Source organism: Ottowia sp. (assembly GCF_035444425.1).
In the GTDB taxonomy this organism is placed as follows: domain Bacteria; phylum Pseudomonadota; class Gammaproteobacteria; order Burkholderiales; family Burkholderiaceae_C; genus Ottowia.
Genome location: NZ_DAOMOQ010000009.1, coordinates 1 through 100,338 on the forward strand (window position 1 = coordinate 1; position 100,338 = coordinate 100,338).

The 100,338-nt window shown below is 69.4% G+C and carries 96 protein-coding genes; 42 read left to right on the top strand and 54 right to left on the bottom strand.

What is annotated here, in order from left to right:
* Nucleotides 1-156: 156 nt before the first annotated feature.
* Nucleotides 157-975 (top strand): M48 family metallopeptidase, encoded by an 819-nt coding sequence (locus PK606_RS05340; protein WP_324561466.1) that lies wholly within the window; start codon nt 157-159, stop codon nt 973-975.
* Nucleotides 976-985: 10 nt separating this feature from the next.
* Here the strand turns inward: PK606_RS05340 and tcuB are convergent, their stop codons facing one another.
* The 7 genes from tcuB to pyrF all read right to left on the bottom strand — a co-directional run bounded on the left by tcuB (nt 986) and on the right by pyrF (nt 8,445).
* Nucleotides 986-2,158, bottom strand: coding sequence for a tricarballylate utilization 4Fe-4S protein TcuB (gene tcuB, locus PK606_RS05345; RefSeq protein WP_324561468.1), 1,173 nt, complete (start codon nt 2,156-2,158; stop codon nt 986-988).
* Nucleotides 2,145-3,566 carry an FAD-dependent tricarballylate dehydrogenase TcuA gene (gene tcuA, locus PK606_RS05350; protein ID WP_324561470.1) on the bottom strand — a complete coding sequence of 474 codons (1,422 nt, stop codon included), beginning with the start codon at nt 3,564-3,566 and terminating at the stop codon, nt 2,145-2,147. The genes tcuB and tcuA overlap by 14 nt, the downstream gene beginning before the upstream one ends.
* Nucleotides 3,567-3,648: 82 nt before the next feature.
* Nucleotides 3,649-4,575 (bottom strand): LysR family transcriptional regulator, encoded by a 927-nt coding sequence (locus tag PK606_RS05355; protein WP_324561472.1) that lies wholly within the window; start codon nt 4,573-4,575, stop codon nt 3,649-3,651.
* 37 nt (nt 4,576-4,612) lie between these two features.
* Nucleotides 4,613-5,614: a M14 family metallopeptidase gene (locus PK606_RS05360; protein ID WP_324561474.1), complete on the bottom strand. Its 1,002-nt coding sequence runs from the start codon at nt 5,612-5,614 to the stop codon at nt 4,613-4,615.
* On the bottom strand, nt 5,611-6,591 hold the full coding sequence (locus PK606_RS05365; protein WP_324561476.1) for a Bug family tripartite tricarboxylate transporter substrate binding protein: 981 nt from the start codon (nt 6,589-6,591) through the stop codon (nt 5,611-5,613). Before PK606_RS05365 ends, PK606_RS05360 begins: the two co-directional genes overlap by 4 nt.
* A gap of 104 nt (nt 6,592-6,695) precedes the next feature.
* Nucleotides 6,696-7,589, bottom strand: a complete 894-nt coding sequence (locus tag PK606_RS05370; RefSeq protein ID WP_324561478.1) for a LysR family transcriptional regulator — start codon at nt 7,587-7,589, stop codon at nt 6,696-6,698.
* 13 nt (nt 7,590-7,602) lie between these two features.
* Nucleotides 7,603-8,445, bottom strand: coding sequence for an orotidine-5'-phosphate decarboxylase (pyrF, locus tag PK606_RS05375; RefSeq protein WP_324561479.1), 843 nt, complete (start codon nt 8,443-8,445; stop codon nt 7,603-7,605).
* 69 nt (nt 8,446-8,514) lie between these two features.
* Between pyrF and PK606_RS05380 the strand changes: the two genes are divergently transcribed.
* From PK606_RS05380 to PK606_RS05390, 3 genes are all read left to right on the top strand, one after another.
* Nucleotides 8,515-9,633 carry a phosphoserine transaminase gene (locus tag PK606_RS05380; RefSeq protein WP_324561481.1) on the top strand — a complete coding sequence of 373 codons (1,119 nt, stop codon included), beginning with the start codon at nt 8,515-8,517 and terminating at the stop codon, nt 9,631-9,633.
* Nucleotides 9,634-9,767: 134 nt separating this feature from the next.
* Nucleotides 9,768-10,940, top strand: a complete 1,173-nt coding sequence (locus PK606_RS05385) for a 3-phosphoglycerate dehydrogenase family protein (RefSeq protein WP_324561483.1) — start codon at nt 9,768-9,770, stop codon at nt 10,938-10,940.
* 62 nt (nt 10,941-11,002) lie between these two features.
* Nucleotides 11,003-12,712: a hypothetical protein gene (locus PK606_RS05390; RefSeq protein ID WP_324561485.1), complete on the top strand. Its 1,710-nt coding sequence runs from the start codon at nt 11,003-11,005 to the stop codon at nt 12,710-12,712.
* Between the two features lie 78 nt (nt 12,713-12,790).
* Here PK606_RS05390 and PK606_RS05395 read toward each other — a convergent pair whose 3' ends face one another.
* Nucleotides 12,791-13,459 (bottom strand): DUF4097 family beta strand repeat-containing protein, encoded by a 669-nt coding sequence (locus tag PK606_RS05395; RefSeq protein WP_324561487.1) that lies wholly within the window; start codon nt 13,457-13,459, stop codon nt 12,791-12,793.
* Nucleotides 13,460-13,708: 249 nt separating this feature from the next.
* Nucleotides 13,709-15,085: a S8 family serine peptidase gene (locus tag PK606_RS05400; RefSeq protein WP_324561489.1), complete on the bottom strand. Its 1,377-nt coding sequence runs from the start codon at nt 15,083-15,085 to the stop codon at nt 13,709-13,711.
* A 167-nt stretch (nt 15,086-15,252) separates the two neighbouring features.
* On the opposite strand from PK606_RS05400, the gene PK606_RS05405 reads away from it, so the two are divergent.
* The gene (locus tag PK606_RS05405; protein WP_324561491.1) at nt 15,253-15,765 is read left to right on the top strand and encodes an RNA polymerase sigma factor; all 513 of its coding nucleotides are present in this window, start codon (nt 15,253-15,255) and stop codon (nt 15,763-15,765) included.
* Nucleotides 15,762-16,604, top strand: coding sequence for an RT0821/Lpp0805 family surface protein (locus tag PK606_RS05410; protein ID WP_324561493.1), 843 nt, complete (start codon nt 15,762-15,764; stop codon nt 16,602-16,604). The genes PK606_RS05405 and PK606_RS05410 overlap by 4 nt, the downstream gene beginning before the upstream one ends.
* A gap of 29 nt (nt 16,605-16,633) precedes the next feature.
* Here PK606_RS05410 and PK606_RS05415 read toward each other — a convergent pair whose 3' ends face one another.
* The 9 genes from PK606_RS05415 to def all read right to left on the bottom strand — a co-directional run bounded on the left by PK606_RS05415 (nt 16,634) and on the right by def (nt 25,165).
* Nucleotides 16,634-17,536 carry a phosphoribosylaminoimidazolesuccinocarboxamide synthase gene (locus PK606_RS05415; RefSeq protein ID WP_324561495.1) on the bottom strand — a complete coding sequence of 301 codons (903 nt, stop codon included), beginning with the start codon at nt 17,534-17,536 and terminating at the stop codon, nt 16,634-16,636.
* A gap of 102 nt (nt 17,537-17,638) precedes the next feature.
* Nucleotides 17,639-18,703, bottom strand: a complete 1,065-nt coding sequence (gene fba / locus PK606_RS05420) for a class II fructose-bisphosphate aldolase (RefSeq protein WP_324561497.1) — start codon at nt 18,701-18,703, stop codon at nt 17,639-17,641.
* A 188-nt stretch (nt 18,704-18,891) separates the two neighbouring features.
* The gene (gene pyk / locus PK606_RS05425; RefSeq protein ID WP_324561499.1) at nt 18,892-20,325 is read right to left on the bottom strand and encodes a pyruvate kinase; all 1,434 of its coding nucleotides are present in this window, start codon (nt 20,323-20,325) and stop codon (nt 18,892-18,894) included.
* 102 nt (nt 20,326-20,427) lie between these two features.
* Nucleotides 20,428-21,690: a phosphoglycerate kinase gene (locus PK606_RS05430; RefSeq protein WP_324561501.1), complete on the bottom strand. Its 1,263-nt coding sequence runs from the start codon at nt 21,688-21,690 to the stop codon at nt 20,428-20,430.
* Between the two features lie 139 nt (nt 21,691-21,829).
* Nucleotides 21,830-22,177: an AzlD domain-containing protein gene (locus PK606_RS05435; protein WP_324561503.1), complete on the bottom strand. Its 348-nt coding sequence runs from the start codon at nt 22,175-22,177 to the stop codon at nt 21,830-21,832.
* Nucleotides 22,170-22,949 carry an AzlC family ABC transporter permease gene (locus PK606_RS05440; protein ID WP_324561652.1) on the bottom strand — a complete coding sequence of 260 codons (780 nt, stop codon included), beginning with the start codon at nt 22,947-22,949 and terminating at the stop codon, nt 22,170-22,172. Before PK606_RS05440 ends, PK606_RS05435 begins: the two co-directional genes overlap by 8 nt.
* Nucleotides 22,950-23,080: 131 nt before the next feature.
* On the bottom strand, nt 23,081-24,079 hold the full coding sequence (gene fmt / locus PK606_RS05445; RefSeq protein ID WP_324561505.1) for a methionyl-tRNA formyltransferase: 999 nt from the start codon (nt 24,077-24,079) through the stop codon (nt 23,081-23,083).
* Between the two features lie 25 nt (nt 24,080-24,104).
* Nucleotides 24,105-24,596, bottom strand: coding sequence for a hypothetical protein (locus tag PK606_RS05450; RefSeq protein WP_324561507.1), 492 nt, complete (start codon nt 24,594-24,596; stop codon nt 24,105-24,107).
* Between the two features lie 32 nt (nt 24,597-24,628).
* Nucleotides 24,629-25,165, bottom strand: a complete 537-nt coding sequence (gene def, locus PK606_RS05455) for a peptide deformylase (RefSeq protein ID WP_324561509.1) — start codon at nt 25,163-25,165, stop codon at nt 24,629-24,631.
* A 154-nt stretch (nt 25,166-25,319) separates the two neighbouring features.
* On the opposite strand from def, the gene PK606_RS05460 reads away from it, so the two are divergent.
* From PK606_RS05460 to PK606_RS05470, 3 genes are all read left to right on the top strand, one after another.
* Entirely contained in the window at nt 25,320-26,603 is a 1,284-nt protein-coding gene (locus PK606_RS05460; RefSeq protein ID WP_324561511.1) for a LysM peptidoglycan-binding domain-containing protein, read from the top strand.
* A 63-nt stretch (nt 26,604-26,666) separates the two neighbouring features.
* Nucleotides 26,667-27,839 carry a DNA-processing protein DprA gene (dprA, locus tag PK606_RS05465; RefSeq protein ID WP_324561513.1) on the top strand — a complete coding sequence of 391 codons (1,173 nt, stop codon included), beginning with the start codon at nt 26,667-26,669 and terminating at the stop codon, nt 27,837-27,839.
* Nucleotides 27,840-27,927: 88 nt separating this feature from the next.
* Entirely contained in the window at nt 27,928-28,434 is a 507-nt protein-coding gene (locus tag PK606_RS05470) for a Smg family protein (protein ID WP_324561515.1), read from the top strand.
* Between the two features lie 84 nt (nt 28,435-28,518).
* Here PK606_RS05470 and PK606_RS05475 read toward each other — a convergent pair whose 3' ends face one another.
* The 5 genes from PK606_RS05475 to PK606_RS05495 form a co-directional block, all read right to left on the bottom strand.
* Entirely contained in the window at nt 28,519-30,048 is a 1,530-nt protein-coding gene (locus PK606_RS05475; protein ID WP_324561517.1) for a catalase, read from the bottom strand.
* Nucleotides 30,049-30,289: 241 nt separating this feature from the next.
* A complete protein-coding gene (mrdA, locus tag PK606_RS05480) occupies nt 30,290-32,245 on the bottom strand; it encodes a penicillin-binding protein 2 (protein ID WP_324561519.1) in 1,956 nt (651 codons plus the stop codon).
* Nucleotides 32,246-32,284: 39 nt separating this feature from the next.
* Nucleotides 32,285-32,803, bottom strand: a complete 519-nt coding sequence (mreD, locus tag PK606_RS05485; RefSeq protein WP_324561521.1) for a rod shape-determining protein MreD — start codon at nt 32,801-32,803, stop codon at nt 32,285-32,287.
* Nucleotides 32,800-33,882, bottom strand: coding sequence for a rod shape-determining protein MreC (gene mreC / locus PK606_RS05490; protein ID WP_324561523.1), 1,083 nt, complete (start codon nt 33,880-33,882; stop codon nt 32,800-32,802). The genes mreD and mreC overlap by 4 nt, the downstream gene beginning before the upstream one ends.
* A 267-nt stretch (nt 33,883-34,149) precedes the next feature.
* Nucleotides 34,150-35,193, bottom strand: a complete 1,044-nt coding sequence (locus PK606_RS05495; RefSeq protein WP_324561525.1) for a rod shape-determining protein — start codon at nt 35,191-35,193, stop codon at nt 34,150-34,152.
* Nucleotides 35,194-35,393: 200 nt separating this feature from the next.
* On the opposite strand from PK606_RS05495, the gene gatC reads away from it, so the two are divergent.
* The 3 genes from gatC to gatB are packed head-to-tail and all read left to right on the top strand — an operon-like array spanning nt 35,394 to nt 38,617.
* On the top strand, nt 35,394-35,693 hold the full coding sequence (gene gatC, locus PK606_RS05500; protein ID WP_324561526.1) for an Asp-tRNA(Asn)/Glu-tRNA(Gln) amidotransferase subunit GatC: 300 nt from the start codon (nt 35,394-35,396) through the stop codon (nt 35,691-35,693).
* The gene (gene gatA, locus PK606_RS05505; RefSeq protein ID WP_324561528.1) at nt 35,690-37,153 is read left to right on the top strand and encodes an Asp-tRNA(Asn)/Glu-tRNA(Gln) amidotransferase subunit GatA; all 1,464 of its coding nucleotides are present in this window, start codon (nt 35,690-35,692) and stop codon (nt 37,151-37,153) included. Before gatC ends, gatA begins: the two co-directional genes overlap by 4 nt.
* Before the next feature lie 18 nt (nt 37,154-37,171).
* Nucleotides 37,172-38,617, top strand: a complete 1,446-nt coding sequence (gatB, locus tag PK606_RS05510; RefSeq protein ID WP_324561530.1) for an Asp-tRNA(Asn)/Glu-tRNA(Gln) amidotransferase subunit GatB — start codon at nt 37,172-37,174, stop codon at nt 38,615-38,617.
* 57 nt (nt 38,618-38,674) lie between these two features.
* Here the strand turns inward: gatB and pyrE are convergent, their stop codons facing one another.
* Nucleotides 38,675-39,385, bottom strand: a complete 711-nt coding sequence (gene pyrE / locus PK606_RS05515) for an orotate phosphoribosyltransferase (protein WP_324561532.1) — start codon at nt 39,383-39,385, stop codon at nt 38,675-38,677.
* A gap of 15 nt (nt 39,386-39,400) precedes the next feature.
* Between pyrE and PK606_RS05520 the strand changes: the two genes are divergently transcribed.
* From PK606_RS05520 to PK606_RS05535, 4 genes are all read left to right on the top strand, one after another.
* Entirely contained in the window at nt 39,401-40,198 is a 798-nt protein-coding gene (locus tag PK606_RS05520; protein WP_324561534.1) for an exodeoxyribonuclease III, read from the top strand.
* A gap of 67 nt (nt 40,199-40,265) precedes the next feature.
* Nucleotides 40,266-40,928 carry an MBL fold metallo-hydrolase gene (locus PK606_RS05525; RefSeq protein WP_324561536.1) on the top strand — a complete coding sequence of 221 codons (663 nt, stop codon included), beginning with the start codon at nt 40,266-40,268 and terminating at the stop codon, nt 40,926-40,928.
* A gap of 191 nt (nt 40,929-41,119) precedes the next feature.
* Nucleotides 41,120-41,821, top strand: a complete 702-nt coding sequence (locus tag PK606_RS05530) for a helix-turn-helix transcriptional regulator (RefSeq protein ID WP_324561538.1) — start codon at nt 41,120-41,122, stop codon at nt 41,819-41,821.
* 6 nt (nt 41,822-41,827) lie between these two features.
* Nucleotides 41,828-42,508, top strand: a complete 681-nt coding sequence (locus tag PK606_RS05535; protein WP_324561540.1) for a Crp/Fnr family transcriptional regulator — start codon at nt 41,828-41,830, stop codon at nt 42,506-42,508.
* Nucleotides 42,509-42,584: 76 nt separating this feature from the next.
* Here PK606_RS05535 and PK606_RS05540 read toward each other — a convergent pair whose 3' ends face one another.
* The 3 genes from PK606_RS05540 to PK606_RS05550 are packed head-to-tail and all read right to left on the bottom strand — an operon-like array spanning nt 42,585 to nt 47,611.
* Complete coding sequence (locus PK606_RS05540; RefSeq protein ID WP_324561542.1) at nt 42,585-44,591, bottom strand: hypothetical protein; 2,007 nt, start codon at nt 44,589-44,591, stop codon at nt 42,585-42,587.
* Nucleotides 44,588-45,760: a phosphatase PAP2 family protein gene (locus tag PK606_RS05545; protein WP_324561544.1), complete on the bottom strand. Its 1,173-nt coding sequence runs from the start codon at nt 45,758-45,760 to the stop codon at nt 44,588-44,590. The genes PK606_RS05540 and PK606_RS05545 overlap by 4 nt, the downstream gene beginning before the upstream one ends.
* A 30-nt stretch (nt 45,761-45,790) precedes the next feature.
* Entirely contained in the window at nt 45,791-47,611 is a 1,821-nt protein-coding gene (locus PK606_RS05550) for an adenylate/guanylate cyclase domain-containing protein (protein WP_324561546.1), read from the bottom strand.
* A 257-nt stretch (nt 47,612-47,868) separates the two neighbouring features.
* Between PK606_RS05550 and PK606_RS05555 the strand changes: the two genes are divergently transcribed.
* The 3 genes from PK606_RS05555 (at nt 47,869) to PK606_RS05565 (ending at nt 51,303) form a co-directional block, all read left to right on the top strand.
* Nucleotides 47,869-49,221, top strand: coding sequence for an AmpG family muropeptide MFS transporter (locus PK606_RS05555; RefSeq protein ID WP_324561548.1), 1,353 nt, complete (start codon nt 47,869-47,871; stop codon nt 49,219-49,221).
* Nucleotides 49,222-49,327: 106 nt separating this feature from the next.
* Nucleotides 49,328-50,038 carry a response regulator gene (locus PK606_RS05560; protein WP_324561550.1) on the top strand — a complete coding sequence of 237 codons (711 nt, stop codon included), beginning with the start codon at nt 49,328-49,330 and terminating at the stop codon, nt 50,036-50,038.
* A gap of 8 nt (nt 50,039-50,046) precedes the next feature.
* Entirely contained in the window at nt 50,047-51,303 is a 1,257-nt protein-coding gene (locus PK606_RS05565) for a sensor histidine kinase (RefSeq protein ID WP_324561552.1), read from the top strand.
* 48 nt (nt 51,304-51,351) lie between these two features.
* Here PK606_RS05565 and PK606_RS05570 read toward each other — a convergent pair whose 3' ends face one another.
* The 9 genes from PK606_RS05570 to radA all read right to left on the bottom strand — a co-directional run bounded on the left by PK606_RS05570 (nt 51,352) and on the right by radA (nt 61,135).
* Nucleotides 51,352-52,437, bottom strand: a complete 1,086-nt coding sequence (locus PK606_RS05570; protein WP_324561554.1) for an O-antigen ligase family protein — start codon at nt 52,435-52,437, stop codon at nt 51,352-51,354.
* 256 nt (nt 52,438-52,693) lie between these two features.
* Entirely contained in the window at nt 52,694-52,900 is a 207-nt protein-coding gene (locus tag PK606_RS05575; RefSeq protein ID WP_324561555.1) for a zinc-finger domain-containing protein, read from the bottom strand.
* A gap of 74 nt (nt 52,901-52,974) precedes the next feature.
* Nucleotides 52,975-54,003, bottom strand: a complete 1,029-nt coding sequence (locus PK606_RS05580; RefSeq protein ID WP_324561557.1) for a glycosyltransferase — start codon at nt 54,001-54,003, stop codon at nt 52,975-52,977.
* A 27-nt stretch (nt 54,004-54,030) separates the two neighbouring features.
* The gene (locus PK606_RS05585) at nt 54,031-54,969 is read right to left on the bottom strand and encodes a branched-chain amino acid transaminase (RefSeq protein ID WP_324561559.1); all 939 of its coding nucleotides are present in this window, start codon (nt 54,967-54,969) and stop codon (nt 54,031-54,033) included.
* Nucleotides 54,970-55,039: 70 nt separating this feature from the next.
* Nucleotides 55,040-55,456: a glycerate kinase gene (locus PK606_RS05590; protein ID WP_324561561.1), complete on the bottom strand. Its 417-nt coding sequence runs from the start codon at nt 55,454-55,456 to the stop codon at nt 55,040-55,042.
* A gap of 99 nt (nt 55,457-55,555) precedes the next feature.
* Nucleotides 55,556-56,605 carry a glycine betaine/L-proline ABC transporter substrate-binding protein ProX gene (proX, locus tag PK606_RS05595; protein WP_324561563.1) on the bottom strand — a complete coding sequence of 350 codons (1,050 nt, stop codon included), beginning with the start codon at nt 56,603-56,605 and terminating at the stop codon, nt 55,556-55,558.
* A 23-nt stretch (nt 56,606-56,628) separates the two neighbouring features.
* Nucleotides 56,629-57,978 (bottom strand): glycine betaine/L-proline ABC transporter permease ProW, encoded by a 1,350-nt coding sequence (gene proW, locus PK606_RS05600; protein WP_324561565.1) that lies wholly within the window; start codon nt 57,976-57,978, stop codon nt 56,629-56,631.
* A gap of 37 nt (nt 57,979-58,015) precedes the next feature.
* A complete protein-coding gene (gene proV / locus PK606_RS05605; RefSeq protein ID WP_324561567.1) occupies nt 58,016-59,281 on the bottom strand; it encodes a glycine betaine/L-proline ABC transporter ATP-binding protein ProV in 1,266 nt (421 codons plus the stop codon).
* A gap of 465 nt (nt 59,282-59,746) precedes the next feature.
* Nucleotides 59,747-61,135 carry a DNA repair protein RadA gene (gene radA / locus PK606_RS05610; RefSeq protein WP_324561569.1) on the bottom strand — a complete coding sequence of 463 codons (1,389 nt, stop codon included), beginning with the start codon at nt 61,133-61,135 and terminating at the stop codon, nt 59,747-59,749.
* Between the two features lie 105 nt (nt 61,136-61,240).
* On the opposite strand from radA, the gene PK606_RS05615 reads away from it, so the two are divergent.
* A complete protein-coding gene (locus tag PK606_RS05615; protein WP_324561571.1) occupies nt 61,241-62,476 on the top strand; it encodes an MFS transporter in 1,236 nt (411 codons plus the stop codon).
* 46 nt (nt 62,477-62,522) lie between these two features.
* Here the strand turns inward: PK606_RS05615 and wrbA are convergent, their stop codons facing one another.
* Nucleotides 62,523-63,125: an NAD(P)H:quinone oxidoreductase gene (gene wrbA, locus PK606_RS05620; protein WP_324561573.1), complete on the bottom strand. Its 603-nt coding sequence runs from the start codon at nt 63,123-63,125 to the stop codon at nt 62,523-62,525.
* A gap of 169 nt (nt 63,126-63,294) precedes the next feature.
* Between wrbA and PK606_RS05625 the strand changes: the two genes are divergently transcribed.
* Together PK606_RS05625 and PK606_RS05630 are read left to right on the top strand one after the other, a co-directional pair.
* Nucleotides 63,295-64,260, top strand: coding sequence for a LysR family transcriptional regulator (locus PK606_RS05625; RefSeq protein ID WP_324561575.1), 966 nt, complete (start codon nt 63,295-63,297; stop codon nt 64,258-64,260).
* 132 nt (nt 64,261-64,392) lie between these two features.
* On the top strand, nt 64,393-65,298 hold the full coding sequence (locus PK606_RS05630) for a patatin-like phospholipase family protein (protein WP_324561577.1): 906 nt from the start codon (nt 64,393-64,395) through the stop codon (nt 65,296-65,298).
* A 26-nt stretch (nt 65,299-65,324) separates the two neighbouring features.
* On the opposite strand, the gene PK606_RS05635 is transcribed toward PK606_RS05630, so the two are convergent.
* A complete protein-coding gene (locus tag PK606_RS05635; protein WP_324561579.1) occupies nt 65,325-66,455 on the bottom strand; it encodes an NAD(P)H-dependent flavin oxidoreductase in 1,131 nt (376 codons plus the stop codon).
* Between the two features lie 113 nt (nt 66,456-66,568).
* Between PK606_RS05635 and hpaR the strand changes: the two genes are divergently transcribed.
* The 11 genes from hpaR (at nt 66,569) to PK606_RS05690 (ending at nt 75,668) form a co-directional block, all read left to right on the top strand.
* On the top strand, nt 66,569-67,048 hold the full coding sequence (gene hpaR, locus PK606_RS05640; protein ID WP_324561581.1) for a homoprotocatechuate degradation operon regulator HpaR: 480 nt from the start codon (nt 66,569-66,571) through the stop codon (nt 67,046-67,048).
* A complete protein-coding gene (locus tag PK606_RS05645) occupies nt 67,045-67,707 on the top strand; it encodes a fumarylacetoacetate hydrolase family protein (protein WP_324561583.1) in 663 nt (220 codons plus the stop codon). Before hpaR ends, PK606_RS05645 begins: the two co-directional genes overlap by 4 nt.
* Nucleotides 67,704-68,477, top strand: coding sequence for a fumarylacetoacetate hydrolase family protein (locus PK606_RS05650; RefSeq protein ID WP_324561585.1), 774 nt, complete (start codon nt 67,704-67,706; stop codon nt 68,475-68,477). Before PK606_RS05645 ends, PK606_RS05650 begins: the two co-directional genes overlap by 4 nt.
* 80 nt (nt 68,478-68,557) lie before the next feature.
* The gene (gene hpaE, locus PK606_RS05655) at nt 68,558-70,027 is read left to right on the top strand and encodes a 5-carboxymethyl-2-hydroxymuconate semialdehyde dehydrogenase (protein WP_324561587.1); all 1,470 of its coding nucleotides are present in this window, start codon (nt 68,558-68,560) and stop codon (nt 70,025-70,027) included.
* Nucleotides 70,028-70,057: 30 nt separating this feature from the next.
* Nucleotides 70,058-70,981: a 3,4-dihydroxyphenylacetate 2,3-dioxygenase gene (hpaD, locus tag PK606_RS05660; RefSeq protein WP_324561589.1), complete on the top strand. Its 924-nt coding sequence runs from the start codon at nt 70,058-70,060 to the stop codon at nt 70,979-70,981.
* A gap of 4 nt (nt 70,982-70,985) precedes the next feature.
* The gene (locus PK606_RS05665) at nt 70,986-71,444 is read left to right on the top strand and encodes a 5-carboxymethyl-2-hydroxymuconate isomerase (RefSeq protein ID WP_324561591.1); all 459 of its coding nucleotides are present in this window, start codon (nt 70,986-70,988) and stop codon (nt 71,442-71,444) included.
* A 7-nt stretch (nt 71,445-71,451) separates the two neighbouring features.
* The gene (hpaH, locus tag PK606_RS05670) at nt 71,452-72,267 is read left to right on the top strand and encodes a 2-oxo-hept-4-ene-1,7-dioate hydratase (RefSeq protein ID WP_324561593.1); all 816 of its coding nucleotides are present in this window, start codon (nt 71,452-71,454) and stop codon (nt 72,265-72,267) included.
* Nucleotides 72,268-72,292: 25 nt separating this feature from the next.
* Nucleotides 72,293-73,120: an aldolase/citrate lyase family protein gene (locus PK606_RS05675; protein WP_324561595.1), complete on the top strand. Its 828-nt coding sequence runs from the start codon at nt 72,293-72,295 to the stop codon at nt 73,118-73,120.
* A 16-nt stretch (nt 73,121-73,136) separates the two neighbouring features.
* Nucleotides 73,137-73,877, top strand: coding sequence for a class II aldolase/adducin family protein (locus tag PK606_RS05680; protein WP_324561597.1), 741 nt, complete (start codon nt 73,137-73,139; stop codon nt 73,875-73,877).
* Between the two features lie 34 nt (nt 73,878-73,911).
* The gene (locus PK606_RS05685; protein ID WP_324561598.1) at nt 73,912-74,892 is read left to right on the top strand and encodes a 2-dehydropantoate 2-reductase; all 981 of its coding nucleotides are present in this window, start codon (nt 73,912-73,914) and stop codon (nt 74,890-74,892) included.
* A 53-nt stretch (nt 74,893-74,945) separates the two neighbouring features.
* Nucleotides 74,946-75,668: a 16S rRNA (uracil(1498)-N(3))-methyltransferase gene (locus PK606_RS05690; protein ID WP_324561600.1), complete on the top strand. Its 723-nt coding sequence runs from the start codon at nt 74,946-74,948 to the stop codon at nt 75,666-75,668.
* Between the two features lie 134 nt (nt 75,669-75,802).
* Here the strand turns inward: PK606_RS05690 and PK606_RS05695 are convergent, their stop codons facing one another.
* Both PK606_RS05695 and fdxA read right to left on the bottom strand, forming a co-directional pair.
* Nucleotides 75,803-76,078 carry a DUF2249 domain-containing protein gene (locus PK606_RS05695; RefSeq protein ID WP_324561602.1) on the bottom strand — a complete coding sequence of 92 codons (276 nt, stop codon included), beginning with the start codon at nt 76,076-76,078 and terminating at the stop codon, nt 75,803-75,805.
* 63 nt (nt 76,079-76,141) lie between these two features.
* Nucleotides 76,142-76,465, bottom strand: coding sequence for a ferredoxin FdxA (fdxA, locus tag PK606_RS05700; protein WP_324561604.1), 324 nt, complete (start codon nt 76,463-76,465; stop codon nt 76,142-76,144).
* 174 nt (nt 76,466-76,639) lie between these two features.
* On the opposite strand from fdxA, the gene PK606_RS05705 reads away from it, so the two are divergent.
* Nucleotides 76,640-77,815, top strand: coding sequence for an MFS transporter (locus PK606_RS05705; RefSeq protein ID WP_324561606.1), 1,176 nt, complete (start codon nt 76,640-76,642; stop codon nt 77,813-77,815).
* A 21-nt stretch (nt 77,816-77,836) separates the two neighbouring features.
* Here PK606_RS05705 and PK606_RS05710 read toward each other — a convergent pair whose 3' ends face one another.
* Both PK606_RS05710 and PK606_RS05715 read right to left on the bottom strand, forming a co-directional pair.
* Complete coding sequence (locus tag PK606_RS05710; protein WP_324561609.1) at nt 77,837-78,706, bottom strand: alpha/beta hydrolase; 870 nt, start codon at nt 78,704-78,706, stop codon at nt 77,837-77,839.
* Nucleotides 78,707-78,739: 33 nt separating this feature from the next.
* Nucleotides 78,740-80,215 carry a M20/M25/M40 family metallo-hydrolase gene (locus tag PK606_RS05715; protein ID WP_324561611.1) on the bottom strand — a complete coding sequence of 492 codons (1,476 nt, stop codon included), beginning with the start codon at nt 80,213-80,215 and terminating at the stop codon, nt 78,740-78,742.
* 114 nt (nt 80,216-80,329) lie between these two features.
* On the opposite strand from PK606_RS05715, the gene PK606_RS05720 reads away from it, so the two are divergent.
* Nucleotides 80,330-81,034, top strand: a complete 705-nt coding sequence (locus tag PK606_RS05720) for a glutathione S-transferase N-terminal domain-containing protein (protein ID WP_324561613.1) — start codon at nt 80,330-80,332, stop codon at nt 81,032-81,034.
* A gap of 40 nt (nt 81,035-81,074) precedes the next feature.
* Here PK606_RS05720 and PK606_RS05725 read toward each other — a convergent pair whose 3' ends face one another.
* Nucleotides 81,075-81,839, bottom strand: coding sequence for an alpha/beta fold hydrolase (locus PK606_RS05725; protein WP_324561615.1), 765 nt, complete (start codon nt 81,837-81,839; stop codon nt 81,075-81,077).
* 133 nt (nt 81,840-81,972) lie between these two features.
* On the opposite strand from PK606_RS05725, the gene PK606_RS05730 reads away from it, so the two are divergent.
* Nucleotides 81,973-83,523, top strand: a complete 1,551-nt coding sequence (locus PK606_RS05730; protein WP_324561617.1) for an AMP-binding protein — start codon at nt 81,973-81,975, stop codon at nt 83,521-83,523.
* 134 nt (nt 83,524-83,657) lie between these two features.
* A complete protein-coding gene (locus PK606_RS05735; protein ID WP_324561619.1) occupies nt 83,658-84,857 on the top strand; it encodes an ABC transporter substrate-binding protein in 1,200 nt (399 codons plus the stop codon).
* 54 nt (nt 84,858-84,911) lie between these two features.
* On the opposite strand, the gene PK606_RS05740 is transcribed toward PK606_RS05735, so the two are convergent.
* The 3 genes from PK606_RS05740 to PK606_RS05750 form a co-directional block, all read right to left on the bottom strand.
* Nucleotides 84,912-85,523: a DUF1439 domain-containing protein gene (locus tag PK606_RS05740; protein WP_324561621.1), complete on the bottom strand. Its 612-nt coding sequence runs from the start codon at nt 85,521-85,523 to the stop codon at nt 84,912-84,914.
* A gap of 116 nt (nt 85,524-85,639) precedes the next feature.
* The gene (locus PK606_RS05745; RefSeq protein WP_324561623.1) at nt 85,640-86,269 is read right to left on the bottom strand and encodes a hypothetical protein; all 630 of its coding nucleotides are present in this window, start codon (nt 86,267-86,269) and stop codon (nt 85,640-85,642) included.
* Between the two features lie 12 nt (nt 86,270-86,281).
* Nucleotides 86,282-87,442 carry a DUF4382 domain-containing protein gene (locus PK606_RS05750; protein ID WP_324561625.1) on the bottom strand — a complete coding sequence of 387 codons (1,161 nt, stop codon included), beginning with the start codon at nt 87,440-87,442 and terminating at the stop codon, nt 86,282-86,284.
* Between the two features lie 401 nt (nt 87,443-87,843).
* On the opposite strand from PK606_RS05750, the gene PK606_RS05755 reads away from it, so the two are divergent.
* On the top strand, nt 87,844-88,548 hold the full coding sequence (locus tag PK606_RS05755) for a transglutaminase-like domain-containing protein (RefSeq protein WP_324561627.1): 705 nt from the start codon (nt 87,844-87,846) through the stop codon (nt 88,546-88,548).
* Here the strand turns inward: PK606_RS05755 and PK606_RS05760 are convergent, their stop codons facing one another.
* From PK606_RS05760 to PK606_RS05775, 4 genes are all read right to left on the bottom strand, one after another.
* Complete coding sequence (locus PK606_RS05760) at nt 88,549-89,910, bottom strand: amidase (RefSeq protein WP_324561629.1); 1,362 nt, start codon at nt 89,908-89,910, stop codon at nt 88,549-88,551. It abuts the gene before it with no gap.
* Between the two features lie 84 nt (nt 89,911-89,994).
* Nucleotides 89,995-90,579: a methionine biosynthesis protein MetW gene (metW, locus tag PK606_RS05765; protein WP_324561631.1), complete on the bottom strand. Its 585-nt coding sequence runs from the start codon at nt 90,577-90,579 to the stop codon at nt 89,995-89,997.
* The gene (gene metX, locus PK606_RS05770; protein WP_324561633.1) at nt 90,576-91,718 is read right to left on the bottom strand and encodes a homoserine O-succinyltransferase MetX; all 1,143 of its coding nucleotides are present in this window, start codon (nt 91,716-91,718) and stop codon (nt 90,576-90,578) included. Before metX ends, metW begins: the two co-directional genes overlap by 4 nt.
* A gap of 138 nt (nt 91,719-91,856) precedes the next feature.
* Nucleotides 91,857-92,423: a TMEM165/GDT1 family protein gene (locus tag PK606_RS05775; RefSeq protein WP_324561635.1), complete on the bottom strand. Its 567-nt coding sequence runs from the start codon at nt 92,421-92,423 to the stop codon at nt 91,857-91,859.
* A gap of 368 nt (nt 92,424-92,791) precedes the next feature.
* On the opposite strand from PK606_RS05775, the gene rbp reads away from it, so the two are divergent.
* Nucleotides 92,792-93,340 (top strand): RNA-binding regulator, encoded by a 549-nt coding sequence (gene rbp / locus PK606_RS05780; RefSeq protein ID WP_324561637.1) that lies wholly within the window; start codon nt 92,792-92,794, stop codon nt 93,338-93,340.
* 98 nt (nt 93,341-93,438) lie between these two features.
* On the opposite strand, the gene PK606_RS05785 is transcribed toward rbp, so the two are convergent.
* The 4 genes from PK606_RS05785 to PK606_RS05800 are packed head-to-tail and all read right to left on the bottom strand — an operon-like array spanning nt 93,439 to nt 96,386.
* Nucleotides 93,439-94,218: an SDR family oxidoreductase gene (locus PK606_RS05785; protein ID WP_324561638.1), complete on the bottom strand. Its 780-nt coding sequence runs from the start codon at nt 94,216-94,218 to the stop codon at nt 93,439-93,441.
* A 7-nt stretch (nt 94,219-94,225) separates the two neighbouring features.
* Nucleotides 94,226-94,852, bottom strand: a complete 627-nt coding sequence (lptC, locus tag PK606_RS05790) for an LPS export ABC transporter periplasmic protein LptC (protein WP_324561640.1) — start codon at nt 94,850-94,852, stop codon at nt 94,226-94,228.
* Nucleotides 94,849-95,409, bottom strand: coding sequence for a KdsC family phosphatase (locus PK606_RS05795; protein WP_324561642.1), 561 nt, complete (start codon nt 95,407-95,409; stop codon nt 94,849-94,851). Before PK606_RS05795 ends, lptC begins: the two co-directional genes overlap by 4 nt.
* Nucleotides 95,409-96,386, bottom strand: a complete 978-nt coding sequence (locus PK606_RS05800) for a KpsF/GutQ family sugar-phosphate isomerase (RefSeq protein ID WP_324561644.1) — start codon at nt 96,384-96,386, stop codon at nt 95,409-95,411. The genes PK606_RS05795 and PK606_RS05800 overlap by 1 nt, the downstream gene beginning before the upstream one ends.
* A gap of 188 nt (nt 96,387-96,574) precedes the next feature.
* On the opposite strand from PK606_RS05800, the gene PK606_RS05805 reads away from it, so the two are divergent.
* From PK606_RS05805 to PK606_RS05815, 3 genes are all read left to right on the top strand, one after another.
* Nucleotides 96,575-98,572, top strand: coding sequence for a cation:proton antiporter (locus tag PK606_RS05805; RefSeq protein ID WP_324561646.1), 1,998 nt, complete (start codon nt 96,575-96,577; stop codon nt 98,570-98,572).
* Nucleotides 98,573-98,607: 35 nt separating this feature from the next.
* Entirely contained in the window at nt 98,608-99,165 is a 558-nt protein-coding gene (locus tag PK606_RS05810) for an adenine phosphoribosyltransferase (RefSeq protein ID WP_324561648.1), read from the top strand.
* Between the two features lie 486 nt (nt 99,166-99,651).
* The gene (locus PK606_RS05815; protein ID WP_324561650.1) at nt 99,652-100,302 is read left to right on the top strand and encodes an STY4528 family pathogenicity island replication protein; all 651 of its coding nucleotides are present in this window, start codon (nt 99,652-99,654) and stop codon (nt 100,300-100,302) included.
* Nucleotides 100,303-100,338 lie beyond the last annotated feature (36 nt).

Genomic DNA, 100,338 nt, shown 5'->3' on the forward strand with positions numbered 1-100,338 from the left:
GACCAACGCCGGACACTGCGCCATGCCCAAATAGGGCACGCCGGGAAAAGAGGCGAATCGGGCGCGCCTGGGGGCAAGCCCTTGTCCGACGCGGATGCAGACCCGATCGGGGCACAATTCGGGGCGATTCGTCACGACCGATGGGAGTCTTCGGGCATGAAATTCCGCCACACCCTTGTCGCCGCGCTGAGTGCCGCCGCGCTGGCGGCCGGCTGCGCCAGCACCACCAGCGGCAGCGTCGCCTCCGGCGGGCAGGCGCGCTCGCAACTGCTGCTGGTGTCGTCCGAGCAGGTGATGCAGCAGTCGCTGCAGTACTACGCGCAGCAGAACAACGAGGCGCGCTCGGAAGGCACGCTGATCACCAGCGGGCCGGAGTGGGGCCGCGTCAACGCCGTCATGCAGCGCCTGGTGCCGCAGGTGGCGGCGTTCCGGCCCGACGCCGCGCGCTGGCCCTGGCAGCTGGTCTTGATCAACGAGGATGCCGTCAACGCCCACGTGATGGCGGGCGGCAAGATCACCTTCTACACCGGCCTGCTGCGCAAGCTGCGCCTGACCGATGACGAGATCGCCGCCGTCATGGGCCACGAGATGGCGCATGCGCTGCGCGAGCACACGCGCGAGAAGATCTCGCAGACGGCGGCCGGCGACATGGCGGTCGCCATCGGCGGCGCGCTGCTCGGCCTGGGCGAGGGCGTGACGCAGCTGGCCGGCCTGGGCAAGCAGCTGGCCATGGACCTGCCGTTCTCGCGCCACATGGAAAGCGAGGCCGACCTGTACGGCCTGGAGCTGGCGGCGCGCGCCGGCTACGACCCGCGCGCGGCGATCACGCTGTGGCAGAAGATGTCGCAGCTCGGCAGCGGCGGCGGGCCGAACTTCCTGTCGACCCACCCGGCGCCGGGCAACCGCATGGCTTCGCTGCAGGCGGCGATGCCGAAGGTGATGCCGCTGTACGAACAGGCGCGGGCGCGGCGCTGAGGGCACGGCGTCAGTCGGCCCCCAAGCCGAGCGGACTCGGCTGGCGCTTCTCGACCGCGTAACGCAGCAGCGCGGCGCCGCGGAAGATGCCGTGGGCGAATTTGCCGTAGGGCATGGTGGCGAACAGCGCCATCACGGCGCCCAGGTGCAGGCACAGCAGCCAGCCCATGGCGGCCGTGCCGCGCGCCCACCACAGCAGCAGGCCGCTGGCGCTGATCAGCAGCAGCAGGGCGATGAAGCCGCGGTCCAGCGGGCGCTGGGTGGTGTCGCCCTGCATCGGGTCGCGCCGCAGGTTCAGGCGCCACAGGCCCACGGTGCCGATCACCATGCTGACACCGCCGACCGCGCCCAGCAGCTTGGGAATCGAGGGCAGGTCGTACGGCGCCACCCAGCCGAACACGTAGTGGTAGACCGTCGCCAGGCTGGTGGCGGCAAAGCACAGCCCGAAGCCGTAGAAGGTGAGGTGGTGCATGCGCCGGCGGCGCAGGGTGTAGGCGTCGTCCTCGTCGTGGCAGCCTTCGCCGTGGCCGCCGTCCAGGTACTTCAGGCGCAGCACGTCGTGCGCGGCTTCGGCCGTGGCGGCGCTGCCGGCGCTCGCGCCGCTGGTGGCTGGTTTCAGCTCGCGCAGGAAGCGGCGCACGCCCAGCGTCAGCGCCAGCAGCGCGAACAGGAAGATCGGCGCGAACAGGCCGACCATCAGCTTGTGCGGAAAGATGTCGTAGAAGTCGCCGCCCTGCGCCGCGCCCCAGATCGAGCCCTTGCGGGCCGCCGCCAGCGCCAGGAACAGCGCCAGCCCGAGCGCCAGCGCCAGCGACAGCGTGAGCCCGGCGCGCTGGTAGAGCCGGCCCAGCGCCGGCGGCCAGGCGTAGTCGGCGTAGGTCTGTCCGCGCAGCGTCGCCATGGCCTGCGGCACGTTGACCTTGAACTCGTGCGGCGGCGCGTACTGGCAGGCGTGCAGGCAGGCGCCGCAGTTGTGGCACAGGTTGGCCAGGTAGTGCACGTCGGCGCGGGTGAAGTCGAGCCGGCGCGTCATGGCCGGGAACACGGCGCAGAAGCCCTCGCAGTAGCGGCAGGCGTTGCAGATCGCCATCTGCCGCGCGACCTCGGCTTCGGAGGCGGTCAGCGCCGGCAGGGCGCCGGCCAGCGTGCGCGCCTCGCGCGTCAGCGATTCAAGCGAGTCCATGCACGACTTCCTGGTTCATGGCGGCGCGCGCTGCGTTGGCGCCGGCGATGCGGCCGAAGGCGGTGCCGATCGACATGCCGACCCCCGCCGTGTAGCCCTTGCCCAGCACGTTGCCGGCCATCATCTCGCCGGCCACGAACAGGTTGTCGCTGGGCCGGTCGCCGAAGCGCACTGCCGCGGTGTCGTCGGTGCGCAGGCCGAGGTAGGTGAAGGTGATGCCGGGCCGCACCGCGTAGGCGTAGAACGGCGCGGTGTCGATCGGGCGCGCCCAGTGCGTCTTGGCGGGGCTGATGCCCTGGGTGAGGCAGTCGTCCAGCGTGGTGTGGTCGAAGTGGCCGGGCACGCAGGCGGCGTTGTAGTCGCCGAGCGTGCGCACGAAGGTCGCCTCATCGAGCTGCAGCTTGCGCGCCAGCTCGGGCAGCGAATCGGCCGCCACGCCCGGGAACACCGGCGGCATGAAGCGGCCGATGGACTTGGCGTCGATGACCGACCAGGCGATCTGGCCCGGCTGCTGCGCCACCAGGCGGCCCCAGATGGCGTAGCGCTTGGGCCAGAAGTCCTCGCCCTCGTCGTAGAAGCGCTCGGCCTCGCGGTTGACCACCACACCCAGGCTGACGCAGTCGATGCGGGTGCAGATGCCGCCGTCGTACAGCGGCGCGCGCGCATCGATTGCCACCATGTGCGCCTGCGTCGGGTCGCCGATGCGGTCGGCGCCGTGGTCATCCAGCAGGTGCTTGAGCAGCACGCCCTGGTTGAAGCGGGTGCCGCGGATCAGGAAGTTGTCGGCCGGCCATTCGCCGCGCTCGTTGCGGCCCCAGGCCTGGCGCAGCCAGTCGCGGTTGGATTCGAAGCCGCCGGCAGCCAGCACGCAGGTGCGGGCCTCGATGCGCTCGCTGCCGTGCTTCGTCTTGACGTGCGCGGCGACGAAGCGGCCGCCCTCGATCTCGATGCGATCGACCGGCGCCTCGTAGCGGACCTGCACACCCAGCTTCGCGGCGCTGCGGTAGTAGGCGTTGACCAGCGCCTTGCCGCCGCCCATGAAGAAGGCGTTGGTGCGCGCCACGTGCAGCGTGCCCGCCAGCGCGGGCTGGAAGTGCACGCCGTGGCGGCGCATCCAGGGACGGCAGTTGCTGGAGGCGCGGATCACCATCCGCGCCAGGTGCTCGTTGGTCTGGCCGCCGGTCACCTTGAGCAGGTCCTGCCAGTACTCTTCCTCGGGATAGGCGTCGACCAGCACGTCCTGCGGCGCGTCGTGCATGCAGCGCAGGTTGCGCGTGTGGCCGGAGTTGCCGCCGCGCCATTCGCGCGGCGCGGCTTCCAGCAGCAGCACGCTGGCGCCGGCTTCGCGCGCCATCAGCGCGGCGCACAGGGCGGCGTTGCCACCGCCGATGACCAGCACATCGACCACATTGCCTCCAGGTTGTCGCTTGAGCGAAGCGACTGTAGGAGCCGGCTGCCGCAGCGGCAAGACGGCCCTGGACAACGGGTGTTCAGTTCTTGTGAAGGCTGGTGCCGGGCCAGCGACCGCTCGTCACCAGCGTGCGCGCCACGTCGGCCAGCACCACGCGCGCGGCCAGCGCGGCGGGCGACAGCTCGTCCTCCGACAGGCTGGCCAGCAGGTTGCGCCGGCTGGTGTGGGCGTCGGTCAGCAGCACGCTGCGCACGGCGCCGGGCTCGAGCCGCCCGGTGGCGGCGCTGGGCTGGATGGTGGCGCCGTGGCCGGCGCGCACGGCGGCCATCAGCAGCGACAGCCCATCGACCTCGGCCAGCACCGTGGGCGCCAGGCGCAGGCGTGCGAACGCGGTGTCGATGAGCGCGCGCAGCCCGTGGCTGCCGGACGGCAGGATCAACGGCAGGCGCGTCAGCTCCGCCAGCCGCACCTGCGGACCCGGCGGCATGCCAGGCAGGCCGGGCGCGCCGATGACGTAGAGCTGTTCGTCGAGCAGCGGCGTAACGCTCCAGCGCCGGCCGGCGTCGGCGCGGAACAGGATCGCCAGGTCAAGCTGGCGCGCGTTGAGCATGGTGGTCAGGTGGCCCGACAGCGCCTCGACCAGGTGCAGGCGCACGGCGGGGTAGCGCTCGGCCATGGCCTGCATCAGCGGCACGCCCAGCACCGAGGCCGTGGTCGACGCCAGGCCGATGCTGACGTGGCCCGACAGGCGCGCGGTCTGCGCGGCGCGCACGGCGTCGTCGGCGTGGCGCAGGGTGAGCTGCGCCTGCTGCAGGAACGCCAGGCCGGCGTCGGTCGGCACCACGCCGGTGCTCTGGCGCTGCAGCAAGCGCGTCGAGAGTTCGCCTTCCAGCCGGCTGATCTGCTGGCTCAGCGCCGACGTCGCCAGCCCGAGTTCGAGCGCGGCGCGGCCCATGCTGCCGGCCTCGCAGACCTTGACGAAGTAGCGCAGCTGGCGCAGTTCCATGGGCGGACGTTCGTTCGGCGATCGGCCGACCGCCGCATCATGCCCGATCGCGCAGCGCCGCCCGGCGCGCGAAGCGCACCACCGTCACGCCGGCGCGCGCCTGCCGCATCGAGGGCATGACCAGCACGCAGTCGTCGTACGGCGTCGTCACCGCCTCGCCCTGGCCGGGACCGTCGTGGTGGCCGATCACCGTGCCGGCGTGCGCGAACACCTCGAGCCCGGTGAACGGCCCGGTGAAGGCGAAGCGTTCGCTGCGCGCGACGGCCGCGCCGTCCACCGTGAGCGCCCACTGGTGCGGCGCGTCCGGCAGGCGCCAGCCGGGCAGCGCGGCGGCGAGCTGGTCGGCGTCCAGCGTGCCGGCCTGTTCGAGAAAGCGCAGGCATATGTCCTGCGCCACGGCGCGGCTGGACGGGTCGCCATGGAAGCCGCATTCGATCAGCAGCGAGCGCGAATCCCCGGCCTCCCCGTCGGGCCGGCCGAAACGGCCGAAGTCGCGCATGCGCACGCCGTCCTGGTGGCCGGCGTCGATGACGATGTGCTCTGGCGCGCGCAGGCGGCGCGCCAGCTCGAGGTTGCGCGGCTGCACGCCGGTCAGCAGCAGTGGCGCCGACGGCTCGTGCATGGAATGCAGGTCGAGCAGCCAGTCGGCCTGCTCGACGAACGGCCGCAGCGCGGCGGCGCGGCGGCGCTCGAGTGTCTCGCCGCCCTGCATGCGCTCGGGCGACCACTGCCGGTTCAGGTCTTCCTCGACGAAGCGCGCCGTGTCGTGGTGCGCGGCGTCGAAGCGGTCGAACGCCGCCAGGTTGCAGAGCATCAATGTCAGGCTGCCGCGCTGCGGACGCAGGCCGGCTTCCAGCAGGCCCTTGAGCGCCCAGGCGCCGCACAGTTCGTTGCCGTGGATCAGCGCGCTGATCAGCACGTGGCGGCCGGGTTGACCGGAGTCGAAACGCCACACGCCCTCGACACCGGTGTTGCCGGCGCGCCAGGCGCCGATGTCCGGCAGCGGCAGATCGAACCGCAGGGCGGGTAGCTGGCTCATTGCTCGATCTTGGCGAACTGCACGATCTTGCGGTACTTCTCGACTTCGCCTTGCAGGAACGGGCCGATGTCGATGTTCGACGACGCCACGGTGGAACCGCTGGCTTCCATCTTCTGGCGGAACTCGGGCGACTTCAGCGCCTCGGCCAGGGCGCTCTTCAGCCGCGCGACCACGGCTTCCGGCAGTTTGGCCGGACCCAGCAGGGCGAACCAGGTGCCGATTTCCATGCCCTTGAGCGCCGGGTGCTCGCCCAGCGCCGGGATATCGGGGGTCATCGGCGAGCGCTTGACCTCGGTGGTGCCGAGCGCCACCACCTTGCCGCTCTTGATGTGCGGCAGCCCGCTGGAGAGCACGAAGACGCCGAACTCCAGGTTGTTGCCGATCAGGTCGGTGGTCAGCGGCGCCACGCCGCGGTAGGGGATGTGGGTCATGAACAGGCCGGCGCGCTGCTTGACCATCTCGCCGGCCAGGTGCAGGCCGGTGCCGACGCCCGAACTGCCGTAGCTGTACTTGCCCGGCGCGGCCTTGACCTTGGCGATGAACTCATCGAGGTTCTTCACGCCGGCCGAGGGCGAGGCCACCAGCACCATCGGCTGCGAGGCCACCATGCCGATCGGCGTGAAGTCCTTCAGCTCGTACCTGGTGGTCTTGGTGACCAGCCGGCTGATCGCCACCTCGTTGTTGGCGCCGACCAGCAGGGTGTAGCCGTCGGGCGCCGCATTCGCGACCTTCTGCGCGCCGATGGCGCCGCCGGCGCCGCCCACGTTCTCGATCACCACCGGTACGCCGAGCTGCTTGGCCAGGGCTTCGCCCAGGGTGCGGCCGGTGAGGTCGGTGCTGCCGCCGGCCGGGTAGCCGACCACCAGGGTGACCGGCTTGCTCGGGTAGGCGGGCGCCTGCGCCAGGGCGGCGGTGCCGGCCAGCGCCAGCGCGGCGCACAGGGTGGTGGCGAGTCGGACGGTGCGAGGCAGTGTCATGGCGTGCTCCTTGGATGTGTCAGCGCATTGTGGGCTGTCACAGGTGTTTCTTGGTGCCAAGATGGCACCAGCCCGTGCCGATGTGGCGATCGTGACCGCGCCGGTCAACGCGCCGAGAAGGCCTGCCAGACCGATTCCGCGAGTTCGCCCAGCCGCTGCTTGGGGCGGTACAGGCGGATCTCGAAATCCACCGCCAGCGCGCCCTCGCCCACCACCTGCATGCGGCCGGCCCGGCAGTCCTCGCGCACCATGGATTCCGGCAGCCAGGCCACGCCCAGGCCGCGCAGCACGTACTCGTGCATGGCGTCGGCCGAGTCGCATTCGACGCGGCGCGCCAGCCGCGGCGCCTGCGGGTGGTGGGCGAAATGGTCGGCCACCAGCCGCCCCAGCGCCAGCGTGGATGCGTAGGCCAGATAAGGCGTCGGTGCGCTGCCGCCCAGGCCATGCTGCGCGTGGCCGCGCGCATCGGCGCGCGAGACCGGCAGCAGGCGGTCGCTGGCCAGGGTGAGGTGGCTGAACTGGCGCCCGTCCAGCCGCAGCGCCAGCGCCGGGTGGTGGTAGGCCAGCGTGAAATCGACTTCGCGCTGCTCCAGCATCTGCGCCGTGTCGGCCAGCGAGCGCGTTATCACGCGCAGCTCGGCGTCGCGCAGCAGCGGCTGCAGCCGCACCAGCCAGTCGGCCACCAGGGTGCGCGCCAGTGTGCGACCGGTGGCCAGGCTGACGCTGCGCGCCTGGCGTCCGGCCACATCCTGCAGCTCCTCGCGCACGCCGTGCAGGCCGCGCAGGGTCTGCTGCGCGGTTTCCAGCAACGACTCGCCGGCGGGCGTCAGCGCCAGCGGCCCCCGCCCGTCATGCAGCAGCGGCGTGCCCGCCCAGGACTCGAGCGCGCGGATGCGCCGACCGAAGGCCGGGTGGGTGACGTGGCGCAGCTCGGCCGCGCGGGTGTAGCTGCGGGTCTGCGCCAGCGCGACGAAGTCCTCCAGCCACTTGAGCTGCATGGACCGATGGCGCTCAGCCGCGCGCGGCGTTCAGTGCGTCGCGCGTCGCCAGCGCCGCCGCGCGCGCGGCGGCGGCGAAGTCGGTGCCTCCGCTGGCGTACAGGATGGCGCGCGAGCTGTTGACGATGATCGGGCCGCTGCTGGCCCCCTGCGCATCGCCGCGCCAGCCGGCACGCACCGTGGCCGCGGCATCGCCGCCCTGCGCGCCGACACCGGGAATCAGCAGCGGCAGCGTCGGCGCCAGTTCGCGCACGCGCTCGATCTCCTGCGGGTAGGTGGCGCCGACCACCAGGCCGAGCTGGCCGTTCAGGTTCCACGGGCCCTGGGCCAGGCGCGCGACGTGTTCGTACAGCAGCGGCTGGCCGTCGATGCTGGCCAGGCGCTGGTTCTGCAAGTCGTCGCCGCCGGGGTTGGAGGTGCGGCACAGCAGGAAGGCGCCCTTGCCGGGGTACTTCAGGTAGGGTTCGACCGAATCGAAACCCATGAAGGGCGACAGCGTCACGGCGTCGGCGCCGTAGCGCTCGAAGGCTTCCCTGGCGTACTGCTCGGCGGTGCTGCCGATGTCGCCGCGCTTGGCGTCGAGGATGATCGGCACCCGGGGGGCGATCTCGCGCATGCGGGCGATCAGGCGCTCGAGCTGCGGCTCGGCGCGGTGTGCGGCGAAGTAGGCGATCTGGGGCTTGAAGGCGATCACCAGGTCGGCCGTGGCCTCGACGATGCGAACGCAGAAATCGTGGATGCCCTCGGCGTCGCGGGTGATGCCGGCCGGAAAGCGGCTCGGTTCCGGGTCCAGGCCGACGCACAGCATCGAGCGGTTGGATGATTCCGCTTCGCCAAGCTGGTCAATGAAGTTCATGACGGCACATTCTAGGGCGCGAGTCCTAGAATTCGCGTTTGCCTTTTTTCTCCTCGACGCGAGTCGCGCATGACCAAACCTTCCCGCAAACCGAATATTCCCAACTTCTCGTCCGGCCCCTGTGCCAAGCGGCCGGGCTATGACGTGGCCGCCCTCGACCAGTCGGGCCTCGGCCGTTCGCACCGCTCGGCGCTGGGCAAGAAGCTGCTCGGCTTGGCCTGCACCGAGTCGGCGCGCCTGCTCGGCCTGCCGGAGGGCTACCGCATCGGCATCGTGCCGGCCTCCGATACCGGCGCGATGGAAATGGCGATGTGGTCGCTGCTGGGCGCGCGCGGCGTCGACATGGTGGCCTGGGAATCCTTCGGCGCCGGCTGGGTGACCGACGTGGTCAAGCAGCTCAAGCTGAAGGACGTGACGCGCCACGAAGCCGGCTACGGCGAACTGCCCGACCTGTCGAAGGTCAACTTCGACAACGACGTGGTGTTCACCTGGAACGGCACCACCAGCGGCGTGCGGGTGCCGGGCGGCGACTGGATTGCCGATGATCGCCAGGGCCTGGTGATCTGCGACGCCACGAGCGCCGTGTTCGCGATGGAGCTGCCCTGGCACAAGCTCGACGTCGTCACCTATTCGTGGCAGAAGGTGCTGGGTGGCGAAGGTGGCCATGGCATGCTGATCCTGAGTCCGCGCGCGGTCGAGCGACTCGAGAGCTACAGCCCGCCCTGGCCGTTGCCGAAGATCTTCCGCATGACCAGCGGCGGCAAGCTGAACGAGGCGCTGTTCAAGGGCGACACCATCAACACGCCGTCGATGCTGTGCGTGGCCGACTACCTCGACGCGCTGAAGTGGTGCGAGAGCGTGGGCGGCGTGAAGGGTACCGTGGCGCGCAGCCAGGCCAACCTGAAGGTGATCGAGGATTTCGTGGCGAAGACGCCCTGGATCTCGTTCCTGGCCAAGACGCCCGAGACGCGCTCCAACACCAGCGTCTGCCTGTCGGTCGACCTGCCGGCCGACCAGGTCAAGGCACTGGCCAAGCTGCTGGAGACCGAAGGCGTGGCCTACGACATCGGCTCGTACAAGGACGCGCCCCCCGGCATCCGCATCTGGTGCGGCGCCACGGTCGAGCAGGGCGACCTGGAAGCGCTGCTGCCCTGGCTGGAATGGGGCTACCAGCAAGTCAAGGGCTGACGCAGGCCATTTCCCTCTCCCGCCGGGAGAGGGCAGGCTGAAGGCCGACGGCGCCGCCACGGGTGAGCGCCGTCTCTTTCACGCCGACCCGCTTGCATGCTTGCTGGCGGGAGTCAACCGCAGGAAATACCACCGTGTTCAAGATCAAGACCTACAACGCCATTTCGTCCAAGGGCCTGGAGCGCTTCGGGCGCGACAAGTACCAAGTCGGTAAGGACATCGAGAGCCCCGACGCCTACCTGCTGCGCAGCCACAAGCTGCACGGCGAGCCGGTGCCCGATTCGCTGCTGGCGGTGGCGCGCGCCGGCGCCGGCGTCAACAACATCCCGATCGCCGACTACGGCAAGCGCGGCATCGTGGTCTTCAACACGCCCGGCGCCAACGCCAACGCGGTGAAGGAGCTGGTGCTGGCCGGCATGCTGCTGTCGGTGCGCGGCATCCTGCCGGGCATCGCCTACGCGCAGTCGCTGGCCGACATGGGCGATTCGGCCGCCATGCACGCGCTGCTGGAAAAGGAGAAGAGCCGCTTCGCCGGCGGCGAGCTGCGCGGCAAGACGCTCGGCATCGTCGGCCTCGGCGCCATCGGCTCGCTGGTGGCCGATATCGCGCTGGCCATGGGCATGAACGTGCTGGGCTTCGATCCGGCGCTGTCGATCGATGCCGCCTGGCGGCTTTCGAACGCGGTGCAGCGGATGGAGAACCTGCCGTCGCTGCTGGGCCGCTCGGACTACATCAGCCTGCACGTGCCGGCGCTGGACGCCACGCGCCACATGATCAACGCCGACACGCTGCAGCACGTGCGCGAGGGCGCGGTGCTGCTCAACTTCGCGCGCGAATCCATCGTCGACCCGGAGGCGGTGCAGCAGGCGCTGGACAGCGGCCGCCTGGGTCGCTACGTGTGCGACTTCCCCGAGCCCGGCCTGGTGACCCACCCCAGGGTCATCGCCATGCCGCACATCGGCGCCAGCACCGAGGAGTCGGAAGAAAACTGCGCCGTCATGGCGGCCGACCAGGTGATCGACTTCCTGGAGAACGGCCACATCAGCAACTCGGTCAACTACCCCGCCATCCGCATGGACCGCACGCCCGGTGCGACCCGCGTCACCTTCGCCAACGACAACGTCGCTGGCGTGCTCGGCCAGGTGCTGTCGGTGCTGGCCGACGCCAAGGTCAACGTGCTCGACATGAGCAACCGCAGCCGCGATGCGCTGGCCTACAACATCATCGACGTCGCCTCGGCGCCAGACAACGCGGTGATCGACGCGATCCGCGCGGTGAATGGCGTCATCAGCGTGCGGGTGGTGTGAATACGTGGCGTCGAACAAGGCAATGGCACGTGTTGTCCGGATGAACCGCCAACATCATTGACGTGAGTTCAGCGCCGTTGCGGCTGGAGGTCGACAACACCTTGCTGACGTGCTCGGCCGGCATTGTGCTGAGCCTTGGCGCGTCTGCGCTGCTGGCGGTCGTTCATGCCAATCTGGCACCGGTGCCGCGCGTGCTGTTCGTTGCCGCGCAGTTGTTGACCTTGGCCCTGATCGTCGGCCTCATCGCACTCTGGCTGCAGCGCAAGGTATTTGGAGCGCATCGCCTTGCGCTGGTACTCGGCATCGTGCCCTTGGTGGTGTTTGCTGGTCTGGCGGTCAGCATGATGCTGAGCGGTTTTGCGCGGCATGACGAGATCTACAGTTGGAATCTCTGGGCAATTCAGCATCTGCTGCGCGAACCCTACGACCGCAGTTACACGCAGGCCGCCTACCCGCAGTTGTATGCCTACTGGCTGGCGTCGATCTACGCGGCACAGGATGGTTTTCAAAGCCAGTTGCTGACGCGCTTCGCGTCCGCCGTGCCCACACTAGTGCTGGTCGGCGTGGCCGGCGCATTCTGGCCTCGACCGAATTCCCTGAAAGCGCGAACCACGGTGGCGGCCGGCCTGCTCACACTGTTGGTGTTGCTCAGCACGTTCCGGACGTTGAAGCTGAGCTACGCTGATCCGTTGATGGCAGCTGCGCTGCTCGCCTCCGCTGCCTTGCTGCTTGCCCATGCGGCGGCACCCGGGACGCAGCGTTATCTGGTCGCTGGTGTCGCTTGTGGTGTGATCGCCGCTTACGTCAAGCAGCCGGCGATTTTGTGGGCCTGCGGCATGTTGCCCTTGGCGGTGTTGATCGGGGTATGGCGCTGGTCCTGGCCCTGGCGCAGCCTGCTGATCGCGTCAGGTGGTGTACTTGCGGTGGGCGTGTGGTTGCTGGCGGCGTTTGCCGAGATGGTTGACAACCAGGGCGTGCTGCAGGCGGGCCTGGGTGAGCGCGGCCTGCTGGCCACGGTGCTGTCCTCCATCTTCAAGTACCTCGTCAAGCAGCCGCACTGGCTGCTCATCCTTGCCGCCAGTTGGTATTTCTCGCGCCGTGACCTTCGCTTGCACGGACTCTGGTGGCTGTGCATGTTGCCGTTGACCGGATTATGGTTCACGCTCGGGTCGTACGAGGTGCGGCATGGCCTGCATGTGCTGTGGCTGGGCAGCTTGATTCTGCTGGCGGCGCTTGGGTTGCGCCGTGATGCACAAGCCGGGGCCAACCCGGCGGATGTCTCGGCCATCAGATTGATCGGCAGGCCCGCGGCGCTGGCGATGGGTGCTTCACTCATTGCGCTCGTGTTCGGGCTCAGTTCGATATTGGCTGAGCGCAGGGGCATCGACCTCGGTGACGGGCAGAAACTGGCGTTCGTACGTCAGATGGGACCGCAGGCGGCGGACTTCTTCGACCAACGCCTCAGTGCGCAATCGCGCATCTGGACCACCAGCAACTACAGCTACGGCTTGTTCTACGGTCGTTTGCCAGTGGGTCGGCCGCTGGATCACGTGCCCAATCAACGGCCAGCCGACCTGATCAAGCAACTGCAGGATTTCGGCGCCGACTATGCCGTCAGCGCGGGCCGCTACGCTTACGGGCAGCAGTCCGCCTTGCTGCTCGGCTTGGCTGAACGATGTCCGCAGGCGTTGCGCAAGGCGCTCTCCTCGTCAGATGGTGAGTTCACGTTCTTCGCCGTCGACCAGCGTGCGCTGCAAAGTTGCCCCGCATGAGACGAGCTCCCGACGCAATCGATGCTGGCTTTTGGCCGGCAACAGGTTGAATCGAGAGCTTCGAAGTTCATCTGTTTCTCACAGCGCCCGGCACTGATCCGTCTTCAGCGCCGCGACGTTGCCGCCGCCGGTGGGCGCGGGCTGGTTGGCCTGGCACTCCAGGTTGCCGGCGGCGCGGTTGTTGTTCAGCGTCACGCCGCCCAGGTTCTGCTTGACCTGGATGTTCTGGCCGACCTGGTTGTTCTCGGCCAGCAGCGCGCCGCGGTTGGAGGTCAGCTGAATGTCGCCATCGATGCGCGCGCCCTGCAAGGTGGCGGACTGGCCCTGCTCGATCTGCACCGAGCCGCCGATCCAGCTGGCGCCGCTCAGCACGATATCGGCAGCGCCCTGCGACTGGATGTTGCCGTTCATGCGCACGTCACGGGCGTCCAGGAACGAGCCCTGGTTGACCTTGGCGCTGCCGATCAGCTGGGTGCCGCGCAGCGCGCACTGGAAGCCTGCCGGCACTTCGAGGTTGTCGATGCGCACGTTCAGCAGGGTGACGTTGCGGCACTGGTAGGTGCCGCCGGTGGGCATCGGGTCCACCGGCAACTGGCTGGCCGGCGGTGGCGTGGTGCCACCGGTGTCGCCGGTGGTCGGCCCCGGCGGGGTGCCGGGTGCGCCGGTGGCGGCGCCATCGTCATCGCCGCCGCAGGCCACCAGCAGCAGCGCGCAGCTCAATGCAATCAGTCCTTGTTCGATCCTCATGGGTCTCTCCTTGGCGTCAGTGAATAAGCGCATGGACCTTTCGATGTCCCGCCCATGAAAACGCCTGTGGCGACCAGCTATTCCCGCAGTGGTGCTTGCGGATGTAACAGCTTTTTCCATCAGTCGCGCGGCATCGCATTGCCTTGGTTCTCGCGCTGCGCTGAAGCGCAGGCTCGAGTGGGCGTCAGCGGCTGCGCGGTCGCCAGACCACGGCGGCACCATGCGCACGAACGCCGACGCGCGCCAGACTCAGCTGCACCCGCCCTCGAAGCGCGGCAGGCCCCAGCCGAACACCGGGTCGTGCCCCGGGGTGCCCAGGTCCAGCACCGGGCCGGCGCGGCCTTGCAGCAGTTCCTCGCGCACGATGGTGCGCTGCGCCAGCGATTGCGACACGAAGGCCAGCATGAACGGCACGGCGTACGAGGTGCCGCTGCGCTGGTGCCCCGCGCCGTCGGGGCGTGCGCTCCAGACGTCGACGCCGGGCAGCGCGAAGTCGATGTAGGCACCCTGGTTGGCGCGCCGGTAGATCTGCTGCCGGGCATCGAGGGCGGTCACGGCCAGCACGCGCTCGAAGGCCGCCGGGTAGGCCGGCGCCGCGTTGCGGCCGCCGTTGCCGGCGGCCGCGGCGATGACGATGCCTTTTCCTGCTGCCGCCTGCACCGCGGCGTTCAGCACCAGATTGCGCGGTCCGGCCAGGCTCATGCCGATGACCTGCGTGTGCTGCCCGGCCAGCCAGTCCAGGCTCTTGACCAGTGCGCTGGCGTCGGCCACCGGTGCGCCCTGCGGCGGCTGATGGAACGGTGCCGCCGCGAACAGGCGTGCGCGCGGCAGCAGGCCGGCGAAACCGCTGTCCGCGCGCCCGACCAGCAACGCCGCCACCGCCGTGCCGTGGTCCGCGGCTGCCGCGCGGCGCCCGGCGTCCTGGAACGCCTGGGCGCGCAACTGGCTGCCGGCCAGGGCCGGATGGCTGACCAGCACCGGTGTATCCACCATGCCGACGATCTGGCCGCGGCCGCAGGCGCCGGGATCGGCCGGCCAGCCGATCATGCCGGCCAGCCGGCCGGGCGTGCCACATGCCGGGCCTTCGCAGCGCGCGGCTGCCGCGGGATCGACCCGGGATTGCGCCAGCGTGTAGCGGTGCTGGTACTCGAACACGCCGGGGTCGGTGCGCACCAGCTGGGCCAGCGCGTTGCGCGCCGTGAGCCCGGCCGGCAGGCGCAGGCGCACCACGCGCAGTTCGAGTGCACCGGCGGCGATGGTCTCGAGCGCGGTCGCGCCCAGCGCGCTGGCGCGCTCCAGCGCGGCGGCGCTGGGATTCAGCGCCAGCAGTTCGTTCGGCACCAGGTCCGATGGTGCCGGCGGGGGCGCCGGAGCCCGGCGCTTGGGCGTGCGCCGCGCCGGGCGGGTGGCGGGGCGGCTGTGATCGCCCCAGGGGTAGGGGCCGGTGCTGGCGTCGCCGCCGTTGCCGCCTCCGCCGCCATCACCATCGCCGTCATCGGCCCAGGCCGTGGCCAGTCGCAGCGGTTGGCCGTCGGCGCCGTGCCAGGGCGCCAGCGCCGGCGCCAGCAACAGGGTCAGGGCCAGCAGCAGGCGCGCGGACAGGGTGGAAAGCGCGGCAGTGGACATGGAAGAGGCAAATGGAGGCCGGCCGATCCGGCGGATCACCGATGGGCATGGGTTAGCATGACCCGGCCCATCGACAACGTCGCAGGCCGGGTGTTCATTCCCAGCATGCCGCCATCGATGGAATAAGTCCATCTCCGCCCGCGTTGTCCCGTCAAGCAAGAGCGCGCATGCCACCGGTTTCCGATCCCCGTGCCGAACTGGTCAGCCTGCTGCCGCGCCTGCGCCGTTTCGCCCATGGCCTGACGGGTGACGGACATGCCGCCGACGACCTGGTGCAGTCGGCCTGCCTGAAGGCGATCGAGCGCTGGCATCAGTGGCAGCCGGGTACCAGCCTGGCGAGCTGGGTGTTCCGCATCATCCAGACCACCTGGCTGGACGAGCACCGGGCGCGCCAGCGGCGCCAGACCGACGCCGACACCGACGCGCTGGCCGACATGGCCGGCGAGGACGGTCGGCAGGTGCTGGAGGCGCGCAGCGACGCGCGCGCCGTGCGCCGCCTGATCGCCGCCTTGCCCGAGGAGCAGAAAGTGGTGCTGATGATGGTGACCGTGGATGGCATGTCGTACAAGGACGCGGCGGCGGCCCTCGACGTGCTCGTGGGCACCGTGATGAGCCGGCTGGCGCGCGCCCGCGCGCGGCTGGCCGACGGCCTGGGTGGGCGGGCGGGAGCGCGATCGTGAACTCCACGCCCATCGACGACGAGGTCCTGCTGGCCTACCTGGATGCGCAGTTCGACGACGAGGCGCGCTATGCCGAGCTCGAGCAGGCGCTGGATGCGCAGCCCGCCCTGCGTGCGCGCCTGCAGGCGCTGGTCGACAGCGGCGAGCAGGCGCGCCGCGCCTTCGATGCCACGCTGGAGGCGCCGGTGCCATCGGCGCTGATCGCCGCCATCCTGCAGGCGCCGCTGCCGGCGCCGATGCGCGCCGCTGCGCCGGCCGCGCCCGCATCAACTCGCTGTCCCGAGGCTGCCGCACCCGGTCCGGGCGAACGTCTGCGTGGCTGGCTGGGTCTGGGCCGGCCGGGTTTCGGCGCTGCGACCGCGTTCGCCAGCCTGGCGCTGGTCGCGCTGGGCGGCCTGATCGGCTACCAGCTGCACGCGCCGGGCCCCGGCGCCGTGCCGCTGGCCAGCGCCGGCGAACTGCTGCGCCAGCCGGCACTGATGGTGGCGCTGGAAACCGCGCCCAGCGGCCGTCGCCTGCGTGCTGGCGACGACCAGATCGAGCTGGTCGCCAGCTTTGCCGGTGCTGGCGGGCGGGTCTGCCGCGAGTTCAGTGCGAGCCATCCGGCGCCCATCGGGCAGGACGAGGTCGGCATCGCCTGCCGTGAGGCCGACGGCCAGTGGCGCGTGGCCTTCGTGCAGCGGGCGCAGCAGCAGGCCGATGCCTACCAGACCGCGGGCGACGCCCTGCATGAGGCGGTGGATGCCTACGTCAGCCGGCACCTGCCCGGCGGTGCACTGAGCCCCGAGCAGGAGCAGGCGCTGCTGCTGCGCGGCTGGTCAGACAGTCCGGCGCAATAGAGTTCTGCTTGCCACGCTTGCGGCACCGTTCAAGCCAGCAGCCGCTGCATTGCGTCGCGGTACTTGGCGGCGGTCTGGGCGATGACGGCGTCGGGCAGCCGGGGTGCCGGCGCCTTCTTGCCCCAGGGCAGGCCATCGACCTGTGCCTGCTCCAGCCAGTCGCGCAGGAACTGCTTGTCGAAGCTGGGCGGATTGCTGCCCTCCCGGTAGCTGTCGGCCGGCCAGTAGCGTGACGAGTCGGGCGTCAGCACCTCGTCCATCAGCACCAGGTTGCCGGCGTCGTCCTGGCCGAACTCGAACTTGGTGTCGGCGATGATGATGCCCTTGGCCAGTGCGATGGCGGCGGCGCGCTCGTAGAGCCGGATGCTGATGTCGCGGATCTGCGCCGCCAGTTCGGGGCCGATCATCTCCACCGTGCGCTCGAAGCTGATGTTCTCGTCGTGCTCGCCCGCCGCCGCCTTGGCGGCGGGCGTGTAGATGGTGCGGGGCAGCTTGCTGGCGTTCCTCAGCCCTGCGGGCAGCGGCACGCCGCAGACGCTGCGGCTGTCCTGGTACTCCTTCCAGCCGCTGCCGGCGAGGTAGCCGCGCACCACGGCCTCGACGGGAATGGGCTTGAGGCGCCTGACCAGCATGCTGCGCCCCCGGACCTGCGCCACCTCGTCCGCGGCGACCACGCTCTCGGGCGCCTCGCCGGTCAGGTGGTTGGGCACGATGTCCTTGAGCTGCTCGAACCACCACAGCGCCATCCGCGTCAGCAGCTCGCCCTTGCCCGGGATCGGCTCGCCCATGATGACGTCGAAGGCGCTGATGCGGTCAGAGGCCACCATCAGGATACGGTCGTCGCCGACGGCGTAGTTGTCGCGCACCTTGCCGCGCGCCAGCAGGGGCAGGCTGTGGAGCTGGCTGGTGTGCAGGGCGGTGGCCTGGCTCATGGCGGTTCGTCCTCGTTCGGGCTGCTGCATCAAAAAAGCTGCCGGCGCCTGTCTGGCAGGCGCTGGCAGCCGTGCGAATCATCGGGATCCGGTGGCCGGGCGTCAGATCACCTGCTGTGCCAGCTCACCCTTGGCGTACTTCTCCGCCATCACCGACAGCGGCACGCCCTTGATCTTGGTGCCCTGGCCTTCGCAGCCGAACTCGAGGTAGCGCTGCTTGCAGATCGCCTGCGCGGCGGCGCGCGCCGGCTTCATCCACTCGCGCATGTCGAACTTGTCCGGGTTCTCGGCCTGGAACTTGCGCACCGCGCCGGTCATCGCCAGCCGGATGTCGGTGTCGATGTTGATCTTGCGCACGCCGTGCTTGATGGCTTCCTGGATTTCCTTCACCGGCACGCCGTAGGTCTCCTTCATCTTGCCGCCGTACTGGTTGATGATGGCCAGCAGGTCCTGCGGCACGCTGGACGAGCCGTGCATGACGAGGTGCGTGTTGGGGATGCGGGCGTGGATCTCCTTCACGCGGCTGATCGCCAGCACGTCGCCGGTGGGTGGGCGGGTGAACTTGTAGGCGCCGTGGCTGGTGCCGATGGCGATCGCCAGTGCGTCGAGCTGGGTGGCCTTGACGAACTGCGCGGCTTCCTCGGGATCGGTCAGCAGCTGGTCGTGGCTCAGCTTGCCGGCGGCGCCGACACCGTCTTCCTCGCCAGCCTCGCCGGTTTCCAGGCTGCCCAGACAGCCCAGTTCGCCCTCGACGGTGGCGCCGAGCTTGTGCGCCATGGCGACCACCTGCCTGGTGACGTCGACGTTGTAGTCGAAGTCGGCCGGGGTCTTGCCGTCTTCCTTCAACGAGCCGTCCATCATGACGGAGCCGAAGCCCAAATCGAGCGCGCCCTTGCAGATCGCCGGGCTGGTGCCGTGGTCCTGGTGCATCACCATCGGGATGTGCGGGTAGGCCTCGGAGGCGGCCTGGATCAGGTACTTGATGAAGTGCTCGCCGGCGTACTTGCGCGCGCCGGCGCTGGCCTGCAGGATGACCGGGGCGCCGACCTCGTCGGCGGCGGCCATCACGGCCTGCACCTGTTCCAGGTTGTTGACGTTGAAGGCGGGGATGCCGTAGCCGTTGTCGGCGGCATGGTCCAGCAGTTCGCGCATGGAAACGAGTGGCATGGCAAGGATCTCCAAGAGTCAAAGAAAGCGGCGCGATGCGCGCTGCGCGCTGCGCGGCAGCGGCAAGGGATCCGTTCGATTCTACCGAGGGCCCCACGCTGCGGGCGCGGCGCGGCAGCCGGGGCGTCGAGCGGGTACAGCGTCCGTGCCCACCGGCCACGGGTGCGCGCAGCGGGATCGCGCCGGACTCAGCCGACGCGGCAGATCTTGAGCATGTTGGTGCCGCCCGGCGCGCCCATCGGCTCGCCGCAGGTGATGGCGTAGACGTCGCCGGTGCTGACCACGCCCTGGCGCTTGAGGTAGCTCTCGGCCTGCGCCAGCGCCTCGTCGCGGTGGGCGCTGGTGTCCATCAGCATCGGGCGCACGTTGCGGTACAGCGCCATCTTGCGCTGCGTGCCGATCTTCGGCGTCAGCGCGTAGATCGGGATGCGCACGCGGTGGCGGCTCATCCACAGCGCGGTCGAGCCCGAATCGGTCAGCGCCACGATCGCCTTGGCGCCCAGATGGTAGGCGGTGAACAGCGCGCCCATGGCGATCGACTGGTCGATGCGCTGGAACGCGGCGCCGCTGAAGTCGGCGTCGAGCTCGACCGGATCGTGCTCCTCGGCGGCCTCGCAGATCGAGGCCATCTCGCGCACGGTTTCCAGCGGAAACTTGCCGGCGGCGGTCTCGGCGCTCAGCATCACGGCGTCGGTGCCGTCGAGCACGGCATTGGCGACGTCGCTGACCTCGGCGCGCGTCGGCACCGGGTTGGTGATCATGCTTTCCATCATCTGGGTGGCGGTGATCACCAGCTTGTCGTTCTGCCGCGCCAGGCTGATCATCTTCTTCTGCAGCGCCGGCACGGCGGCGTTGCCGACCTCCACCGCCAGGTCGCCGCGCGCCACCATGATGCCATCGCTGGCGGCCAGGATCTCGGCGAGGCGCGGGATCGCCTCGGCGCGCTCGATCTTGGCGATCAGGTAGGGCTTGTGGCCGTGTTCGGCGCCGGCGACGGTGCACAGCTGGCGCGCCATTTCCATGTCGGTGGCGCTCTTGGGAAAGCTCACCGCCACGTAGTCGGCGCGCAGGGCCATGGCGGTCTTGATGTCCTCCATGTCCTTGCCGGTCAGTGCCGGCGCGGTCAGGCCGCCGCCCTGCTTGTTGATGCCCTTGTTGTTCGACAGCTCGCCGCCCAGCTTGACGACCGTGTGCACGGCCTCGCCGCGCACCTCGGTCACCGACAGCACGATCAGGCCATCGTTCAGCAGCAGCGTGTCGCCGGCCTTGACGTCGCGCGGCAGCGCCTTGTAGTCAAGCCCCACGCCGTGCACGTCGCCCGGCTCCTGGCGCGCCGCATCCAGTATGAAGGGCGCGCCGGGCTCCAGCATCACCCGGCCATCCTCGAACTTGCCGACCCGGATCTTCGGCCCCTGCAGGTCGGCCATGATGGCCACCTCGCGGCCGGCGCGCTCGGACGCCTCGCGCACCAGGCGCGCGCGCTCGACGTGGTCCTCCGCCTTGCCGTGGCTGAAGTTCAGGCGCACCACGTTGACGCCGGCGCGGATCATTTCCTCCAGCAGGGCGGGCTCGCTGGAGGCGGGGCCGAGGGTGGCGACGATCTTGGTGGCGCGGTGGGTCATGAGGCTCTTCGGATCGGGGTGGGCAGACAGATCGCCGAACATTCTGGCACGCGACCGCGACCGTCGCGTGTCAGCCGGCCCGCCGCAGTCCGGACGACCGCGTCAGCCGGCCGCGCGCTCCATCAGGATCTCGAAGGCCGGCAGCGTCTTGCCCTCCAGCACCTCCAGGAAGGCCCCGCCGCCAGTCGAGATGTAGCCCACCTGCTGCTCGATGCCGTACTTGGCAATCGCCGCCAGCGTGTCGCCGCCACCGGCGATGCTGAAGGCGCTGCTGTCGGCAATGGCCCGGGCAATCGTCTGGGTGCCGTGCTCGAACGGCGCCATCTCGAACACGCCCACCGGGCCGTTCCAGACGATGGTGCCGGCGGCTTTCAGCTGCGCGGCGAGTTTCTTCGCCGTCTCGGGGCCGATGTCCAGGATCATGTCGTCCGGCTGCACGTCCCCGGCCTGCTTCACCTCGGCCTGCGCGTCGGCCTTGAACTCCTTCGCCGTCACCACGTCGGTTGGGATCGGCACTTCGGCACCGCGCGCCTTCATGGCCTCGATGACAGCCTTGGCATCGCCCACCAGGTCGGCCTCGGCCAGGCTGTTGCCGATCGGCAGACCGGCGGCCAGCATGAAGGTGTTGGCGATGCCACCGCCGACGATGAGTTGATCGACCTTGGAGGCCAGTGACTGCAGGATGGTGAGTTTCGTGCTCACCTTGGAGCCGGCGACGATGGCCACCAGCGGTCGTTTCGGGTTCGCCAGGGCCTGGTTCAGCGCATCGATCTCGGCTGCTAGCAACGGGCCGGCGCAGGCCACCGGCGCGAAGCGGGCCATGCCGTGTGTGGTGGCCTCGGCGCGGTGTGCGGTGCCGAAGGCGTCATTCACGTAAATGTCGCAAAGCGCGGCCATCTTGCGTGAGAGTTGCTCGTCGTTCTTCTTCTCGCCTTTGTTGACGCGGCAGTTCTCGAGCAGGACGACCTCGCCGGGGGCGACCGAGACGCCATCGACCCAGTTGGAAACCAGCGGCACCTCGCGGCCGAGCAGTTCGCCCAGGCGCTTGGCGACGGGGGCGAGCGAATCCTCGGGTTTCAACTCGCCCTCGGTCGGGCGGCCCAGGTGCGAGGTGACCATCACGGCGGCGCCGGCGTCCAGTGCCATCCGGATGCAGGGCACGCTGGCGCGGATGCGGGTGTCCTCGGTGATGGCGCCGCTGTCGTTCGAGCCGCCGCCGGGCCGCTCCAAGGCGGCTGCGTCCCCCTCGGGGGGGCAGCCAAGCGTGGGGGACGACATGGGTACGTTCAGGTCGGCGCGGATGAAGACGCGTTGGCCCTTGACCTTGCCCTGGGCGCACAGATCGGTGAAACGCAGGATGTTCATGTCGCAGTTTGATCTCGGTGAATGAAGTGGCGCGCGGCGCACGCCACCGCGGCGGGGCGATCATTCTAAGAGCCGCTGCTTGCCGGCCGATGACGCGCGCTGGACCGTCGGACGGGTCCTGCGCCTGGGCGGCGCGGGCTCACCAGCCCAGCAGCACCCGCAAGGGCAAGTACACCGCCAGCCCGACGCCGATGGCGCCGACCAGGGCGAAACTCCAGTGGCGGCGCCAGAAGTAGAACCCCGCTGCTGCCAGCCCGCCCCAGGTGCGGGCATCGCGCAGCAGGTCGCCGAACACGCCGTCGGTCAGCACCAGGTCGGGTGCGATCACGGCCGTCAGGGCGGCGATCGGCGCGTACTGCAGGCCGCGCTGCGCCCAGTCGGGCAGGCGCCAGTCGCGCTCGCTGATGAAGAAGAAGCTGCGCGTAACGACCGAGATGGCCGTCATGCCAAGGATCACCAGCAGGGTCCAGCCGTCGACTTCATGCACGGGACAAACCCTCGTTCTGCACAAATTCATCTGCGGCGCCGCTGCCCGGGGGCAGCTCGGGGGCAGCCTGGCGGTCCGGATCCGTGCCGCCACCCTTATCCGGGGGCGCGGGAGGCTTGCGCAGCCGGGGCTCGATCGCCAGGCTGATCGCCACCGCCACCACGATGGCGGCGACGATGTTGAGCCGGTAGGGCAGGCCGAACAGCGCCACCGCGGCGGCGGCGGCGATCAGCGCCGACAGGGCGCGCATCTGGGTGGTGACCAGCGAGCAGGTCACCGCCAGCAAGGCCAGCGTGCCGGCGAACTCCAGCCCCCAGCGCTCCGGCAGTGCCGCGCCGAGGAACACGCCGGCCAGACCGAAGGTCTGCCAGAACGCCCAGTTGGTGCAATTGCCGCCCCACAGGTAGGCCATCTGCGCGCGCCGCTGGCGCTCGGTCTCGGCCGGCTTGGGAAAGCGCCGTGTGTAGAGCACGTAGGTGACGTCGCCGGTGAAGTAGCCCAGCCACAGGCGGCGCGCGCGTGGCAGGAACATGAGGTAGTCGCGCAGGTGCAGGCTGAACACCACGAAGCGCAGGTTGACGCAGAACGCCGCCGCCAGCACCACCCACAGCGGCGCGCCGGCGGCGATCAGCGGGATCGCGGCCAGCTGCGCACTGCCGGCGAACACCAGCAACGACATCAGCGCCGCCTCGGTCAGCGTCATGCCGCTCTTGACCATGGCCACGCCGGTCATGAAGGACCAGGCGGTGAGGCCGACCGAGATGCCCGACATCTCGCGCGCGCCGACCCAGAACAGCGGATGCCGCGCAGTATGGGCGAAGGATTCGATGCGGCCGGCGACCCAGTTGCCAAGGCGTCCGCTTGCCGTCAGGTCACCCTGCGGCTCGGGTGGCAGCGGCATGTTCATGGCGCCCTGCCCTCGGACTCATCGGCCGAGCCGAAGCGCTGGCCGGCGTGGATCGGAAAGCCGCGCAGGAAGTCGCGCACCGGCAGGCGCTTGCCGCCGGGGCGCTGCAGTTCGGTCGCGCACAGGACGCCCTGGCCGCAGGCGATTCGCACGCCGGCGTCGCTGACGGAAAGCACCTGCCCGGCCGACGCTTCCGGAGCCTGGGCGGTGTCATCGGCGCTGGCGCGCCAGAACTTGATGGTCTCGCCACCGAGCACGCTGCTGGCACCGGGGAAGGGATCGAAGGCACGGATGCGGCGCCCGATCACCGCCGCCGGCAACGACCAGTCGATCGCCGCCTCGTGCTTTTCGATCTTGTGTGCGTAGCTCACGCCCTCGGCCGGTTGCGGCGTGGATGGCAGGGCGCCGCGTGCGGCCAATTCCAGCGCTCCCAGCGCGCGCACGATCAGTCGTCCGCCCAGCGTGGCCAGTTGGTCGTGCAGCGTGGCGGTGCTGTCGCCCGGCGCGATCGGGATGCGATCGACCAGCAGCATGTCGCCGGTGTCCAGGCCGGCGTCCATCTGCATGATGGTGATGCCGGTGGCCTGGTCGCCGGCCTCGATGGCGCGGTGGATCGGCGCCGCGCCGCGCCAGCGCGGCAGCAGGGAGGCGTGGATATTCAGGCATCCGAGCCTTGGCAGGTCGAGTACCCAGGTCGGCAGGATCAGCCCGTACGCCGCGACCACCATCACCTCGGGCGCAGCTGCCAGCAGCGCCTCGCGTGCGGCGGCCGCGTCCTCGGGGTACTTGCCATCCAGGCGCAGGCTGCGCGGCTGGATGACTGGGATCTGGTGCGCCAGCGCGAACTGCTTGACCGGCGAGGCCTGCAGCTTCATGCCGCGCCCGGCCGGCCGGTCCGGCTGCGTCAGCACCAGCACGATCTCGTGACCGGCGGCGTGCAGCGCGTCCAGCGCGACACGGGCGAATTCGGGCGTGCCGGCGAAGGCGACTCTCATGCTGGCTTGGACAGGAGAGCGTGCGTCAGCGCACGTCGGGTGGATCGGGCAGGTCGGGCAGGTCCTCGTCGCCGTTCGACCAGCCGCGCACGATGCCGGCGCGGTCGATGTCGATGAACAGCAGGCGCCAGGTCGGACCGTCGAGGTAGCGCCAGACCCAGACGTCGCCCTCGAAACTGTGCACGCCCATGACGCGCGCCGGCCGACCGTACTCGCGCAGCACCTCGGTGCGGGTCCAGCGATCGGGCGCGATGCGCTGGCCGAACAGCGCCTCGCTCAGCGCCTGCTCGACGCGCAGCACGCGGCCCTGGGCGTCGAGGTCGATGTTGTGCACGGTCTGGCCGGCTGGCTGCATCGAGTACTGCAGGCGCTCGCCGCCACCCGGTGCCGGGTAGCGGCCGGTGGGCGCGCCCAGGGTCTGGATCACCTCGGCCGCCGACGTCCCGGGCGCGATGCTGCCCGGGCTGGCGCAGGCGGCAAGCACCGCCACCAGGCCGGCCAGCAGGCTGGCTCGCAAGATCCGCAGGACGCGCCGCGGCCCCGGCGGCGTCACAGGCGCTCCTGCGGGCGCGTGGCGGCCCGCAGATCCTCGCGCTCGGCTTTCAGCAGCTTGGTCTTGATGCGACCCTGCTTGAGCGGCGACAGGTATTCGACGAACACCTTGCCCATCAGGTGGTCCATCTCGTGCTGGATGCACACCGCCAGCAGATCCTCGGCCTCGATCTCGCGCAGGTTGCCGTGCTCGTCCAGCGCCCGCACGCGCACCGCGGCGGCGCGCTCGACGCCGTCGTAGATGCCGGGCACCGACAGGCAGCCTTCCTCACCCTTCACGCGCTCGTCGCTGGCCCAGAGCAGTTCGGGGTTGATCAGCACCAGCCGTTGGCTGCGCTCTTCCGACACATCCATCACGATCAGGCGTTCATGCACGTCCACCTGGGTGGCCGCCAGGCCGATGCCCTTGGCCTCGTACATGGTCGCGAACATGTCGTCGATCAGCGTGCGGATGCGCGCATCGACCGCCTGCACCGGCTTGGCCACCTTGTGCAGGCGCGGATCGGGATAGCGAAGAATGGGAAGCAGCGCCATGGCTCGGTATGTGGGGACTGTCGCTATTTTCTCCACTTCCGGCGCTCGGCGCAGGCGAAGGCGGCCATGGGCGTTGCCGGATGAAGGGCTTGAATGCAGAATGGCCGCTGACTTTATGTCGTCAAATGGGAGTTTCGGCAAAACAATGAAACACATGCTTACGAGCGCGCCGCGTCGTTGCGCCGGCGTCGTCGGTCTGTCGGCGCTGCTCCTGCTCGGCGCCACGCCGGTGCAGGCGCAACCGGCCCCCAAGTTTCCCGTCGCGTCCGGCCAGCGCACCACCGCGCAGCAGGTGGCGTCCCAGGGCGTGCCGCTGTCGGCGCTGGCGCCGAATGCGCCGGATGAATACACCGTGCGCCGCGGCGACACGCTGTGGGGCATCTCCGGCCTGTTCCTGCGTTCGCCCTGGCGCTGGCCCGAGCTGTGGGGCATGAACCTGGCCGACATCCGCAACCCGCACCTGATCTACCCCGGGCAGCGCCTGTTCCTGGAACGCGTCGGCGACCGCGCCCTGCTGCGCGCGCGCCGTGGCGTCGATGGCGCGCCCACCGAGACCGTGCGGGTGTCGCCGCGCAACCGCGTCGAGATGCTGGGCACCGGGCCGCTGCCGACGCTCGATCCGCGCCTGATCGAACCCTTCCTGGCCGAGCCACTGGTGGTCGATGACGACACCTTCCAGCGCGCGCCGCGCATCGTCGCGCTGGCGGACCAGAGCCGGGTGCTGGTGGCCAAGGGCGACCGTGCCTACGCGCGTGGCCCGGCCGATGCGCCGCTGCTCAAAGCGGCCGGGCTGCCGACCGACTTCCGCGTGTTCCGCACCGCCACGCCGCTGAAGGACCCGGTGAGCGGCGAGATCCTCGGCTACGAGGGGCAGTACGTCGGCCAGGCCGAACTGGCGCGCGGTGAAAGCGAGGCGCAGCAGGAGGTGCACGCGGTGCGCTACCAGCCGGCGCGCAGCCCGACCGCCGGCGAGCTCAGTCCCGAGCCGGCGTCCACCGAGCCGGAGCGGACCGTGATGCCGGTGCCGGCCACGGTCGACATCACGCGCAGCAAGGAGGAGATGCGGCCCGGCGACCGCCTGCTGCCCGAGCCGCCGCGCGAGTTCCGCAGCTACGTGCCGCATGCGCCGGACTCGCCGCTGGAGGCGCGTGTGGTGCTGGTGCATGGCAGTTCAGTGCGCTATGCCGGCCAGAACCAGATCGTGGTGATCAACAAGGGCCTGCGCGATGGCGTCGAGCACGGCCATGTGCTGACCCTGCTGTCGGCCGGTGCGCGCATGGTCGACAAGACCGACCAGGCGCGCACGCGCATCCAGTTGCCGGACGAGCGCAACGGCGTGGCCATGGTGTTTCGCCTGTTCGACCGCGTGGCCTACGCGCTGGTGATGGAAATCAGCCAGCCGGTGCAGGTGGGCGACAAGCTGGTCGGCCCGTATTGAGCGCCCCCGGCGCCGCAGCGCCGTCGGCGCGGAGCGCGCGCCGCGCTGTTAACCTGTGCGCCCATGGATCGTGACGAACTGGCCGGATGGCTGCGCCTGGCGCTGACACCCGGTGTGGGCAACGACGCCGCCCGGCGCCTGCTGGCCGCATTCGGCCTGCCGCAGGCCATCTTCGAGCAGAAGTCATCGGCCTGGCGGCAACTGGTGACGCCGGCGCAGGCCGAGGCGCTGGCGGTCGAGCCACCGGCGCTGCCGGCGCAGCTGCAGGCCACGCTCGACTGGCTCGCCGGCGCCGACGATGGTCTGGCGCGGCGGCTGGTGACCTTGGGCGACGCCGCCTACCCCGCCAGCCTGCTGGCGATGGCCGATCCGCCGCTGATGCTGTATCTGTCGGGCCAGCTCGGATCGATCGGCGACGGGCCGCACGCCGGGTGGCCCGCGCGCGTGCTGGCGATCGTCGGCAGCCGCAACCCGACGCCGCAGGGGGCGCAGAACGCGCGCCAGTTCGCCCGCTCGTTCAGCGCCGCCGGCCTGACGGTGGTCTCGGGGCTGGCGCTGGGCGTCGATGGCGCGGCGCACGAGGGTGCGCTGGATGGCGGTGATGTGGCGGCGGCCGGGCACCTGGCCACCATCGCGGTGATCGGCACCGGCATCGACCGCGTCTACCCGCGCCAGCACCTGGAACTGGCGCGCCGGATCGCGCGCCACGGCCTGATCGTCAGCGAATACCCGCTCGGCACGCCGCCGCTGGCCGCCAATTTTCCCAAGCGCAACCGGCTGATCGCCGGCCTGGCGCAGGGCACGCTGGTGGTCGAGGCGGCGCTGCAGTCGGGCTCGCTGATCACGGCGCGACTGGCTTCCGAGCAGGGCAAGGAGGTGTTCGCCATCCCCGGCTCGATCCACAGCCCGCAGTCGCGCGGCTGCCACGCGCTGATCCGCCAGGGCGCCAAGCTGGTCGAGACCGCGCAGGACGTGCTGGAGGAACTGCGCTGGCCAGTGCCACCCGACGATGCGCCGGCGCGCACGGGCGGTGACGGCCTGGGTGGCAGCGTGGTGTCGGGTGACGGCGCGCTGCTGCTGGAGGCGCTGGGCGCCGATCCGGTCAGCCTCGACGCGCTGCTGGCGCGCACCGGTCTGGACACCGCCACCTTGCAGGCGCGGCTGCTCGAACTGGAACTGGACGGGCAGGTCGGCCGGCTGCCGGGTGGGTTGTTCCAGCGCCTGGCGCTGGGTTAGGCCGGGCGCGTGGCCAAGCGGCTGGCGGCCGCGCCGTAGCCGGGCAAGCCGTGGCATCCGCGGCCCATGGATGCGCTATATTGACCCCATGTACGAAGTCCTCGTGTACGTGTACGAGCATTTCTGGGGCGGCAAGACCAGCCCCGACCGGGAACAACTGGGGCGCCGACTGCACAGAGCCGGCTTCGAGCGCGGCGAGATCCAGCAGGCGCTGCACTGGCTGGACGGGCTCGACAGCGCGGCGCAGGGCATCCGCCTGGCGCCAGCCGAGGGCGAGGCCACTGCCGAATCGGTGTCCATACCACCGACATGGGCCGCATCGCCCCTCAGTCGCCGCGTCTACAGCGCTCACGAGCTGGAACACCTGGGCGCCGAAGGCATCGCCTGCATCCACTTCCTCGAGAACGCCGGTGCGCTGGCGCCGGCCCTGCGCGAAGTCGTGATCGACCGCGCGCTGGCCGCGCCCGAGTCGCCGCTGGCGCTGGACGACCTGAAGATCATCATCATGATGGTCTACTGGCGCTTCGACGCCGACCCGGACGTGCTGGTGCTCGACGAGTTGTGCGACGACGCATCGCGCCGCATCGCGCACTGAAGCACGCCCAGCACAACGCCCGACAGCGGCTGCGCGGTCGGGCGTCTTGTAGTGGAGCGGGTCGGCGCCTTTGACCGATCAACCTCAGACCGGCAGCGCCACCAGCGGGTTGCCGAACATCGGGTCGTCCTTCTTCGAGGCCAGCGCCTTGGCCAGGTCTAGCCCCAGCGCCTTGGCTACCCCGGCGCCGTAGGCCGGATCGGCCGCGTTGCAGTTGCGGATGTGGCGGAACTTGATGAACTCGGGCGCGTCGCCCATGGCGCGGGCGGTGTTGCCGAACAGCGCCTCGCGCTGGCTCTCGTTCATCAGCATGAACAGCTTGGCCGGCTGCTCGAAGTAGTTGCTGTCGTCCTCGTGGTAGCTCCAGTGCTTCGCATCGCCGCTGATCTTCAGCGGCGGCTCCTCGAACTGGGCTTGAGCCTGCCACTGGCCGAAGCTGTTGGGCTCGTAGTGCGGCAGCCCGCCGTAGTTGCCGTCGACCCGGCCCTGGCCGTCGCGGTGGTTGCTGTGCACCGGGCAGCGCGCCTGGTTGACCGGGATCTGGTGGTAGTTGGCTCCCAGCCGGTAGCGCTGCGCGTCGGCGTAGTTGAACAGACGCGCCTGCAGCATGCGGTCGGGGCTGGCGCCGATGCCGGGCACCAGGTTGCTGGGCGCGAAGGCCACCTGCTCGACGTCGGCGTGGAAGTTTTCGGGGTTGCGGTTGAGCTCGAACTCGCCGACCTCGATCAGTGGGTAGTCGCCCTTGAACCAGACCTTGGTCAGGTCGAACGGGTGCTGGAAGTATTGCTCGGCCTCCAGTTCGGGCATGACCTGCACGTACATGGTCCACTTCGGGAAGTCGCCGCGCTCGATCGCCTCGTAGAGGTCCTTCTGGTGGCTTTCGCGGTCCTTGCCGACCAACTCGGCGGCCTCGGCGTCGGTCAGGTTCCTGATGCCCTGCTGGGTGCGGAAGTGCATCTTGACCCAGAAGCGCTCGCCATCCTGGTTCCAGAAGCTGTAGGTGTGCGAGCTGAAGCCGTGCATGTGGCGGTAGGTCGCCGGGATGCCGCGGTCGCTCATCACGATGGTGATTTGGTGCAGCGCCTCGGGGATCAGGGTCCACCAGTCCCAGTTGTTGGTGGCCGAGCGCAGGTTGGTGCGCGGGTCGCGCTTGACGGCCTTGTTGAGGTCGGGGAACTGGCGCGGGTCGCGGATGAAGAACACCGGCGTGTTGTTGCCGACCATGTCCCAGTTGCCTTCCTCGGTGTAGAACTTCAGCGCGAAGCCGCGGATGTCGCGCTCGGCATCGGCCGCGCCGCGCTCGCCGGCCACGGTGGTGAAGCGGGCGAACATCTCGGTCTGCTTGCCGACCTCACTGAAGATTCTCGCGCGCGTGTACCTGGTGATGTCCTTGGTCACCGTGAAGGTGCCGAAGGCGCCCGAGCCCTTGGCGTGCATGCGGCGCTCGGGGATGGTTTCGCGCACGAAGCCGGCCAGCTTCTCGTTCAGCCACACGTCCTGCGCCAGCAGCGGGCCGCGTGGGCCGGCGGTGAGGCTGTTGCGGTTGGTCGGCACCGGGGCGCCGAAATCGGTGGTGAGGTGGGTCACGGGGCACTTCTTGCTGTCGTCGTTCATCGCTTGTCCTTCCTAGGGTGGTTCAGGGAGTAGAGCCGCTGCGGGAGCGGACAGGGGCATGATAGAAAAAATTCTTTTGATAATCAAAAGCAATAGTTTCTATTGAGGCGATAGCCAGGCGTGAGGGGGTTCAGGCAGTGCGTGGCCATGGGTGCTGTGCCCAGCGTACCTGACGGCCGGTGGCATTGGCCAATGGGCCGCACGAGCGCAGATCAACCGGACTGCGTGCCGGTGCGTGACGTCAGTGCGGTATCACCGGCGCCTGCATCAGCGCCATGTCGGCGACGCGACGCGGCGTGCCGATGGGGGCACCGACCTGACCTTGCTGGATCGCCTGCAGGTCCAGCTCGCTCGGGTACAGGCCGGCCAGCCAGTAGTCCATCACGCGGCGCACCAGCGGGGCCGCGTGGGCGGCGCCGAAGCCGGCGTTCTCGACGATGGCGGCGACGGCGATCTTCGGTTCGTCGGCCGGAGCGAAGGCGATGTAGAGCGAATGGTCGCGTTGGTGTTCGGCCAGCCGGGCCGCGTTGTAGCGGCCTTTCTGGCTGATGCTGACCGCCTGCGCGGTGCCGGTCTTGCCGCCCGACAGGTAGGGCGCGTCGGCGAACACGCGGCGCGAGGTGCCCTCCAGCGTCACGCCGACCATGCCGCGCTTGACCGCGGCCACGTGCGCGGGTTTGTAGCCCAGGTTCTGTGCCGGCGTCGGCTCCACGTCATGCATCTGCAGCGTGACCGCGTCCTGCCGCGCCTTGACTAGGTGCGGGGTGTGGTGCACGCCGCCGGCGGCCACGGTGGCGGTGGCGCTGGCCAGCTGCAGCATGGTGAAGTTGTTGTAGCCCTGGCCGATGCCGAGCGAGATGGTCTCGCCGCCGTACCACTTCTGCTGCTCAGGGCGCTTGTAGGTCTTGCGCTTCCAGTCGGTGGAAGGCAGCACGCCGCGTGTCTCGCCGGGGATGTCGATGCCCGTGATCTGGCCGAAGCCGAGCGGCTTCATGAAGTCGTGGATGGCGTTCACGCCCATGTCGTTGGCCAGCATGTAGTAGTACACGTTGCTCGACTTGACGATGCTGCGGTGCAGGTTGACGGCGCCGAGCGCGTGCCCGGAGCGGAAGGTGTGGCCGGCGAAGGTCCAGGAGCCGCCGTCCATGATGGTGGTGTCGACGGTGCGCTTGCCGGTTTCCAGCGCCGCCAGCGCCATGAAGGGCTTGTAGGTGGACCCTGGTGGGTAGGTGCCGCGCAGCGCGCGGTTCAGCAGCGGCTTGTCGATCGATTCGTTCAGCGCCGCCCAGGTCTCGTGGTCGATGCCCTCGACGAACAGGTTGGGGTCGTAGCTGGGCTTGCTGACGAAGGCCAGCACCTCGCCGTTGCGCGGATCGAGCGCCACCAGCGCGCCGCGCCGCTCGCCGTACATGTCCTCGACCAGCTTCTGCAAGTTGATGTCGATCGACAGCCGCACCGAGTCGCCCGGCGTCGCCGGCTGGCTGTGCAGGCGGCGCACCGCATGGCCGCCGGCCGAGGTCTCCATCTGCTCGAAGCCGGTGGTGCCGTGCAGCACCCGCTCGTAGCCGTGCTCGACGCCGAGCTTGCCGATGTAGTCGGTGCCGCGGTAGTTGGCGGCGTCGTCGGAGTCCTCGATGCGCTCCTTTTCCTGCTGGTTGATGCGGCCGATGTAGCCGATCACGTGGGCGCCGGTTTCGCCCAGCGGGTAGGTGCGAAACAGCCGCGCCTTGATCTCCACGCCCGGAAAGCGGTAGCGCTGGGCGGCGAAGCGTGCCACCTCCTCGTCGCTCAGGCGGGTGCGGATCGGCAGCGACTCGAAGCTGCGGGTGTCCCGGCGCAGCCGCTCGAAGCGGCGCCGGTCGCGCGTCGTCACCTCGACCACCTGGCCGATGGCGTCGATGGTTTCCTCCAGCGCTCGCCCGGTGCGCGAGGGCGTGATCTCCAGTGTGTAGGCTTTGTAGTTGGTGGCCAGAACGACGCCGTTGCGGTCCAGGATCTCGCCGCGGTTGGGCACGATCGGCATCACCGCGGTGCGGTTGGTTTCGGCGCGTTCGGCCAGTTCCTCGTAGCGCAGCACCTGCAGGCTGTACAGCCGCCAGCCCAGCAGCCCGAAGCAGACCAGCACCAGCAGCCCGACCGCCAGCAGGCGCAGGCGAAAGCGCCTGAGCTCGGCTTCGACGTTGTGCAGTTCCTTCATGGTGCGGACAGGTTCACGGCACGGGGCAGGCGATCGCCATCACAGCGGCCGGTTGGCATCGGGATTGGGCGCGCGTCGCTGCGGCGCCAGCAGCAGCCAGCTGACGATGGGCCACAGCGCCACTTCAAGCAGCGGCGCCAGCAGCACCTGCCAGCCTGGGAACACGGCACCGCCGATCAGGCGCAGCACGATGGTAATGGCGTGCGCCAGCGCGAACAAGGGCAGCAGCTGCAGCGCCTGCGCCGGCACGCTGAACCACTGCACGCGCCGGTGCACCATGATGGCGAAATAGATCAGCACCGAATAGGCCAGCGCGTGCTGGCCCAGCAGCGAGGCCTGGTGCACGTCGAGCGCCAGGCCGAACAGGAAGGCCGCCGTCAGGCCGACGCGGCGCGGCTGATGGATGTTCCAGAACACCAGCACCACCGCCAGCAGGTCCGGCACCCAGACCAGGCGCCCGAGCGGCAGCAGGCCCAGCATCAGCGCCACCACCAGGCTGCCCCAGATGAAGCCCGGGCTGGCGGGTAGCAACAGGGCGCGGCCGCGCGGCAGGATCATGGGCGTGTCCTCCGACTAGCATCGGTCCGGCGTGCTGGCGCGGGGGCCGATGCGGCGGCGGATGCGGGGGCCGATGCAGCGGCGGATGCGGGGGCCGATGCAGCGGCGGGTGCGGGGGCCGATGCAGCGGCGGGTGCAGCGGTGGTGCTCGACGCCGGGGCCGAAGCCGGCGTGGCGGCCGCCATCGGCTGCGCGCCCTGCGCCGGCAGATCCTCGGCCGACGGCCGCGTCAACGGCGCCAGCACCATCACGTGCGTCACGCCCTGCCACTGTGCCAGCGGCTGGCACTGGATGCGCGCGAAACTGGTGTCGCTGCGGCGTTCCACGCTGGTGATCCGGGCCACTGGCAGGCCGGGCGCATAGACGCCATCGACGCCGCTGGTGACCAGCAGGTCGCCTTCGCGCACGTCCTCGGTGACCGACATGTAGCGCAGTTCCATCATGCCGCCACGCGGCGATGGGTCGCCGTAGGCGACGCTGCGGGTGCCGGTGCGCGCGTTCATGACCGGGATCACCTGGTCGCGGTCGATCAGCAGCGTGATCTCGCTGACGAAGGGGTAGACCCGCGTCACTTGGCCCAGGATGCCGGATTCGTCCATCACCGGCGAGCCCGGCTCGATGCCCTGCAACTGGCCCTTGCCGATCACCACGCGCCGGCTGTAGGGGTCGGTGGCGTCGTACAGCACCTGCGCCGCCGTGCCGGGCACCTGGACGCGCGCGCGCAAGTCCAGCAGCGCGCGCAGGCGGGCATTCTCCAGCAGCAGCTGCTCGACCTGGCCGGCGCGGCGCGACTGCTCGGTCAGCTTCAGGCGCGCCGCCTCCTCGGTCTTGTGGGCGGTCTTCAGCTCGGTCAGGTAGCCGGCCAGTTCGTGCACCATCTGCACCGGTTGCAGCGCCAGCCACTGTGCCGGGTACAGCACCGTCGCGATGGCCGCGCGCAGCGGCTGCACGACGTGGAAACGTGCGTCGGCCACCATCAGGAACAGCGCCAGCGCGCTGAAGAACAGTAGCCGCGACAGCGCCGACGGCCCCTGCTTGAACAGCGGCGGCGGGCTGCGGTCGAGCGTTTCGAGCGGCATGGCGTCAGTGCGGCGGGAACCAGGGTACTAGCAAAATCAGAGCATTATCCGCCGAACACGTGCGCCAGATGGCTGTTCTGCTTCAGCAGCGCCGCTGGCTCTCAGCGCAGGCTCCTTCAGCGCGGAGCGCGTCAAGGGGCTGCGCAGCAAGCCCGTTCAAAAGGCCGCGGAGCAGGCCATTCGGGAACGCCGTGGCCGGACCTGCGCCGGCCACCAGCGTTGTCCCCCCTCCGGGGGAAAGGCGCCGCAGGCGACTCAGGGGGGAGCCTATTCATTCGTGAAGATGCTGCCCAAGCGGTCCATGCGCTCCAGCGCCATGCCGCAGCCGCGCACCACGCAGGTCAGCGGCTCCTCGGCCACCAGCACCGGCAGGCCGGTTTCCTCGGCCAGCAGCCGTTCCAGGTCGCGCAGCAGCGCGCCGCCGCCGGTCAGCATCATGCCGCGCTCGGCGATGTCGGCGCCGAGCTCGGGCGGGGTTTCCTCCAGCGCCTTCTTGACCTCGGAGACGATGCTGTTGAGCGGCTCGGTCAGCGCCTCCAGCACCTCGTTGCTGCTGATGGTGAAGGCGCGCGGCACGCCTTCGGAGAGGTTGCGGCCCTTGACCTCCATCTCCTTGACCTCGCTGCCGGGGAAGGCGCTGCCGATGTGCTTCTTGATCGACTCCGCCGTCGGGTCGCCGATCAGCATGCCGTAGTTGCGGCGGATGTAGTTGATGATGGCGTCGTCGAACTTGTCGCCGCCGACGCGCGCCGAGCCCTTGTAGACCATGCCGCCGAGCGAGATCACGCCGACCTCGGTGGTGCCGCCGCCGATGTCCACCACCATCGAGCCGCTGGCCTCGGACACCGGCAGGCCGGCGCCGATGGCGGCGGCCATGGGCTCCTCGATCAGGTAGACCTCACTGGCGCCGGCGCCCAGGGCGGATTCGCGGATGGCGCGGCGCTCCACTTGCGTGGAGCCGCAGGGCACGCAGATGATGATGCGCGGGCTGGGCTTGAACAGGCCGCGCGGGTGCACCATCTTGATGAACTGCTTGAGCATCTGCTCGGTGACGGTGAAGTCGGCGATCACGCCGTCCTTCATGGGGCGGATGGCCTCGATGTTGCCCGGCACCTTGCCCAGCATGGCCTTGGCCTCGCTGCCCACCGCCTGGATGGTCTTCTTGCCCTGCGGGCCGCCTTCGTGGCGGATGGCGACCACCGAGGGCTCGTCGAGCACGATGCCCTTGTCGCGGACGTAAATCAGGGTGTTGGCGGTGCCCAGGTCGATGGCCAGGTCGGTGGAAAAGTACCGACGGAGAGCTCCAAACATGAAATACCCTTCTGGGCTGCCGGCCAGCACCAGACGCCGGCAACCGTTGATTCAATGCGAAATGAGCGTGATTTGGCGCCAATATCGGCCAATTCGGGGCCGTTGCGCCAAAGGTCGGATAATAACGCATCGCCGCCCGGCGTCCCTGCGGCGACGGCGGCGCAACACCCCATCGATCCCCGACATTCCGTGCCTTTTTCATGGCCCTGACACCTGACGACATCAGCCATATCGCGCACCTGGCGCGACTTGAGCTGACTACCGAACAAAGTGAGCGCATGCTCACGCAATTGAACGATTTCTTTGCCATCGCCCAGGCGATACAGGCCGAGGACACCACCGGCGTGCAGCCGCTGGCGCACCCGCTGGCCGCCATCCAGGACGTGCAGCTGCGTCTGCGCGACGACGTGGTGAGCGAGCCCGACCGCCGCGCCGCCTACCAGCAGGGCGCGCCGGCGGTCGAGGACGGCCTGTTCCTGGTGCCGAGGGTGATCGAATGAGCGCGCTGCATGATCTCACCGTGGCCGAGCTGGCCAGCCGCCTGCGTGGACGGCAGGTGTCGGCGCTGGAGCTGGCGCGGCACCTGCTGGCGCGCAGCCAGGCCCATGCCGGGCTGGGCGCCTTTCTGGCGCAGGACGAGGCGGTGACGCTGGCGCAGGCGCGCGCCGCCGATGCCCGGCTGGCAAGCGGCGATGCGCCGCTGCTGACGGGCGTGCCGGTGGCGCACAAGGACGTGTTCGTCACCACCGACTTTCCCACCACCGCCGGCTCGCGCATGCTGGCCGGCTACCGCTCGCCGTTCGAGAGCACGGTGACGGCCAGGCTGGCCGAGGCCGGCATGGTGTGCCTGGGCAAGCTCAGTTGCGACGAGTTCGCCATGGGCTCATCCAACGAGAACTCGGCCTTCGGACCGGTCAAGAACCCCTGGGATCCATCGCGCGTGCCGGGCGGCTCCTCGGGCGGCAGCGCCGCCGCCGTGGCCGCGCGCCTGACGCCGGCGGCCACCGGCTCGGACACCGGCGGCTCGATCCGCCAGCCGGCCAGCTTCTGCGGCCTCACGGGCATCAAGCCGACCTACGGGCGCGTGTCGCGCCACGGCATGATTGCCTTTGCCTCCAGCTTCGACCAGGCGGGCGTGATGGCGCGCAGCGCCGAGGACTGCGCGCTGCTGCTCTCGGCCATGAGCGGCGCCGATGTCGATCGCGACTCGACCTCGCTCGATTTGCCGGCCGAGGACTTCACGCGCGGCCTGCACGACTCGATCGACGGCCTGCGCATCGGCATCCCGCAGGAGTTCTTCGGCGATGGCCTGGCGGCCGACGTGCGCGCGGCGCTGGACGGCGCGCTGGCCGAGCTGTGCAAGCTGGGCGCCCGGCTGGTGGACATCCGCCTGCCACGCACCGAGCTGTCGATCCCGGTCTACTACATCCTCACCCCGGCCGAGGCCAGCACCAACCTGAGCCGCTTCGACGGCGTGCGCTACGGCCACCGAGCGCGCGAGCACGTCGATCTGGAGGACATGTACAAGAAGAGCCGCAGCCAGGGCTTTGGCGAGGAAGTGCAGCGCCGCATCGTCATCGGCACCTACGTGCTGTCGCATGGCTACTACGACGCCTACTACGTGCAGGCGCAGAAGCTGCGCCGCATGATCGCCGACGACCTGCAGCGCGCCTTCGGCGAGTGCGATGTCATCGCCGGCCCGGTGTCGCCCGGCGTGGCCTGGCCGCTGGGCACGCACAGCGCCGATCCGGTGGCGGCCTACCTGGCCGACATCTACACGCTGACCGCCTCGATGGCCGGCCTGCCGGCCATGAGCGTGCCGGCCGGCCTTGGCGCCAGCGGGCTGCCGGTCGGCCTGCAGCTGATCGGCAACTACCTGCGGGAAGGCCGCCTGCTGAACGTGGCGCACCGCCTGCAGCAGGCCAGCGACTGGCACACCCGCAAGCCCCAAGGGTACTGACGAGGGGCCACACACACCATGAGCACATTGATTCAGGGCTACGAGGTCGTCATCGGCTTCGAGACGCACGCCCAGTTGCAGACCAAAAGCAAGCTGTTCAGCCGCGCCGCCACCGCGTTTGGCGCCGCGCCCAACACACAGGCCAGCGCGGTCGACCTGGCGCTGCCCGGCACGCTGCCGGTGATGAACCGCGAGGCCGTGCGCTGCGCCATCCGGCTGGGCCTGGCGCTGGGCTCGCGCATCGCGTCGCGCAGCGTGTTCGACCGCAAGAACTACTTCTACCCCGACCTGCCCAAGGGCTACCAGATCAGCCAGTTCGAGCAGCCGGTGGTGCAGGGCGGCGAGGTGTCGTTCTTCGTCGGCGACGAGAAGAAGACCGTGCGCCTGGTGCGCGCCCACCTGGAAGAAGACGCCGGCAAGTCGCTGCACGAGGACTTCCACGGCATGAGCGGGATCGATTTGAACCGCGCCGGCACGCCGCTGCTGGAGATCGTCACCGAGCCCGACATGCGCAGCAGCGCCGAGGCCGTGGCCTACGCGAAGGAGCTGCACAAGATCGTCACCTGGATCGGCGTGTGCGACGGCAACATGCAGGAAGGGAGCTTTCGCTGCGACGCCAACGTCAGCGTGCGCAAGCCCGGCCAGCCGCTGGGCACGCGGCGCGAGATCAAGAACCTGAACAGCTTCAAGTTCATGCAGCAGGCGATCGACTACGAGATCCGCTGGCAGATCGAGCAGCTGGAAGACGGCCACGCCATTCAGCAGGCCACCGTGCTGTTCGACCCCGACAGCGGCGAAACCCGCGCCATGCGCAGCAAGGAAGATTCGGCCGACTACCGCTACTTCCCCGACCCCGACCTACCGCCGCTCTGCATTTCAGAGCAATGGATAGCCGAGACGCGGGCGCAGATGCCCGAGTTGCCGCGCGCCATGGCGGAGCGCTTCGTGCGCGACTACGGCCTGCCCGAGTACGACGCCACCACGCTGACGCAGTCGCCGGCCATGGCCGCCTATTTCGAGCAGGCAGCCCAGGCCAGCGGTCAGCCCAAGCTGGCCAGCAACTGGATCATGGGCGAGATTTCCCGGCGTCTGAACGCCGAGGAGATCGGCATCGAAGCCAGCAAGGTGTCGGTGGCGCAACTGACGGCGCTGATCGGGCGCATCCAGGACGGCACCATCAGCAACAACGCGGCGCGCCAGGTGTTCGATATCCTGTGGAGCGGCGAAGCCAGTGAGGTCGATGCCGTGATCGAGGCCAAGGGCCTCAAGCAGATGAGCGACACGGGGGCGCTGGAGAAAATCGTCGACGAGGTGATCGCCGCCAACCCGGACAACGTGGCGCAGTTCAGGGCCGGCAAGGACAAGGCCTTCAACGCGCTGGTCGGCCAGGTGATGAAGGCCAGCAAGGGCAAGGCCAACCCGGTGCAGGTGAACGAGCTGCTGCGCGCCAGGCTCGCCGGCTGACACCGCGCGGGAGCGGCCGTGCGTGCACGTTCGGACGCGCGGCCTGTTTGACGTCGCTTACTTGACGCCGATATCGACGTCGTAATCGACGCCGTAGCGCGTGCGGTAGTCGGACACGGCGGCCAGGTGCCGCGAGAAGTCGGCGGTCGTCTGCAGGAAGCCCAGCAAATCAGCCAGCTTGGCGATGGCGCAGACCTGCAGGCCCAGTGTTTCGCGGACATATTGCACCGCCGACCAGGCGACGTCGCGGCCGTTTTCCGTCGCCTTTTCCTGCCGGTCGAGGGCGATCGCCACCGCATGCGGCGTGGCGCCGGCGGCCTTGATCAAGGCGATCGACTCACGCACCGCGGTGCCGGCCGAGATCACGTCGTCGACGATCAGCACACGCCCGACCAGCGGTGCGCCGACCAGCATGCCGCCCTCGCCGTGGTCCTTGGCCTCCTTGCGGTTGTAGGCGAACGGCTTGTTCACGCCCAGCCGCGCCAACTCCACCGCCACGGCGGCGCCGAGTGGAATGCCCTTGTAGGCGGGACCGAAGATGAGGTCGAACTCCAACCCCGAGGCCACCAGCGCGCGCGCATAGAATTGCGCCAACCGGCCGAGCTTGGCGCCATCGTCGAACAGGCCGGCGTTGAAGAAGTAGGGCGACATGCGCCCGGCCTTGGTCCTGAATTCGCCGAAGCGCAGCACGCCGCTTTCGATCGCGAATTGCACGAATTCCCGCGCCAGCGCGTCCTGATCGCCGCTGGCCGCCCGTGGTCCGTTCATTGGAGAAACCCCCTCTTGTTCAAGCTCACCAGCCTCAACCTCAACGGCATCCGCTCGGCCGCCACCAAGGGCGTGGAGGCCTGGCTGGAGCAGCACGCGCCGGATTGTATTTGCGTGCAGGAGATCAAGGCCCAGATGCCCGACATCGCGGGCCGCTTCGAGATCCTGGCCGGCATGCGCGGGCACTTCCACCTGGCGACGGCCAAGAAGGGCTATTCGGGCGTCGGCCTCTACACCCGTCACGAGCCCAGCGAGGTCATCGCCGGCTACGGCTCGCCCGAATTCGACGAGGAAGGGCGCTACCTCGAGGCGCGCTTCGACACGCCGCAACGGAAATTCTCGGTCATCAGCTGCTACTTCCCCAGCGGCTCGTCCGGTCCCGAGCGGCAGGAGGCCAAGTACCGCTTCCTGGCCGAGTTCTACCCCTACCTGCACGCCAAGAAGGCCGAGCGCGAGTTCGTGCTCTGCGGTGATGTCAACATCGCGCACCAGGAAATTGACCTGAAGAACTGGAAGAGCAACCAGAAGAACAGCGGCTTCCTGCCCGAGGAGCGTGCCTGGGTCACCAAGGTCATCGACGAGCTCGGTCTGGTCGATGTCTACCGCCACCTGCATCCAGAGACCACCGGCGAGGCCTACACCTGGTGGAGCAACCGCGGCCAGGCCTACGCCAAGAACGTCGGCTGGCGGCTCGATTACCACCTGGCGACGCCGGCCGTGGCCGAGCTGGCGCGCACGGCGGCGATCTACAAGGACCAGAAATTCAGCGACCACGCGCCGATCACCATCGACTACAAGCTGCAGCTGCGCTGATGGCGTGGTCATCGACCACCTGCGATCCGGCTTCACCGTGCCATCGCGCCAACATCCTGATCGACCCATGACCTCCAATGCCCCGACCTCAAGTCTTCGCTACCTCACCATCCCCGTCACGCCGTTCCAGCAAAATTGCTCGGTCGTCTGGTGCGACACCACCAGGCAGGCGGCCGTGATCGATCCGGGCGGCGACCTGCCGCGCATCGAGGCTGCGGCCGCCAGGCTGGGCGTGGACCTGAAGCAGATCTGGCTCACCCACGCCCACATCGACCATGCCGGCGGCACGGCCGAACTGAGCCAGCGCCTCGGCCTGCCCATCATCGGCCCGCACCCGGGCGACAAGTTCTGGATCGACGGCATCGCCGAGCAGGGCCGCATGTTCGGCTTCCCGCAGGTCGACAGCTTCACGCCGACGCGCTGGCTGCACGACGGCGACACGGTGCAAGTCGGCGAGTGCACGCTCGATGTGCGGCATTGCCCCGGCCACACGCCGGGCCACATGGTGTTCCACTCGCCCGAGGCCCGGCGCGCCTTCGTCGGCGACGTGCTGTTCGCCGGCAGCATCGGCCGCACCGACTTTCCGGGCGGCAACCACGACGAACTGATCGCCAGCATCCGCCAGCGCCTGTGGCCGATGGGCGACGACACCGTGTTCATTCCCGGCCACGGACCCGAGAGCACGTTCGGCGAGGAGCGCCGCTACAACCCCTTCGTGCGCGACGCCTGACCGCGCTGCCGCAGCTGCCGGCAAATCCCGGACGGCACTGGCGCCGCCCGGCAAGGACTTGTTGTGCGGTCATGACGCGCGCCATGCCGGCATGTGAATAGATCACAAGATCGGGGTTATCCGGTCACTGAACCCATCCCGCGGTCGTCCCTAGACTGGTTGCCATGCTGTCGCACCACAGGGAGGTTCACATGCAAGCCGTCAACACAAGCTACAGGGAGAATCGCCAGCCGCCCGTCAAGACCGAAAAGGCCGACGAACTGCAAACCGGCTTTCTGCTGCGTTTGCTGGACGAGATCGACTACGGGCTGGTTCTGGTGAGCGCACAAGGCAGGATCCAGCACGCCAACCACCTGGCGCGCCACGAACTGGCCACGGGGCGGCTGCTGTACGCGACGCCGGACAACACCATCGTCGGCAGCGCCGCCGGCCTGACCGAGCAACTGATCTCGGCCATCCACGGTGCCGTCCAGGGTCGGCGGCGACTGCTCTACCTGAGCCATGGCGAGCGCAACATGCCGGTGGCGGTGATTCCGCTGACGCACGCGCTCGAGGGGCCGTCCACCAGCGTGCTGCTGGTGATGGCACGCCAGCGTATCGGCGACAACCTGGCGCTGCAGATGTTCGCCCGCGAGCACTGCCTGACGCCGACCGAGGAGGCGGTGCTGCGCGCGCTGTGCGACGGCCGCGAGGTGGACGAGATCGCGGTGCAGCACGGCGTCGCCGAGTCGACGGTGCGCACCCAGGTGCGTTCGCTGCGCGACAAGACCGGTGCCAACGGCATCCGCCAGCTGGTGCAGCGGGTACTGGCGCTGCCGCCGGTGGTGCCGGCGCTGCGCGGTGACGGCTGCCGGCCGCGCTACGCCACGGGTGCGGGCCTGCACTTAGTATGATGGCGAATGTCCCCCACAGCTGATGGCCCGCATCCACCATCACACCCTGCCGCGCTGCCCGGCCTGAACGGCCCTTCGGCGCACGTCGAGGCGCTGGCAGCCCGCGGCAACGCGCGCCACTACCGGCGCGGGGCGCTCATCATCCAGGAAGGCGACCGGGGCGACACGCTGTACATCGTGCGCTCGGGGCGCCTGCGTGCCTTCGTGGCCGATGCCAGCGGCAAGGAACTGACGCTCGGTGTGTACGGCCCGGGCGAATACGTCGGCGAGATGGCGCTCGACGGCGGGCCGCGCTCGGCCAGCGTGGAAGCGATGGCGCCGACGGTCTGCGCTGTCGTCACGCGCGCCGAGCTGCTTGGCTACATCGCGCAGCACCCCGACTTCGCGCTGGAACTGATGGCGCGCCTGATCCGCCGCGCGCGGCTGGCGACCGAGAACGCGCGCAGCGTCGCGCTGATCGATGTCTACGGGCGGCTCACCAAGCTGCTGGACCGCCTGGCCGAGCCGGCCGATGCGCACGGTCAGCGCATCCTGCGCGAGCGCCTGACCCACCAGCAGATCGCCAACCACCTGGCCTGCTCGCGCGAAATGGTCAGCCGGCTGCTGAAGGATCTGGAGGTTGGTGGCTACGTGGGGCTGCGCGAGCGACGGCTGGTGCTGCTGAAGGCGCTGCCGGCACGCTGGTGATGGCGGTCTCCCGGTGGCGATCTGCGCCCGACTGCGGCGGCGGCCGGGCGCCGCCGATGGGGTTTTCAGGGGCGCCTCAGACGATGCGCCGCTCCCCGTACTCCCTGCGCGGCAGCCGCACCGAATCCGGACCCGGCTGCGGATTGGCTGGCGGTGCGTTGGTGGCCAGGGTGCCCGCCAGCCATTTGCGCGCGGCCTGCGGCGCGGCGAAGCTGGTGCCGCGTCCCCGCACGTGGCCGGCGCTGCGCGTGCCGAGCAGCAGCAGGCCGGGCAGCGCGGGCGACTGCTCGGTCGGCGCCAGCCAGTCGGCGCCCACGTGCGGTGGCACGCCGGCCGGCACGGCGCGCCTGCCGCCCCGCGGCGCGCCGCCGCTCGAATAGGACGCCCGCAGGTACTGGCCCCAGCGCTGGTAACCGCCCACCATCCACAATTGGTTGGAGCCGCCGCATGCCGAGCCCAGGATGCTGCCATCGCCTGTCACCCGCAGCGGTCCGGTCGGCGGCTTGCCATCGTCGGGTGGGGCGAGGAACCGGGTCGGCAGCGCGCGTTGCGGCATGCCGGGGTTCTGGCCGCCCCAGCAGGCGTAGGCATGCACCGGCTTCAATGGTGCGCTGCTGCTTGGCGTGAGCGTCAAGCGCCATACGCCCGCCGGTGCGGCGGGTGCACCGTCCGGCGTGTCCGGCGCCTGGGTCGGTCCGACGTCGATGAGCAGCTGTCGCTGCCAGCCTCCACCCGGGGCAAGCATGCGCTTGCTTACCACCGCGCACTGCGCTGGCAGCAAACCGGGTGGCGCGCCCAGCCAATCCTGCGCCAGGTCGATCGTCAGGGCCATGGCCGCCCCCGGCGGGTGCAGGTCCAGCCGGCAGGCTGGCGTGGCTTCGCTGAACCACAGCTCCATGGCCACCGGCGCCGCGTTGCTGGCGGGCAGCCACCACGGCAGGGTAGTGGCCGCCTGCGGCTCGGCGGCATCGGCCCAGAACACGGCGTGGCGGCGCGCATCCTGGGCGTTGCCTGCGGCGTAGAACACGTCGAGCCGGATCTGGCGCTGCGCCAGCAACTCCTGCGTCAGCGCGTCCAGGGCGCGCTCGAACCACGAACTGCCGTCGTGCGGCCCCATGTCGGTGCCGTAGTCGACCACCACGGTGATCTCGGCCTCGTCGGGTGCGCAGTCGGCGATGTAGCGCAGGCCGTCCAGCACAGTGCGGTCGATGCTGCCCAGGCCGGGCGCCACCGTGATGCTGCGCGGTACCTGCACGAAGACCAGGTCGGCATCGGTGGCGTCCGTGCAGCGTTCCGAGCGGCCGCTGTCCGTCAGGCTGGACGGTGTCCGGGCACCGCCGAGCAAGCCCATCACCCAGGTGCCGTGGGTCACGCGGCTGCGCATGGCGTCATAGCCCGCCGCCTGGTAGCAGCGGTCCTCGTTCACGCCACCAGGTCCCAGGGCTGCCGCCATGCAGGCGTTCAGATGGGTCCGGCCGAGCTGGCGCCCGTAGCCGTAGCCGGCGGGCGTGCTGCCTTGTGCGGGATCGAAACCAGGGCGCGGATCCTGGTCCCACAGGGCCCATACACGGCAGCCGTGCTGCGGATCCTGCAGCGCCTGGTGGGCAAAGGCGCACCCGTGGTCGATGGTGGCGAGAATCCGCTTGCTGGACGAGCGCAGCGGTGCGGCCACGGGCGATGCCGGCGTGACCGGTCGGGGCGCCAGCGGCCGCCGCGGCGCCGGGTCGGCGCACAGCTGCACCTCGGTCACGAAGGGCGCATGGCCGAGCAGCACCAGCAGTGCCGGGGTGACGTCGGCCGTCACGTAAGCTGTCCTGGCGCCCTGCGTCAGCGGACGCAGGTGCGCCTCGGTCACGCGGCTGCGCGGGTGGGCGGTCAGCCACTGCGTCAGTGACTGCTGCGCGGCCGCCGCCGCGGGGGCATTGGCGAACTCCAGCGTGACGCCAACCGACACCAGTGGTGCGGTGCCGCCGTCGGCACGGTCGTCATAGTGTGCGAACTGGTTCAGCAGCGCACCGAGCAGGTAAGGGTCGAACTTCGCCTGTGCCGCCGCCGGCAGCGTTCCGATGCCGAGGGCACTCATGGGTTCTGGGTGACATCATTGGTCAGCCAGCGCCACTCCCGCCGTGCGTGCTGCCAGATCTGCCGTATCTCGCGGCGTTCCTCGGGCGCCGGCAGGGTGATCGAGGTTTCGCTCTGGGTCTGCAGCGCCGGCCCCGTGTCCTGCGGCTCGAACACCGTCTTCCGCATGCTGGCGACGGTGCCCTCTTGCCCGCAGGCGATCAGGCAGGCTGCCAGTGCATCGCCCAGCACCTTGCCGGCGAGCTGGTCGATCTTGAAATGCACGCCGGCGATGATGCGGTTCTCGGCGATGCGGTCGGCCAGGCGCTCCAGCTGGTTTTCCAGACTGTTCCAGCCCGTGTTCGTGCCGGTGTCCGGCCGGGTCAGTTCGGCCAGCAGGCGCGCCGTCACCTGCGCCTCGCAGCCATGGCCCATGGGGTAGCTGCCATGGCCGGGTGTGGTGATCATGGGCTGCACCTGCGGCGAATACTCCACCGGCCGCGCGCAGGCGAAGATGTGCTTCATCTGCATCTCGGCGAACAGCGCCAGCTGGTTCGCGATGCCCAGCAGTTGCAGCGTGGCCGGCGTGCGGGCAGCCGAGAGCGGCAGCAGGGTGGCGAAGAAAGCCAGCGTGTTCTGCGTCTGCATCAGGATCTCGGGCGCGCGGTCGTCGCGCAGCTCGGCGTCGGCGATGGTGTCGGCCAGCTGGGCCTGGAACAGGGCGGTGCTGGGTCGCCTGATGCGGAGTACCTGCTGGCTGTTGATCTCGAGCCTGCAGACGGTGCGGTCGGCTTCGCTCTTGACGCTCAGCAGGCTCAGCAGCTGCGGCAGCACGATGTAGGGCAGCACCGAGGCGTCCCAGCGCGCCAGTCGCTGTGCGCAATCCTGATCGGCCGACGTGCCGGACGCGATGAAGTCGGGATACAGGGGTGTGCCGTAAGGCGTGGCGTCGGCTGGGTTGACCAGGGCTGCGCTGCTGCGGAGCAGCGCTTCCGGGCTGGGCAGGTAGTCGGGGGTGCCGCCCAGGCCGCCGCCCAGGCCGCCGCCCAGGCCGCCACCCAGGCCGCCGCCCAAACCTCCGCCAAGGCCGCCTCCGAGGCCACCGCCCAAGCCTCCCCCAAGGCCGCCGCCCAGACCGCCGCCCGCCACGCTTGCGGTCTCGTGGGGATGCTGCAATTCCCTGATTCCCATGTTGCCTCCTCGATCAATGACCAAACGTACTCAAGCTTCCGCTACGCCCAATCCCCTGAGCGCCGCAACCACCCGCAAACGCGTCGGGTTTGCATTGACCTGCATGTATGAGCGCACCGTGAAGCCGGGCGTGGCGCGGTTGAGCACCCGCAATGTGGTTCGCGCGCCGTCGATGTCGCCGGATTCCCATTGACTCAGCAGCAAGGCCCGCAGCGCCGGCGGATGCAGGGCGTCGAGCCGGAGCGAGACATGGGCGCTCTCGATCGCCAGTTGGTACTGGCGGTTGATGGCGTAGGCGCTTGCCAGCACGGTTTGCAGGAAGTAGGTATGGGGATCGAGCGGTGACAGCGTGCGCGCCTTCAAGGCGCATTCGACGGCTTCGGCGCTGTGTCCGACATGGCCATTCCAGACGCTGCGGTACAGCCATGCGTGCGCTTCGTTGGGCGCCAGCGCCAGCGCCTGGTCGATGTCGCGCTGTGCGCCTTCCTGATCGCCCATCACCTGGCTCAGCGTGTAGCCACGCACCGCCAGCGCCAGCGGGTTGTCAGGCGCCAAGTCCAGCGCCTCGCGGCAGGCGTCCATGGCGCGCCGGGCGTCTTCGGCCGGCTGGGCGCTGATGCCGCGGATCACGCGCAGCACATGCCACTTGGCCAGCCAGGCGCGCACTTCCGACGCGCGCGGATGCCGCTCGGCCAGCGCCAGCAGCAGTTCGCGCCCCTTCTCGAAGTCGGGCACGTGCGATCGGTGCATCAGGTTGATGGCGCTGAGCTGCAGCGAGTAGGCCGACAGCGTGGCCACCGGCTGCACGCGCGCCTTGTCGGTTTCGGCGCTCAGGATGGCGCTGGAAGCGGCCAGCGCGATGCGGTGGGCGCATTCGGATTCGGCCTGCAGCAGGTCGCCCACCTCGGCGTTGAAGCGCTCGGTCCACACCATGCGGCCGGTGCGGGCATCGCTCAACTCGCTGCTGATGACCAGCTTGCCGCCGCCGGCCTCGCCGACCTCCACGTAGCTGCCCGACAGCACGAACTGCGCGCCCAGACGCCGGGCGACTTCGTCGAGCGCCGCGTCGCGCTGGCGGAACGCCGTGCACGACAGGCGCGAAATCACGCGCAGGTGCCGCGAGCGGCTGAGCAGGCTGATCACGGCGTCGGCGATCAGCTCGCCCACCGCGTAATGGCCGGGATCGTTGCTGCGGGCGGTGAACGGGATGACGGCGATGCCGGGCACCAGCGCCCCGCCTTGCTGCGCCGCCGGCGTGAGCTGGGGCTGGGGCCCGGCGGCGCCGACGCGCCAGACGCGGATCGGTTCGGGCACGTGCTTGAGGTAGCACTCGCCCATGTCGTGGATTTCGCCGTCCAGGCCGTCGGTCAGCAGGTCGCGCACCTCGGCCGTCACCGTGGTTTCGCCCGGGCCGGACAGCCCGGCCACGCGCGCTGCCAGGTTGACGCCGGCGCCGTAGATGTCGATCGAGTCGACGTACACCTGCGCCGCGTTCAGGCCCGCGCGCAGGTGGAACTGGCGTTCCGGCGCCAGCGTGCTGTTGATGTCCTGGAAATAATGGTGCAGGTCGCTGGCCGCCAGCACCGCCTCCGGCGCGGAATCGAACTCGGCCAGCAGGCCATCGCCCAGGCTCTTGACGTGGCGCCCATGGTGGGCCGGCAGCACGTGCGCACGCGCGTGCTGCACGAACGCGTGCCAACGCTGGACCACGGCGGCTTCGTTGGCCGCCATCAGGCGCACGGACTCCACCAGATCCATCACCAGCACCACCTTCTGCCGCAACGGCAAGACCGGCACCAGAGCATCGCCGCGCGCGGCGCCGAAGGCAGCAGTGTCAGGGGTGGCAGGCATGGACGTCATACCTTGGGCAGGTGAGAGGGCGGATGCACGTTCATTGTGCCGCAGCTGGTTTCAGGCGGCACCAATACCCATTGGTTCGCAGGCGGATGCAAATGGATGGTGACGGTTGGTCTGGGGCCGACACGCGGCTGCGCCCCGACCAGTGCGGAAGGCATGCAGGGCGGCGTCAATAATGGCGCCGATGAAGCCATTCATGAACCGCCAGCGCCGGACGACGTTGTTGTCGGCGCCTTGCCGAGGAGCCGCTCTTGCCTGACGCCGCCGCAGCGCCAAGCTGGCGCGACACCGTGCGTGTCTATCTGGCGCCCGCGAGCTTGCGCATGCTGACGCTCGGCTTCTCGGCCGGCCTGCCGCTGCTGCTGGTGCTGGGCACGCTGTCGTTCCGGCTGCGCGAGGCCGGCGTCGACCGCAGCACCATCGGCTACCTGAGCTGGGTCGGGTTGGCTTACGGCTTCAAGTGGGCCTGGGCGCCGCTGGTCGACCGGGTGCCGCTGCCGGGCCTCACCGCGTGGCTGGGCCGGCGCCGCAGCTGGCTGCTGCTGGCGCAACTGGGCGTGGCGGCCGGGCTGGTCGGCATGGCCATGGCCGACCCGCGCGTGTCGCTGGCCGGGGTGGTGTGGTGCGCGCTGGCGGTGGCCTTCGCCTCGGCCACGCAGGACATCGCACTCGATGCCTACCGCATCGAGTCGGCGCCGACCGAGCAGCAACCGGCGCTGGCGGCCAGCTACCAGATGGGCTACCGGCTGGCGATGATCTGGGCCGGCGCCGGCGTGCTGTGGCTGGCCGCGCGCGCGCAGGGTGGCGCCGCCGGCTACGACAACGCGGCCTGGCAGCTGGCCTACCTGGTGATGGCGGGCTCGATGGTGATCGGGGTGCTGACGGTGCTGCTGTCGCCCGAGCCGGCGCCGTTGCCGCTGGCGCCGACGCGCAGTGCCGCCGAGTGGCTGCGCGGCGCGCTGATCGAGCCGTTTGCCGACTTCTTTCGCCGCTACCGGTGGCACGCGGCGCTGATCCTGGCGCTGATCGCCATCTACCGCATCAGCGACGTGGTGATGGGCATCATGGCCAATCCGTTCTACGTCGACATGGGCTACACCAAGGACGAGGTGGCGGCCGTGACCAAGGTCTACGGGGTCATCATGACGCTGGCGGGCGCCTTCGTCGGCGGCTCGCTGGCGCTGCGCTTCGGCGTCATGCGCATCCTGATGCTGGGGGCCGTGCTGTCGGCGCTGACCAACCTGCTGTTCGCCTGGCTGGCCGGTCACGGTCACAGCGTGCCGGCGCTGATCGCCGTGGTGTCGGCCGACAACCTGGCTTCGGGCATTGCCTCGGCGGCGTTCATCGGCTACCTGTCGAGCCTGACCAACATCAGCTACTCGGCCACGCAGTACGCGCTGTTCTCGTCGCTGATGCTGCTGCTGCCCAAGTTCATCGCCGGCTTCTCGGGCGACTACGTCAACGCCTTCGGCTACGCGGGCTTCTTCACCAGCACCGCGCTGCTCGGCGTGCCGGTGCTGCTGCTGGTGTGGCTGGCCATGCGGACGCACCAGCAGGTGGCTGCGGCGCCCGAGCCGGTCCCGCGGTCGCCGCAGCAGGCCTGATGCGATTTACTTATCTTTACCCCGGCTTCAAGCCTCGGCCGCCGGCGGCGGCGAACATGGAAGGCGCGAGGCGGGCGCCTGCCCGCCGGGGAGTACGAGCACCACGATGAGCACCCAGCACCTGTTGATGATCGAAGACGATACCCGCCTGGCCGCGATGGTGGGTGAGTACCTGACCCAGTCCGGCTACGCCGTCGCGCATGCGGGCGACGGCGAATCCGGCCTGGCGGCGCTGCAGGATCGGCCGGTGGACCTGGTGATCCTCGATCTGATGTTGCCCGACATCGACGGCCTCGAGGTGTGCCGCCGCATCCGTGCGCTGCCGAACGAGGGCGCGCGGGTGCCGGTGCTGATGCTGACCGCCAAGGGCGACCCGATGGACCGCATCGTCGGCCTTGAACTGGGTGCCGACGACTACCTGCCCAAGCCGTTCGAGCCGCGCGAGTTGCTGGCGCGCATCCGTGCCGTGCTGCGCCGCCACCAGGCGCCGGGCACCGCGCCGGAACACAAGCCGATGCGCTTCGGATCGCTGGAAATCGACCGCGACGCCCGCAGCGTCACCGTGGGTGGGCAGCCGGCCGAGTTGACCAGCTACCAGTTCGACCTGCTCGTCACCCTGGCTGAGCGCGCCGGCCGCGTGCTGACGCGCGACCAGATCATGGAAGCGGTGCGCGGGCGCGAGCTGGAGGCCTTCGACCGCTCGATCGACGTCCACATGGGCCGCATCCGCGCCGCCATCGAGCAGGACGTGAAGAACCCCAGGCGCATCCTCACCGTGCGCGGCGTCGGTTACGTGTTCGCGAAACAGCAAGACTGACGCCGATCATGGCTTTGAGCGACAACCCCGTCGCGCGCAAGCTGTACCTGCGCATCTGGCTCGCGGTGGCCGGCAGCGTGGCGGTGCTGAGCCTGCTGGTCGGCTGGGCCTGGCACCAGGCCGAGCAGCAGCGCGAGCGCGATCGCCAGCCGCCGGCGCCGCGCGAGGTGGTGGTGCGCAATGCCGCCGGCGAGCTGATCGGCAAGGCCGAGGCGCAGCCGCGCCGCACGCCCGGCCAGGGCCTTGAGTTCGTCGTCAGGCTGCAGGATGGCCAGGAACTGCACCTGCAGATGCCGCCGCGCAGCCGCGCCCACCCTGCCGGTGGCCCCCGGCGCGGTGGCGATCCGGCGCTGGCCTGGCTGCGCCCGCCCTACGGCTTCCTGTGGATGCTGGCGTTGGCCGGGCTGGTGGTGATGATCGGCGTCTACCCGGTCGCGCGGCGCCTGACGCTGCGGCTGGAAGGCCTGCAGCGCGGCGTGCAGCGCTGGGGCGAGGGCGATCTGTCGGTGCGCCTGCCGGAAGGCGGGCATGATGAGGTGGCCGACCTGTCGCGCCGCTTCAATGCCGCCGCCGAGCGCGTGCAATCGCTGATGGATTCACAGGCGGCGCTGCTGCAGTCGCAGAAATCGCTGCTGGCCAACGCCTCGCACGAGCTGCGCTCGCCGCTGGCGCGCATCCGCATGGCGCTGGAACTGGGCGGCGGACCGAGCTCAGCCGCCGCCCGTGAGGAGATCGCGCGCAACATCGGCGAACTCGACCTGCTGATCGACGAGATCCTGCTGGCCAGCCGGCTCGATGCGCGCGAGGCCGACCTCGGCAGCGTGGAACCCGTCGACCTGATCGGCCTGCTGGCCGAGGAATGCGCGCGCGTCGGTGCCAGCCTGGACGTGGGCGGCGAGGCGCCCGAGATCGTGGTGCCCGGCGTCGCCAAGCTGCTGCGCCGTGCCGTACGCAACCTGCTGGAAAATGCCGTGCGCCACGGCCGGCGCACCGGACGCGCCGGCGAGGTGAATGCCGTGCTGGCGCTGGATGGCGCGCACGCGCTGCTGCACGTCGACGACCGCGGCCCCGGCGTGCCGCCCGATCAGCGCGAGCGCATCTTCGAGCCCTTCTACCGCCTGCCCGGCGCCAGCGAGCGCGACGGCGGCGTCGGCCTCGGGCTGGCGCTGGTGCGCTCGATTGCCGAACGCCACGGCGGCACGGTGCGCTGCAGCGGCCGCGACGGCGCCGGGGCGCGGTTCACGCTGCGGCTGCCGCTGGCTTGAGCCGGTTTCGTACTCGGTGGCCCGTTCGGCGCGAAGGTTAGCCTCGACTCAGGTGGCTCGCGCGGTCTGGCGATCCAGCCCGTGCAGCGTGGCGAATAGCAGCGTTACCATCATCACGTAGAAGACCACGCCGTTGTAGTGCGCGAAGAAGGTCTGCGTCAGGCCGAATCCCATGAAGACCAGCGGCACGGACACACCCGTCAGGCGCACGCACAATGCATCCTGATGCGCATAGGCTGCGGTGCTCGCATGCTGCTGGCGCCGTGGCAAGAACAATATCAGCGGCACGCCGTAGAGCACCAAGAGCCCGAAGACGCCGATCAGGCCACGCTTGGCGAATTGGTCGAGCAGGTCGTTGTGGGCGTGGCCGAAGCCGAGCACGGCCGGCTTGGCTTGCCCCGCGTCCACGCGGCGCGCCTTCTCGGCGACGTAGCCGGCATCGCCCCAACCGGTCAGCGGCTTGTCGAGCCCCATCGCGAATGCCAGCTGGCCATGGTCGAGCCGATGGCCGACCGAATTGTCGGCGGTGCCGTGGCGCTGGTAGTCGAGGACTTCGGCCACCGCCCAATCGAAGCGTTGCTCCAGCGTGGCGCCAAAGTTCCAGCCGAGCGGTAGGGCCATTGCCAGGATGAGCAGCACGCCGGCGCCGGCGCGTTGCCACGAACAGTGGCGCGCCAGCAGCCAAAGCAGCGGCAGTGCGCACAGCACTAGGGCGAGCCAGCCGCCGCGGGTCTGCGACAGCAGCGAACCGAGTAGGCCCAGCCCGGCGCTGCCCAGGACCAGCAGGCGGCGCGGCCAGTCCCAGCGCTCCCAGTACATCAGCAGGAAGAGCCAGCACATCAAGCCCATCCAGCCGCTGAGGTTGCCGAGCTGGATGGCGTTGGCCGACTGATGGGCATCGGTCCAGGGCCGCTCGAGCCCCAGCACCTGGAGGTCATACAGGGCGCGCAGGCCCCCGGCGGCAGCGCCGAAGGTGATGCCGGCCAGCAAATGGCTCCAGCGGGGCGGAAATCGCAGGGCATAGAGCAGGCATGGCAGCGCCATGATGTAGCGGGCCGGCTTGTTGAACACGCTTGCGCCCTTGCTCCAGTCGCTGCCATACAGCCAGACCAATGCCATGAGGCCGAATGCCATCACCAGCCAGCGCGTCGCTGGCGGTGACAGCGTCTGCCTGGCCCAGCTTGGGGCGGCCAGCAGCGCCGCCAGCAGCAGCAGGGCGGTGCCGTAGGCGTAGCCTGAAGGCAGCCACAGCGTCAGTGCCGGGATCAGGAATGCCGACAGGCTGGTGACGCGAATGTGGGTCTCGGCACTCAGGGGCAAGATCAGAACTGCGGCGGCCAAAAGTCGGTATCGGGCCGGGCGCTGCGCGCGGCAGCGGGTGGTCGGGGTGTCAGTGAGCCGGCGCCAGATGCTCGCCGGCCTTCAGCCGGTAGACGGTACCGCAATAGGGGCAGGTCGCCTCGCCCTTGCGCGAGACGTTTAGGTAGACCCTCGGGTGGTTGTTCCAGATTTTCATGTCTGCCTTGGGATGCGGACAGTACACCTGACCGTGATGGCTGAGATCCTGGGCCAGAAGCTCGACGACACTGTTCTTCATAGCAGGCATGGCGAATGACTCGAAAGCGTGGTGTAGCGGGAGATGGGCTGATTGTCCGACTTTTTCAATGTCGATCAGCCTGAACCGGTCGCAGGCCGTGCCAATCGGGCGTGCTCACGGGCATAAAACGCGTCGAACGCTGTCAATTGGCGTTCAAGCCGATGGGCCTGCATCGGGTAGGCGCGCCGCGGCGGTCGCAGCCGCGCCAGTTCGCGCAGGCCCTCGGTGAGCGCGGCGGCGTCCTCTGGCGGCACCAGCAGAGGCTGCATCTGCGGCGCCAAGTGCAGCGCGCCCTGGCTGCGCGTGGCAAGCACCGGGAGGCCGGCTTCCATGGCCTCCAGAAATACCAGGCCGAATGGCTCGCTGCGCGCGGCGCTGACGAAGAGGTCGAACGCGGCCAGCCAATCCTGCGGCGTGGTGCTGAAGCCGGGCAGCAGCACCCGCGAACCGGCGCGGCGGCGCAGTTCGGCCAGCGCAGGGCCCTGGCCGACGATGACCAGCCGCGCATTCGGCGGGTTGGCGCGCTCGAAGGCCTCGATCAGCAGATCGAAGCCCTTGCTGTGCTCGATGCGCCCCAGCCCGCCGACCAGCCAGGCATCCGCGGTGATGCCGTGCTGCGCCCGCAGACGCGTGCGCGCCTCGGCGTCCGGCTGCCGCGGCTGTGTCCAGTTGTCGATCTGTACCGTGTGTTCGCGCAGGCGCGCCGGCACCGCGTTGAGTTGCCATGGCGCGATGGCCACCAGGGCGTCCAGCCCGGCATGCTGCTGCGACTTGTAATGAATGTGCAGCGTGGCCACGCGCAGGCACAGACCGTCGAGGCCGTGCAGCGCCTTGCAGGCGCCGCTGAGGTGGGCATGGGCCACGTCGGGCTGCCATTGGCGCAACAGGCGCCGGGCCTTCCAGCGAGTGCCCCAGTTATCGACTAGCGCCAACTCGACCGCCGGACTGACGCGCTGTGCCAACGCGTCAGGGCGATCCTGCGCCGCGCTGCGGCGCAGGATCAGCTTGACCTGGTGATGTTCTGCTTGCGCATTCGCCAGTTCGATCGCATAGCGTTCACTGCCGGCGAAGCGATCGGTGAACAACAGGTGGGCGATGCGCATGCGAGCGGCGCCGCGGCCACCGATGGCTCAGACCTTGGCCAGCCAGTGCGCGTACTTGGCATTCCTGCCATTGACGATGTCGAAGAAGGCGCTCTGGATCTTTTCGGTCACCGGACCGCGCTGGCCGGCGCCGATCTGCACCCGGTCGAGTTCGCGGATCGGCGTCACCTCGGCCGCGGTGCCGGTGAAGAACATCTCGTCGGCGATGTAGCACTCGTCGCGCGTGATGCGCTTCTGCACCACCTCGACGCCCAGATCCTTGGCGATGTGCAGCACCGTGTTGCGGGTGATGCCGTTGAGCGCGCCGGCCGACAGGTCGGGCGTGTAGATGGCGCCGTCCTTGACCAGGAACACGTTCTCGCCGGCGCCCTCGCTGACGAAGCCGGCCGAATCCAGCAGCAGCGCCTCGTCGTAGCCGTCGTCCAGCGCTTCCATGTTGGCCAGGATCGAGTTGCTGTAGTTGCTCACCGCCTTGGCCTGCGTCATGGTGATGTTGACGTGGTGGCGGGTGTAGCTGCTGGTCTTGACGCGGATGCCCTTCTTCATGCCTTCCTCGCCCAAGTAGGCGCCCCAGGCCCAGGCGGCGATCATGACGTGGATGGTGTTGCCCTTGGGGCTGACGCCCAGCTTCTCCGAGCCGATCCACACCAGCGGGCGGATGTAGCAGCTTTCCAGCTTATTGGCGCGCACCACTTCCTTCTGCGCCTCGTTCAGCTGCTCGGGCGTGAACGGCATCGGCATGCGCAGGATCTTGGCGCTGTTGAACAGGCGCTGGGTGTGCTCGGCCAGCCGGAAGATCGCGGTTCCGCTGACGGTGTTGTAGGCCCGCACCCCCTCGAACGCGCCGCAGCCGTAGTGCAGCGTGTGCGTCAGCACGTGGATCTTGGCGTCGCGCCAGTCGACCAACTGGCCGTCCATCCAGATCTTGCCGTCGCGATCGGCCATGGTGAGGGCGGGGGTGCTCATGGGGTGTCCTTGCTGTCTTGCCAACGATGCGCGGCGTCAGGCGTGGCGGCGCCGCGCGCAAAAGGCAATTTTAAGCCCCGGGCGCTGGTTCGGTATCGGCGGGCGGCCGCTCCAGCTGCCAGCGCACCAGCCGCCCGTTCAGGAACTCCGTCGTGACGTGCGACTGGCCGGCGTCGGTCCAGCGGTACAGTTCGCGCTCGCTGCCCTCGGGCGACAGGCGCTGGCCGAGCGAACGCGTCAAGGCCAGCACGTGCAGCAGCGACAGGCCGGGCTTCAGCCGGGCGTTGAGCATCACCGCGCTGCCGATGTGGCCGATCGGCCGCTCGCTGGCGCGCTTCATCACCGTGATCAGGCGCGTGTAGTACAGCAGGAACCACAGCACCAGTCCGCTGCCGACCAGCGCCAGGCCCTGCCAGCCGCCGGCCCGCCAGGCACCGGCACCGAGCGCCACGGCGCCGAGAACAACCATCCAGCGTTGCCAGTTCATGGCGTGATTGTCGCTGTTGCCGAATCGCCGGCGGGATGTGTCCGGCAGCGGCTTGCCGGCTGGGTCGGGGGTTGCCAGTGCCCGCGGCCCGCGCCGCCGTCAGTGGGCGGCGCGGGCCGCGTCGAGCCAGCCGTCGAACAGCGTCTGGTGCGCCTTGATCCAGCCGTCGGTGTGGCGCTCGATGTCGCGCTCGGAGTTCTCGCCGTTGTTCATGGCGTTGTTCTGCGCCGTGATGTCGCCGACGGGCAGCTTCATGACCGAGAACAGCTTCCTGGCTGCCGGGTTGGCATCGACGAAGGCGCGGTTGGCCAGGATGCGCTGGTTGTTGATGATCGAGCCGTAGTTGCGCCCGTTCGGCAGCGTGGTGTCCTGGCCGGCCAGATCGCCCGCCTGGGCCGAGAACGGCACCTGCAGCCAGACCACGTCCTTGCCGGGCACCAGCACCGAGCTGACCCAGTACGGCGTCCAGGTGAAGTACAGCACCGGCTGGCCGTCGCGGTAGCGCTGGATCACGTCGGCGATCAGGGCCGAGTAGTTGCCGGTCACGTGCGTCACGGTGCCCCGCAGCTTGTAGGCGGTGAGTTGCGCCTCGATCTGCGCCTCGCAACCCCAGCCGGGGGTGCAGCCGGTGAGGTCGGCCTTGCCGTCGCCGTCCACGTCGAACAGCCTGGCAATGGCCGGATCGGCCAGCTGACCGAGGTTGTCGATGCCGTGCGCGTCGGCGGTCTTCTTGTCCACCAGGTAGCCCTGGATGGCGTTGCCCGAATAGGTGTTGTCGCGCCACAGCCTGGCGTCGCCACCGGAATTGGCGTAGTAGTTGTCGTGCAGCGGTTCCCAGTGCGTGGCCAGGAAGGTGGCGTCGCCGTTGCCGATTGCCAGGTGGCTGGTGGCGTATTCGACTTCGCGGATCGGCTTGACGTCGTAGCCGAGCTGCTGCAGCGCCTTCATCACCAGCAGGGTCTGGAAGGTTTCCTCGGCGATCGAGCTCTTGAGCGGCTGCACCGTCACGCCCTGGCCCGGCAGTTGCGGGTTGGCGGCGGCCGCTGCGGCGGCCAGCGACAGTGCGGCCAGCAGGCCCAGCGCGGTGCGGCGCAGCGCCGTGAAGCGGCCGTTGGCGGTGGTGGGGAAATGCGGAATGCGGATGGTCATGGTCGGGGTCCTTTCGAAGGCGCTCAGGCTGCGGGCGCGGTCTGCAGCGAAGTGGTGGCGATCGGGCGCGCTGCGCGCGTGCCACCGGTCAGGCGGCGCAGCAGGCCGAGCGGGCCGCGCTGGTGCCAGGCGACGCCATGGCGCTCGGTGTGGGTCAGCGCCTGGGTCAGGCGGTCCAGCACGATGGCCAGGATCACGATGCCGAGCCCGCCGATCGCGGCCAGTCCCATGTCGAGGCGGCCGATGCCGCGCAGCACCATCAGGCCGAGGCCGCCGACGGCGATCATCGAGGCGATCACCACCATCGACAGGCTCAGCATCAGAGCCTGGTTGATGCCGGCCATGATGGACGGCATCGCCAGCGGCAGCTGTACCCGCGTCAGCAGTTGCCAGGGCGAGGCGCCGTAGGCCTGCGCGGCCTCGATCAGGTCGGGCCGCACCTGGCGGATGCCCAGGTTGGTGAGGCGCACCAGCGGTGGCAGCGCGAACACGATGGTGACGATGACGCCGGGCACGTTGCCGATGCCGAACAGCATCACCACCGGCACCAGGTAGACGAAGGCCGGCGTGGTCTGCATGGCGTCGAGCAGTGGGCGCACGAGTTGGTTGGCGCGGTCGCTGCGCGCCAGCCAGATGCCGGTCGGCAGGCCGATCAGCACGCAGAAGAACAGCGCTGTCAGTACCAGCGACAAGGTGGTCATCGACTCCTGCCAGATGCCGAGCAGGCCGAGCAGCAGCAGCGACAGCAGCGTGGCCACGGCCAGGCGTCCGCCCGCGACTTGCCAGGCCAGCAGCGACAGCAGGCCGACCATGGCGAGCGTGGGCGGGTACAGCAGCGTGGCTTCGATGCCGGACAGCAAGGCGTCGACCGGCTGCCGCATGAGCTGGAAGGCAGGGCGGAACTGATCGACGAACCAGCCCAGGAACTGGTTGATCCAGGCCTGCACCGGCAAGCCGCCATCGAGCCAGGCGGCCACGCTGCCGATGGCGGCGTCGGCGCCGCCCGTGGCTGCATCGGTGGCTGCGCCGGGCAGCGCCACGTCGCCAGCGGCGCTGAGGTCGCGCGTGACGGCCGCCGGTCCGCCCAGCCATTCGGGATTCGCATCGGCGGGTGTGGCCTGGTAGGGGTCATCGAAGCCGCTCAGGCTGGGCGTGGTGGCGCTGAGATCCTGCGTGACGGCTTGCGGGCCGCCCAGCCACTCGGGGTTGGCATCGGCGGGTGCGGCCTGGTAGGGGTCTTCGAAGGTACTGGCGGCCGGGGTGCTGGCACCCGGGTTCTGCGTGATGGCCGGCGGGCCGCCCAGCCACTCGGGATTGGCTTCGGCAGGCGCGGCCTGGTAGGGATCGAAGAATGTCGAGGTGGAAGTGCTCATGGTGGGGTTCCGAAGGTGTTGGCGGCGGGCGCGGCGCTCAGGCGATGGCGGGCACGGCGGCTTCGGTGCTGGCCGGCGCCACCCCGGGCAGCGGGTTGCCCTCGGTGTCGGTGTAGGGATCGAGGAAGGTGAACAGCCGGTTCTTGCTGACGGTGCCGATGAAGCGCCCGTCCGGCGCCACCACCGGCAAGGGCGCCGGCTGCGTCACCATCAGGCGGTACAGCTCGGTGATCGGCGTGTCGGCCGGCACCGGCTCCATTGCCGTCACGAAGGCGTGCTTCAGGCCGAGCGGGCCTTCGTGCCCGTGCAGCGCAGTGCGCAGCGAATCGGCCGAGACGACGCCGAGGTAGTGGTGCCGGGCGTCCACCACGTAGGCCCATTCGCGGTCCTGGTCCCGCAGGCGCTTGAGTGCCGGGCGGCAGCCGCGCGTGGGGCTTTCCGAGACCTCCACCTGGGTCTTGCGGGCGATGTCGCCGGCCTTGAACACGGCGGCCTGGTCGACCCCGCGCACGAACTGGCGTACGTAATCGTCGGCCGGCTGGCGCAGGATCTCCTCCGGCGTGCCGACCTGCACCACCTGGCCGTCCTTCATGATCGCCACCCGGTCGCCGATGCGCATGGCTTCATCCAGGTCGTGCGAGATGAACACGATGGTGCGGCGCGTGATCTGCTGCAGCCGCAGCAGCTCGTCTTGCATCTCGCTGCGGATGATCGGGTCGAGCGCCGAGAAGGCCTCGTCCATCAGCAGGATCGAGGGGTCGGCCGCCAGCGCGCGTGCCAGGCCGACGCGCTGCTGCATGCCGCCCGACAGCTCGTCGGGGTAGCTGCCGGCCCACACGCCGAGGCCGACCTGCTCCAGTGCGGCGCGGGCGGCGGCCTCGCGCTCCGCGCGCGGCATGCCGGCCAGCTCGAGCCCGAAGGCGGTGTTCTGCAGCACGGTCAGGTGCGGCAGCAGCGCGAAGGACTGGAACACCATGCTGATGTGCCTGCGGCGGAAGTCGCGCAACTGCTTGTCGTCGTAGCGGGCGATGTCCTCGCCATCGACCACGATGCGGCCGGCGGTGGGCTCGATCAGGCGGTTGAACATGCGCACCAGGGTCGACTTGCCCGAGCCGGACAGGCCCATGACGACGAAGATCTCGCCTGGCTCGATGGTGAAGCTGGCGTCGAACACGCCGATCGACTGCCCGGTCTGCTGCACGATCTGCTGCTTGCTCAGGCCTTGGCGGGCCAACGCCAGGGCGCGTTCGGGCGCGTCGCCGAAGACCTTGAACAGGTGGTCGATCACGATTTGCTTGGCCACGGTGAATCCTCCGGTGGGGCAGCCGGACCGCGGCGAAGGTGGTGCTACAAGGACGACGCCAATGACGCCGACAACGGGAGGCTGTGCAAACGCCGGGGCCTGGTTGCGGGTAGTGGGTTTTGACGCGGACGCTTTTCAGGTCCGCGGGTGGGCGATGTGAGGCGCCAGGGCTTCAGCAAGTCCACCGACAAGAGCGGCGCGAAAACGTTTCCCCGCCGCCTGCCCGGGCCCCGGTGTGCTGCTTCCAGCCGCACGCCGACGCTCGGAAAGCGCAAGATTATATATCAATTTCAGAATGAAATCTGCTGCGCACAGCTTTCCGATGGAATGAGGCGGCGCGCCCGCCAGCTGATCCACCGGCGTGCCGCCACCGTGGTTGCGGTCAGCCACGGGGGTGAATGCGTCAGCGCGCGGGTGAACTCCCCGGCAGCGCTTGGCGTATCGACGCTACTTGTTCCTGGCGATTCAATCCAGCCCGCGCACCAGCGCCATCGCCTCATCCACGCGTTCGACGGGATGGATGGTCAGGCCTTCGAGCGCCGGGTCCGGTTTCTTCGGCGCGTTCGCCTTCGGCACCACGGCGACGGAAAAACCCAGCTTGGCCGCTTCCTTCAGCCGTTCCTGGCCGCGCGGCGCCGGGCGCACCTCGCCGGCCAGGCCGACCTCGCCGAAAGCGATGAAGCCCTTGGGCAGCGCCTTGCCGCGCAGCGACGAGGTGATCGCCAGCATCACCGCCAGGTCGGCCGCCGGCTCGCTGATGCGCACGCCGCCAACCGCATTGACGAACACGTCCTGGTCGCCCGTGGCCACGCCGGCGTGCTGGTGCAGCACCGCCAGCAGCATCGCCAGGCGGTCGCGCTCCAGGCCGACCGACAGGCGCCGCGGGCTGACGCCGCCGCTGTCGACCAGCGCCTGGATCTCCACCAGCATCGGCCGCGTGCCCTCCAGCGTGACCAGCACGCACGAGCCCGGCACCGGCTGCGCGTGCTGGCTCAGGAAGATCGCGCTCGGGTTGCTGACGCCCCTGAGGCCGCGCTCGGTCATGGCGAACACGCCGATCTCGTTGACGGCGCCGAAGCGGTTCTTGATCGCGCGGATCAGGCGGAAGGATGAGTGCGTGTCGCCCTCGAAGTACAGCACCGTGTCGACCATGTGCTCCAGCACGCGCGGACCGGCGAGCTGGCCGTCCTTGGTCACGTGGCCGACCAGCACGATCGCGCAGCCGCTGGCCTTGGCCCAGCGCGTCAACTGCGCCGCGCACTCGCGCACCTGCGCCACGCTGCCCGGGGCGCTGCTGAGCTGGTCCGAATAGACGGTCTGGATCGAGTCGATCACCGCCACCGCGGGCTGCTGCGCGGCCAGGGTGGCGACGATCCGCTCCAGCTGGATCTCGGCCAGCACGCTGACCTGCGAGCCAGTGATGCCGAGGCGTTTCGCCCGCAGCGCCACCTGGGCTCCGCTTTCTTCCCCGGTGACGTAGAGCGCCGGCAGCCCACCGCGCTGCAGCGCATCGACTGCCTGCAAGAGCAGCGTCGACTTGCCGATGCCCGGATCGCCGCCGATCAGCACCACGCCGCCTTCGACGATGCCGCCACCGAGCACGCGGTCGAGCTCGCTCTGGCCGGTGGGGGTGCGCGCCACGTCGACGGCCTCGATCGCGGCCAGCGGCTGTACCGGGCTGGCCGGTGCCAGCGCCGCGAAGCAGGCGCCGAGCCGGTTCCTGCCCGCGACCGGTGTTTCAGCGATGCTTTCGACCAGCGTGTTCCAGGCGCCGCAGCCCGGGCATTTGCCCAGCCAGCGCGGCGTGCTGGCGCCGCATTCGTTGCAGGTGTAGATGCTCTTGTCCTTGGCCATGCGGTGATCGTAGCGGTGCGCGGCATTGACATGGATGCCGTTGGCGGTGCTTGCGAACCGGTACCATGCGCCACCTCACGTCCATCAGTTCAAGGACCAGCCCCCATGTCCCAAACCCACGTCGCCAGCACCGGGCAGCCGCCGGTGTCCCGAAACCGCCTGCTCGTCACTTCCGGCCTGGGCTGGATGTTCGACGCCATGGACGTCGGACTGCTGTCGTTCATCCTGGCGGCGCTGCGGGTCGACTGGGGCCTGACGCCCGGCCAGATGGGCTGGCTGGGTTCCATCAACTCGATCGGCATGGCGGTGGGCGCCGTCATGTTCGGCATGATGGCCGACCGCATCGGCCGCAAGCACGTGTTCATCATCACGCTGCTGCTGTTCGCCATCGCCAGCGGGTTGTCGGCCTTCGCCACCACGCTGGCGGTGCTGTTCGTGCTGCGCTTCTTCATCGGCATGGGCCTGGGCGGCGAGCTGCCGGTGGCCAGCACCTACGTGTCCGAGCGCGTGCCGGCGCACGAGCGCGGCCGCATCGTGGTGCTGCTGGAGAGCTTCTGGGCGCTGGGCTGGATCCTGGCGGCGCTGATCGCCTACTTCATCATGCCGCTGTTCGAGAAGGACATGGGCTGGCGGGTGGCGCTGATCCTGGGTGCGCTGCCGGCCATCTACGCGCTGTACCTGCGCCGCAAGCTGCCCGACGACAAGCCGACGGCGCCGCCCTCGGCCGGCCTGCCGTGGACGGCGCGGCTGGCGGCGCTGTGGTCGGCCGAGCACGGCCGCAGCACGCTGATGCTGTGGATCCTCTGGTTCACCGTGGTGTTCTCGTACTACGGCATGTTCCTGTGGCTGCCCAGCGTGATGGTGAGCAAGGGCTTCGCCCTGATCAAGAGCTTCGAGTACGTGCTGATGATGACGCTGGCGCAGCTGCCCGGCTACTTCACCGCCGCCTGGCTGATCGAGCGCGCCGGCCGCAAGTTCGTGCTGGTGGTGTACCTGCTGGGCACGGCGGCCAGCGCCTGGGCCTTCGGCAATGCCAGCACCGAGGGCGCGTTGCTGCTCTACGGCGCGCTGCTGTCGTTCTTCAACCTGGGTGCCTGGGGCGCGCTGTACGCCTACTCGCCCGAGAACTACCCGGCCCAGATCCGCGCCAGCGGCGTCGGCACGGCGGCCGGCATCGGCCGCATCGGCGGCATCCTGGGGCCTTTGGCGATCCCGTTCCTGGGCGCGCAGGGCTGGGGCACCGGCGCCATCTTCGCGCTGTTCGCCGTCACCATCGCCATCGGCGCGGCGGCGGTGGCGTTGCTGGGACGCGAGACCAGGGGCGAACAGGCGGTCAGCTGAGGCCGGGCGCGTCCGCGGGAGCCGAACGCCGCCCGCATCGCGGCGCTCAGTTGCCGAACAGTTTGTTGGCGGTCTCGGCGATCAGCTTGCCCTGGAAGCGCGCGCCGTCGAGGTCGATGGCGCTCGGCTGGCGCTGGCCCTGGCCGCCGGCGATGGTGCTGGCGCCGTAGGGGCTGCCGCCGACGATCTCGTCCAGCGTCATCTGCCCCTGGTAGCTGTACGGCAGGCCGACGATGGTCATGCCGAAGTGCAGCAGGTTGGTGATGATGGAGAACAGCGTGACTTCCTGACCGCCATGCTGGGTGGCGGTGGACGTGAAGGCGCCGCCCACCTTGCCGTTGAGCGCGCCGCGCGCCCACAGGCCCCCGGCTCCGTCCAGGAACGACGCCATCTGCCCCGCCATGCGGCCGTAGCGCGTCGGTGCGCCGACGATGATGGCGTCGTAGTTCTCCAGCTCTTCCACGCGGGCGACCGGCGCTGGCTGGTCGAGCTTGAAGTGCGCGCCCTTGGCGATGTCTTCGGGCACGGTTTCGGGGACGCGCTTGACGTCGACCGTGGCGCCGGCCGCGCGTGCGCCTTCGGCGACGGCGCCCGCCATGGTTTCCATGTGGCCGTAGCTGGAGTAATAGAGGACGAGGACTTTGGACATGAGGTGCTCCACAGGTGTTGGTGTTGAAAGGGAAGACGCGGCTGGTGCGTCCGCCGCTGCGAGCACTTTATCCTTATAGAAACCGGCTGAAAATCATCTGCCAAGCACTGGTAAATTTCTGAAATAGAAATAATATCGGCCTTTTTCGACTGTACTGAAGGAGCAACCCGTGGACCGCCTGCTCTCCATGCGCGTGTTCGAGCGCGTGGTCGACGAAGGCAGCCTGGCCGCCGCGGCGCGCGCGCTGGATCTCTCGCCGCCGGTGGTGACGCGCCTGCTGGCCGACCTGGAGGCGCACCTCGGCACCCGGTTGCTGCAGCGCAGCACGCGGCGCCAGGCGCTGACCGAGGCCGGCGACGCCTATCTGGCGCGCGTGCGCGCGATCCTGCATGACATCGACGAGGCCGAGCGCCTGGCCAGCGCGCACACCGCCGAACTCGCCGGCACGCTGCGCCTGCATGCGCCGCCGGTGCTGGCCAGCCACGTGGTGGCACCGCTGATCGCCGGTTTTCACGCGCGTTATCCGGGTATCGTCATCGACCTGGTGGTCGAGGCGCGGCACGAGCCGCCGGTGGAGGACCATGACATCACCCTGTTCGGCTCCGATGCGCGGCCCGGGCCCGAGGTGGTGGCGCGCAAGGTGATCGATGCCGAGGCGGTGCTGGTCGCCGCGCCGCGCTACCTGGCGCACCGCACGCCGCTGAACGCGCCGACCGATCTGGCGCAGCACGCCTGCCTGCGCCTGCATCAGCCCGGCGCCAACCCGCGGCTGTGGCGCATGTGGTGCCCGCGCGAGCCGGAGCGGCCGGTGCAGGTGACGATCGCGCCGCTGCTCATCGCCAACCACACCGACACGCTGATGCGCGCTACGCTGGACGGCGCCGGCATCACCTCGGCCTCGCTCGACATCGTCGCGCCCTATCTGGCGCGCGGCGAGCTGGTGCGCGTGCTGCCGCCCTGGATCACCGGACGGCTGAGCATGTACGCGGCGGTGCCGACGCGCAAGTTCATCCCGCAGCGCACGCGCGTGTTCCTCGACTGGCTGGTCGACGAAACGCGCCGCCAGACCGCGGCAGCCGTCGGCGCCTACACCGCGCACACCGGCAACGAACAGCCCGCATCCGGCACCGCCTGACGCTGCGCCGCCGTCGGACTGGGCGTACCATTCGGATCAACGTCCCGGATCGGCACGCTGGCGCGCGGGTCGGTGTTGTTTCGTGCGCCGGTGCCACCGGTCGTGGACGGGAAGGCGAAGCGGGACGCTGCGATGGAAACGAAGACAGCCCTGGTCCTGAGTGGCGGCGGCAGCCTGGGCGCGGTCCAGGTCGGCATGCTGCAGGCCCTCAGCCGCATCGAGCTGCCGATCGACATGGTGATCGGTACCTCGGTCGGCGCGCTCAACGGCGCCTTCTTTGCCGCCGCGCCGACGGCCGATGGTGTCGAACGGCTGGCCGACCTGTGGCGCGGGCTGCGGCGACGCGACATCTTTCCTTTCACCGTGGGCGCCAGCCTGAAGGCGTGGCTGCTGCGGCGCGACCACCTGGTCGATCCCGGCCCGCTGCAGGCGCTGATCGGCCGCGCGCTGGCGATCCGTCGCATCGAGGACACCGCGCTGCCTTTGAGCATCGTCGCCACCGATGCCCTGAGCGGCGCCGAGGTGGTGCTGTCGTCGGGTGATCTCGAACCGGCGCTGCTGGCCAGCACGGCGGTGCCGGTGGTGTTCCCGCAGGTGGAGCTGGACGGGCGCTTCCTGGTCGATGGCAGCATCAGCAGCAGTACGCCGATCGCCACCGCGGTGCGCCTGGGCGCGCAGCGCGTGGTGGTGCTGCCGACCGGTACCACCTGCGCCGCCAAGGAGCCGCCGCGCGACATGGTGGCGCTGGCGCTGCACATGCTCAGCCTGCTGAGCATGCGGCAGCTCGACCGCGACGTGCGCATCTACGACACGCAGGCGCGCATCACCATCGTGCCGACGCTGTGCCCGCTCGACGTCTCGGTGTTCGATTTTTCACGTACTGCCGCGCTGATTCAGCGTTCGGCCGAGCAGACCGCGGCTTGGCTGGCCGACGGCGGCCTCGACCAGACCGGCCCGCTGCATGTGCCGCTAGCGCACCACCATCGCCACCCTCACGATCGCCACGAGCACGCAGCGGACCACGCCGGCGCTGGATGAGGCCACGCCACGGCGCGGCCGACGCCTCAGCGCAGGCCCTCGGCCAGTTCGCGCGTGATCTGCGCCGCCGGTGCGCTCTTGCAGCCGCTGGCGTTCTGCCCACTCCACAGTGGCGTGAAGTCGGTGCTGCCGGCCTGTTCGGCGGCGGCGCGCAAGGGGCCGATGGCGTGGGTGGCGAGCGGAAACGCGGGCGCGGCGGCACTGATCGGCCCCAGTTCGCGCATCACGCGGTTGACGATGCCGCGTGCGACGCCGCCGGTGAAGCAGTTGGTGAGCTGGGTATGGCGCGCGGCCTCGCTTTGCAGCGCGGCACGGTGCAGCGGGCGGGTCAGCGCCTCGTCGCTGCACAGGTAGGCGGTGCCGATCTGCACGCCGGCCGCGCCCAGCGCCATGGCGGCGCGCACCCCGGCCGCGTCGGCGATGCCGCCGGCGGCGATCACCGGCAGGCGCACGGCCGCCACGACCTGCGGTAGCAGGGCGAAGATGCCCAGCTGCTCGCTCAGGTCGATGTTCGGGCCGTAGCCCCCCTGCCGCCCCGGTTCGCGTGGTTCGCTGTCCCCTGGGTGGATCGTCCCTGCCGTGGGGCGGCCCGGCGGCAGGAAATGTCCGCGGTGGCCGCCGGCTTCCAGGCCCTGGGCGATGATGGCGTCGGCGCCGTGCGCCTCGAGCCACAGCGCCTCGCGCACCGTGGTGGCGGTCGACAGCACGAACGCGCCCCAGGACTTGATTAGCGCCAGCAGCTCCGGCGCCGGCAGGCCGAAGTGAAAGCTCACCACGCGCGGCCTGAACTCGGCCAGCAGCGCGGCGGCCTCGGCGTCGAAGGGGCGGCGGCCCGGCCCGGTCGGGATCGCTTCCTGATCCAGCCCGTACTCGGCGTAGTACGGCGCCAGCGCTTGTCGCCAGGCGGCCTCGCGCGCCGGGTCCGGCTCGGGCGGCCGGTGGGCGAAGAAGTTGACGTTGCAGGGCAGGCCGCTGGCATGGAGCGTCTGCAGCTCGGCGCGCAGCGCTGCCGGCGTCAGCATCGCCGCCGGCAGCGAGCCCAGGCCGCCCGCAGCGCCGACGGCCAGCGCCAGTGCGCTGCCCTGCGCGCCTGCCATCGGTGCCTGGATCAGGGGCAGGCGCGTGCCCAATCGTGCGGCCAAGGTGCTCGTGCTCATCGACCGATTCTGGCGCAGCGCGCGCGGCGCATCCGCGACAGGGGCTTGCATTCCAGTCATTTATTTAATACATTAAATAAATGATCAAGCATCAGGCTTTCGTTCATCGCAACTTGCCCCTGTTGCTGCTCCAGGCACGCGAGGCCGTGATGCAGCACCGTCGCCCCACGCTGCGCGCCCATGGGTTGTCCGACCAGCAGTGGCGTGTGCTGCGCGTGCTGGCCGAACCGGCGCACGCGGACGGCCTGGAGACCGGCCGGCTGGCGCACGAGGCGCACCTGCTCGGCCCCAGCCTGACCGGCATGCTGGGGCGCATGGAGGCCGCCGGCCTGCTGCAGCGCGCCAGAAGCCCGGAGGACGCGCGCCGCAGCGTGGTCAGCGCCACGGGTGAAGGGCTGGCGCTCGCCGGCCTGCTGCGCGCCACCATCGAGGGGCAGTACCTCGAACTCGAAGCCCACATGGGCCAGCCCAAGCTGGCGCAGCTCTACGCCTTGCTGGACGACTTGATCGCGCTGCATCCGACCGAGGACGGAGATGTCGGCGCTGTCGATGATGGGGTCCAGCCCGCGCGCTTGACGGAGGCCGACGCATGAGCGCCGCAGCCCCGTGCTGGCTGCCGACCGGCACCGTGTATGGCACGCTGCTGAACTTCCGCCGCAAGTGGACGCTGTGGACGCCGAAGATGAGCGAGGCGCCGTACAAGGCGCCACCGAAGGCGCCGGTGCTGTACGTCAAGACCGCCAATACCTTTGCACCTGATGGTGCTGCCGTGGCGGTGCCGGGTGAGGTTGAGTTGGGCGCCACCATCGGGCTGGTCATCGGCGGTGGCATCGACGAGGACGCGGGCCGCGGGCCGCGCGTGCGTGGCTGTGTGCTGCTCAACGACCTGAGCCTGCCGCACGCCAGCTACTACCGCCCGGCGATCCGTTACCGCAATCGCGACGGCTTCCTGGTCTGCGGCGCGGCCTGCGTGCCGATGCCGCTGGCCGACGTCGCCGACCTGGTGCTCGAACTGCGCGTGAACGGCGAACTGGTGCAGCGCGTCGATTGCGCCACCCTGGTGCGCGACGCCGCCACGCTGCTGGCCGATGTCGGCGAGTTCCAGACGCTGCAGCCAGGCGACGTGCTGATGCTCGGCACCGACTGCCTGCTGGATGGCGCACGCCCGCGCGCCAGGGCCGGGGACCGCGTCGAGATCAGCACCCCCGGTTTCGCGCCGCTGGTGCACACGCTGGTGGAGGAGACGCCATGAGCAAGCACGCCCGCATCGCCTGGGCCGGCGCCGTGCACCACGCCATCGAGCAGGACGGCCGGCTTGAGCTGCAGACACCGGCATTCAAGGGTCGCCTGCTGAGCTTCGATGAAGTCGTCTGGCTGCCGCCGCTGGTCGACACACCGCCGCACCGCCCGCGCACCGTGCTGGCGCTGGCCATCAACTACGCAGACCATGCGAAAGAGCTGGCCTTCAAGCCGCCCGAGGAGCCGCTGGCCTTCGCCAAGGGTGCCGGCTCGCTGATCGGCCACGATGGCTTCACCGTGCGCCCGGCCGGAGTGCAGAACATGCACTACGAATGCGAGCTGGTGGTGGTGATCGGCCGCGAGGCCAGGCATGTGAAGCAGCAGGACGCCTACGACTTCGTGCGCGGCTACACCGTGGCCAACGACTACGCGATCCGCGACTACCTGGAGAACTGGTACCGCCCCAACCTGCGCGTGAAGAACCGCGACACGGGCACGCCCATTGGGCCCTGGCTGGTGGATGCGGCCGACATCGCCGACCCGATGAAGCTGGCGCTGCGCACCACGGTGAACGGCCAGCTGACGCAGCAGGGCACCACGGCCGACATGGTGTTCGACGTGCCGATGCTGATCGAGTACTTCAGCAGCTTCATGACGCTGTACCCCGGCGACCTGATCCTGACCGGCACGCCCGACGGGGTGGTTGATTGCCCGGTGGGCTCGGTGGTCGTGACCGAGGTCGAGGGTATCGGTGCGCTGCGCAACACCATCGTCGGAAACTGAAATGAACGCTTCAAGAAGCGGATTGGCGTCCTCGGCGTCCGGTATTCAGCACGCCTCGTATCCATCCGAAAGCTACCGCCATGAAAATTGATCATCTCATCGACGGCAAGGCCGTCCCCGGCACCGATTACTTCGAGACGGTGAACCCCGCCACCCAGCAGGTGCTGGCCGAAGTGGCAGCCGGCGGTGCGGCCGAAGTGCATGCCGCCGTCGCCGCCGCCAAGGCTGCGTTCCCGGCCTGGGCCGGCCTGCCTGCCACCGAGCGCGCCCGGAAGATGCGCGCGCTGGGTGAGCTGATCGCGAAGCACGTGCCGGAGATCGCGAAGACCGAAACCGACGACACCGGCCAGACCATCAGCCAGACCGGCAAGCAGCTGGTGCCGCGCGCGGCCGACAACTTCCACTACTTCGCCGAGATGTGCACGCGCGTCGACGGCCACACCTACCCCACGCCCACGCACCTGAACTACACGCTGTTCCACCCGGTCGGCGTGTGCGCGCTCATCAGCCCATGGAACGTGCCCTTCATGACCGCGACGTGGAAGGTGGCGCCGTGCCTGGCCTTCGGCAACACGGCGGTGCTGAAGATGAGCGAGCTGTCGCCACTGACCGCCGCGCGCCTGGGCGAGCTGGCGCTGGAAGCCGGTGTTCCCGCCGGCGTGCTGAACGTGGTGCACGGCTTCGGCAAGGAGACGGGCGAGCCGCTGTGTGCGCACCCCGACGTGCGCGCCATCAGCTTCACCGGCTCCACCGCCACCGGCAACCGCATCGTCAAGACCGCCGGGCTGAAGAAGTTCAGCATGGAACTGGGCGGCAAGAGTCCGTTCGTGATCTTCGACGACGCCGACCTAGACCGCGCGCTCGACGCCGCGCTCTTCATGATCTTCAGCAACAACGGCGAGCGCTGCACCGCCGGCAGCCGCATCCTGGTGCAGCAGGGCATCTACGCCGATTTTGCGGCCAGATTCGCCGAGCGCGCGAAGAAGATCACCGTCGGTGATCCACAGGACGAAAAGACCATCATCGGCCCGATGATCAGCCAGGGCCACCTCGCCAAGGTGCGCAGCTACATCGAACTGGGCCCGAAGGAAGGTGCCACCATGCTGTGCGGCGGCATCGAGCGCCCGAGCTACGCGGCCGAACTGCCGGCGCATGTCGCCCAGGGCAACTACGTCTGGCCGACCGTGTTCGCCGACGTCGACAACCGCATGAAGATCGCGCAGGAAGAGATCTTCGGTCCTGTGGCCTGCCTGATCCCGTTCAAGGACGAGGCCGACGCCATTGCCAAGGCCAACGACATCGAGTATGGCCTGTCGAGCTACGTGTGGAGCGAGAACATCGGCCGCGCGCACCGCGTGGCCGCCGCCATCGAGGCCGGCATGTGCTTCGTCAACAGCCAGAACGTGCGCGACCTGCGCCAGCCCTTCGGCGGCACCAAAGCATCGGGCACCGGGCGCGAAGGCGGCACCTGGAGCTACGAAGTGTTCCTGGAGCCGAAGAACGTCGCCGTCAGCATGGGCAGCCACCACATCCCGCACTGGGGTGCATGACCGAACCACAAGGAACCGAGGAGACAAACCATGGGACAACTCGCACTCGCCGCCAAGATCACCCACGTGCCCAGCATGTACCTGAGCGAGCTGCCGGGCGAACGCCAAGGCACGCGCCAGGACGCCATCGACGGCCACATCGAGATCGGCCGGCGCTGCCGTGAACTGGGCGTGGACACCATCGTGGTGTTCGACACGCACTGGCTGGTGAACGCCAACTACCATCTCAACTGCGCGCCACGCTGGGAAGGCACCTACACCAGCAACGAACTGCCGCACTTCATCAGCAACATGCCGTTTGCCTTCCCGGGCAACCCGGAGCTGGGCCGCATCCTGGCCCAGGCCTGCAGTGAGCAGGGCGTGGAAACGCTGGCGCACGATGCCACCACGCTGGCGCCCGAGTACGGCACCCTGGTGCCGATGCGCTACATGAATGCCGACCAGCACTTCAAGGTAGTGTCGGTCTCGGCCATGTGCACCAGCCACTACCTGAACGACAGCGCACGCCTGGGCTGGGCCATGCGCGAGGCGGTCGAGCAGCACTACGACGGCAAGGTTGCCTTCCTGGCCAGTGGCTCGCTGTCGCACCGCTTCGCCCAGAACGGCCTGGCGCCCGAGTTCGCGTTCAAGATCTGGAGCCCCTTCCTCGAGCGGCTGGACCATGAAGTGATCGAGATGTGGAAGAACGGCGACTGGCAGGATTTCTGCGCCATGCTGCCCGAGTACGCCGCCAAGGGCCACGGCGAGGGCTTCATGCACGACACGGCGATGCTGCTGGGCGCGCTGGGCTGGTCGGCCTACGACGGCAAGGTGGAGGTGATCACGCCGTACTTCGCCGCCTCGGGCACGGGGCAGATGAATGCGGTGTTCCCGGTGACCAAGCAGGATGGCAGCGCCGTGCCGCCGCCAGAGGCGTCGCGCGCCACCAGCTACCGGGCTTTTCCAAGGCTGTAAGACCATGCCGCATCTCGTCATCCTCTATACCGGCAACCTCGACCACGTGGTCGAGATGCCCGCGCTGTGCCGCGAACTCGCCGATGCCATGCTGGCCGTGCGCGACGAAGCCGGCGCGCAGGTGTTTCCCACCGGCGGCACGCGCGTGCTGGCCTACCCAGCGCCGCATTTCGCCGTCGGCGACGGCGGCGCGGCCGGGCGCGCGGCTGGCGCCGGCAAGACCGGGCTGTCGACCGGCGACCCGGGCGAATACGGCTTCATGTACCTCAACCTGCGCATGGCGCGCGGCCGCACGGCGGCGACGCAGCAGCGCGCCGGCGATGCGCTGCTGGCCGTCACCCGTGCGCGGCTCGACGCCGTGATGGCGACGCGCCACATCGGCCTGACGATCCAGGTCGACGAAGGCCCCGAGGTGTTCGACGCCAAGCACAGCACGCTGCATCCCCTGTTCAAGACGAGCTGACCCGAGCATGTTGACCGACCCGCAGATCCGGCAGCTCGCCGACGAACTGCACGAGAGCGAAACCACGCGCGTGCAGGTCGAGCATTTCTCCAAGCGCTTTCCCGGCATGACGATCGAGGACGGCTACCGCATCAGCCGCGCCTGGGTCGCGCGGCAGCTGGCCGAGGGGCGCCGGGTGATCGGCCACAAGATCGGCCTGACCTCGCGCGCCATGCAGATCTCCAGCCAGATCGACGAGCCCGACTACGGCACCCTGCTTGACAGCATGCTGTTCACCGCCACGCCCGGCCAGCTGCTGGCGCTGCCCGCGAACCGCTTCATCGCCCCGCGCGTCGAGGTCGAGCTGGCCTTCGTCCTCAAGTCCGATCTGCAAGGCCCCGACGTGGATGTCGAGCAGGTGCTGGCCGCCACCGACTACCTCACGCCCGCGATCGAGATCATCGACTCGCGCATCGAGCAGTTCGACCGCCACACCAAGGTGATGCGCAAGGTGTTCGACACCATCAGCGACAACGCCGCCAACGCCGGCATCGTGGTCGGCGCCGGCCGTGCCGATGCGCGCGCCACCGACCGGCCGTGGGTCGGCGCCATCCTGCGCCAGAACGGCGCGGTGGAAGAAACGGGCCTGGCCGCCGGCGTGCAGGGCGACCCGGCCATCGGCATCGCCTGGCTGGCCAACAAGCTGGCGCCCTGGGGCGAATCGCTCAAGGCCGGGCAGATCGTGCTGGCCGGCTCCTTCACGCGGCCGGTGGCGGCCAAGGTCGGCGACCTGTTCGAGGCCGACTACGGCCCGCTCGGCAAGCTGGCGTTCAAGTTCGTGTGAAAAGCACATCCGAAGGCAGGCACCCATGGAGACACCCCGCAACCCGTTCAAGCAGGCGCTGGCCGAAAAACGCGCCCAGATCGGCTTCTGGCTGACGCTGGCCAACAACGTGACGACCGAGATCTGCGCCGGCGCCGGCTTCGACTGGGTGCTGATCGACGGCGAGCACGCGCCCAACGACCTGCAAAGCATGCTGGCGCAGCTGCAGGTGGTGGCCGGCTATCCGTCCACGCACCCGATCGTGCGCATTCCCATGGGCCACGGCCGCGTCGGCGAAATGCTGATCAAGCAGGTGCTGGACCTCGGCGTGCAAACCCTGCTGGTGCCGATGGTCGACACGCCCGAGCAGGCGGCGGCCATCGTGCGCGCAGCGCGCTACCCCGACGCGCAGGGCCAGGGTGGCATTCGCGGCATCGGCGGCGCGCGCGCCTCGCGCTGGGGCCGCTACCCGCGCTACCTGCACGAAGCCAACGAGCGCCTGTGCATCCTGGTGCAGGCCGAGACGCCCACGGCGCTGGCCAACATCGAGGCCATCGCCGCGGTCGATGGCGTCGACGGCATCTTCATCGGCCCGGCTGACCTGTCGGCGTCGATGGGGCACCTGGGCAACCCGTCGCATCCCGACATGCAGGCGGCCATGGCGGATGCCATCCGCCGCATCGTCGCCACCGGCAAGGCGGCCGGCCACCTGTCGCCCGACGAGGCGCTGGCGCGCCGCTACCTGGCGCTGGGCGCCACCTTCGTCGCCGTCGGCCTCGACATGACCGTGCTGGCACGCGGCACCAGCGCGCTGGCAGCCAGCTTCACGGGCCAGGCGCCGGTCGCGACGCCGCCCGCCGGCAGCGTCTACTGACACCAAGGAGCGCACCATGCACGCCGACGAACGCGCCGCCCGCATCCAGCTTGCCGCCTGCTACCGCGTCTTCGCGCTGCTCGGCTGGACCGAGATGATCTACAACCACATCACGCTGCGCCTGCCCGCCAGCGTGAGTGGCGGCGACAAGCACTTCCTGATCAACCCGTTCGGCCTGCACTACACCGAGGTCACCGCCAGCAACCTGGTCAAGGTGAACCTGGCGGGCGACATCCTCGACGGGTCGCCGCACCCCATCAACCCCGCAGGCTACGTGCTGCACAGCACCATCCACGCCATCAACGGCGCGCACTGCGTGATGCACACGCACACCACGGCTGGCGTGGCCGTGGCTTCGCTGGCGTCGGGCCTGTCGCAGAGCAACTTCTACAGCGCGCAGCTGCACGACATGGTGGCCTACCACGACTTCGAGGGCATCACCATCCATGCCGAGGAAGGCCCGCGCGTGCTGCGCTCGATCGGCAACCGGCAGGCGGTGATCCTGCGCAACCACGGCCTGCTGAGCTGGGGCAAGACGCTGCCGCAGGCCTTTGCCGTGCTGTGGACGCTGCAACGCGCGTGCGAGATCCAGCTGGCGACGCAGAGCATGGGCGCACCGCTGCCGGTGCCCGAGGCGATTGCCGCCAAGTGCACGCGTGATGCGCTGCAGTTCGACCCCCGCCATGGCGCCGGCCAGGACGTGTTCAACGCGCTGGTGCGGCAGGTCGATCGCATCGACGACAGCTACAGGAACTGAAGCACTGCGCCAGACCAGCATGGAGATCAGGCCCATGAAGAAGATCGCGATCTACGGCGCCGGTGCCATCGGCGGCTGGATGGGCGCCAGGCTGGCCGCCATCGGCTGCGAGGTCGGCGTGGTGGCGCGCGGCGCCACGCTGGCGGCGCTGCGCAAGCACGGCCTGCGGCTGCGCGAAGGCGAGGCCGAAACCGTGCACGCCGTCACCGCCAGCGACGACCCGGCCGCGCTGGGCGTGCAGGATCTGGTCATCGTCGCGGTCAAGGCGCCGGGCATGGCCGAGGTGGCGCGGCGCATCGGGCCGCTGATCGGCCCGGGCACCATCGTGCTCACGGCCATGAACGGCGTGCCCTGGTGGTTCCTGCAGGGCTTTGGCGGCCCGGTGACGGGGCGCAACCTCGAGTCCGTCGATCCGGGCGGCGTCATCGCGCAGGCCATTCCCGCACAGCAGGTGATCGGCTGCGTGGTGCACGCCAGCTGCTCGGTCGATGCGCCGGGCATCATCCGTCATCGCATGGGCCGCGGCTTGATCGTCGGCGAACCGGCCGGCGGCGAGACGCCGCGCCTGCGCGCGCTGGCCGACCTGCTCGCCCAGGCCGGCTTCGACGTCACGCCGTCGCCGCAGATCCAGAAGGACGTCTGGTACAAACTGTGGGGCAACATGACGGTGAACCCGGTCTGCGCCATGACCGGTGCCAGTTCCGACCGCGTGCTGGACGATGGGCTGGTGCGTGACTTCATCAGCCGGGTGATGCTGGAAGCGAAAGAGATAGGCGCCCGCATCGGCATCCCGATCGCCGAGCAGCCCGAAGACCGCCACGCCGTCACGCGCAAGCTGGGGGCGATGCGCCCATCGATGCTGCAGGACGTGGAGGCCGGCAAGCCGGTCGAACTCGATGCGCTGGTCGCCTCGGTGCGCGAACTGGGTCAGCTGACCCAGGTGCCGACGCCGTTCACCGATGCGTTGCTGGGCTTGAGTCGACTGCACGCGCGGGTGCGCGGGCTGTATCCGTAGCCGGCGCGAACGGGTGCAGCGTAGCATCGGCCATCCGCTCACGCCACGTCGCCATGCCCCGCTTCCACGTTCCGCTGCCGCTGTCCCCCGACCTGCGTCTCGCGCTGCCGCCCGGCGCGGCGCGCCATGTGCAGGTGCTGCGGTTGCAGCCGGGCGAAGCTATCACCCTGTTCAACGGCGAAGGCGGCGAATGGTCGGCGGTGATCGAGCGCATGGCGCGCAGCGAGGTCGAGGTGTGGGTCGAGGCGCACCAGGCCATCGAGCGCGAGGCGGCGTGTGCGGTGCATCTGGCCGTGGGGCTGATGGCGGCCGAGCGCATGGACTGGCTGGTCGAGAAGGCGACAGAACTGGGCGCTGTCAGCCTGACGCCGCTGCTGCTGGCACGCAGCAGCCTGCGTCTGTCCGGTGAGCGCGCGGCGAAGAAGCGCGCTCACTGGCAGGCGGTCGCGGTGGCGGCGAGCGAGCAGTGCGGCCGCAATCGTGTGCTGCAGGTGCGCGAGCAGCGCCACTTGGCCGACTTGCTCGCGCAGGGCGAACCGGCTGCCGCGTGGCGCGCGCTGCTGTCGCTGGATGGGGACGCCACGCCGCTGCGCGACGCGATGGCGGCACGGGTGGGCGATGCGGGCGTGTGCCTGCTGTCGGGGCCGGAAGGTGGCCTCAGCCCGCAGGAAGAGGCTGCTGCGCGCGCAGCCGGCTGGCTGCCCGTCAGTCTGGGCACGCGTGTGCTGCGCGCCGAGACCGCGCCGCTGGCGGCACTGGCCTTGCTGTCGAGCTAGCGTGTCGACGGCAACTCCACTACCGGCGCCAGGCCGGCGCCGATGCTAGGTGTGTAGGTAGCGGCCTTGGTTGGGGTCCGCGGCCATGGGGCACGGGCCGATATCCGAACAGGCAGGCCGCTCGGCCCACCGCCTTATTGCCGGATGAAGTCGATCATCACGCCTTCGGGCGCGCGCTGGCGGTACTCGATGCGGATGCCGTCGCCATAACGCGCCTGCATCTGCGCCAGCAGCGGCAGCGGGTCATGGTCGTTGACGAAGCGCATCACCTCGCCGGGGTGCAGCGCGTCCAGCGCGCCGAAGATCGCCGAATGGCGGAAGCGCTTGGCCACGCCGCGGGCGTCGAAGCCGTAGATGGCTTCCGGCGTCGAATGGTCGTGCGGCTGCAGGTTTTGCTGGGTCAGGGCCATGAGGCAGGTTCTCCTTGGTGCGGTGGATGAAAGGGGTGAAAAAGCCGTCGGCGGGCAGCTGCGTCAGCGCTTCAGCTCGCCGCGCTTGTCGTCGACCTGAGCCCATTCCTCGGCGTCCGGCAGCGCCGGCTTGCTGCGCGTGATGGGCTTCCACTGGCTCGCCAGTTCGGCGTTGAGCGGGATGAAGTCGAGCTGATCCTTGGGCACGTCCTCCTCGGCATAGATTGCGGCGACCGGGCATTCGGGCACGCAGACGGCGCAGTCGATGCAGTCGTCGGGATCGATGGCGAGGAAGTTCGGGCCTTCGCGGAAGGCGTCGGTCGGGCACACGTCGACGCAATCCGTGTATTTGCAGCGGATGCAGGCTTCGGTGACGACAAAGGTCATGGTGGTACGGCAGACAGCTTAAAGATGCATTCAAAATACTACTTTAATGTACGTTGCCTCGTGGGGCCGCGCAACGTAAATCCTTGTCGCCGTCCCTGGCATGCGCCCCGGGCTGCGTGCTGCACGTGTGGTGCGGCTCGGCGACAATCCAGCGCTCTTGTCGAAGTGCCGTCCATGAACCGTCATCTGCTGCTGCTGACCCTGGCCCAGGGCCTGTTCCTGATCAACAACGTCACCTTCATCGCCATCAACGGGCTGGTGGGCCTGCAGCTGGCGCCGTTCGGCTGGATGGCGACGCTGCCGGTGATGGGCTACGTGGTCGGCGGCGCGCTGGCGGCGCCGCTGGTGGCGCGCACGCAGGCGCGCTACGGGCGCCGCGCCTCGTTCCAGATCGGCCTGGCGGTGGCGCTGGGTTCGGCGCTGCTGGCGGCCTGGGCAGCGTCGGCGCAGCATTTCTGGGTGCTGGTGCTGGCGACCGTGATCGCCGGCTACTACAACGCCAACGGCCAGTTGTACCGCTTCGCCGCGGCCGAGCTGACGGCGCCCGACTGGCGCGAGAAGGCGGTGTCGCTGGTGCTGGCGGGCGGGCTGCTGGGCGCCATCATCGGCCCCAACCTGGCGGCCTGGACGCGTGCGCTGCTGCCCACGCCCTTCGTCGGCGCCTACCTGGCGCTGGCGGTGGTGGCGGTGCTGGGCATGGCGGTGATGGCGCTGATCGAATTCCCGCCCGCGCCGCCCAAGGCCAGCGGCGCGGCGGCCGGCCGGCCGATCGGCGAGATCATGCGCCAGCCGGTGTTTCTGGTCGCCACCGTCGGCGCGGCGCTCGGCTACGGCGTGATGAACCTGCTGATGGCCGCCACGCCGCTGGCGATGCAGGTGTGCGGCTTCGACTTCGATGCCACCGCACTGGTGCTGCAGTGGCACGTGATCGGCATGTTCGCCCCGGGCTTCTTCACCGGCCACCTGATCAGGCGCTTCGGCGTGCTGACGATCATGGGCACGGGCGTGGCGCTGAACCTGCTGTGCGTGGTGATTGCGCTGTCGGGGGTCGACCTGCACCAGTTCCTGATCGCGCTGTTCGCGCTCGGCGTGGGCTGGAACTTCCTGTTCACCGGCAGCACCACGCTGGCGCTAACCGCCTACCGGCCGGAAGAGAAGGACCGCGCGCAGGCGGCGATCAATTTCTGTGTCTTCGCCACCATGGCGGTGACTTCGTTCGCCTCCGGTGCGCTGGTGACGACGCAGGGCTGGACCTGGCTCAACCTCGGTTCGCTACCGGTGCTGATGCTGGTCGGCGCGGCGCTGGCCTGGCTTGGTCTGCGGCAGCGGCGCGAAGCGGCGCTGGCCTGACTGCCGACGGCGCGGATCGGTTCAGCCGGCCGGGCGGTCCGGCGCACCGGGCGGATGGCGCGCCAGCAACCAGTCGTGCAGAACCCCGAACACCTCGGCCCTGTCGATTTCGTTGAACAGTTCGTGCCAGTGCGAGGCAAACCGGTGCGCCGTCACCACGGCGGCCGGCGCGGCCTGCGCGAATGCAGCGCTGCCGCCCGGGTTCACCAACCGATCGTCGCCGGCATACAGCAACAGCGTCGGCACCGACCAGTGCGGCGCGGCGGCGATCACGTCCGGCCCAGCGGTGCTGAAGAAGCGCGCCAGCCGGGCGCTGATGCGGTCGTGCACCAGTGCATCGGCTTGGTAGGCGGCAACCACGGCGGCGTCGTGCGAGAGATGGCGCGCATCCAGTCCATTGCCCAGGCGCAGCGTGGGCGCGATGCGGACCAGCAGTCGCACCAGCGCCTGCTGCAGCGGCGTCATGCCGGCGTCGAGCGCCGGTGAAGACAGCACCAGACTATCCACCTGCCGCCAAGCCAGCGCCACCAGCCGCGCTGCCACCAACCCGCCCATCGAATGGCCGAGCAGGATCAGCGGCTGGCCGTGGCCCATGCGCGCGCGAGTCTCGTCGATGACGGCCGCCAGGTCGGCCGGCAACTGGTCGTCGGCCAGCAGGCTGCCGCGTGCGCCGGCCGAACGGCCATGGCCGTGCTGGTCGTAGCCGCACACCGCGAAACCCCAGGCGTTCAGCTGTTCGGCGACATGCTGGTAGCGGCCGATGTGTTCGCCCAGACCGTGCACCAGCAGCACGGTGCCGCACGCCGTTTCGCCTGCCGCGATCGGCCAGTCGCAGACGGCCAGCGTCTGGCCGCGCGCGCCTGGCAGCTCGGACCAGATTGGTGCTGGCATCAAGCTAGAAAGGGCAGTTGACTGCTTCCAGCCTCATGGCATCCGCGCAATCACCTCGGCCACGGCCGCCGTCAGGCGCTTGGCGTAGGGCACGTGCAGGAACTCGTTCGGCCCGTGCGCGTTGCTGCGCGGGCCGAGCACGCCGCAGACCATCATCTGCGAGCGCGGGAAGCCCTGGCTGAGCTGATTCATCAGCGGAATCGTGCCGCCCTGGCCGATGTAGCCGCAGGGCGCGCCGAAGTGCGCCATCGAGGCGGCGTCCAGCGCCTGCGCGAACCAGGGTGCCGATTCGGGCGCGTTCCAGCCGCTGGCGCCGCCGTGGCTGTCGAAGGTCACTTTCGCCTGATACGGCGCGTTGTCCTCCAGCAGGCGCTTGACCTCCTGCACCGCCGTGACGGCATCGACCAGCGGCGGCAGGCGCAGGCTGAGCCTGAAGGCGGTGGCGGGGCGCAGCACGTTGCCGGCGTCCTGCAGCGGCGGCAGGCCTTCCGCGCCGGTCACGCTGAGTGTCGGGCGCCAGGTGCGCGCCAGCAGGGCGTCGACCGGGTCGCCCGTCATCGGCAGCACGCTGCGCGATTCGCCGCCGCAGTCGTAGTGCACCCACGGATAGCGCTTGAACAGGTCATCGCCCAGGATCGCCGCGGTGGCCCGTGCCTGTTCGATGCGCTCGGCCGGGATCTCGCAATGGAAGCTGGCTGGCAGCAGGCGGCCGGTGGCGCTGTCTTCCAGCCGGTCCAGCACCTGGCGCAGGATCCGGAAACTGCTGGGCACCAGGCCCGAGGCGTCGCCCGAGTGCACGCCCTCGGTCAGCACCTCGACGCGCAGGGTGCCGGCCGCCATGCCGCGCAGGCTGGTGGTCAGCCAGAGCTGGTCGTAGTTGCCGGCTCCGGAGTCCAGGCACACCACCAGACCGACGTCGCCCAGGCGTGGACGCAGGGCGTCGATGTAGGGCAGCAGGTCGGGCGAGCCGCTTTCCTCGCTGGTTTCGATCAGGCCGACGATGCGCGGGTGCGGCACGTTCTGGGCCTTCAATGCCTGCACCGCGGCGATGGCGGCGTACACTGCGTAGCCGTCGTCGGCGCCGCCGCGGCCGTAGAGCCTGCCGTCCTCGTACTTGGGCGTCCACGGCCCCAGGTCATTGCGCCAGCCGGTGAACTCGGGCTGCTTGTCGAGGTGACCGTACATCAGGACTGTTTGTGCACTACTGGCCTTGGTGCCCTCGATCTCGAAGAAGATCACCGGCGTGCGTCCGTCGATGCGCACCACTTCCAGCTTCAGGCCCGCCACCTTCTGCGACTCGACCCATTCGGCGGCATCGCGCACCACGCGGTCGATGAAGCCGTGCGCCGCCCAGTCGGGGTCGAAGGCGAGCGACTTGGCGGGGATGGCGATGTAGTCGCTCAGCCGGTGCAGGATGTCGCCGTCCCACTGGGCGCCGATCTGCTGCAATGCCTGGCCGACGTCCAGCGTGCTGCCTGCAGGCAGTTCCTTGTGAAGCGGTGCGTTCATGGGTCGGGTGCTCGGGTGGGAGTGATCGATCCAGGCACTTTACGCCCTTTGCTCCCCTGTCGCCATGCGCGCCGGCTTGCATGGTGGTCGGCGGCACAGGGTAGAGTGTGCGGCATGACTACCCTGCTCGACTTCCCCATCACCCGCAAGTGGCCGCCCGCGCATCCCGAGCGGCTGCAACTGTATTCACTGACCACGCCCAACGGCGTCAAGGCATCGATCATGCTGGAGGAGACTGGCCTGCCCTACGAGGCGCACCGCGTCAGCTTCGACACGCAGGACCAGATGTCGCCGGAGTTCCTCAGCCTCAACCCCAACAACAAGATCCCGGCGCTGATCGACCCGAACGGCCCGGGCGGCAAACCGCTGGCCCTGTGGGAATCGGGCGCCATCCTGATCTACCTGGCCGAGAAGACCGGCCAGTTGCTGCCGCAGGATCCGGCTGCGCGCTACCAGACGCTGCAATGGCTGATGTGGCAGATGGGCGGCGTCGGGCCGATGTTCGGCCAGGTCGGCTTCTTCCACAAGTTCGCCGGCAAGGACTACGAGGACAAGCGCCCGCGCAATCGCTACGTGGCCGAGAGCGGGCGCCTGCTCGGCGTGCTGGATGGCCACCTGAAAGGCCGCGCCTGGATCATGGGCGACGACTACAGCATCGCTGACATCGCCGTCTTCCCCTGGGTGCGCAACCTGGTGGGCTTCTACGCAGCCGGCGATCTGGTTCAGTTCGGGCGCTTCAAGGAGGTGCAGCGGGTGCTGGACGCTTTCGTGGCACGGCCGGCGGTGCAGCGCGGGCTGGCGATTCCGGCAGCGCCCTGATGCTTGGAGCACCGGGGCCCGAAACAGTAGCGAGCGGCGTTCAGCCCGGCACGCCGGCCAGGAACTTCTCGACCATCGTCGCCAGGATCACCGGGGTCTCGTCCATCGGGTAGTGGCCGGCGTTGCGCACCACCTCCAGCTGCGCATGCGGGTAGTGCTGCAGCCAGGTGTCGCGGCAGGCCTGCTCGCCCAGCGCGGCGTCGTGTTCGCCCGGCAGCACCAGCACCGGCAGCTTCTTGTCCTTCACCTGGTCGACGAAGCTGGTCTTGGCCCAGGACGGCATGTAGCCGGCCACCGCCTCGTCGTCGGAGTTGGTCTTGGTGCTGGCGACCATGGCGTCGAGCCAGGTGCCGGTCAGGCGGTTGCCGGTCGTGAAGTCGAGGATGTTGCGGCGTGCCTGGCCGTCGCTGCCGGCGGCGCTGAACAGCTGCCAGCCGGCCTCGTCGAAGGCCACGCCGGCGGCCGACACCGGCGTCAGCGCCACCAGCGAGCGCACGCGCTCCGGCGCCGCCACCAGTACCTGCTGGATGCTGACGCCGCCCATCGAGTGACCGATCAGCGAAAAGCGTTGCCAGCCCAGGTGGTCTGCCAGCGCCAGCGCGTCCTGGGCGATCTGCTCGACGGTGTACGGCCCGCCTGAGCCGCGCATGCCGCCGTAGCCGCGCTGGTCCATGAGGGCGTAGCTGAAATCCTGGCCGTTGAGGTGCTGGGCGAACGGCCCCCAGCCCTTGGCGTGGCCGAACCAGCCGTGCAGGCCGATCACCTTGTGCGGGCCGTTGCCGATGAGAAGATGCGTGTTGGGCATGGTGTGTCTCCTGGTCGTGATGGCGGAACAAGAATCTGCCATACATGATACGAATTCCCGGCGTTTGCACTGATGCGATGGGCATGGATTGCGAGGATGATCCGTTTCCTCGTCTGATCCGTACAAGGACCCCATGCTGACCGGAGACATGCTGCGCCGCAGCGCCACGCGCTTTCCCGACAAGCCGGCCATCATCTACCGCGGACCCGGCCGGCGCTCGGCGCTGAGCTTTCTCGAACTCGACCAGCAGGCCAACCGCCTGGCCCACGCGCTGCTGGCGCTGGGGCTGGCCAAGGGCACCAAGGTGTCGATGCTGTCGCGCAACCTGCCGGAATACGGCGTGGTGTTCTTCGGCGTCGCGCGCACCGGCCTGGTGCTGAACAACGTCTCGATCCTGTACGCCGCCGACGAACTGGCCTGGGTGCTCAACAAGAGCGACACCGAGTTGCTGATCGTGGACAGCCAGTTCAGCGACCGGCTGGCGCACGTGCGCGCGCACTGTCCCGGCATCCGCCAGGTGATCGTGATCGGCGCCGAGGGTGCACCGGATGCCATCGGCTTCGGCGCCTTCATCGCCGGGCAGCCGACGCACCCGCCGGCGGTCGATCTCAGCGAGCGCGACCCGTTCTGCATGACCTACACCGGCGGCACCACCGGGCATCCGAAAGGCGTGCTGGCCAGCCACCGGGCGCGCGAGGTGACGGCGCACACGGTGGTGGTCGAGGAGCGCCTGGTGCCCGAGGATGTGGTGGCCATCGTGACGCCGCTGTTCCACGTGGCGGCGCTCAACATCATGTTCCAGCCGGCGGTGCTGATCGGAGCCACCAGCGTGTTCATCACGCCCTGGTCGCCCACCGCCTTCATGGACGCGGTGGAGCAGGAAGCCATCACGGCCGGCTTCATGGTGCCGACGCAGGCCAACACGCTGGTCACGCACCCGGACTTCGATCCGGCGCGCCTGCAGAGCTGGACCAAGCTGTCGTTCGCCGGCGCGCCGATGCCCGACTGGGTACAGACCGAGCTGATGGCCAGGCTGCTGCAGCTGAAGCTGACGCAGATCTACGGCCAGTCGGAGATGGGCGTGATCGCCGCGCTGCCGCCGCAGCTGCTGCCGGCCAAGCTGGGCAGCGTCGGGCGTCAGCCCTTCAACGTCGACCTGGCGGTGCTGCGGCCGGACGGCACGCCGGTCGAGGTCGGCGAGATCGGCGAGGTCGCCACGCGCGGCGACAACGTGATGCTCGGCTACTACGGCGAGCCCGAGCAGACGGCGGCCTTCTTCAAGCTGGGCGGCGGCTGGGGGCTGTCGGGTGACGTGGCGACGATCGATGCCGACGGTTGCATCACCTTGATCGACCGCGCCAAGGACATGCTGATCTCGGGCGGGGAGAACGTCTACCCGAAGGAGATCGAGGACGCCATCTACGGCCTCGAGGCTGTGGCCGAGGTGGCGGTGTTCGGCATTCCCGACGACAAGTTCGGCGAGGTGCCGGCGGCCTACATCCAGCTCAAGCCCGGCGCCGCGCTGACCGAAGACCAGGTGGTGGCGCAGTGCGAGGCCAAGCTGGCGCGGCTGAAGCGCCCACGCCTGGTGAAGTTCGTCGACGGCTTTCCCAAGACGCCGATCGGCAAGATCCAGAAGACGCTGCTGAAGGAGCCCTTCTGGCAGGATCGCAAGAAGATCTGACACCTCCGCAGCGACTGGTCGAGTTGGGAGAAACCCGATCAGCGTCAACCCCAGTTCCCGGCGCATCGTTGACCCGTCATCATCGCTTCCCCAATTTGTTTAGACCTAAACCATCTGGAAGGATTCGCGCCGTGATGACTGCACCGTCCCGTTCGTTTTCGCGCCGCCTGCTGCTCACGCGCGGCGCCGCCGTCCTGGGTGCTTCGAGCCTGGCGCTGCCGCCGCTGGCGCGTGCCCAGGGCAGCAAGATCAAGATCGGCCTGATGCTGCCCTACACCGGCACTTTCGCGCAGATCGGCAACGCCATCGAGGCCGGGTTCCGCCTGGCGCTGCAGGAGCAGGGTGGCAAGCTGGGCGGGCGCGAGGTCGAGATCGTCAAGCTTGACGACGAGTCCGAGCCGTCCAAGGGGGTCGAGAACGCCAGCAAACTGGTGCAGCGCGACAAGGTTGACGTCATCGTCGGCACCGTGCATTCGGGCGTGCAGATGGGCATCCACAAGGTGGCGCGCGAATCCGGCGTGCTGTGCCTGATCCCCAATGCCGGCGTGCACGCCGCCACGCGCGCGCTGTGCGCACCCAACGTGTTCCGCACCTCGTTCTCCAATTCGCAGCCGACGCTGGCGCTGGGCAGGCCGATGGTCGACAAGGGCCTGAAGAAGGCGGTCTGGATCAGCTGGAAGTACGCTGCCGGCGAGGAGGCCTTCGAGGGCTTCCGGGACAGCTTCACCCAGGCCGGCGGCAGCATCGTCAAGGACCTGTGGCTGCCGTTTCCGAACGTCGAGTTCCAGGCGCTGCTGACCGAGATCGCCTCGCTGAAACCCGACGCCGTGGCGACCATGTTCGCCGGTGCCGGCGCCGGCAAGTTCATCACCGATTACGCGGCCGCCGGCCTGAAGGGCAAGATTCCGCTGTGGGGTTCGGGTTTCCTGACCGAGGGTGTGCTGGAGGCGGCTGGTGCGGCGGCCGACGGCATCATGACGGCGATGCACTACAGCGACTCGCTGGCGACGCCGCGCAACCAGCAGTTCCGGCTCGACTACGCCAAGGCCTTCAAGTCGCAACCCGACGTGTATTCGGTGCAGGGCTACGACGCCGGCCTGCTGCTGATCGCCGGCGCCAAGGCGGTGAACGGCGACCTGGGCGCCAAGCCGGCGCTGTACAAGGCGATGGAAGGCGCGGTGATCGACAGCCCGCGCGGCAAATGGACCATGAGCAAGGCCCACAACCCGGTGCAGGACTTCTATCTGCGCGTGGTGGATAAAGGCGAGAACAAGGTGTTGGGCGTGGCGGCCAAGGCGCTGTCGGATTCGGGCGCCGGCTGCAAGCTGGCCTGAGGCCAGCGGTCCGCTGGCGATGCGCGCCTGCGCGGCGCGCACCGTTGGGGATGGTCAGCGTAGCGCCTGCGGCAACATCTCGACGCGCAGCCCTTCGCGCGTCACCTGCAGCGCGCCGACCGTGAGGCCGAGGTTGCGTGCCAGTTCGAGCTGCTCGGGTGGAAAGCGGTAGATCACCAGATCCGCCAGCAGCTGCTCGGCGATGCGCGGCGCGTACTGCGACACCAGCGGCTGCTGCGCGCGCGGCACCTGGTCGATGCGCAGCTGGTTCACGCGCGCGTCGGCCATGCGGATCGCGCCTTCCCGCGCGTCGAAGCGCAGGCCGTAGTCCAGATCCATGCCGCCGGTGAAGCGGCTGCGCGCGATGCGTTCGGTCACCACCAGGTCGAACGCGGTCGCCAGCCGGTTGCTGGCCGGCAGCAGGCTCAGGCGCGGTGACTGCAGGCTCAGGTCGACCAGCCCGCCGAAGCTGCGCGTGTACGGGAACTGGCGCGCCAGCAGCTCGTTCAGGCGCTGGCGCGACAGCAGCTGCGTGCGCACCCCGTCGATCCCGGTGCCGGTGGCGCAGGCGCTCAGGCTGGGGATCAGGCTGCCCAGCACGGCGCCCGCCGCCAATGCCTGGCAGCGGCGGCGGGTGATCGGGACAGAAACGGTGCTGGCGGACATGAGAGGCTCGGTTGCAGACTGGCCACGGCAGTGGCTGCAGCGGCGAGCAGAGATTAGCAGCAGACGGCAAACCTGCTCGCGACAAGCGCGGCTGCCGCTGCTGCCATGGGGTCGCCTCAGAACATGCGGCCCAGGTCGGTGATGGCGTCCACCACCATGCGCGAGCCGATCGCCAGCAGCAGGATGTCGTTGGCCACGCGCACGTACTGGTAGCCCGCCGGCGGCACGCCGAGCTGCACCACGACCGACTGCGGCACCGGGTAGTACACCACGCCGGCCGGCAGCACGTGGCCGACCGACCATTTCTTGGCCTGGCCCGGCGGCAGGCAGCCGTTGTTCTTCTTGGCCAGCCCCGGCGGGCAGCGGCCGGCGCGGTACTGCTCGCCGTACCACTGGTGCACGTAGCGGCGCTGGCCGTCGTTGAAGTAGCTGCCGGGCGTGATGCTGACCACCGGTGCCCGGCGGTCACCGCGGGCCTCGCGTCGGTCACGCTCGCGCTGGGCGCGCGGACCGCGCTCGTCGCCGCGCAACTGGCGCTGCTCCGTACGCTGACGATCCGCACGCGGGCCGCGGCGCTCGTCGGCCTGCTGCTTCTGGCCGGACTGCGCGGCACGCTGCTGATTGCCCTTGCCGCCGCCGGCCCATTCGGGCTTTTCAGCCAGCGCATTGCCGGCGCCCAGCGCCGCGATGGCTGCAGCCAGCAGCAGATGGGTCAGGCGTGAATGGAGTGGGCGGTTCAGGCTCATGGGATCTCCTGTTCAGGGGAAGGTGAAGTTTGCTTGCACGCTGCTGCCGGCGGCCAGTGTCAGGAGTTCGGTCGCCTTGTCGGCGTGCCCGTCCAGGCTGGCACGCACACTGTAGCGGCCGGCGGCGGCCACATCGGGCGTGAAGTTCAACGCGGCCGGCGGCGCGACGTAGGCTGCGACCAGCGGTGCGTTGGTCGGCAGCGTGAAGTCATAGGTGCCGGTCGTGCCGTCCACATAGCGGCCGGCAACTTCGATCGTCGGACCGCTGGTCAAGGGCTGCAGTGCCCGCACCAGCGTGTTGATGGGCGCAGTGCCCTGCACGGTGACCACCGGCGACGCTTGCATCGTGATCGGCGTGCTGATGGTCGTGACCTGGTCGGTCACCACCGGCACGTTGTTGATCACCATGGTGGTGCGCGCGGGCGCGGTGAAGACGACCGAATAGCTGCCGCTTGGCGCCGGTTGCAGCAGGAAGCGACCGGTCGCATCAGGCACGGTGGAGCGGATCACGGCGCCGTTCTGTTGCAGGCTGATCACCGCGCCGGCGTCGAACAGCGCTGCATCGACGTGGCCACCGACACCCGAGATCAGGCGCGGAATCACTTGTACCACCGGCTTGAGCAGATACTGCTCCGAGGCGCCGGCACTGACGACCGACTTGCAGGCATCGAAGTCGAGCACGAAATCGGTCATCTGGTTGGCCGCGATGTCGATGTTGGCGTTCATCTTGACGCCGCTCTGCTGGCCGCTGGGCGTCTTCAGCGCCACCTCGGTACCGCCGCTGGGCCGCACCGAGTTGGCCAGCGGCGTGCGGTCGTCACTGGCGCCCAGTACCAGGCGCAGCTGCTGGTAGCTGCCGGCGTCGAGCGGCCATTGCCCCAGCTCGGCCAGCACGCCGTTGGTCAGATCGAGCAGGTTCAGGCGCTGCGGCGGATCGAGCACCAGGTCGGACCAGCCGTCCGCTTCGGGTGCGGCGGTGCTGCTCTGGTGCACGCGCACACGCTCGACCGTGACATTGACGGCGTCGAAGCCGCAGGCCGGTGCATCGGTCATCGCCAGGCGCAGCGTGCCCTGCCCGCCGCTGTCGTCACCGCCGCCGCAGGCGGCCAGTGCCGCCAGCGCGGTGGCGCCGATCACGGCCTTGAATGGGGTGGAATGAAACAACTTCTTCATGATGCGTGCCTTTCGCTCAATGGTTGGTGTGCCCGCCCGGTTGACTCTTGAAGCCGGTGGCTGCACACATTGCGGATCCGTGCGGCAGGCGCCGCAACGGTCAAGCGTGGTCACGATAGGCAGCCGGCGTCCAGGGCCGCGTAGGACGCGAGCCCATTCCAGCAGGTGGCATTGCAAGGTCTGTCAGCAAATGTCACGGCACCGTTGGTGGCGCGGGCGATCGTAAGCGGGAAGGCCCGGATTCCCTTCGTCCTACCGCCAGCCGACGGCCAGCCCGGCGCCGCGCCAGCTGCCACCAAGGGTGCTGTCGCTGCTCGGCCAGCCCCCGGTTTCCCTGATCTGGCGCAAGCCTGCTGCCCGATCTGCGTGGCCCACTGCGTTTTTTTGGTACCGTTGCGGGCATGAACGACGATCAACCGACCCCGGCGCACCTCGCGCCCACCGAGGCCATCGACAGTGAGCACCCGGCCGTGCAGGCGTTCGCGCGCGAGCACGCGCGCGGCGCCGATGAGCGCGAGCGTGCGGTGGCATTGACACACGCGGTGCGCGATGCGTTCCGTTACGACCCCTACCGCATCGACCTGTCGCCCTACGGCATGCGCGCCAGCACGGTGATCGAGCTGGGCTACGGCTGGTGCGTGCCCAAGGCGACGCTGCTGGCCGCCTGCGCGCGCGCCGTCGGCCTGCCGGCGCGGCTCGGCTTCGCCGATGTGCGCAACCACCTGTCGACCGCACGCATGCGCGAGGTGCTGCAGACCGACCTGTACCGCTGGCACGGCTATACCGAGTTGTGGCTGGACGGCGCCTGGCGCAAGGCGACACCGGCCTTCAACCTGAGCCTGTGCGAGAAGTTCGGCCTGCTGCCGCTCGACTTCGACGGCGTGCACGATTCGATCTACCACCCGTTCGACAAGTCCGGCAACCGGCACATGGAGTACGTCAACCAGCGTGGCAGCTTCGACGACCTGCCGCTGGCCAGCATCGTCGAGGACTTCCACTTCCACTACCCGCGCTGGATCCCCGAGAAGCAGCTGCACAGCGGCCTGGCGCAGGCCGACTTCCTGGCCGACGTGGCGCGCGAGACCGAGGCCGACGCCGAGCGCTGATCAGCCGTTGCTGCCGGCCGACCGCAGCGCGCCTTCCACGCCCTCGCCCAGCGCCAGCAGCGCGCGGTCGTGGCCGCCGGGCGCGGCCAGCATCAGGCCGACCGGTGCCGTGCCCGGCGCATGGCAGGGCAGCGACAGCGCGCAGCCATCCAGGAAATTGATCAGCGTCGGGTTGCGCAGGATCAGGCCGTTGGCGGCGAAGTAGGCCTCGTCGCTGGCCTGCAACTCGGTGATCGGCGGCGCCACCACCGGCACGGTGGGCAGGATCAGCGCATCGAAGCCGGCGACGCGCGCCTCGACCGCGGCGATCCAGCGCCGGCGCGCGTCCAGCAGGTCGATGTAGTCGGCTGCGCTCATCTGCTCACCGCCGCGCATGCGCAGGCCGACGCGCGGGTCGTACTCGCTGCCGCGCGTGTTGAGCAGCTGGCGATGCCAGGCCCAGGCCTCCGCGCCGGCCAGCGTGCCGCGCGCGTGCAGCCGGCCCAACTCGGCGAACTCGGGCAGCGCGATGTGCTCGATGCTGGCGCCCGCATCTTGCAGCGTGGCGCAGGCGCGTGCGAATGCGGCGGCGACGGTGGCGTCCATGTCGCTGAGCACCACGGTTTCGGGTAGGGCCAGGCGTGCGCCGCGCAGCTCGCGTGGCGCCGGCGCCACCGGCGGCTCGCCCGCCAGTACGGCATCGACGATGGCGCAGCAGCGCACGCTGGCCGCCAGCGGGCCGATCGAGTCGAGCGTGGTCGACAGCGGCAGCGTGCCTTCGGTGGGCACGCGCCGCTGGGTCGGCTTGAAGCCCGTCAGCCCGCACAGCGCCGATGGGATGCGCACCGAGCCGCCGGTGTCCGAGCCGATGCCGACCACCGCCATGCCGTCGGTCACCGACACCGCCGCACCGCTGGACGAGCCGCCGGGGATGCGGCCGGTGGTGCGATCCCACGGGTTCTTCGGCGTGCCGTAATGCGGATTCAGGCCGAGTCCCGAGAACGCGAACTCGGTCATGTTGCTGCGGCCGACGAGCACCGCGCCGGCGGCGATCAGGCGGTCGACCACGGGTGCGTTGCGCTGCGCCGGCGCGGCATGCTTCAGCACCACCGAGCCGGCCGTGGTGACCTGGCCGGCGACGTCAATCAAGTCCTTGATCGACACCGGCAGACCCTCCAGCGGCGAGCGCACGATGCCGGCGGCGCGGAGCGCGTCGCTGGCGCGTGCCATGGCGAGCGCCTGCTCGTGATCGATGCGCGTGAACACGCGTGCGCCTTCGCCGGCCGGGTCCTCGGCGCGTGCCAGTGCGGCCTCGGTCAGTTGCTGCGAGCTGCTGCGGCCGGCGGCCAGGTCGGTGGCCAGGGATTCGATGGTGGGGTACACGGCGGGCGGTGACGTTGCGGTTGTGACCGGCCCATGTTAGCGCCGCCGCCGATGCCGCACGGCTTGCGCCGATCGGCTGCTGTATCAGGCGCGCTGCAGCTTGAACACCGCCGTGCTGGCGCGTGCGTTCGGCAGCCAGCGCACGACCCGGCCGTCTTCCAGGCCGAAGGCATCGAGCAGCTTGAGCCCGTTCTTCCTTGCCAGCACCTCGAAATCCTTGAAGGTGCCGACGCGGATGTTGGGCGTGTCGTACCACTGGTAGGGCAGGCGCCGCGTCACCGGCATGCGGCCGCGCACCACGCTCAGGCGGTTCGGCCAGTGCGCGAAGTTGGGGAAGGCGACGATGCCGATGCGGCCGACGCGCGCGGTCTCGCGCAGCATGACTTCGGCATTGCGCAGGTGCTGCAGCGTGTCGATCTGCAGCACGACGTCGAAACTCTGGTCCTGGAACGCCTTCAGGCCTTCATGCAGGTTGAGCTGCAGCACGTTGACGCCGCGCCGCACGCAGGTCAGCACGTTGGCGTCGTCGATCTCGATGCCGTAGCCGGTGCAGCGACGCTGGCGCATCAGATGCTCCAGCAGGGCGCCGTCGCCGCAGCCCAGATCGAGCACGTGCGAGCCTTCCGGCACCAGCTGGGCGATGGTGTGCTGGGTTGGCTGGTCGCTCATATCATCGCTCCCGAAAAACTCTCGAAATAGGAGCGAACCACGCCCATGTAGCGCGGGTCGTCGAGCAGGAAGGCGTCGTGACCGTGGGGTGCGTCGATCTCGGCATAGCTGACGTCGCGGCGGTTTTCGAGCAATGCCTTGACGATTTCGCGCGAGCGCGCCGGCGCGAAGCGCCAGTCGGTGGAAAAGCTCACCAGCAGGAACCTGGCGCGGGTGCCTGCCAGCGCCTGCGTCAGGTCGCCGCCGAAGGCGCGCGCGGGGTCGAAGTAGTCGAGCGCGCGGGTGATCAGCAGGTAGGTGTTGGCGTCGAAGTACTCGCTGAACTTGTCGCCCTGGTAGCGCAGGTAGCTCTCGATCTGGAACTCGATGTCCTGGGTGCTGAACTTGTAGCCGCTGCCGTTGCCAGCCACCGCCTCGCGCAGTTCGCGGCCGAACTTCTCGTTCATCACGTCGTCGGAGAGATACGTGATGTGGCCGATCATGCGGGCGATGCGCAGGCCGCGCTTCGGCAGCACGCCGTGGACGTAGAAGTGGCCGTCGTGGAAGTCCGGATCGCTGATGATGGCGCGCCGCGCCACCTCGTTGAACGCGATGTTCTCGGCCGTCAGGTTGGGCGCGCTGGCGACCACCACGGCATGACGCACGCGCTCGGGGTATTGCAGCGTCCAGGACAGCGCCTGCATGCCGCCCAGGCTGCCGCCCATGACGGCGGCGAGTTGCTCGATGCCCAGCGCGTCGAGCAGACGTGCCTGCGCGTCGACCCAGTCCTCGACGGTGACGACCGGGAAGTCGGCGCCGTAGACGCGCCCGGTGTCGGGGTTGACGTGCATCGGCCCGGTGGAGCCGAAGCAGGAGCCGGGGTTGTTGACGCCGATGACGAAGAAGCGGTTGGTGTCGACCGGCTTGCCGGGGCCGATCATGTTGTCCCACCAGCCCTCGCTCCTGGCCTGGCCTTCGTAGACGCCGGCGACATGGTGTGAGGCGTTGAGCGCGTGGCAGATCAGCACCGCGTTGTCGCGCGCGGCATTGAGCTGGCCATAGGTTTCATAGACGAGGTCGTAGCCGCGGATCGAGGCGCCGCTCGCCAGTGGCAGCGGCGCCTCGAAGTGCATGGTCTGCGGCGTGACGAGGAGCGACATGACAACAAAAAACCCGGTTCGCCAAAATCGAAACCGGGTTGTGTGCAGGGCTCGAATTTAGCGGTATTTGTTAAGCGCCCGCAAGCAGAGGCAAATCGGCGCTGGAGCCGCAGTATAGCAAGCGACCGGCCAGCCGGCCTAACCCCATCCCAGCAGTGCGGCCAGACCCAGCACCAGGAAGATCAGCGCCGAAACCAGGTGCACCACGCGGATCGGCACCTTCTTGACGAGGCGGTCGCCGAACCACACCACCGGCACGTTGGCCAGCATCATGCCCAGCGTGGTGCCCGCCACCACCGCCGCCCATTGTTGGTACTGCGCCGCCAGCGCGACGGTGGCGATCTGCGTCTTGTCGCCCATCTCGGCCAGGAAGAAGGCCACCAGCGTGGTGCCGAACACGCCCATGTGGCTGGTCTTCGAAGGCGTGTCGCCGTCATCGAGCTTGTCGGGGATCAGCATCCATGCCGCCATGGCGATGAAGGAACCACCCAGCACCCAGCGCAACACGTCGGGCCCCAGCATGGTCGTGACCCAGGTGCCGAGCGCCCCGGCCAGTGCGTGGTTGGCCAGCGTCGCCACCAGGATGCCCCAGGCGATCGGCCAGGGCTTGCGAAACCGCGCCGCCAGCACCAGCGACAGCAACTGGGTCTTGTCGCCCATTTCGGCCAGCGTGACGATGCCGGTGGACAGGAGAAATGCTTCCATGGATGCGGAGGGTGAGACAGCAGATGGGTGTCTTGGACTGCGGCTGACGGGCGCGGCCTGGCCGGTGGTGCGGGCGGCAATAAATGGGCGGTGGTGGTGCGAATCCGTGGCCGGTCGGCATTGTAGGCAGGCCCGTGGCGCTGGTCGCGGGCGCCTGCAGGCACATTGGCTGACTGCAAAAGTCGGGAATTATTATCATGCTTGACTTTGCCGGTTCTGGCGCATAATCGCGCGGGTGTGCGCTTTCCGCACACATGCGATCCTGCGGTGAACACAGTCAGTTGCCCTTTCTTGCCTGAGCTCGGGCTCGTGCAAAGGCGTTTTGCGGACTCCATCGCTTTTCTTTTGTCATTGAGGAGTCCCGGTTAATGGGCAACAAACTTTACGTCGGCAACCTGCCGTATTCGGTGCGCGACAGCGATCTGGCGCAGGCATTTGGCCAGTTCGGCGCCGTGACCAGCGCCAAGGTCATGATGGAGCGCGACACCGGCCGCTCCAAGGGTTTCGGCTTCGTCGAGATGGGCAGCGATGCCGAGGCGCAGGCCGCCATCCAGGGCATGAACGGCCAGTCGCTGGGCGGCCGCAATGTGGTCGTCAACGAAGCGCGTCCGATGGAACCGCGCCCACCGCGCTCGGGTGGCTACGGCGGCGGTGGCGGCGGCTATGGTGGTGGCGGCGGTGGTTATGGTGGCGGCCGGCGCGAAGGCGGTGGCGGCTACGGCGGCGGCCGCGGTGATGGTGGCGGTGGTGGCCATGACGGCGGCTTCCGCAGCCCCTATGGTTCCGGCCCGCGCGGCGGCGGTGGTCGCCGTGAAGGCGGCGGCGGTGGCGGCTACGGCGGCGGTGGCTACGGTGGTGGCCGGCGTGATGGCGGCGGCTACGACAGCGGTGGCGGCCGCGGCGGCGACGATTATTGATCTGTTGGCGTCACGCCACAGGGTATGATGCCCGCATCGATCATCTGAAAGGCTCCCGAGTGGAGCCTTTTTCATTCGGCGCGCCCGGTATTGCTGATCTACGGCTGATGCTGGCGCGCCTTGCGCGGCCGGCCCGACAGCATGCGGTCGAACCAGGGGTTGGGCAGCCCGCGCAGCAGCTTGGCGACGATCGCCATCTGCCACGGAATCACCCGGTAGCTGCGGCCGGCCTCGATGGCGCGCCGCGCCCGCTCGGCGAAGGCCTCGGCCGGCATCAGGAACGGCATGGCGTAGCGGTTCTGGCGCGTCAGCGGGGTGTCGACGTAGCCGGGCAGGATGGTGACCACGCGCACGCCGCTGTCGCGCAACTCACCGCGCAGGCTCTCGCAGTAGGCGAGCACGCCGGCCTTGCTGGCGCAATAGGCCGCGTGGCCTGGCAGGCCGCGGATGGCGGCCACGCTGGCGATGCCGACCAGACGGCCGCTGCCGCGCTGGCGCATCGGTTCGATGAAGGGGTGAAAGGTCGCCGCCATGCCGGTGTTGTTGACGGCGAAGGTGCGCGCCATGACCTCAAGGTCGGCGCGCTCGGCCGTGTCCATGCCGATGCTGATGCCGGCGTTGGCGATCACCACGTCCGGCACGCCCTGTGCCGCCAGGCAGGTCCGGCCCGCGGCGACGATGCTGTCGATGACGGCGACGTCGGCGCCGTACACGCGCCAGCAGCCGGCCGGCCAGCCATGTGCCGCGGCCCAGGTCGTCAACTCGGTTTCGCGCCGCGCCACCAGCGCCAGCCGCCAGCCGGCGGCGGCGTAACGCAGCGCCAGTGCCTGCCCGATGCCGCTCGAGGCGCCGGTGATGAAGACCAGGGGCGCCGTCATGCGGGCGTCAACGGGTCTGCGCCCGGGGCTCGATGACGCCGCGCACCTGTCCCTTCAGTTGCGCCACGCCGTTCTTGTGGTCGTAGTCGAACTGGTTGCCGGTGAAGCGGCTGCTGCCGCGTCGCAACTCGACCGGCTGGTCCGAGCTGACCCGCTCCTCGTCGACGAAGGCGTGCAGGAACTCGCCATGGAACTCCATGCGCGGCGTGATGCCGCCGTCGGCGCGCGGCATGGCCTCGCGCACCACCCGGGCATCGCCGTACAGCCTGACCTCCGAGCCGTCGCCGTTCGACACCGCGCGCCGCGCCGTCGCCAGCGTCGGGCGCGCCTGCTGGTCGTACGAGCGCATGCGCGGTTGCCTGACTTCCAGCGTGTCGCTGACCGGGAAGTGGTGGCCCTCGGCGCCGGTCAGCTCGGACTTGAGTCGGCCGTCGGCGTCGAAGCTGCGTACCGAGAACTGGCGCATGAAGTAATCGGGCTCGGGTGACACCGGCGCCTGCTGCGCCGCGTCGGGGAACTTCGGTGCGTTGCGCACCAGCCACCAGGTACCGAGCGCGAACAGCATCATCAGCAGCGCCGGCAGCCAGGTCGAGAGCTGGTCCATGCCGTAGCGCAGCAGGCGCGCCCGGTTCATGCGCGCGGCTCCGGCGTCAATGTGTGTTCGAGCAGGCGCCGGTAATGCCCGCCGGCGACCAGCAGCAGGTCGCAGAACTCGCGCGCCGCGCCCTCGCCGGCGCGCGCCGTGGTGACGTGCTGCGCGATGGCGCGCACCTCGGCGTGCGCCTGCGGCGGCGCGCAGGCGAAGGCGGCACGCTGCAGCACCGGCAGGTCGGGCCAGTCGTCGCCGATGGCGGCGGCCTGCGACCAGTCCAGCCCGAGCTCGGCCAGCAACTCTTCAGCGGCGGGGCGCTTGTCCTCGGTGCCCAGGCGCAGGTGCTCGACGCCGAGCGTCTTCAGCCGCAGCCGCAGCGGCGCCGAATCGCGCCCCGAGATCACGCAGACCGCGATGCCGGCACGCGCCAGCAGCTTGAGCCCGTGGCCGTCCAGCGTGTGGAAGCGCTTGAGCGCCTCGCCCTCGGCGCTGAAGTACAGGCCGCCATCGGTCAACACGCCATCGACGTCGAAGAAGGCCACGCGGATGCCTTGCGCGCGCAGCAGCAACTCGGGCGGGAAGTTCAGCGCCGGCGTCATCAGATCACCTTGGCGCGCATCAGGTCGTTGCTGTTGATGGCACCGATCAGGCGCCCGCCGGCGTCCAGCACCAGCAGCACGGTGATCCGGTGCTTCTCCATCGCTTGGGCCGCTTCGGCGGCCAGCACGTCGTCGCGGATGTGGCGCGGGTGGGCGTGCATGACGTCGCGCGCCTTCAGTTCGCGCAGGTCGCGCCCGGTTTCCACCAGCCGCCGCAGGTCGCCGTCGGTGAAGATGCCGAGTACCTGGCCGTCCTCGTTGGCGATGGCCGAGGCGCCCAGGCCCTTGCGCGTCATCTCGCGCATCAGCTCGCTGAAGCTGGCCTGCGGCACGACGCACGGCACCTCGTCGCCGCTGCGCATGATGTCGGCCACGCGCGTCAGCAGGCGGCGGCCCAGCGCGCCGCCCGGGTGCGAGCGGGCGAAGTCCTCGGCGCGGAAGCCGCGCGCGTCCAGCAGCGCCACCGCCAGTGCGTCACCCAGCGCCAGCTGCGCGGTGGTGCTGGCCGTGGGCGCCAGGTTGAGCGGGCACGCCTCCTTCTCGACGCCGCTGTCCAGCACCACGTCGGCGTGGCGCGCCAGGGTGGAGCCGGCGTGACCGGTCATCGCCACCAGCGGCGCGCCCAGACGCTTGAGCAGCGGCACGATGGCGATCAGCTCGTCGCTCTCGCCGCTGTTGGAGATCGCCAGCACCACGTCCTGCCGCTGGATCATGCCGAGGTCGCCGTGGCTGGCCTCGGCCGGATGCACGAACATGGCCGGCGTGCCGGTGGAGGCCAGCGTGGCGGCGATCTTGCGGCCGACGTGGCCGCTCTTGCCCATGCCCATCACCACCACGCGGCCGCTGACACCCAGCATCAACTCCACCGCCACCACGAAGCCGTCGCCGAGCCGGCTCTTGAGCCCCAGCACGGCAGCGGCCTCGATATCCAGCGTCTCGTGGGCGAGCCGCAGCACCTGGGCGGGGTCGAAACTCATCCTGCGATTTTATCGGCGCCCCGGCCACCGCGGCGGGCTGGCGCGCGGCGCGATCCAGGCGTGCCGAACCGACGCTGATCGCTATGCTTTCAGGAGTATCATGAATCCCGTGAAACGCAGTGCCGCGGTGCTGCCATCCAGCGTCCCCGAGCGCGCGCGGCTGCGCCGGCCTGCCTTTCTGTTCATCCATGACCGCCCTCGAGCTGACGCTGCTGTACCTGCTGGCCGCCGTGCTGGGCGTGGCCGCGTGCCGCTGGTTCAAGCTGCCGGCGATCCTGGGCTACCTGGTGGCCGGCGTGCTGATGGAGCCGCACACGCTGGGCCTGGCGTTCGGTCAGGACGCCGAGAGCATCAAGTACCTGGCCGAGTTCGGCGTCGTGTTCCTGATGTTCGTGATCGGGCTCGAGTTCAACCTGCACAAGCTGCGCGCCATGCGCAACCACGTGTTCGGCCTCGGGCTGGCGCAGGTAGTGCTGACTATGCTGCTCATTACTTTCGGCGCGCTGGCGCTGGGTTGGCTGCTGCCGCAGCGTTGGCCGATCAGCTGGCAGGCGGCGCTGGCGCTGTCCGGCGTGATGGCGATGAGCAGCACCGCCATCGTGGTCAAGATGATGGCCGACCGGGCAGAACTGGATTCCGAGCACGGCCAGCGCGTGATGGGCGTGCTGCTGCTGCAGGACCTCGCGGTGGTGCCGCTGCTGGTGCTGATCCCGGCCCTGGGCGCCGCACCCGAGCAACTGGCCAACGCCCTGCTGCTGGCGCTGCTGAAGGCGGCGCTCCTGATCACCGTGCTGCTGTGGGGCGGCCAGCGCGTGATGCGCTGGTGGCTGACGGTGGTGGCGCGCCGGCGCAGCGAAGAGCTGTTCATGCTCAACCTGCTGCTGATGACGCTGGGTCTGGCCTGGCTGACCGAGCACGCCGGCCTGTCGCTGGCGCTGGGTGCCTTCATCTGCGGCGTGCTGATCTCCGAGACCGAGTTCCGGATCCAGGTCGAGGCGCAGATCCGCCCGTTCCACGACGTGCTGCTGGGCCTGTTCTTCATCACCATCGGCATGCTGCTCGACTGGCGGCTGATCTGGGCACAGTGGCCGCTGGTGCTGCTGCTGGTGACGGTGCCCGTGCTGTTCAAGCTCGGTCTGGTGGTGCTGCTGGCGCGCCGGCTGGGCGCCGGCAGTGCGGTGGCGCTGCGCACCGGCCTGTACCTGGCGCAGGCGGGCGAATTCGGCTTCGTGCTGCTGACGCTGGCCCGGCGCGGCGGCCTACTGGCGCCCGAGCTGTTCAACCCGATCCTGGCGGCGATGGTGCTGTCGATGCTGGCCACGCCCTTCATCATCATGGGCAGCAATCGGCTGGTGATGCGCCTGGTGGCCAGCGAGTGGCTGCAGCAGTCGCTGCAGACCACGCGCATCGCCGCCGAGGCGATCAACGCACGCGACCACGTGCTGATCTGCGGCTATGGCCGCAGCGGCCAGGCCATCGCGCGGGTGCTGGAGCAGGAAGGTGTCGCCACCATGGCGCTGGACCTCGACCCCGATCGCGTGCGCCAGGCCCAGGTGGCGGGCCATGCCGTGGCGTTCGGCGATGCCGGCAAGCGGCAGGCGCTGGTCGCCGCCGGGCTGAACCGGGCCAGCGCCGTGGTCATCACGCTGCTCGATCCGCACGGCGTGATGCAGGTGCTGACCACCATTCGCGCCCATGCACCGCAGCTGCCGGTGATTGTGCGCACCCGCACCGACCGTGACCTCGATCGGCTGCGCGCCGCCGGCGCCACCGAAGTGGTGCCCGAGGCACAGGAAGGTTCGCTGATGCTGGCCGGCCATGCGCTGGCGCTGATGGGCGTGCCGATGCGGCGCGTGATCCGCATCCTGCGCGACCAGCGTGATCAACGCTACCGCCTGCTGCGCGGCTTCTTTCACGGTGCCGACGATGCCGCCGACGCCGATCTGATGGAGGAAGTGCGCCTGCACACCTTCACGCTGCCCGAGGCGCTGGGCGGGCGGCGCCTGGCCGAACTGATGGCCGAACTGACGGCCGGACTCGACGATCTGCACCTGGTCAGCGTGCGCAGCCACCTGGGCGCGCCGGTGCTGCCGGGCGACGACGTTGAACTGCGGGGCGGCGAAACCCTGGTGCTGTCCGGCAAGGCCGACGCGCTGGCACGCGCCGAGCAGCTGCTGGCCGGTTGAAGCCCGGCCGCGCGGCACGGCACAATGGCGGAGTCATGAGCACGCCCTTTTCCGTCACCGACTACCTGCGCCAGCACATCCGCACCGTGCCCGACTGGCCGGCGCCCGGCGTGCAGTTCCGCGACATCACGCCGCTGCTGCAGAACCCGCGCGTGTTCCGTGTGCTGATCGACGCCTTCGTGCACCGCTACATGGAGCCCGGCCTGCGCCCCGACGTGGTGGCCGGGCTCGACGCGCGCGGCTTCATCATCGGCTCCGTGGTGGCCTACGAGTTGAATGTCGGCTTCGTGCCGATCCGCAAGAGTGGTAAGCTGCCCTTCACCACGGTGCAGGAGACCTACGAGCTGGAATACGGCAGCGCCACCGTCGAGCTGCACACCGACGCCGTCGCGCAGGGTCAGCGCGTGCTGCTGATCGACGACCTGATCGCTACCGGCGGCACCATGCTGGCCGGCAAGAAGCTGCTGGAGAAGCTCGGCGCCCAGGTCACCGAGGGCGCGGCCATCGTCGATCTGCCCGAGCTGGGCGGCTCGGCGCGCCTGCGGGAGGGCGGGCTGAAGCTGTTCACGCTGGTGGATTTCGACGGCCATTGACGACGACGGCCGCCGTTGCATCTGCAACGGTAACCCGCGCAGGCGACGACAGCTTCAGTCGCCGCCGACGGCTCACTTGCCGATGCAGAAGCGGCATTTATGGCGCATGCCGTTGATTTTCAAGGTAGTCATGACGGTCCCGCAATGCGCTTGGACCTATTCTTGGACCCAAATACCAAGCGTGTCCCTTGGTAGTGGTGGATGGCCTGTCTTGGACGCTCCTCGCTCTCTTGTTGCCGGTGCAATGTGTCAGCGGGCAACCTGATCAGAGGCCGCGAACCCGTCCATCGGCGTTCAGCAACGTCCAATGCGCTGCAGCGTGCTCATTTTCCCACCTCCTGATCCGGAACACCAAGGATGTTGCGCCCTGCTTCAGCTCAAAAAACGGGAGGCGCGCAGTTCGGATTGATGGCTGCGGCAGCGGTGATGCCGGGGTGAGATGACGGCTCCTTTGGCCAGTTGGCCGATACCGATAGGAGCCTCACCATGTCACACCAAGCTTCAGACATCGTCACTCCGAAAGCCCTGTTGCTCGATGAGCGGCTGACGCCGCTGGAGCGCAACGCCTGGCTGACGTTCCGTTCGCTGGCCAGCAGTGACGGCACCGTGGTCCTCAGCTACGACGCGCTGCGCAAGTACCTGCCCAGCGCACCGGGCAGCAAGCGGGCTGCCCTTGAAACCGTGTCCAGGGCCGTGCTGTGCCTGCGGCTGTCCACGTGGATTGCGTTGGTCGAGTACCGCCGCAATCCGATGACCGGCTTCTCGATGGCCAGCCGCTACGCGGTGCGGAATCAGCCCCTTGCGTTCAACGACGCGTGCCTGGAGGATGAAGACTACCTGCCGCTGTTGGAACGGGCGCTTGGCCACGCCAGCGCGACGATCCGCCAACTGGCACAGTCCATTCTCGAAGGGGCCATGCGCCATCCAGACAGGTTGGGAAAGCTGCCCGCAGCAATGCAAGAACGGATCAGGCGCTTGCAGCACCAGGGCGACGACCATGATCCGGACAGTCCTGGCGGTTCAACTCCGCGCAATGACCTCGTGCCCGAAGCCAGCGGCGGCATTCCGAAACCCGTTCCGGCATCTGCGACAGCAGTACGTACTGTAGAAAAAGAAGTATTACTCATAAGTCAGTAATTTAGGGAACAAATGTTCACATCTTCTGTCCAAGTC

Bases quoted from the DNA above. Each gene is read 5' to 3' on its own strand.
- PK606_RS05370 (WP_324561478.1), bottom strand. From the start codon at position 7,589: ATGCAGCTCAAGTGGCTGGAGGACTTCGTCGCGCTGGCGCAGACCCGC.
- PK606_RS05695 (WP_324561602.1), bottom strand. From the start codon at position 76,078: ATGGCCCTGACCCAGCAAAACCTGCAGCCGCACGACCATTCGACGCCG.
- PK606_RS05470 (WP_324561515.1), top strand. From the start codon at position 27,928: ATGTACGAAGTCCTCGTGTACGTGTACGAGCATTTCTGGGGCGGCAAG.
- PK606_RS05400 (WP_324561489.1), bottom strand. From the start codon at position 15,085: ATGTCCACTGCCGCGCTTTCCACCCTGTCCGCGCGCCTGCTGCTGGCC.
- metW (WP_324561631.1), bottom strand. From the start codon at position 90,579: ATGAGCGACCAGCCAACCCAGCACACCATCGCCCAGCTGGTGCCGGAA.
- PK606_RS05395 (WP_324561487.1), bottom strand. From the start codon at position 13,459: ATGAGGATCGAACAAGGACTGATTGCATTGAGCTGCGCGCTGCTGCTG.
- PK606_RS05615 (WP_324561571.1), top strand. From the start codon at position 61,241: ATGTCCCAAACCCACGTCGCCAGCACCGGGCAGCCGCCGGTGTCCCGA.
- hpaD (WP_324561589.1), top strand. From the start codon at position 70,058: ATGGGACAACTCGCACTCGCCGCCAAGATCACCCACGTGCCCAGCATG.
- lptC (WP_324561640.1), bottom strand. From the start codon at position 94,852: ATGAACCGGGCGCGCCTGCTGCGCTACGGCATGGACCAGCTCTCGACC.
- PK606_RS05355 (WP_324561472.1), bottom strand. From the start codon at position 4,575: ATGGAACTGCGCCAGCTGCGCTACTTCGTCAAGGTCTGCGAGGCCGGC.
- gatA (WP_324561528.1), top strand. From the start codon at position 35,690: ATGAGCGCGCTGCATGATCTCACCGTGGCCGAGCTGGCCAGCCGCCTG.
- PK606_RS05785 (WP_324561638.1), bottom strand. From the start codon at position 94,218: ATGACGGCGCCCCTGGTCTTCATCACCGGCGCCTCGAGCGGCATCGGG.
- PK606_RS05795 (WP_324561642.1), bottom strand. From the start codon at position 95,409: ATGACGCCGGCGCTGAACTTCCCGCCCGAGTTGCTGCTGCGCGCGCAA.
- PK606_RS05560 (WP_324561550.1), top strand. From the start codon at position 49,328: ATGAGCACCCAGCACCTGTTGATGATCGAAGACGATACCCGCCTGGCC.
- PK606_RS05805 (WP_324561646.1), top strand. From the start codon at position 96,575: ATGACCGCCCTCGAGCTGACGCTGCTGTACCTGCTGGCCGCCGTGCTG.
- PK606_RS05360 (WP_324561474.1), bottom strand. From the start codon at position 5,614: ATGAGCCAGCTACCCGCCCTGCGGTTCGATCTGCCGCTGCCGGACATC.
- PK606_RS05475 (WP_324561517.1), bottom strand. From the start codon at position 30,048: ATGAACGACGACAGCAAGAAGTGCCCCGTGACCCACCTCACCACCGAT.
- PK606_RS05550 (WP_324561546.1), bottom strand. From the start codon at position 47,611: ATGCCTGCCACCCCTGACACTGCTGCCTTCGGCGCCGCGCGCGGCGAT.
- PK606_RS05680 (WP_324561597.1), top strand. From the start codon at position 73,137: ATGCACGCCGACGAACGCGCCGCCCGCATCCAGCTTGCCGCCTGCTAC.
- PK606_RS05685 (WP_324561598.1), top strand. From the start codon at position 73,912: ATGAAGAAGATCGCGATCTACGGCGCCGGTGCCATCGGCGGCTGGATG.
- pyrE (WP_324561532.1), bottom strand. From the start codon at position 39,385: ATGAACGGACCACGGGCGGCCAGCGGCGATCAGGACGCGCTGGCGCGG.
- fba (WP_324561497.1), bottom strand. From the start codon at position 18,703: ATGCCACTCGTTTCCATGCGCGAACTGCTGGACCATGCCGCCGACAAC.
- dprA (WP_324561513.1), top strand. From the start codon at position 26,667: ATGGATCGTGACGAACTGGCCGGATGGCTGCGCCTGGCGCTGACACCC.
- mreC (WP_324561523.1), bottom strand. From the start codon at position 33,882: ATGCCGCTCGAAACGCTCGACCGCAGCCCGCCGCCGCTGTTCAAGCAG.
- PK606_RS05590 (WP_324561561.1), bottom strand. From the start codon at position 55,456: ATGAACTGGCAACGCTGGATGGTTGTTCTCGGCGCCGTGGCGCTCGGT.
- PK606_RS05495 (WP_324561525.1), bottom strand. From the start codon at position 35,193: ATGTTTGGAGCTCTCCGTCGGTACTTTTCCACCGACCTGGCCATCGAC.
- metX (WP_324561633.1), bottom strand. From the start codon at position 91,718: ATGTCGCTCCTCGTCACGCCGCAGACCATGCACTTCGAGGCGCCGCTG.
- PK606_RS05565 (WP_324561552.1), top strand. From the start codon at position 50,047: ATGGCTTTGAGCGACAACCCCGTCGCGCGCAAGCTGTACCTGCGCATC.
- PK606_RS05525 (WP_324561536.1), top strand. From the start codon at position 40,266: ATGACCTCCAATGCCCCGACCTCAAGTCTTCGCTACCTCACCATCCCC.
- PK606_RS05535 (WP_324561540.1), top strand. From the start codon at position 41,828: ATGTCCCCCACAGCTGATGGCCCGCATCCACCATCACACCCTGCCGCG.
- PK606_RS05440 (WP_324561652.1), bottom strand. From the start codon at position 22,949: ATGTCGGGCATCTCGGTCGGCCTCACCGCCTGGTCCTTCATGACCGGC.
- proW (WP_324561565.1), bottom strand. From the start codon at position 57,978: ATGAGCACTTCCACCTCGACATTCTTCGATCCCTACCAGGCCGCGCCT.
- PK606_RS05740 (WP_324561621.1), bottom strand. From the start codon at position 85,523: ATGTCCGCCAGCACCGTTTCTGTCCCGATCACCCGCCGCCGCTGCCAG.
- hpaH (WP_324561593.1), top strand. From the start codon at position 71,452: ATGTTGACCGACCCGCAGATCCGGCAGCTCGCCGACGAACTGCACGAG.
- hpaE (WP_324561587.1), top strand. From the start codon at position 68,558: ATGAAAATTGATCATCTCATCGACGGCAAGGCCGTCCCCGGCACCGAT.
- PK606_RS05630 (WP_324561577.1), top strand. From the start codon at position 64,393: ATGGAAACGAAGACAGCCCTGGTCCTGAGTGGCGGCGGCAGCCTGGGC.
- rbp (WP_324561637.1), top strand. From the start codon at position 92,792: ATGGGCAACAAACTTTACGTCGGCAACCTGCCGTATTCGGTGCGCGAC.
- fmt (WP_324561505.1), bottom strand. From the start codon at position 24,079: ATGAGAGTCGCCTTCGCCGGCACGCCCGAATTCGCCCGTGTCGCGCTG.
- fdxA (WP_324561604.1), bottom strand. From the start codon at position 76,465: ATGACCTTTGTCGTCACCGAAGCCTGCATCCGCTGCAAATACACGGAT.
- PK606_RS05460 (WP_324561511.1), top strand. From the start codon at position 25,320: ATGCTTACGAGCGCGCCGCGTCGTTGCGCCGGCGTCGTCGGTCTGTCG.
- PK606_RS05720 (WP_324561613.1), top strand. From the start codon at position 80,330: ATGACTACCCTGCTCGACTTCCCCATCACCCGCAAGTGGCCGCCCGCG.
- gatC (WP_324561526.1), top strand. From the start codon at position 35,394: ATGGCCCTGACACCTGACGACATCAGCCATATCGCGCACCTGGCGCGA.
- PK606_RS05575 (WP_324561555.1), bottom strand. From the start codon at position 52,900: ATGAAGAACAGTGTCGTCGAGCTTCTGGCCCAGGATCTCAGCCATCAC.
- PK606_RS05585 (WP_324561559.1), bottom strand. From the start codon at position 54,969: ATGAGCACCCCCGCCCTCACCATGGCCGATCGCGACGGCAAGATCTGG.
- PK606_RS05800 (WP_324561644.1), bottom strand. From the start codon at position 96,386: ATGAGTTTCGACCCCGCCCAGGTGCTGCGGCTCGCCCACGAGACGCTG.
- PK606_RS05745 (WP_324561623.1), bottom strand. From the start codon at position 86,269: ATGAGCCTGAACCGCCCACTCCATTCACGCCTGACCCATCTGCTGCTG.
- PK606_RS05665 (WP_324561591.1), top strand. From the start codon at position 70,986: ATGCCGCATCTCGTCATCCTCTATACCGGCAACCTCGACCACGTGGTC.
- PK606_RS05755 (WP_324561627.1), top strand. From the start codon at position 87,844: ATGAACGACGATCAACCGACCCCGGCGCACCTCGCGCCCACCGAGGCC.
- PK606_RS05415 (WP_324561495.1), bottom strand. From the start codon at position 17,536: ATGAGCCAGGCCACCGCCCTGCACACCAGCCAGCTCCACAGCCTGCCC.
- PK606_RS05635 (WP_324561579.1), bottom strand. From the start codon at position 66,455: ATGAGCACGAGCACCTTGGCCGCACGATTGGGCACGCGCCTGCCCCTG.
- def (WP_324561509.1), bottom strand. From the start codon at position 25,165: ATGGCGCTGCTTCCCATTCTTCGCTATCCCGATCCGCGCCTGCACAAG.
- mrdA (WP_324561519.1), bottom strand. From the start codon at position 32,245: ATGAAGGAACTGCACAACGTCGAAGCCGAGCTCAGGCGCTTTCGCCTG.
- proX (WP_324561563.1), bottom strand. From the start codon at position 56,605: ATGACCATCCGCATTCCGCATTTCCCCACCACCGCCAACGGCCGCTTC.
- PK606_RS05815 (WP_324561650.1), top strand. From the start codon at position 99,652: ATGTCACACCAAGCTTCAGACATCGTCACTCCGAAAGCCCTGTTGCTC.
- pyrF (WP_324561479.1), bottom strand. From the start codon at position 8,445: ATGAACTTCATTGACCAGCTTGGCGAAGCGGAATCATCCAACCGCTCG.
- PK606_RS05715 (WP_324561611.1), bottom strand. From the start codon at position 80,215: ATGAACGCACCGCTTCACAAGGAACTGCCTGCAGGCAGCACGCTGGAC.
- PK606_RS05365 (WP_324561476.1), bottom strand. From the start codon at position 6,591: ATGACACTGCCTCGCACCGTCCGACTCGCCACCACCCTGTGCGCCGCG.
- PK606_RS05710 (WP_324561609.1), bottom strand. From the start codon at position 78,706: ATGCCAGCACCAATCTGGTCCGAGCTGCCAGGCGCGCGCGGCCAGACG.
- PK606_RS05675 (WP_324561595.1), top strand. From the start codon at position 72,293: ATGGAGACACCCCGCAACCCGTTCAAGCAGGCGCTGGCCGAAAAACGC.
- PK606_RS05705 (WP_324561606.1), top strand. From the start codon at position 76,640: ATGAACCGTCATCTGCTGCTGCTGACCCTGGCCCAGGGCCTGTTCCTG.
- radA (WP_324561569.1), bottom strand. From the start codon at position 61,135: ATGGCCAAGGACAAGAGCATCTACACCTGCAACGAATGCGGCGCCAGC.
- PK606_RS05540 (WP_324561542.1), bottom strand. From the start codon at position 44,591: ATGAGTGCCCTCGGCATCGGAACGCTGCCGGCGGCGGCACAGGCGAAG.
- PK606_RS05570 (WP_324561554.1), bottom strand. From the start codon at position 52,437: ATGGCATTCGGCCTCATGGCATTGGTCTGGCTGTATGGCAGCGACTGG.
- wrbA (WP_324561573.1), bottom strand. From the start codon at position 63,125: ATGTCCAAAGTCCTCGTCCTCTATTACTCCAGCTACGGCCACATGGAA.
- gatB (WP_324561530.1), top strand. From the start codon at position 37,172: ATGAGCACATTGATTCAGGGCTACGAGGTCGTCATCGGCTTCGAGACG.
- PK606_RS05775 (WP_324561635.1), bottom strand. From the start codon at position 92,423: ATGGAAGCATTTCTCCTGTCCACCGGCATCGTCACGCTGGCCGAAATG.
- PK606_RS05810 (WP_324561648.1), top strand. From the start codon at position 98,608: ATGAGCACGCCCTTTTCCGTCACCGACTACCTGCGCCAGCACATCCGC.
- tcuB (WP_324561468.1), bottom strand. From the start codon at position 2,158: ATGGACTCGCTTGAATCGCTGACGCGCGAGGCGCGCACGCTGGCCGGC.
- PK606_RS05750 (WP_324561625.1), bottom strand. From the start codon at position 87,442: ATGAAGAAGTTGTTTCATTCCACCCCATTCAAGGCCGTGATCGGCGCC.
- PK606_RS05645 (WP_324561583.1), top strand. From the start codon at position 67,045: ATGAGCGCCGCAGCCCCGTGCTGGCTGCCGACCGGCACCGTGTATGGC.
- PK606_RS05430 (WP_324561501.1), bottom strand. From the start codon at position 21,690: ATGAACATCCTGCGTTTCACCGATCTGTGCGCCCAGGGCAAGGTCAAG.
- PK606_RS05725 (WP_324561615.1), bottom strand. From the start codon at position 81,839: ATGCCCAACACGCATCTTCTCATCGGCAACGGCCCGCACAAGGTGATC.
- PK606_RS05340 (WP_324561466.1), top strand. From the start codon at position 157: ATGAAATTCCGCCACACCCTTGTCGCCGCGCTGAGTGCCGCCGCGCTG.
- pyk (WP_324561499.1), bottom strand. From the start codon at position 20,325: ATGACCCACCGCGCCACCAAGATCGTCGCCACCCTCGGCCCCGCCTCC.
- PK606_RS05580 (WP_324561557.1), bottom strand. From the start codon at position 54,003: ATGCGCATCGCCCACCTGTTGTTCACCGATCGCTTCGCCGGCAGTGAA.
- PK606_RS05690 (WP_324561600.1), top strand. From the start codon at position 74,946: ATGCCCCGCTTCCACGTTCCGCTGCCGCTGTCCCCCGACCTGCGTCTC.
- PK606_RS05405 (WP_324561491.1), top strand. From the start codon at position 15,253: ATGCCACCGGTTTCCGATCCCCGTGCCGAACTGGTCAGCCTGCTGCCG.
- PK606_RS05545 (WP_324561544.1), bottom strand. From the start codon at position 45,760: ATGGGAATCAGGGAATTGCAGCATCCCCACGAGACCGCAAGCGTGGCG.
- PK606_RS05380 (WP_324561481.1), top strand. From the start codon at position 8,515: ATGACCAAACCTTCCCGCAAACCGAATATTCCCAACTTCTCGTCCGGC.
- PK606_RS05650 (WP_324561585.1), top strand. From the start codon at position 67,704: ATGAGCAAGCACGCCCGCATCGCCTGGGCCGGCGCCGTGCACCACGCC.
- mreD (WP_324561521.1), bottom strand. From the start codon at position 32,803: ATGATCCTGCCGCGCGGCCGCGCCCTGTTGCTACCCGCCAGCCCGGGC.
- PK606_RS05530 (WP_324561538.1), top strand. From the start codon at position 41,120: ATGCAAGCCGTCAACACAAGCTACAGGGAGAATCGCCAGCCGCCCGTC.
- PK606_RS05730 (WP_324561617.1), top strand. From the start codon at position 81,973: ATGCTGACCGGAGACATGCTGCGCCGCAGCGCCACGCGCTTTCCCGAC.
- PK606_RS05735 (WP_324561619.1), top strand. From the start codon at position 83,658: ATGACTGCACCGTCCCGTTCGTTTTCGCGCCGCCTGCTGCTCACGCGC.